A 110973-nucleotide genomic window follows, 5' to 3' on the forward strand; every position below is an offset into this window, starting at 1 on the left:
CTTTGAAAATCACGCTACTGAGCGATGCTGGAGCGCGGACTCACGTTTCGCCTGGCTCTGCTCACGCCGAGAGCGGGTTATTCGAGGTGGCCTTATAGCGCGTATCTCTGGCACCAGCCTCTGTTTGCAATGGCGCGACACCGGAGCCTGCATGAGCCTGGCCTGATGGCGTTCACGCTGCTGGGACTATGCTCACTGGGGCTTGGTTACGCGAGTTGGAAGTTCGTGGAAGCGCCGTTTCGGGACAAGAAGCGCTTCAGCAGGCAGAAGATATTCGCCTTTTCTGGCGTTGGCATGGCTGCTTTCCTGTGTTTCGGCATGTCGGGTGATCTGACTGACGGATTTCGCGGCCGGGAAAAATGGAATGGCGTCGAGCATGCGTTCGATACCCAGCAGGAGCGGGGAAGTGGCGAGAAATTCTGTCGAGCGGCGGCTTTGCAGTCACCGCTGGGGCCGCGCGTATGCATTATTGGGGATGCCTCAAAACGGCCGGTTGGTGTGCTGTGGGGAGACTCATACGCCGGCGCGCTCTTGTATGGCCTGAACAAGGAACTGCATCAGGCCGGGCAAGCCTACTACGCTGTCCTGAGCGATGGCTGCATCCCAATACCCGGCATCGAGCGCATCGATACCAAAGCAGAATTCGGTTGCAGTGCAGAGCGCCACCTCAAATTTGTCGAAGAATTCCTGCGCCAGGAGGCTTTGCAAACGGTTGTCTGGGTCGGCAGATTTTCGAAAGTGTTGGACGGGGCATCAAACAAGAGCTTCGCCATTGACGGGCATGCGCCGACCTCTTCCCGAATCAAACAACGAATCATCGACACGCTGCAGCGTTTCAAGGCGGCGGACAAGCACGTTGTGTTCGTCGGGGATACGCCAATGTTCCCGCATCTGGTGGCGGAGTATGCCATCCGACGGTACGCTGCTACCGATGGCGACCACAAGGCGATGGTACAGAAAGTAAGTCGGATCAGTATGACCAGCGCGATGAACCAATCCGACTTGTTGATCGAGGCGCATCGGCATGCAAAGGTAGTGGACGGGCTTGAGTTGTTCTGTAGTGACAGCGTTTGCGAATCGCACGATGCCAGTGGACGCGCCCTGTTCATCGACAGGAATCACGTTTCGCATATCGGCTCAGAGCGATTGGCCAAAGAGGTCATGCGCCAGTTGAGCTCGCCGGTTGCGCGCAACACCCACAGTGATAGACCGGGTTTGATCAGGTAAGGATAGGGGCCTTCCATGCCAAGTCGGTGTGCGCAGGCCCGGGATCCTGAAATGTCCTACGCCGCAAGCAGCTTCTCGATATCGCCCTTCAGTTCTTCAGGCTTGGTGGCCGGCGCGTAGCGCTTGACCACCATGCCGTTCCGGTCGACCAGGAACTTGGTGAAGTTCCATTTGATCGCCTCGGTACCCAGCACGCCCGGCGCCTCGCCCTTCAGGAAACGGAACAGCGGGTGGGCGTCGTCGCCGTTGACGTCGATCTTGGCAAACATCGGGAAGGTCACGCCGTAGTTCTTTTCGCAGAAGGCCCCGATTTCGGCCTCGCTGCCCGGTTCCTGGCGGCCGAACTGGTTGCACGGAAAACCCATCACCACCAGGCCCTGGTCGGCGTAGTGGCGCTGCAGTTCTTCCAGGCCCTGGTATTGCGGGGTGAAGCCGCAGGCGCTCGCGGTATTGACGATCAGGAGCGCCTTGCCGCGATAGCGGGCCAGGTCGACCGGCTGGCCGTCGAGCGCGGTGGCGTTGAAATCGTAGGCGTTCATGGCGTTCTCCTTGTCGTTGAAGCGCCGAGTTTACGCGAAGGCGGCGCCACGCGCACGCGTATTGACGCGATGTCGAAGCATGCATCATCGCGCTGACATTTATTTCGTCTTAGCATTTCTTAACGAATTTTGGGCAAATCGCGTGCGACAATTACGCTCGTTCAATTGTCCAGTATCCCGGGTTGTCATGCCACGTCACCGTTCTTCCGTTGTATTGTTCGCGCCGATCGTGGCGGGCACGCTGCTCGCTCCTGCCCAGGCCCAGCAGCCGCCCGCCGCCCCCATGCCGGTCGCCACGGCGCCGACGACTCCGGCGCCGGAAGCTCCTCCGGTGCAGGCCGAGGTCCCGGTCCAGTCGACGGTCTCGGTCAGCGCGGTGCGCTCGTCGAACCGCATCGACCGCCAGGCCTATGACGTCAAGAGCGATGCGGCCGCCACCAACGACACCATTGCCGACACCCTGAACAAGGTGCCGTCGGTCGCGGTCGACCCGGACGGCAACGTGACCCTGCGCGGCCGCAGCAATGTGCAGATCCTCATCGACGGCAAGCCATCCGCCATGATGCAGGGCGAGAACCGCGCCGCCGCCCTGGGCGCGCTGCCAGCCGCCGACCTCGAGTCGGTGGAAGTGATCAACAATCCCGGCGCGCAGTTCGGCAACGAAGGCGGCGGCGGGCCGATCATCAACCTCGTGATGCGGCGTGAACGCACGCCGGGCAGCTTCGGCGTGGTCAACGCCAATGCTGGCGCCGAGGGCCGCTTCAATGCCTCCACCTTCGGCAGCTACACGGGTGGACGCCTGAGCGTGCAGGGCGCGCTGTTCGGTCGCCGCGACAGCCGCGGCTCGACCGGCGAGACGACGCGCGACCGCATCGACCCGGCCACCGGCGCCGTGGCCAGCAGCATGCAGAGCTCGACCAGCGAGAACGACACCGAATCGGCCGGTTTCAACGGCTCCCTCAACTACAACCTGGGCGAGAAGGACGTGGTGTCGCTCAAGGCCAGCGTCAACGCCAACCGTCAGGAAGGCCTGTCGTCCGAGCGCTACCGCGGCACCGACGCATCCGGGGCGGTCGAGAGCGACTACCTGCGTTCGACCGTGCGCGACACCGAGAACCGCAGCTACAGCCTGAGCGCGAGTCTCGACCACAAGGGTACGCGTCCGGGCGAGATCTTCAAGACCGACCTGCGCCTGTCCGGCACCCGGGGCGAGGGCGACGCCCGCTTCGCCAGCGACTACACGGTGCGGCCGATCAATTCGTCCAATCCGCTGACCCGCCAGGACAACCTCAACGAGACCCGCATCATCGACTTCACCGGCGACTACGAGCGTCCGGGCGAAGCGGGCGTGCTCAAGCTGGGCTACAAGGTGGTCCGCAACAGCAGCGTGATCGACACCCGCTTCCTCGACGTCGATCCGGGCACCCTGTTCGAAAGCGTGAACGCATCTCGCACCAACCGCTTCGAGCTGGTCGACACCACGCTGGCCTTGTACGGCACCTGGCAGATGCGCCTGGGCGAAAAATGGGGCGTGCTGGGCGGCCTGCGCACCGAATACACCGATCTCGACATGGACCAGGTCACGACCGGGATCCAGGCCGGCAACCACTACCTGGAAGCGATCCCCAGCGCCTTCCTCACCTATGACCTGTCGGAGCGCACGGCGCTGCGCCTGAGCTACGCGCACCGCATCCGCCGTCCCGGCGCCGCGGACTTGAATCCCTTCGTGATCTACCGCGACGAAACGAACGTCTCGTCGGGCAATCCCGAGCTGATGCCCAGCGAGTCGGATTCGCTCGAACTGGGCGTCGAGACCAGGCTTGGCAACGTCGAGACCAATGTGCGCCTGTACGCGCGCCGCGACACCGATTTGATCTCGGAGCGCCGCTACTTCATCTCGGACACCGTGCTCTTGACCACGCGCGAAAACGCGGGCGCCAGCCGCTCGGGCGGCCTGGAATTCACCTTCAGCGGGCGCGCCACGTCCAAGCTGACGATCAATGCCAGCGGCAATATCGGCTATTCGGAGCAGTCGGTGCTCGGCAGCCTGGAGGACGACAAGCGCAGCGCGACCTCGATCGCCGGCCGCGCGCGCTTCAATTACCAGTTCAACCCGTCCAACAGCCTGCAACTGGTGCTCAATGCCCAGGGCAAGACGCTGTTCGGCGAGGGTTATCGCCAGCCGACCCGCACCGCGGACCTGAATTACCGGCATAACCTGAGCCAGGCCCTGAGCCTGGTCGTCAACGTCAACGACCTGTTCGATTCTCAGAAGTCGGAGTCGATCACCGAGACCGACAGCCTGCGCGAGTACAGCCTTCGGCGCCAGGACGGGCGCCTGGTTTATGTCGGCCTGTCGTACCGCTTCGGCACCTTCGGCGGCGGACGCGGCCCGCGTGGGCCGGGCGGGCGGGGCTTCGGTCCGCCGGGCGGCGGCATGGGGTCACAGTAAATATAGCCCGTCAATACTGGCGATATGCCGGATGAATAATTCGGGCAAGGCGGTTCAAGGCGGGCGAGCTATGACAGAATATCCGCACTTTTGTCCACTCCGTCCCGCCTTCGATGCTCAGACCAACGCTCATCGCGCTATCCATTTCGTCACTGTTCGCACTGCCCGCCGCCGCACAAGTCAGCCCGCCATCCGACCCGCCGCCGGCCAGCCTGGATACCATGCAGAAGGTCGAGGTCAAGGCCGACGCCAACAGCTACGATCCGCGGCGCGACGACACCGCCAGCCGCATCGTGGTCTCGAACGAAGAGATCAAGCGCTACGGCGACACCTCGGTGCTCGACGTCTTCAAGCGCCTGCCCGGCATCACCGTTGGCGGCGGCGGCGGCCGTGGGGCGGGCGAGATCCGCATGCGCGGCCTGGGCAGCGGCTACACGCAGATCCTGATCAACGGCGAGCGGGCCCCGGCCGGCTTCGACATCGACCAGCTCTCGCCCGACGTCATCGAACGGATCGAGATCCTGCGCGCGGCCAGCGCAGAATTTTCTACCCAGTCGATCGCCGGCACCATCAACATCGTGCTCAAGCGGGTGGTGCGAAAGGCGCAGCGCGAACTGCGGGTCGGCTACGGCAAGAGCGGGGACGCGAGCAACCCGAGCGCGAGCCTGAACATGTCGGACCGTCTCGACGCCCTGTCGTATTCGATCGGCGCCAGCGTCTGGCGCTACAACTTCGACCGCCCGCAACCGTACGAAGAAACGCAGCTTGACCCGCAGGGCCGGCTGACGCAGCTGCGCCGCACCGAGCAGACCGACAGCGGCAGCCCGCGGGGCTTGAACCTCACGCCGCGCCTGAACTGGACGCTCGAGAACGGCGACACGGTCAGCTGGCAGACGATGGTCTCGTACAACCGCAACGATTACCAGGGCGATGCCGTGACCACGACCGAGCTTGGCGCGCCGCCGCCGTACGACGTGCGCGACATGAACAGCGAGGGCAACCACGCGATGCTGCGCACGGACGTGAACTGGGTGCACAACCTGGAAGAGGGGGCGAAGCTCGACCTCAAGCTCGGCGTCAACGGCATGCGCAACCGCAGCGACTGGCGCGAATTCGATTACCAGCGCGATGACAACCTCGCTCGGCTGGCGCGCGATTCCAGCGTCCTGAGCGCGACCGATGAACGCGGCCTGACCTTGGTCGGCAAGTACACGACGCCATGGATGAAAGACCACGCGCTGGCGATGGGCTGGGATGCCGGCTACACGCGGCGCGATGACGAACGCGGCGAAATCGAGGTGTTCCCGCTGGCGGGGCGCGAGCTCGCAACGGACGAGGAATATGACGCCACCATCAAGCGCCTGGCGCTGTACGTCCAGGACGAGTGGAACGTCAGCAAGCAGTGGTCGATGTACGCCGGCCTGCGCTGGGAAGGGCTGGAGACGACCAGCGAGGGCAATACGTTCGAGACCAGCACCAACCGCGCCAGCGTGTTCTCGCCGCTGGCCCAGACCCTGTACAAGATCCCGGACAGCCGCGACCAGGTGCGCCTGGCGCTGACTCGCACCTTCAAGGCGCCGTCTGCGAGCAACCTGATCCCGCGTCGCTTCACGACGCCGAACAACAGCCAGACCCAGCCCGATTACCGCGGCAATCCCGACCTGCAGCCGGAACTGGCGACCGGCATCGACGCCGCCTACGAGCACTGGTGGGCCGAGAAGGCGCTGCTCAGCGCCAGCGTGTCGGTGCGCCGCATCGAGGACTATACGCGCCAGGGCCTGATCCTGGAGGACGGGCGCTGGATCCAGACCCCGGTCAACGACGGCGACGCGCTCACGCGCAGCCTGGAGCTGGAAGCGAAGTTTCCGCTGTCGGCGGTGTTGTCGAATTTGCTGACATCGGTGCCCGAGATCGACCTGCGCGCGAGCGTGTCGCGCAACTGGTCCGAGGTCGACGCGGTGCCGGGCCCGGACAACCGCCTGGACCAGCAGGTGCCGCTGTCGGCGACGCTCGGGATCGACTACAAGACGCGCGACGGCAAATTGAGTACCGGCGCCAGCTTCGCGTTCAAGGACGGTGGCCCGGTGCGCGTCAATCTGGAGCAGTCGCGCTACCAGAGCGTGCGGCGCGACCTGGACGTGTATGCGTTGTGGAAGTTCAATCCGAAGTACCAGCTGCGCCTGGCGGCGTCGAACCTGCTGCGCCAGGACGGCATCTCGGATTCACGCTATACCGATGAATTCGGGACGCTGCGCAGGACCAGTTTCAGTGAGGGGCAGACGATGGCGCGGGTGACGCTGGAGTCGCGGTTTTAAGCTGGCTGACCGACGGCGGCATGATTCGTCCGCCGGCCTCAAAACGTCGTTCCCGCGAAGGCGGGAACCTAAGTTTGCAGCGCAGCCGCTAGAGCAAATATCGGTGGCGACGCATGCACACTTGGGTTCCCGCCTGCGCGGGAACGACGTGCAGGCGGTGGTGGTGGAAAGAGATGGTGGCGGTACGTTGAAGTATACGGTGGCAGTATGCTGGTAGTCAGATCAACCCCAACTTCTCCGTCCCACTCGAAAAATCCCGATTTTTCGCGTGCTTGCTATTGAGCTTGATGTTCAGCCGCAGGTCGTTGACGGAGTCCGCATTGCGCAGCGCATCCTCATACGTGATCTTGTCCGCCTCGTACAGGTCGAACAAGGCCTGATCAAAAGTCTGCATGCCCAGCTCGCGCGACTTCTTCATGATTTCCTTGATCTCGTGCACCTCGCCCTTGAAGATGAGGTCCGAAATCAAGGGAGAGTTCAGCAGGATCTCGATCGCCACCACGCGCCCCTTGGCTTCCTTCTTTGGAATCAGGCGCTGCGAGATCAGGCCCTTGAGGTTCAGCGACAAATCCATCAGCAACTGCTGCCTGCGCTCTTCGGGGAAGAAGTTGATGATGCGGTCCAGCGCCTGGTTGGCGCTGTTGGCGTGCAGCGTGGCCAGGCACAGGTGGCCGGTCTCGGCGAAGGCGATCGCGTGCTCCATCGTCTCGCGGTCGCGGATCTCGCCGATCTGGATCACATCCGGCGCCTGGCGCAGCGAATTCTTCAGCGCCGCCTCGAAGCTGTCGGTGTCCACGCCCACTTCGCGCTGCGTGATCACGCAGTTCCTGTGCGGGTGGACGAATTCCACCGGGTCCTCGACCGTGATGATGTGGCCGTAGCTGTTTTCGTTGCGGTAGCCGACCATCGCCGCCAGCGTGGTCGACTTGCCCGAGCCCGTGGCGCCGACCATGATCACCAGGCCGCGCTTGGTCATCACGACGTCCTTGAGCGTGGCGGGCAGGTCGAGGTCTTCGAACTTCGGGATCGCGGTGGTGATCACGCGCAGCACCATGCCCACGCAACCCATCTGCATGAAGGCCGAGACGCGAAAGCGTCCCAGGTCGCCCGGCATGATCGCAAAGTTCGCCTCGCGCGTGAGCTCGAAGCCGGCCGCCTGCTTGTCGTTCATGATCGCGCGCGCCAGGTCGGCCGTGTGGCCGGCGGTGAGCGCCTGGTTCGAGACCGGCGTCATGCGCCCGTCGATCTTGATCGCCGGCGGAAAGCCCGCCGTGATGAACAGGTCCGAACCGCCCTTGCCGACCATCAGGCGCAGCAGGTCGAACATGAACTTGGATGCCTGGTCGCGTTCCATCTGGATGGTCCTTAGCCGAGGAAGTTTTCCGGGATCTTGGCCGCGGCGCGCGCGGCGCCGGTCGAGATCACGTTGCGGCGCACCAGATCCGTCAGGTTCTGGTCCAGCGTCTGCATGCCGGCGTTGCTGCCGGTCTGGATGGCCGAATACATCTGGGCGATCTTGGCTTCGCGGATCAGGTTGCGGATCGCCGGGGTGCCGATCATGATCTCGTGCGCCGCCACGCGGCCCGACCCGTCCTTGGTCTTGAGCAGGGTCTGCGAGATCACGGCCTGCAGCGATTCGGACAGCATCGCGCGCACCATCTCCTTTTCTTCGGCCGGGAACACGTCGACGATACGGTCGATGGTCTTGGCGGCCGACGAAGTGTGCAGGGTGCCGAACACCAGGTGGCCCGTCTCGGCCGCCGACAGCGCCAGGCGGATGGTCTCCAGGTCGCGCAATTCGCCGACCAGGATCGCGTCCGGGTCTTCGCGCAGCGCCGAGCGCAGCGCGTTGTTGAACGACAGCGTGTGCGGGCCGACTTCGCGCTGGTTGATCAGGCACTTCTTGGAATCGTGCACGAACTCGATCGGGTCTTCGATGGTGAGGATGTGGCCGTACTCGTTCTCGTTCAGGTGGTTCACCATCGCCGCCAGCGTGGTCGATTTACCGGAGCCGGTGGGGCCGGTCACCAGCACCAGGCCGCGCGGCTTCATCGCCAGGTCGGCGAAGATCCTGGGCGCGTTCAGTTCTTCCAGGCTCAGGATCTTGGAGGGAATCGTACGCAGCACGGCCGACGCGCCGCGTTCCTGGTTGAAGGCGTTCACGCGGAAGCGCGCGAGGCCGGGGATCGCGAACGAGAAGTCGCACTCGAGCACTTCTTCGTACTGCTTGCGCTGGCCGTCGTTCATGATGTCATAGATCATGCCGTGCACGTCCTTGTGCTCGAGCGGCGGCAGGTTAATGCGGCGCACGTCGCCATGCACGCGGATCATCGGTGGCAGGCCGGCCGACAGGTGCAGGTCCGACGCCTTGTTCTTGACCGAGAAGGCGAGTAATTCCGAAATGTCCATTTATAATCCCTGTGGCTCGAGGTGCGCCTTTGTCATCACCGCCGCTCGAAAAATATTTCCTATAGAAAATCATTATGTCCACAATCGCCGCCAACTTGCAAGCTGTCGAAGCGACAATCGGGGAGGCAGTGCAGGCCGCCGGTCGCGCCCGGGACGAGGTGCAATTACTTGCTGTCTCCAAGACGTTCCCCGCACAAGCCGTGCTGGATGCGATGGCGTCCGGACAACGTGCGTTCGGCGAAAATTATTTGCAAGAAGCGCTCGACAAGATCGCGAACGTCGCGCAGGCGCAACCCGATGCGCCGGTCGAATGGCATTTCATCGGCCCGATCCAGAGCAACAAGACGCGCCCGATCGCGGCCAATTTTCACTGGGTGCACACGGTCGAGCGCCTCAAGATCGCCCAGCGCCTGTCCGAGCAGCGCCCGCCCGAACTCGGCCCGTTGAACATCTGCCTGCAGGTGAACATCAGCGGCGAGGCCAGCAAGAGCGGCGCGCTTGAATCCGAGTTGCCTGAACTGGCGCGCGCCGTGGCGCAACTGCCGAACCTGCGCCTGCGCGGCCTGATGGCGATTCCCGAACGCGCGACCGAACCCGGGCAGCAGCGCGCCGCCTTTGCCCGCCTGCGCAAGCTGCACGACGCGCTGCGCGCCGACGGCCTGCCGCTCGATACGCTGTCGATGGGCATGTCGGGCGACATGGCCGCTGCCATCGCGGAAGGCGCGACCATCGTGCGCATCGGCAGCGCCATCTTTGGCGCACGCAACTACGAATAACAGGAAAAACACATGAAGATCACGTTCATCGGCGGTGGCAATATGGCCGCCGCGCTCATCTCGGGCATCGTCCGCCAGGTCGGCTCGGGCGCGAACATCCACGTCGTCGACCGCAACCCGGAAGCGCTGGAACGCCTGTCGCAGCAGTATGGCGTGCGCACCGCGACGGCGATCGACGCGCAGGTCCATGACAGCGAAGTCGTGGTGCTGGCGGTCAAGCCGCAGCAGATGCGCGAGGTCGCGGCCGAGCTGGCGCCGCACCTGCACCGCCAACTGGTGCTGTCGATCGCCGCAGGCATCCCCAGCCGCGACCTGTCGCGCTGGCTCGGCGGCTACGACGCGATCGTGCGCACGATGCCGAACACGCCGGCGCTGATCGGCATGGGCGTGACCGGCCTCGCGGCGCAGCCGGGCGTGAGCCAGGCCCAGCGCGCGCAGGCCGACACGGTGATGCGCGCGGTCGGCAAGACCGTGTGGCTCGATGACGAGGCGCTGATCGATCCGGTGACGGCGGTGTCGGGCAGCGGTCCGGCCTATGTGTTCTTCTTCCTCGAAGCGATGCAGGAGGCGGCCCTGCAAATGGGCTTGAACGCGGAGCAGGGCAGGGAGCTGGCGCTGGCCACCTTCACCGGCGCGGCGCAGCTCGCGGCGCAGTCGGACGAGCCGGTCGAGGTGCTGCGCCAGCGCGTGACCTCGAAGGGCGGCACCACGCATGCGGCGATCACCAGCATGGAAGCGGCAGGGGTCAAGGAGGCCATCGTCGCGGCGATGAAGGCGGCCGCGGCGCGTGGACGCGAGCTGGGTGAAGAGTTGGGCCGTGACTGAGAGGGTGTAGACAAAATCGAAGAAGTACCTATGGCATGTTATTCCAAATGACTGGATGCGGCTTAATTATTGGCTGCTAAGCGGGCGATCCTGAATCGACCATACATACTGCACATATGTCCATTGTGGCTCGGTCACACCCATTGGCAATCTGAATTGGCATTTCGCTAGGCTATAAAACGCTTCCTTGTCAAGTGCACGATAGCCAGAAGATTTAACTATCCGACTATCCAGAATTGCCCCGTCTACGTCCACAAGATATGAAACGGTAACCGTTCCTTGCTCTTCGTAGCGTAAAGAGGATTTAGGGTAAACGGGCTTGGCGCAATGTTTATCGCCCGGTCCTGGCCGCGTAACCGGCGGGATACGATCCAGACTGTACAGTGATTGCGCTGTTGCAGATGCACAAGACAAGAATGCAGCGAACGCACTGCCGGCAATCAGATGGATACGGTGTATGGTCATATTGCTTTCGTCGCAAGTAGGACTGCTTCCGCAGAGCATGAGTGTTCTTGGGTTTAGTATGCACCGCCAATTTACTTGGGAGGCAGGCAAGTGGTCCTGTGAATGCGCAACAAGCAACACACCCCTCGGGGCTCCAGTCGTGGAACAACCATGATCACGGTCAGGTCGCGCGAACATGAATACGTGGCGCCTGCCTTTGGGCTATCAGCTATGGGCAAGGAGATAATCTACTATGAGTGATAAAAGCCCGTCAGCTGTCCCCGCATCGCCAATGCGCCGGGCGCGCCGTCGAGCGCTTCGATGCTATGGGCGTCCCACGCGATACTGGCCGGCGAGGCGCGCGACGAGTGGCTGGTCGGACTGAAACGCATGCGCGGGCGTTGCCGCCAGCAGTCCAGGGACCAATGGAAAAGTAAGCGGCAGCGTGAGCCGCAGGATGGGCGTGTACATGACGTCCCCCAGCCGTATCGCCTGTCCGTTTGGACCGCGACGGGGAGGGGACGTTCAGCGCATGCTCAGTGCACTTCGAACTTGCGCCAGCCCAGCACCGGTAATACCTTCTGCGCCAGCTTGTAGGCGGACAGGGCGCCGGTCACCGCGCCGACGACCCACTTCGGCTTGGTGATCAAAAAGCCCAATCCCAGGCCGGCGGCGGCCAGGACGGCGGTCTTGTGCTGCGCCACGTAGCCGGGGGCGCCGCCCAGTTCGGCCGGATGGCGCAGCAGCGCCACGTCGTGCGCCATCTGCGCGCGCTGTTCTGCGCACTGGGCGGCGAGCAGGCGGCGGCGCGCCGCCAGGGTCTCATTGCTGCTCATTGTTCGGCTCTCCTTTGACGGCTTGCGCATCCTTGCGCAGTTCGGCCAGCGTGGCGGCCATGAGCGGCGGACGGGTTGTCAGGTCGCCGCGCACCTTGAAGAAGGCCAGCAGGCCGGCCAGGGCGAACAGCCCCGTCATGACGCCGATCGCCAGCAGGCGATGGGTATCCCAGAACAGGACCAGCACGAACAGGATCGCCAGCAATACCGCGACCACCGCGAAAAAGGCGGCCGCAACGCCCCAGGCCAGATAGCCGATCAGCCGGTGCGTCTCTTCCTGCAGCTCGATGGCTGCCAGTTCCAACCTGGTCCGCACCATGGCGAGCAGGTTGGATCCTATCCTTCCGATGGTCGCGGAAATCGTCATCGTCGTCCTTCGTCTTATTTACGCGCGATCAGCATGCCGATCACGACGCCGATGGCGGCGCCCAGGCCGACCGACTTCCATGGATTGTCCTTGACGTATTCGTCGGTGGCCTTGGCGGCGACCTTGGTGCGCTCGACCACGGTTTCTTCGGCATGGATCAGGCTGGTCTTGGCGGACGACAGGGTCTGCTCGAACTTGACCTTGGCGGCCTTCAGCTCATCGCCGGTCAGCTGGCCGCCGTTGCGCAGCCAGGATTCAGCGTCGTGGATCACGGTCTTCAGGTCGCTGACCAGTTGGTCGCGGGTGCCGGTCTGGGTCGGGATTTTTTCGATCATCATGGGCCTCTTGTGTGTGGTGGGTGAATGCATTTTGGACAATATTAACCTAATGCATAGTCGAGCGCGACACCAATGAACAGTGCGGCCCCCAGCCAGTTGTTGTGGCGGAACGCCTTGAAGCACTTCATGCGGTCGCGATCGCGGATCAGGGTGTAGTGGTAGAGCGCGATGCAGCCCGCCACCGCCACCCCGGCCACGAACCACCAGCGCAGGCCCAGCGACCAGCCGCACAGCAGCAGGATCGCCAGCGAGGCGCCGTAGCACAGCATGATCGCGGCCACGTCGAAGCGCCCGAAGGTGATCGCCGAGGTGCGCATGCCGAGCCGAAGGTCGTCGTCGCGGTCGACCATGGCGTAGGCGGTGTCGTAGGCCACGGCCCAGAACACGTTGGCCACCAGCAGCCACCAGGCCACGGCCGGCACCTGGTTCTGCACGGCGGCGAAGGCCATCGGGATGCCGAAGCCGAAGGCGATGCCGAGATAGGCCTGGGGAATCGCGAAGAAGCGCTTGAAATAGGGATAGGTGCCGGCCACCACCACCGCCACCACCGACAGCTGCTTGGTCAGCGCATTCAGCGGCAGGATCAACAGGAACGACACGATGGCCAGCACCGCCGCCACCATCACCGCTTCCTTGCCGCTGATCTTGCCGCTGGTGAGCGGGCGGTCGACGGTGCGCTTGACGTGGCGGTCGAAGTCGCGGTCGGCGTAGTCGTTGATGGCGCAGCCGCTTGACCGCATCAGCGCCGTGCCGACGACGAAGATCGCCAGCACCTGCAGGTCCGGCACGCCGCCGGACGCCATCCACAGCGCCCACAGGGTCGGCCACAGCAGCAGCAGGATGCCGATCGGCTTGTCGGCCCGCACCAGGCGGAAGTAGAGCGCCAGCTTGTTCATGGGGAGTCGCGTCTTGCCAAGCAAGAATTGTTGAGCAGAAGACAGCGATTCTAGCCGGTTTAGACGGGTGCCGCCCGTTCGATCCAGTCCATACGGACGCATTTATCGTGCTTGAAAGCGCTGTGCATGCATCGCGTGCGGGACACCCGTTGGTTGTCTTTCTGTCGTCATCAATCTGACATGTTTGTTTGTTTTAATGCATCAGTCCTACCGGGGGTGGTAGGAACGGCCCCCGATGCATGGGCGCTGCCAAGACACCAGACGCCGGGCCACCGGCTCGATCCTACTCTGTGGAGCTTCTCAATGAACGAACACGCTATGTCGCCTTCGCGGCGCAACCTGCTCAAGGGCATGGCCGGCGCCTCCGCGCTGCCTTTCGTCGGCGCCTTCGCCGCGCTGCACGCCCGCGAGGCGCTTGCGGCCAATGGCGCGACCGCCCTGGTCGACAGCCCTTACGGCCCGATCGCCCCGGTCAACGACCTGGCCACCGGCCTGCCACTGCTGCAACTGCCGCCGGGCTTCAGCTACAAGAGCTATGGCTGGCGCGGCGACCCCATGAGCGACGGCCATCCCTGCCCGGGCGGCCATGACGGCATGGGCGTGATCGTCACGCGCAAGGCTGGCCGCGGCACCGAGCAGGTGTTGGTGCGCAATCATGAAATCAGCGGCAGCGCCGCTGTCAATTTCATCAATGCCTATGGCCTGTACGACACCGGCAATGTGAGCGGCAGCTCGGCCAACCGTTCCTGCGGCGGCACCACCAACCTGGTGTTTCGCGACGGCGACTGGGTCAGCATGACCCCAAGCCTGGGCGGCACCCAGCAGAACTGCGCCGGCGGCATCACCCCCTGGGGCACCTGGCTGACCTGCGAGGAGATAGGTTCGGACGCGGTCAGCGCCGGCGGCAAGAAGCACGGCTACGTGTTCGAGGTCACGGCCGATCCGCAGCAGGTCAGCGGCCAGCCGATCGTCAATATGGGCCGCTTCGCGCACGAAGCCGCCGCCGTCGATCCGAGCAACTGCAACGTCTACCTGACCGAGGATTCCTCGGGCAAGTCGGGCTTCTACCGCTACGTCCCCGACGTCAAGACCGGCGCGCCCGGTTCGCTGGCCATGGGCGGCGTGCTCGAAATGGCCAAGGTCAAGGGCCGCAACAACGTCAACCTGGCGGTGGCGTCGGTCGACGACACCTATGCGCTGGAGTGGGTGCCGATCGCCAATCCGGACGCCAACCGCGGCAACGGCACCGGCCCGGATGGCGAAACCATCAACGGCGCCGCCGGCCCCTTCGTGCAGGGCTGGACGAAAGGCGCGCTGCGCATGAACCGCGGCGAAGGCATCTGGTATGCCCAGGGCAAGATGTACGTGATGGACACCTCGGGCGGCCACGTCAACCGCGGCGCGATCTGGGAACTCGACCTGGCGCACCAGACCCTCAGGTGCATCTATTCGAGCCCGAGCCAGCTGGTGGGCAATATGGGCGACAACCTGACGGTCAGCCCGCGCAACGCGATCCTGATCTGCGAAGACGCGTCGAGCGCCATCACCGACCACTTCGGCTACGGCCAGCGCCTGATGGGCCTGACGGGCGCCGGCGACGCCTACATCTTCGCCAAGAACAACATCAACCTGACGGCGGCCCAACTGCAGGGCGCCGGCAAGCTGCCTTCGCTCGCCGGCGACCGGCGCGGCAACGAATTCGCCGGCGCCTGCTTCGACCCGACCGGCCGCTACCTGTTCGTGAACATCCAGACCCCGGGCGTGACCTTCGCGATCTCGGGCCCGTGGGCCAGGGGCCCGCTGTAAACGCCACCTTTACCTCCACTTTTTTATAAAGGAAAACGAACATGAACATGAACAAATTCGTCGCCGCCGCCGCCATCGCCCTGGGCGCGCTGGCCTTCCCGCACGCCGCCGGCGCCGTCGTCTTGACGAGCAGCAGCGGCGCCAATCTCGTGACCGACTATAGCGACGCCGGCGTCGTGTCGTTCGACCTCGACCTGCGCGATTTCAGCACCACCACGCTCAACTTCGTGCTGGAAGAATCCGACCTGGCCGGCCCGCTGAACTTCAGCGCGATCATCCGCAACCTGGTGGGCCTGTCCATGCACCAGTTCACCTTCGGCCTGCAGGGCATCCGCTATGCGGCGCCTGGCAGCGTGTCCTCGTTCTCGGGCGCCCAGGCCAGCTATTCGAGCGATGTCGCCGTCATCCAGTTCGCCAATGGCGAAACGGCCGACACGCTGTTCGGCAATCCGACCCTGCTGGATGGCCGCAGCGACTGGCTGCTCGATACCAGCGGCCTGGCGGCGGGCGACACCTTCTCGATCGTGGCGCAGGTGCCGGAACCGTCGACCGTGGCCATGGTGTTGCCGCTGCTGGCGGGCCTGCTGCTGGGGCGCCGCCGCAAGCGCGGTTGAGCGTCGGACCGGCGACGGCCCAGGCGACCAGGAAGATGGCCGACAACCGGGCGGTTGCCGCGCATTGGGCGGGATTACGCGTGAAATCAGCGTAGAAGCGAGCGTAGAAGGCTGGCAATAGTGTGGGGGCAGGCCCGGCTGGATGCTAGACTTTGCTGACGGACATGAGTGTCCGTTTGCATTTTCTGCATATACATTTTGCACCGCATCAGCCGGATGCCCAGTCAAAGGAGTCGACTCGCTTATGCGTCTTCATTTCCGCTGTTTACTACTACTGCTCCTGATCGCCCTGGCGGCGCCGCTGTCGCCGATCGCTTTCGCCGCCGGCCAGGCGGACGAAGCGCCGCCCGCCCAGGAGGTCGTTCCCGATCCGCTCAAGCGCGAGACGCCGCGCTCGATGGTGTCGGGCCTGATTTCCGCCCTCGCCGAGCCCGACTACGATCGCGCCGCCCAGTACCTCGACATGCCGGCCGGCAGCAACCGCCAGCGCACCAACGCGATCACCCAGGCGCGCAACTTCCACGCGCTGCTGGACGACGGCGGTTCGCTGTCGCCGTTCGTCGCGCTGTCAAACGAGGCCATCGGCAAGATCGACGACGACCTGCCGGGCGAGCAGGAAAACGTCGGCATCCTGACCATCGGGGACAAGAAGGTGCCGATCCTGCTGACCCGTGGCGAGGAAGGCGAGCACCAGGTCTGGCGCGTGTCGCGCGAGACGATCGACCAGGTCGCGCAGGCGGCGCGCCAGGCGCCGGTGGCGCAGGAGCCCGACAAGAGCAGATTCGTCATCGCCGGTGCGCCGCTCGAGGACTGGGCGATGCTGATCGGGCTCGGTATCCTGATCTTTGGCGGCCTGTGGACGGTGGCGGCGCTGATCGTCGCCGCCATGCGCAGGCTGGTGGCCGATGCCGCGGCTAACGGCCTGGTGCGCTTCATGGAGGCGGCGCTGCCGCCGGCCAGCCTCCTGATCGCGGTCGGCCTGTTCTACAGCTGGGCCGAACGGCTGCCGGTGTCGATCGTCGCGCGCACGACCCTGCTGCGCTACACCGGCATCGTCTCGGTCATCGCGCTGGTGTGGTTCGGCCTGCGCCTGATCGATGCGGTCGCCGAGCTGGCCACCGCGCGCATGCAGCGCAGCCAGCGGCGCCAGGTGGTGGCCGTCATCACGCTGGCGCGCCGCGCCGCCAAGATCCTGCTGCTGGCGTTCTCGGGCATCGCCATCCTCGGCACCTTCGGCATCGACGTCACGACCGGGATCGCGGCGCTGGGCATCGGCGGTATCGCGCTGGCGCTGGGCGCCCAGAAGACGGTGGAAAACCTGGTCGGCAGCGTCACCGTGATCGCCGACAAGCCGCTGCAGGTGGGCGACTTCATCAAGGTGGGCGACGTGGTGGGCACCGTGGAGGACGTGGGCATCCGCTCGACCCGCATCCGCACCGGCGAGCGCACCATCGTCACTATCCCCAACGGCGACCTGTCGGCGCGCCAGATCGAGAACTTCGCGGCGCGCGACCGCTTTCTGTTCAACCCGACCATCGCGGTGGGGCCCGAGACGTCGTCCGCCAAGCTCAGGGAAGCGATTTCGATCGTCCAGCAGGTGCTGACCGAACAAAAGAACATGGCCGAGGGACACCGGGCCCGCCTGGGCAGCATCAACGACCGCGCGTTCAACATCGACGTGTTCTCGTACATCGACGTGCGCGAATTCGACACCCAGGTCATCATTCGCGAAAACCTGCTGCTGACCATCTACGAGCGGCTCGAAGCGGCCGGCATCAGCCTCGCCTTCCCGACCCAGAAGATCGTGTTCTCGCCCGAGCAGCTGGCCGAGGCCAGGGAGCAGCTGCTCGGCCACGACAAGGAGGCCGAGGCCGAGCTGGTGGTGCTCGGTAAAGTTACGCCGCCGCCTCGAGCGTGACCATGTCGACGCCGGGCAGGTGGCATTCGCCCACCGCGCGCACCACCGCATCGATCGCGGCGCGGCGGGTGAAGCTCTTGCGCCAGGCGATCACCACGCGCCGTGACGGCGCCGGCGGCAAAAAGGGCACGTAGGCCAGCAGGCCGTTGGGGTCGGCCATGTCGACCACCGAGGCGCGCGGCAGCACGGTGATGCCGATGCCGCTGGCGACCATGTGGCGGATCGTCTCGAGCGACGAGCCTTCGAAGGTGCGCTGCATGCCGTTGCCCGCCGCTGGCGCCGAGAAGCGCGCCATCTCCGGGCACACTTCGAGCACCTGGTCGCGGAAGCAGTGGCCTGCGCCCAGCAGCAGCATGGTTTCGCTCTTGAGGTCTTCGGCCGAGATTTCCTTGCGGCCGGCCCACGGGTGGTTGCGCGGCATGGCCACGACGAAGGGCTCGTCGTACAGCGGCTGCACCGACATGCCATGGTCGGGCAGCGGCAGCGCCATGATGGCGGCGTCCAGCTCACCCTGGCGCAGCAGTTCGAGCAGCTTGTGCGTGTAGTTCTCCTGCAGCACCAGCGGCATCTGCGGCACGGTGTCGATCAGGTTCTTCACCAGGGGCGGCAGCAGGTAGGGCCCGATGGTGTAGATCACGCCCAGGCGCAGCGGGCCGGCCAGCGGATCCTTGTTCTGCTTGGCCAGCTCCTTGATGGCGGCGGTCTGTTCCAGCACCCGCTCGGCCTGGGCCACGATCTGGGCGCCCAGCGGCGTGACGGAGACTTCGGAGCCGCCACGCTCGAACAGGGTCACGCCCAGTTCGTCCTCGAGCTTCTTGATGGCGACGGACAGGGTGGGCTGGGCCACGAAGCAAGCCTCGGCGGCATGGCCGAAGTGTTTGGCGCGCGCAACGGCGACAATGTATTTCAGCTCGGTGAGTGTCATGTTAGGTGTCTCGGACAGGCATCTGCGGTCGGCGCCGCGGCGCCGGACCCGTTTTGGCCATGAAATAGTAGTTTAGCGAGAATCATAGTCGATATAATTGCTCCGCAGGCTACACCACTGCAATTTTTGAAAGGCCAGCATGTCTTCGACGTTCGGTCCGGCGGAAGCCCAGGCCTATATTCACAAGCTGTTGACGGTGATGCACCATCAGGGCGGCTCCGATCTTTTCATCTCGGCAGATTTTCCTCCAAGTATTAAACACCAGGGGGCGATGAAGGCGCTCAGTCAGCAACGGCTCACCGGCGAAGTCACGCGCGCGCTGGCGCTGTCGATCATGAACGAGCGCCAGCGCGCCGAGTTCGAGACCGAGATGGAGTGCAATTTTGCTATTTCCTTGCCCGGCGTCTGCCGCTTCCGCGTCAACGTCTACGTGCAGCAGCAGAGCGTGGGCATGGTGGTGCGCACGATCGCCTCCGAGATCCCCAACTTCGAAAAGCTCGACCTGCCCGAGGTGCTCAAGGACGTGGTGATGACCAAGCGCGGCCTGGTGCTGGTGGTGGGCGGCACCGGTTCCGGCAAGTCGACCACGCTGGCGGCGATGATCGACTACCGCAACAGCAACTCGGCCGGCCACATCATCACGGTGGAAGACCCGGTGGAGTACGTCCACAAGAACAAGAATTGCCTGGTGACGCACCGCGAAGTGGGTGTCGACACCCTGTCGTGGCACCACGCGCTGAAGAACACGCTGCGCCAGGCGCCGGACGTGATCCTGATCGGCGAGATCCGCGATACCGAGACGATGGAGCACGCGATCGCCTTCGCCGAGACCGGCCACCTGTGCCTGGGCACGCTGCACGCCAATAACGCCAACCAGACGATGGACCGGATCATCAACTTCTTCCCGGAAGAGCGGCGCAATCAGCTGTTGATGGACCTGTCGTCGAACCTGCGCGCCATCGTCTCGCAGCGCCTGGTGCGCACCGAGGACGGAAAAGGACGCAAGGCGGCGATCGAGATCCTGCTCAACACGCCGACCATCGGCGAGATGATCCTCAAGGGGAACTTCCAGAACATCAAGGAGATCATGCACAAGTCGCGCGAACTGGGCATGTGCACCTTCGACCAGGCCTTGTTCGAGCTGTACAACAAGGGCCTGATCGGCTACGACGAGGCGATCCGCAATGCCGACTCGGCCAACGGCCTGCGCCTGCAGATCAAGCTGTCGGGCGAACGGCGCGAGCCGGGCGGCGCCGCCGCGCGCCCGGCCGAGCTGTCGATGGCGATCGAGGAAGAACCTGAAGACGAACCCCCGAAACAATGATTCAACCCGTATCCCGTATGCCTTCATTCGAAAACAAGATCTGCACGCGCGCCGAGCTGGCCGCGCGCATTGCCGCACTACCGAAACCCGTGGTGCTGACCAACGGCGTGTTCGACATCCTGCACCGCGGCCACGTGACCTATCTGGCGCAGGCGCGCGCGCTGGGAGGCTCGCTGGTGGTGGCGGTAAACACCGACGCCTCGGTCAAGCGCCTGGGCAAGGGCGACGACCGCCCGCACAACACGCTGGCCGATCGCATGGCGGTGCTGGCGGCGCTGGAAGCGGTGAGCCTGGTGGTCGAATTCGACGAAGACACCGCGCTGGAAGTGGTGCAGCAGGGGCGGCCCGACATCTACGCCAAGGGCGGCGACTATGTGATGGACCAGATCCCCGAAGGGAAAGCCGTGCTGGCCTATGGCGGCCGGGCGGTGGCGATCGACTTCGAGCATGACCGCTCGACCACCAAACTGGTGGCGCGGATCCGCGGCTGACCGGCATGCCGACGCCTCCTGGCCTGGCTGCCGATCTCGAGGCCCTGTATCCGCGCGCGCCGGACGCCATCGTCAATCTCGAGCACGGCTATTTCGGGGCGATGGCGCTGCCGGTGCAGCAGGCGCTGGAGGAGGCGATCCGGCATACGAACACCCACCTGAGTCCTTTTCTGCGCGGCGAGTTCGGAAACCGGCATGCAGAAGTGCTGCGCGCGCGGCTGGCGCAGCTGATCAACGCCGAGCCGCACGAGATCCTGCTCACGCGCAGCGCCAGCGAATCGATGCAGGTGCTGATCGGCCAGTATCGCGCGCTGGAGGCGGGTGATGCGGTGCTGTGGTCCAACCTGGACTATCCGGCCATGCGCTACGCGATGGCTTGGCTCGAAGGGCGGCGCGGCGCGCGTCCGGTCGAACTGCAGTTCACCTTGCCGCTCAGCCGTGACGCATTGCTCGATCATTATGCGACGGCGATCCGCGACACGCCGGGCTTGAAGCTGATGCTGCTGTCCCAGGTCTATCCGGCCAACGGCCAGCAGGCGCCGGTGCGCGAGATCGTGGCGCTGGCGCGCGAGCGCGGCATCGACGTGCTGGTCGACAGTGCGCATGCGCTGGGACAGGTGCCGGTCGACGTGCAGGCGATGGGCATCGACTTCGCCGGCTTCAACCTGCACAAATGGATCGGCGCGCCGCCGGGACTGGGCTTCGTCTACATCCGCGCCGCGCATCTGGCGAAGATCGAGCCGCATTTTGGCGACCGCGACTATGCCGAGGACGACATCCGCGGCCGCCTGCACGCGGGCATGCCGCCGGTGAGCGCCATCATGGCGGCGCCGCGCGCGCTCGATTTCCATGAGATGCTCGGCGGGACTGCGGCAAAGGAAGCGCGCCTGAACTGGCTGCGCAGCTACTGGATGCGGCGCGTGGCCGACCTGCCGGGGCTGCGCCTGCTGACGCCGCTCGACGGCGGGACGGCGCTGGCGGCGTTCACGATCGACGGCATGGCGGCGTGCGACGTGCGCGGGGCGCTGCTGGAGCGGTTCGGCGTGTTCACGGTCGAGCGCCACGTGGGAGACGCGAGCGTCGTGCGCGTGACGGTGGCGCTGACCACGACGACGGGGGAGCTGGATCGCCTGGTCGAGGCTCTGGACCTGCTGGCGCGCGAAGCCGCCGGGCGCGCGGCCTAGGTCTGTCGTTGCTCAGCCTGCCGTGGCGGGCATGCGGTCGTATTGCACCACACCGCCCTCCGACAGCGTGAACGCCAGGTCGCACTGCGCGAAGATGTCGGCATCCACGCCGTCGTGGACCGAGTCGTAGAGCCATGCGGCCATCGCCGCGTTCGCCGCCTGCATCTCGATATCCTGGCCGGGTTTGCCTGCTTGTAGCGCATCGACCAGTTCCTGGACGAAGAAGGGGATGGCGCCCGCGGTCCATTCGGCGCCACGTTCGCGCGCCTCGGCTGCGCGCGGTTGCGCCATCGCCATCAGTGCGGCGGCGTCGACCTGCGTTTCCATGGCCAGCGAAGGTTCGGATTGGTCATCGGTCGTGAAGACGCGTATCAGCATGGTGTCGGCTTTCGTTTCATTGGCTGGATGGGGGCTGGGCCGGGGGCAGCTTGCAGGCGGATGCCGGCGCAGGGTCAACCCGTATGGTACGCGTCCCAGAGCTTGTCGCGGGAACTGTAGATGAGCAAACCACGCAGCGGCGGCGCCGGTGTCACCGGCCGGGGTCCTCAGGCTGAGGCCCTTGGGCTGCGATACTTATAATGAGCGCTGCATCAATCCTCTCAGGAATACCGCGATGACGCTGTCCTTCCATTTACCGATCACGCCCGACCTGGTCCATGGCGCCGTCGAACTCGAGCGCACGGAAGCGGGCCTGCTGCCGCACCGCCTGCCGGCCTGGGCGCGCGCCCAGTGCCAGGATCCGCAACTGGCGATGGCGGAGGCGCAGCCTTCCGGCGTGCGTCTGGCGCTGCGGACAGCGGCGACGGTCGTGGAACTGGTCGTGTTGCCGACCAAGCGCCGCTACGGCGCCATGGCGCCGCGCCCGGACGGCCTTTATGACCTGCTCGTCGATGGCGCATTGACGCAGCAGGCCAGCGCGCCGGGCGGCAAGATCATGGACATCGACATGCTGTCCGGCGCGGCGAAGATGCGGCCGGGAGAACCCCAGCGGCTGCGCTTTGCCGGCCTGCCGCCGGGCGACAAGACCGTCGAGATCTGGCTGCCGCATGACGAGACGACCGAGCTGGTGGCGCTGGATGCCGATGCGCCGGTCGCTCCGCTGGCCGCGACCAGCAAGCGCCGCTGGCTGCACCATGGCAGCTCGATCAGTCAGGGCTCGAATGCAACCAGCCCCACCGGCATCTGGCCGGCCGTGGCCGCGCAGCTGGCCGGTGTCGATCTGCTCAATCTCGGCCTGGGTGGCAGCGCATTGTTGGACCCGTTCACGGCGCGCACGATCCGCGATTTGCCGGCCGACGTGATCAGCCTCAAGCTCGGGATCAACCTCGTCAACACGGACGCGATGCGGCTGCGCGCCTTCGGGCCGGCGGTGCACGGTTTTCTCGACACGATCAGGGAAGGGCATCCGACGACGCCGCTGCTGGTGATTTCGCCGACCTGGTGCCCGATCCATGAAACGACGCCGGGACCGACCATGTTCGATGGCAAGGCGCTGGAAAAGGGCAAGTTGCTGTTCCGGGCGATGGGCAACGACGCCGAGCGCCGGCAGGGCAAGCTGACCCTCGGCGTGATTCGCGAGCAGTTGCAGAAGATCGTCCGGCAGCGCGCGTTGGCCGATGCGAATCTCCATTATCTCGACGGGACGGAGCTTTACGGCCTGGACGACAATGCGCGTTATCCGCTGCCCGACGAGCTGCACCCCGAGGCGGAGGCGCACCGCCTGATCGGCGAACGTTTTTGCACGTTGGCTTTCCGTGCCGGGGTGTTTGGCAATGACGAGACTTGGATTTGAATAGTACTTTTGCTGGAATATAAAACTGTTACCCCTTGACCTGGGAGACTCCCATGACGTTTGAAACCCCCTCGGACAATCTGATCTCTCTGCTGTCGCTCACGCCGCATCCGGAAGGAGGCCATTTCAAGGAGACCTACCGGAGTCAACACCGCGTGAACAGGGCGGGGGAGGTGGCTGACCGTTCTGCCTCGACCGCGATCTATTACCTGCTTCGCGCAAGGGAGAGGTCGACCTGGCATCGGATTCGATCGGACGAGATGTGGCATTTCTATGACGGTGTGCCGATTCGAATCTACGTGCTGGAGCCCGATGGAGGACTCAGCGTTCTCAGACTCGGTAACCCATTGCGGCACGAGGGCGCGCATTTCCAGGTGCTGGTTCCCGCCGGGCGCTGGTTCGCCGCTGAATGCGAGGCGCCGGAGGGCTACAGCCTTGTGGGTTGCACGGTCGCCCCGGGCTTTGAGTTCGAAGAATTCGAGATCGGGGATGAGGCCGTCCTCAGGCAGGATTGGCCCGGGCATGCGGAGCTGATCGCGCGCCTGTCGTAGTGATGAGATTGCGAAGATGCCCTGGATCGATGGCTGCCCTACAAGGAGCGGTTGACCTCGGCCAGAAGCAGACCTTTACTGCCAGTGTTAGGTACCCTAATGACCGTGTTTGCAATCCACCCTACATCGAAGGCAGACGGCTCGTTTGCTGCGGCTTGGTTTGACGATGATGCATTTCACCGTATCTCGTTTACCACCAGCTGTTGAGCTAGTATCAGCGTCCAGTTTAAAATGTTTTAGAAGGAAGATGTGTCGCCTAGAGCAGATAGGAGCTGGGATGGCCACCGAAGTGCTTGCGGAAGAAGCGTGGAATTTCGTCGTTTTCAGACATGGCGACGACTGGGTGCTGACATACCTAGCCGGGAGCGTCGGTCTTTACGAAGTGAGCATTAAACTTAGCAAGGAAGAAGTTGCCCGTATCCGTACCACGCCAGCTTTCGCCAAATCTTTGACAGAACAGTTCCGCCTGACGCACGAAGTGGGCCGTGAAAGGGAACTCCGACCTGCCGTTTGGCCCACCAGAAAGTAATCGCAGTTGAGCCGAACGACAGAGCAGTCTGCGCGCGTTTTGACACACCCTGGGTCGATAGCGGACTGACCAGACCTGCTTTCGACCAGAAGCGGACAGTGAACACCAGTTCAACATTCAAGGATGCACTTCTCATGAATCACGCCCTGACGATTTCCGTGCCTCGCCTCCAGACAGACCGGCTGACGCTGCGGGAATATCGTGTTGAAGACTTCGAATTATTTGCGGAGCACTTGTCGAATCCTGAAAGCTCCGCGCATCTCTGGGCTCGGCAGACCGTCAGACCGCTTGGCGCATCTTCACCTCCCATGCCGGATTGTGGCTCCTGCACCAGGCTGGCTGGTGGTCGATCGAAGACCGGCAGACGGGCCGGCTGGTGGGCAGCGTGGGAGCTTTCTTTCGCGACGAATCAACCGTGATGGAGATGGGATGGAATACCTATCGCGCATTCTGGGGAAAAGGAATTGCGAACGAAGCGGCGGCGGCAGTCATGAAACATGCGTTCGAGGTTCGGCGTGAACCGAAGGTGCGGGCGCTGATCGATTCCGGCAACGAATCATCGCGTCGTGTTGCCGAGCGCCTGGGAATGACGTACGACATGAAGACTGCGCTGAACGGCAAGGAAGTCGATAGTTACGTCCGTCAGCGTACCTGAAGCGGCTGCGATCGCGATACGCCGGTGTCTGCTGTGCTTGTCAGCGGACACACGCCGCATGCAGGCGCCTGCATGAGGGTCGTACTGGGCCTTATCCTGCGACCCAAGGTCGAGCCCGAACTATGTTCCGCCCAGGTAACCGTTCTGCCGCCAGGCCTCGTACACCACGATCGCCACCGTGTTCGACAGATTCAGGCTGCGGTTATCGGGCCGCATCGGCAGCCGGATGCGCTGGGCCGGCGGGAAGGTTTCTCTAAAAGCCGGCGCCAGGCCGCGCGACTCCGGCCCGAACACGAACACGTCGCCCGGCTGGAAGCGCGCGTCGGCGAACGGCGACGAGCCATGCGTGGTGAGCGCGAACATGCGCGACTGATCCGGCTGGACCGCCTCCAGGAAGGCGTCCCAGTTCTTGTGCACCTTCATATTGGCGTACTCGTGGTAATCCAGCCCGGCGCGGCGCATCTTGGCGTCGTCCAGCGGAAAACCGAGCGGTTCGATCAGGTGCAGCTGGGCGCCGGCGTTGGCGCACAGGCGGATCACGTTGCCGGTATTCGGCGGGATTTCTGGCTCGACCAGGACGACATGGAACAACGTATTTCTCCTCATTGGTGTCTGATGCCGATGCGTCATGCATGCGGCGGTGTGCGCGCGAACACGAAGTTCGTGACGCGCGCGGCGCCGGCCTGTTTCAGGACGGTCGCGATTTCGTCGAGCGTATGCCCGCTCGACATGACGTCGTCGACCACGCCCACATGGCGTCCGCGCAGGTCGCCCGCGGCGTCCACCCCGAACGCCCCGCGCACGTTCTTCTTGCGCTCTCCCGGCGCCGCATTCGACTGCGCCGGGGTTTCCCGCACCCGCTGCAAGAGCCGCGGCGCGACCGGCAAGCGCAGCGCGCCGGCCAGCGGTCGCGCCACCTCGAGCGCCTGGTTGTAGCCGCGCTCGACCAGGCGGGCGGGGCCCAGCGGCACCGGGCACAGCACGTCGGGCAAGGCTGGCGCTGCAAAAGCGACGGCGTCCTGCAGCACGCGCGCCATCCACGGGGCCAGCGCCAGCTGGGCGCCAAATTTGAGCTGCAGCACCAGGCTGTCGAGCGGCGCCGCGTAATCGCAGGCGGCCACGGTGGCGTCGAAGGCGGGCCTGCCCGCCAGGCAGGCGCCGCAATGCCGGCCAAGGTCGAGCGCGCCGACCGGATTGGCGCAGCACGGGCAGCGCGTCACGGGCAAAACGTAGGCTTGCTCGCAGGCCGGGCACACGGCTTGTCCCGAATGCCCTCCGCACAAGGCGCAGGCCGAAGGCAGCATGGCGCCCAGCAGGCGGCCGGGCAGTGCGCGAAGGTCCAGCATCGGCTCGACTTCCCACAACCGGTTAAACTGCCGACATTATCTCATTTCGACTTGCTTCCCATGGCTTCTCCTCAATCCCCGTCCAGGCTGAGCGCCCCGATCGACCTGTCCCGCGTGCGCGGGCTGTTCGCCCATCCCAAGCGCATCGCCCCATCGGATTTCTTGCGCCGCGAGATCGCCGAACGCATGCACGAGCGCCTGAGCCTGGTGAAGATCGTTCCCCGGCAGGTGCTGGACGCGGGGTGCGGCGCCGGGGCCGACCTGGGCTTGTTGCAGAAAACCTATCCGGCGGCCCAGATCCTGGGCCTCGATGGGGCAGGGGCCATGGTGCGCGCGGCCAAGGCGCCGGCATCGACCGGCGGCGCGCTCAATCAGTTGTTAAACCGCTTGATGCCGGCCAAGGCCGGCGTCGACCTGCTGTGCGGCGACTACGGCAACCTGCCCCTGGGACCGAACTCGCTCGACCTGCTGTGGTCGAACCTGGCGCTGCACTGGCACCCGCTGCCCGACCGCGTGTTCGCCGAATGGCGCCGCGTGCTGCGGGTGGAAGGCCTGCTGATGTTTTCCTGCTTCGGCCCCGACACCTTCACCGAGCTGCGCACTGCCTTCGCCGCGCTCGACGCCTATCCGCACACCTTGCCCTTCGTCGACATGCACGACTTCGGCGACCAGCTGGTCGAGGTCGGTTTCTCGACCCCCGTGATGGACATGGAACGCATCACCGTCACCTACGACACGCCGCAGGCGCTGCTGGCGGACGTGCGGGCGCTGGGCGGCAATCCGCTGGAATCGCGCCGCCGCGGCCTGATCGGCCGTGCGGCCTGGCAGCGGCTGCTCGACGCCTTCGAGGCGCAGCGCCGGCCGGACGGCAAGCTCGGCTTGAGCTTCGAAGTCATCTACGGCCACGCCTTCCGTCCCGCGCCGCGCACCACCGCCTCGGGCGAATCGATCGTGCGCTTCCAGCCCCGCAAGCCCTGATACCTGCCTTGCATGGCTCATACGTGAATAGTCCCGATTTTCCTTGAATAAAAATTAGTGCTTTAGATATAATCAATTGCTATTTTTCCCGTCGGGCTAATAGAATCGCTTAAAAAAGCGGCAGAATCGGACGAAAAGTAGAAAAAAGAATTGCAGCAGTCGCAGAGTCGCCCGGTCCTGGCAGCAACGTATTGCCAGGTGGGCGAGATGGTTTCCCACCATTCCGCAGCGCAATTACGCGGGACGACCCGGCAAGCCCTTTGCGATCAGTAGGAGCGGGCGCGGTTCGTTCACGAAATTGCTGGGCCCGTTTAAAAATATTCTTATTTTTAGGGTGGTTGGGGACATACATGACATATGCAACGCGACTTCAGGCCGTGCTGTACGGCTTTGCCGTACTCGCAGCAGCCGGCGCCACGCCAGCCCTGGCGCAGCAACAGCCGCTCACGGGCCGGCCTCTCGAGCACCAGCTCAATATGCAGGTTCCCGTCACCGCCGTCGGCGCCGACATCTATTCCCTGCACAACTGGATGATGATCGTCTGCCTGGTGATCTTCCTCGGCGTGTTCGGCGTCATGTTCTACTCGGTGTTCAAGCACCGTAAATCTCTGGGCCACAAACCGGCCACCTTCCACGAATCCACCGCCGTCGAGATCGCCTGGACCGTGGTGCCGTTCCTGATCGTCATCGGCATGGCGCTGCCCGCGACCAAGACCGTGGTCGACCTGAAGGACACTTCGAACGCCGACCTCACCATCAAGGCCACCGGCATGCAATGGAAGTGGGGCTACGATTACCTGAAAGGCGAGGGCGAAGGCATCTCGTTCCTGTCGAACCTGGCCACGCCGCGCTCCCAGATCGGCGAGCCGGGCGTCAAGCCCACCGAGGCGCGCACCGAGAACTACCTGCTCGAAGTCGATAACGAGATGGTGGTCCCGGTTAACAAGAAAATTCGCATGGTGTTCACCGCCAACGACGTGATCCACGCCTGGACGATTCCGGCGTTCGCGATCAAGCAGGACGCCATCCCCGGTTTCGTGCGCGACGGCTGGTTCCGCGCCGAGAAGACCGGCGTCTACCGCGGCAACTGCGTCGAGCTGTGCGGCAAGGACCACGCCTTCATGCCGATCGTGGTGCGCGTGGTGACCGACGCCGAATACACCGCCTGGGTCGAGGGCAAGAAGAAGGAAATGGCGGCGCTGGCCGACGATCCGACCAAGACCTGGACCATCGACGAGCTCAAGACCCGCGGCGAGCAGGTCTACGCCGCCAACTGCGTGGCCTGCCACCAGGCCAACGGCAAGGGCGTGCCCGCCGCCTTCGCGGCGCTGGACGGTTCGCCGAACGTGCTGGGCGACAAGAAGCATCAGATCGACATCCTGCTCAATGGCCAGAAGACCGGCAGGTTCCCGACCGAGATGCCGGCCTGGAAACAGTTGTCCGATACCGAGATCGCCGCCGTGATCACCTATACCCGCAATACCTGGTCGAACAAGGCTGCGGAAAATATCGTTCAACCGGCCGAAGTCCTGGCCGCACGCAAATAATGCAGGGGTAACGACATGAGCACCACGACGATCGACCACGGCCACGACCAGGCGCATGCGCACGACCATGCGCACGACGAACACCACGAGCATCCACACGGCTGGCGCCGCTGGCTGTTCGCCACCAACCACAAGGACATCGGCACCCTTTATCTCTGGTTCTCGTTCATCATGCTGCTCTCGGGCGGCGTGCTGGCGCTGATGATCCGCGCCGAGCTGTTCCAGCCGGGCCTGCAATTCGTGCGCCCCGAATTCTTCAACCAGCTCACCACGATGCACGGCCTGGTGATGGTGTTCGGCGCGATCATGCCTGCCTTCGTCGGCTTCGCCAACTGGATGCTGCCGCTGCAGGTGGGCGCCTCGGACATGGCGTTCGCGCGCATGAACAACTTCTCGTTCTGGCTGCTGCCGCCGGCCGCGCTGCTGCTGGCCGGCTCCTTCCTGGTGCCGGGCGGCGCCACCGCCGCCGGCTGGACCCTGTATGCCCCGCTGTCGACCCAGATGGGTGTCGGCATGGACATGGCGATCTTCGCGATGCACATCATGGGCGCCTCGTCGATCATGGGTTCCATTAACATCATCGTCACCATCCTGAACATGCGCGCGCCGGGCATGACCCTGATGAAGATGCCGATGTTCTGCTGGACCTGGCTGATCACCGCCTACCTGCTCATCGCCGTGATGCCGGTGCTGGCCGGGGCCATCACCATGACCCTGACCGACCGCCACTTCGGCACCTCGTTCTTCAACGCCGCCGGCGGCGGCGACCCGGTGATGTACCAGCACATCTTCTGGTTCTTCGGCCACCCCGAGGTCTACATCATGATCCTGCCGGCCTTCGGCATCGTCTCGCAGATCATCCCGGCCTTCGCCAGGAAGCCGCTGTTCGGCTATGCCTCGATGGTGTACGCCACCGCCTCGATCGCGATCCTGTCGTTCGTGGTCTGGGCCCACCACATGTTCACCACCGGCATGCCGGTGACCTCGCAGCTGTTCTTCATGTACGCCACCATGCTGATCGCGGTGCCGACCGGCGTGAAGGTGTTCAACTGGGTCGCCACCATGTGGAAGGGCTCGATGACCTTCGAGACCCCGATGCTGTTCGCGGTCGGCTTCATCTTCGTGTTCACCATGGGCGGCTTCACCGGCCTGATCCTGGCCGTGACCCCGATCGACATCCAGGTGCACGACACCTATTACGTGGTGGCCCACTTCCACTACGTGCTGGTGGCCGGCTCGCTGTTCGCGCTGTTCGCCGGCTTCTACTACTGGGCGCCGAAGTGGACCGGCCATATGTATCCCGAAGGCCGCGGCAAGATCCACTTCTGGCTGTCGCTCATCACCTTCAACGTCACCTTCTTCCCGATGCACTTCCTGGGACTGGCCGGCATGCCGCGCCGCTATGCCGACTACGCGGTGCAGTTCACCGACTTCAACATGATCGTGTCGATCGGCGCCTTCGGCTTCGGTTTTTCCCAGGTGTACTTCCTGTTCGCGGTGGTGCTGCCGACCATCCGCGGCGGCGCCAAGGCGCCGGCGAAACCATGGGAAGGCGCGGAAGGCCTGGAGTGGACCGTGCCGAGCCCGGCGCCGTTCCACACCTTCGAACATCCGCCGCTGGTGAAATGATGAACCCGCGTAAACCGAACAATCTGCGCACCGCCCTGTGGGTGGGCGGCCTGGCGCTGTTCTTTTTCGCCAGCGTGTTCGTCAAGTTCACGCTGCTGAGCTGAGGCCGGCCATGAACAGCAAGCTCCTGCGCCTGAACCGCACTACGCTCGGCAAGCTGGTGGTGGTGGCGATCGCGATGTTCGGCTTCGGCTACGCGCTGGTGCCGGTCTATCGACAGATCTGCGAAGTGCTCGGCATTAACGTGCTGACCCAGAAGGGCGAGTTCGTGGCGGCGCCGACCAACACCCAGGTGGACACGTCGCGCACCATCACGATCGAGCTGGACGGCAATTCGCAGGGCCCGTGGCGCTTCCGCCCGACCACGCGCAGCATCGACGTGCACCCGGGCGAGCTGGCCACCGTCATGTACGAGGTGGTCAACACCCAGGGCAGGGCGGTCAAGGCCCAGGCGATCCCGAGCTATGCGCCGCAATCGGCCACGCCGCACTTCATGAAGGTGGACTGCTTCTGCTTCCAGGAGCAGACCATGGGGCCGAACGAGGCGCGCCAGATGCCGGTGGTGTTCTTCATCGATCCCAAGCTGCCGCGCGAAGTGAAGAACATCACGCTGTCGTACACCTTCTTCGAGATCGGCGGCGCCTTCAAGGCGGCAGCGGCGCCACCGGCGCCGGCGCCGGCGAAGAATGGATAAGCCACACCAGCGCAAGGCGAATTTTCTCGCCACCATGAAGGCCGTGTTCTGGTCCTTCTTCGGCGTACGCAAGCGCAAGGATTACGAGAGCGATGCCGCCAACCTGAATCCGATCCACGTGATCGTCGCCGGGTTGATCGGGGTCGCGATCTTCATCGGACTGATCATGCTCGCGGTAAGGTTCGCAGTATCGACGGCATAGCTATACCAGACAACGTCGTCCCCGCGGAGGCGGGGACCCAGGTTAATCAGCACAGATGCACAATAATAGAATCACGGAGGAGATAAACATGAGTTCGTCACCAGTGAGTTCCGCAGGCGCCGCGCCTTACTATTACGTTCCCGGCCCGTCGCGCTGGCCGCTGCTGGCCGGCATCTCGATGCTGGTGACGATGGCCGGCGCGTCCGGCTGGGTCAACAGCATGTCGTGGGCGCCGCCGGTGTGCCTGGCCGGCATCGTCGCCATGCTGGTGGTGCTGTACTTCTGGTTCGGCGATGCGATCCGCGAATCCGAAGCGGGCCTGTACGGCAAGCGCATCGACCTGTCCTACCGCTGGTCGATGAGCTGGTTCATTTTCTCTGAGGTGATGTTCTTCGGCGCCTTCTTCGGCGCGCTGTTCTACGCGCGCGCAATCTCGATGCCCTGGCTGGCCGACCTCGACCACCAGATCCTGTGGCCCGACTTCTCGGCGCAGTGGGGCAATACCGGTCCTGCCAACATCGTCGACGGCTTCCGTACCATGGGACCGTTCCCGATCCCGACCATCAATACCGCGCTGCTGCTGACCTCCGGCGTGACGCTCACCATTGCCCACCACGCGCTGCGCGCCGGACACCGCAACAAGACCGCGATCTGGCTGGCGGCGACGATCTTGCTGGGCGCCGTGTTCATGGGTTTCCAGGCGTATGAATACATCCATGCCTACCGCGACCTGAACCTGAAGCTGACCTCGGGCATCTATGGCTCGACCTTCTTCATGCTGACCGGTTTCCACGGCTTCCACGTGACGATGGGGGCGATCATGTTGGGGGTGATCCTGTACCGCGTGATGAAAGGGCACTTTACTGCAGACAACCACTTCGGCTTCGAAGGCGCCGCATGGTATTGGCACTTTGTCGACGTGGTGTGGCTGGGCTTGTACGTTGTTATATATTGGTTGTGATGCAAATGAGGGTTGAACGCGTCGGCGGCATAGCCGCCAACCCTACGTAGGGTTGGCGGCTCCGCCGCCGACGCGTTCAATCAACGCAGGCCGGTCGGCGCAATCCATCCTAGCTGGTGCGCCGCCAGCACGCAAAGGAACAACACGATCGACAAGCCGACCCGCATCGCCAGCGCATTGACGGTGCGGTTGCTGCGCCCCTTGTCGCGCATCAGGAAGAACAGGGCCGACCCGAGGCTGGCCAGGATCAGGACGAAGGCGATGGCGACGAAGATTTTCATGGTGGACCCGCGAAAGGTTGAGGCTTCATTGTAATGCGGTTCGGCTTGCGTTTTCGCCCCGTCGCCTTCGCCGCGGCCCTGGTCGTGGCCATCATCGGCATCCTGCTCGGCAACTGGCAACAGGGCCGGGCCGACCATAAAACCGCTCTGCAGGCGCGCCAGCAGGCGCGCGCCGCCGAGCCGCCGCTCGAACTCACTCCCTCTACCAGGATCGGCCCGGACGACGAATTCCGGAGCGTGCTGCTGCGCGGCGAATTCGTCGCCGGCTGGCCGGTGTTCCTCGCCAATCGCCCGATGACGACCCGGTCCGGGGCGCAGTCCGGGTTCTATCTCGCAATGCCGTTTAAAATAGCGGGTTCGGACACGCACGTGCTGGTGCTGCGTGGCTGGCTGCCGCGGCCCCCCGGGGCCGAATACGGCAAGCTGCCCGCGTTCGCCACGCCCGCCGGCCCCCTCGTGCTCAAGGGCAGGATCGTGTCGACTGCCGGCAAGGTGATGGAGCTGGGCGAGGGGCCGCCGCTGGCGCCCGGCGCCCTGGTCCAGAACCTGACGCCCGAGGCGCTGGCCGCGGCCAGCGGCCTGACGCTGCAGCCCTTCGTGGTGCAGCAGACCCAGGCCGCCGGCCGGCGCGATGTGCTCGCCCGCGACTGGCCCGCGCCTTCCGCAGGCATCGACAAACACCGCGGCTACGCCTTCCAGTGGTATGCACTGGCGGCGCTGGCCGTACTTTTTTACGTGATAACGGGATTTCGACGTGGCTCAAGAAAAAATCGCTGACCTCCATGACCCTGCAGCCGCGCGCCGCCGCGGCCGCATGAAACTGCTGGCCGTGCTCCTGGTCTGCGCGCTGCCGATCATCGTGTCCTATATCACGTTCTATATCGTCAAGCCGGATGGCCGCACCAACTACGGCACCATCCTCGATGCGCGCAGCTTGCCGATTCCCGAGATGGCCACCACCATGCTCGACGGCAAGCCGCGCACCTTGGCCGACCTGAAGGGCAAATGGGTGATGCTGCGCGTCGGCGGCGGCGCCTGCGACGATGAATGCCAGCGCCAGCTGTACGCGATGCGCCAGTGGCGCACCATGCAGGGCAAGAACATGGAGCGCATGGAGCGGGTCTGGCTGATCACCGACAACGAGCCGCTCGATACCGTCCTGATGCGCGAATACGACGGCATGGAGCTGCTGCGCGCGCCCGCCGCAACGGTGGCGCAATGGCTGCCGGTCGCACCCGGCCAGAAACAGGGCGACCACATCTACCTGATCGACCCGCTCGGCAACCTCATGATGCGCTTCCCCTACCAGCCGGAGCCGGGCCGCGTCTACAAGGACATCGCCAAGCTGCTCAAGGCCTCGTCCATCGGTTGAGCCTTCCCGGTTGCGCTTCACAGTCACAGTTAAAAGAAATACATGGATCTGTCATCACTGCTTCACCTGCTCCTGATGGGGCTGCTCGTCGCCAGCTTGCCGCTGGCCATTGTCTGGATGTCGGCCGATCCCAATAAATACCGCAAGCTGGTCTGGGTGATGGTGTTTCTGACCTTCGACCTGATCGTGTTCGGCGCTTTCACCCGCCTGACCGACTCGGGCCTCGGATGCCCGGACTGGCCGGGCTGCTACGGCGAAGCCAATCCCTTCCTGGCTCATGAACACATCGCCGCCGCCGAAGCGGCGATGCCGACCGGCCCGGTGACCGTTGCGAAAGCGTGGATCGAGATGATCCACCGCTATCTGGCGATGGGCATCGGCGCGCTGATCCTGGCGCTGCTGTTCACGTCGGTCAAGCAATGGCGCCGCACCCACAACGAGGTCTTCAAGCCGGCCATGCCGCTGGCACTGCTGGTATCGGTGCTGGTGCAGGGCGCGTTCGGCGCCTGGACCGTCACGCTCAAGCTGCAGCCGGTGATCGTCACCATCCACCTGCTGCTGGGCATGATGCTGCTGGCGATGCTGGTGTGGATGGGTTGCCGCGAAGACTACCTGTTGAAACCCCCGCCGCTGGCGCGCAGCCTGGGGCAAGTGCGGGACCTCGTGCGCCGCCTGCGCGGCCTGCGCATCCTGTCCCTGCTGGCCGCCGTGGTCCTCACCGTGCAGATCGCGCTCGGCGGGTGGGTGAGCACCAACTACGCCACCATGGCTTGCGACACCTTCCCGCTGTGCCAGGGCGCGCTGGTGCCGGAACTCGACTTCGAGCACGGTTTCCACCTGTGGCGCGAACTGGGCATGACGAAGGAAGGTCATTACCTGCCGTTCTCGGCCCTGGTGGCGATCCACTGGGTGCACCGGGCGTTCGCGCTGGCGGTGGTGCTGGTGCTGGGCCTGGCGGCCTGGCGCGCCTGGCATTTGCCGGAAGTGGGCACGACCGCGCGCCGGCTGCTGCTGGTGATGGTCGTCCAGCTGTTCACCGGCATCGCCACCGTGTACTTCGACTTCCCGCTGGCCATCGCCGTCATGCATAACGCCGGGGCGGCCCTGCTGGTCATTCTGGTGACCATGTTAAACTACCGGGTGAAGTTCCAACTCGACGCGGCCCGCGCTGCCCCGGCGCCCGAATTTGCCGAAGCGTTGCCACGCCAGCATGCCCCCTAAATGACGACCCAGACCGCCATCCACAAGCCTCCGAGCCGGTTCTCGCAATACTGGACCCTGACCAAGCCGCGCGTGACGCAGCTGGCGGTGTTCTGCGCCGTGATCGGGATGTTCCTTGCCACCGACGGCTTCCCGGGCTGGCAGACGCTGGTCGCCGGCACGGTCGGCATCTGGCTACTGGCTGCTGCCGCCTTCGCGGTGAACTGCCTGGTCGAGGCCAAGGTCGACGCGCGCATGGCGCGCACCGCGCGCCGCGCCACCGCCTCGGGCGAACTGAGCCAGTCGCAGACGATCGCTTTCTCGCTTCTGCTGGGCGGCCTGGGCATGGTGATCCTGTACGCCTTCGTCAATCCGCTGACCATGTGGCTGACCTTCGTCACCTTCGTCGGTTATGCCTTCATCTATACCCTCCTGCTCAAGCCGAACACCTCGCAGAACATCGTCATCGGCGGCCTGTCCGGCGCCATGCCGCCGGCGCTGGGCTGGGCCGCGGTCGCCAACGAAGTGCCGATGGAAGCCTGGCTGCTGGTCCTGATCATCTTCATGTGGACCCCGCCGCATTTCTGGGTGCTGGCCATGTATCGCCGCGACGAGTACGCCCGGTCGGGCCTGCCGATGCTGCCGATCACCCACGGCATGAAGTTCACCGGCCTGCAGGTGTGGCTGTACACGATCGGCCTGGCCGCCACCACCTTGCTGCCGTTCGCGGTCGGCATGAGCGGCCTGATCTACCTGGCGGCCGCCGTGCCGCTCAACGCCATCTTCCTGCGCCACGCGTGGCGGGTGCACCGCAACTACAGCGACCTGGCCGCGCGCAAGACCTTCACCTGGTCGATCGTCTACCTGTCGCTGCTGTTCGCGGCCTTGTTGGTGGACCATTACTTCAAGTTCTGATGACGGGTCAAAAGATGAAGACACTCCTGGGGGTACTCGGATTCACGGCCGTCGCGCTGCTGGCAGCCGGCTGCGACAAGGTGGGCGCGAAGCTGGGAAGCGCGCCGCCGGCCTTCCACAACACCGACGTCACCGGCGTCGACTACGCGAAGGGTTTTGCGCTCACCGACCATACCGGCAAGCCGCGCACCCTGCAGGATTTCAAGGGCAAGGTGGTGGTGGTGTTCTTCGGCTACACCCAGTGCCCCGACGTCTGCCCGACCACGATGGCCGAGATGGCCACGGTGATGAAGGAACTGGGCCCGGCGAGCGACGAGGTGCAAGTGCTGTTCATCACCGTCGACCCCGAGCGCGACACGCAGGAGCTGCTGTCGCACTACGTGCCGGCCTTCGACAAGCGTTTCATCGGCCTGTACGGCGACGCCGCCGCGACCGCCAGGGTGGCCAAGGAATTCAAGGTGTTCTACGCCAAGGCGCCGGGCACCGACCCGGGTAGCTATACGGTGGACCACACGGCCGGCAGCTTTGTGTTCGACAAGCAAGGCCGCCTGCGCCTGTTCGTGCGCCACGGCCAGGGCCCGGCGCTGATCGCCCACGACCTGCGCCAACTGTTATGATGGTGTAAACACCATCGACGCAGGACGGAATGCAAGCGCGACCAGGAAGAAACTACACCCGCATCGCCATCGTCGTCCTGCTGACGCTGGGCTGCCTCTACGTCCTGCGCCCCTTCCTGCCGGCGATCCTGTTCGCCGCCGCGGTCGCCATCTCCACCTGGCCCCTGTACCTGCGCCTGCTGCGCGAGCTGCGCGGCCAGCGCACGGTCGCGGCGCTGACCATGACGCTCACCCTGACCCTGCTGTTCATCATCCCGCTGTCGATGGTGGCCTACAACCTGGGCGACGACGTCGCGCGCGGCTTCGGTCAATTGCGCGTCCTGGTCGAGCACCGCGAACTGGCGCCGCCGGCCTGGGTCCGCGACATTCCGCTGCTCGGGGCAACGATCGACACTTACCTGCACGACCTGATCGCCAGCCGCGAGCAGATGCTGGCGCTGGCCCAGCGCATGATCGAGCCGGCCCGCACCTGGCTGGTCAAGGGCGGCATCATGCTCGGCACCGGTGTCGTGCAGATGAGCCTGGCGGCCTTCGTCAGCTTCTTCCTGTACCGCGACGGCAATGCGCTGCTGGCCGTGATCGCGGTGACGATGCGCAAGGTGATGGGCGAGGGCGCCGAATCGATCCAGCACACGGTCAGCCAGACCGTGCGCGGCGTGATGTACGGGCTGCTGGGCACGGCGCTGGCCCAGGCGCTGGTGGCGGCGGTCGGGTTCGCGATTGCCGGCGTGCCGGCGGTGCCGCTGCTGTCGGTGCTGGTATTCCTGACGTCCCTGATCCCGCTCGGCCCGCCGCTGGTGTGGGGCGGGGCGACCGTGTGGCTGCTCGCCCAGGGCGAAACGGGCTGGGCGATCTTCATGGCGATCTGGGGCACGGTGTTGATCAGCGGCGTCGACAACGTCGTGCGGCCGATGCTGATCAGCCGCGGCAGCAGCCTGCCGTTCCTGCTCACCCTGCTCGGGGTGCTGGGCGGCGTGATCGCCTTCGGCTTCGTCGGCATGTTCATCGGGCCGGTGCTGCTGGCGGTCGGCTACTCCCTGATGAGCGAATGGACCGGGACCGAGGATCCGATCGTCAAGCACGACGAGGACATCGCACCGCGCTAGCAGCTGCCCAGCTTCCAGACCAGCTTGTCCCTGCCTTGTTCCAGCAGCTGCACCTCGACGCCGTTCTTTGCCGACCGCGTGATCGTCACCGCGCGCCCGAAGTAGACGTAGTCGGTCTTGAGCGCGTCCTTGCTCGCGGTCTGCTTGATCTCGGCGCGGTCGATCTGCAGCCGCAGGTTCTGCAGGATCTGTGCATCGGGCCAGCGCGCCGACAGGCGGACGTGGCGGGTGCGGTCGTCGCCGTTGGCTTCGGGATAGCGCCGCTCGCAGGCGGCGGCGTCCGCGTGCATCAGCCAAGCCAGGCACAACAGGCCTGCAGCCAGCCTGGAAAGGATTGAAAACTGGATGGTCATGGATCGTGCTCGAAGTTCACAAGCGCTCATCGTAGCAGCAGGCGCAGCTGCTCGAAATCGATCGGCTTGGTCAAATGATGATCGAAGCCGGCGTCCAGCGCCAGCGTGCGGTCCTTGTCCTGGCCCCAGCCGGTGGCGGCGATGAGCGTCGTGTCCAACCCGCAGGGCAGGGCGCGCAGGCGGCGGGCGAGTTCGTAGCCGTTGTAATCGGGCAGCCCGATGTCGAGCAGGGCGACGTCGGGTGCGAATTCGGCGGCGACCTCCAGCGCGGCGGTAGCGGTATGCGCCATGCGCGTCTCGCAGCCGAACAGTTCCAGCGCCAGCGCCATGGTCTCGGCGGTGTCCAGGCTGTCGTCCACCACCAGCACCCGCTTGCATGAGACCAGCGCGGCCGGCGCCGCCGATGGTTCCGGCGCGGCGCAGCCGGCGACCAGCGGCAGGCGCAGGGTGAATTCGCTGCCCAGGCCGGGGCCGGGGCTCTCGACCAGGATCTCGCCGCCATGCAGGTCGACGATGCCGCGCGCCAGCGCCAGCCCGATGCCGAGCCCGCCTCGAGCCCGGTCGAGGGCCGGCTCGAGCTGGGCGAACATGTTAAACACCGCGCCCAGCGCGTCCGGCGGAATGCCGATGCCGTTGTCGCGCACGCGCAGTTCGGCGTGGCCGTCCGCGCAGGCGAGTTCGACTTCGACGAGGCCGCCATCCGGCGTGTACTTGGCGGCATTGGCCAGCAGGTTGATGACGACTTGCGCCAGGCGCGTGGCGTCGCCGTCGACCACCGCCGGCGTATCCTGGACCGACAGCCGCAGCGTATGGCGCGCCGCCGCCATCGCCGGCGCCATGTCCTGCGCCGCGCTGCGCACCAGCGGCGCCAGGTCGACCGGCGTGCGCCGCAGCCGCATCCGGTTCTGGGTGATGCGCGAAACGTCCATCAGGTCGTCCACCAGCCGCGTCAGGTGGCGCAGCTGGCGGTCGAAGGCCTGCAGCAGGCGCTCGTCGGCATCGCTCCCGTACTTGAGCCTGAAGACGTCGACCGCGCTGCGCATCGGCGCCAGCGGGTTACGCAGCTCGTGCGACAGGGTGGCCAGGAATTCGTCCTTGCGGCGGTCGGCGGCCGTCAGTTGCAGGTTCAGCGCCTGCAGCTGCAGGTCGGTCGCGCGCTGCGCCTCCAGCGCTTCCTCGGCCACCTTGCGCGCGTCCAGCAGGGCGTGCTCGTAGGCGTGGCGCCCGCTCGACCTGAACACGGCCCAGTGGTCGAGCCAGGCGCCGTCGGCGCCGGGACGGCGCACGATATTGAGCAGCACCGGCAGGTGGCGGCCGTCCAGGGTGAGCAGGTCGACCTGGACCTCGTTCACCGCGCCTTCGCGCTGCAGCAGCGGCACGCAGCGCGTATGGAGGAACAGGCGGGCGCCGACCGACAGCAGGTCGCAGAAACGCAGCTTGCCGGTCAGGGCATCGGATTGCGCGCCGAGCCAGGCGTGGAGGGTGGCGTTGGCGCGCACGATCATGCCGCTGGCGTCGGTCACCAGCAGAGCGCACGCGGCCTGTTCGTAAAAGGCCTCGACGGCGGGCAGGGCGGCGTTCATCGAAGGCTAGCGCAGCGTCTGCGCGAGGAATACGTCGATCGCGCGCGAGCTGGCGGTCGGCGCGCTCATGTGCGGGCAGTGGCCGACGTTGTCGATCACGGCCAGGCTGCTGTTGGGCAGGCGCCGGTGCAGCCACGCGCCGACCGTGCGCGGCGCGATCAGGTCGTCGCTGCACTGCAAGACCAGGGCCGGCACACTCGACTTCGGCACATCCTGACGGTGGTCGGACAGGAAGGCGACGCAGGCGAAATGGCGCGCGATCTCGGGATCGTTGCGGCAGAAGCTGCTGGTCAGTTCCGCGCGCAAGTCGGGACGGTTGGGGGCGCCCATGATCGCCGGGGCCAGGCTCTGCGACCAGCCCAGGTAGTTCGCATCCATGGTGTCGAGCAGCTCGCCGATGTCTTCGCGGCTGAAGCCGCCGACATAGTCGCCATCGTTGATGTAGCAGGGGGAGGGGCCGATCATGGCCTGGGCGGCGAAGCGCTCGGGCGCCGCGATGGCGGCCAGCATGCCGATCATGGCGCCGACCGAGTGGCCGACCAGCACGGTCGGCCCGGTGGCGAACTCATCCACGATCTCGAGCAGGTCGTCGGCGTGGCCGTGCAGCGACGCGTACCGGGCGCGGTCGTAGGCCGCCAGGTCGGAGCTCCCGCAGCCGGTCAGGTCATAGGTGATGACGCGGAACCGGTCCTGGTAGGCGGGCGCGAGAAAGCGCCACATGGTCTGGTCGCAGCCGAAACCGTGGACAAACACCATCGTGGCCGCTCCCTGGCCGGTCACATGGACGTTGTTGCGAGTCTTGACGGACATGCAATGCCTTCCACTATTTTCACGCACACATGCAACGACAATAACATTTTTCGTCGGTAATGTCAGCTAGGGCGGCATGCGATCAGGGTTGTGAAAACGCGTCAGTCGCGCTCGTCGTTCTCATTTGCGCGGGTCAATTGCGGTATGACCTTAACCAGCAAGATGCGCGGCCCATTCATCTTCTTGACCACCACGTCGAACTGCGGGAACGCGATGCGCTGGCCCTGCTTCGGGATGTCGCCCAGCTTTTCCATCAGCAGGCCGCCGACCGATTCCACGTCTTCCAGCCCCATCTGCTCATTGTCGATGTCGATCGCGAGCAGGCGTTCGAGCGAGAAGATCGGCAGGCTGGCCTTGCCGATATAGGTGCCGTCCGGCTGCTTGAGCCAGTCGTTTTCGTTCATCCGGAACTCGTCGCGGATCTCGCCCACCATCGCCCCCAGCAGGTTGTCCAGGGTGACGAAGCCGACCGGACGCTTGCCTTTTTCGCCGATCATGGCGAAGTGCGGCGCGCCGCCGCGGAAGCGCCGGAAGATGTCCTGGGCCGGGGTGCGCGCCGAGATCGATTCGACCGGGCGCAGGAACTGCGTCAGGTCGGTGACCGGACGGCCCGCCTGCAGCGCGAAATACAGGTCTTTCAGGTGAATGATGCCCAGCACCTCCTCGCCTTGCGCGTCGAAATACGGGTAGCGCGAAAAGCGGTTGCGCCGCACGGTTTCCAGGTTCTCTTCCAGCGAGCGGCTGGCGTACAGGGCACTGACTTCGTTGATCGGCCGCATCAGCTCGGATACCTGCAGCGTGCTGAAGTCGAGCGACTGGGCCAGGATGTTGCGGTCGTCCTGGGTGATCTTCTCGCCCGGCGTGGTGGTGTTGGTATTGGTGCGCAGGATGAGCTTGAGCTCGTCGAGCGAGTAATGGGTGTCGTGGCCGCCGGCGCCGGCCAGGCCGGCCATGCGCAGCACGCCGTTGGCGCTGGCATTGAGCAGGGCGATCGCCGGGTACATTGCCCAATAAAAGCCATACAGCGGCATCGCGCACCACAGGGCCACCGATTCCGGCAGCCGGATCGCCAGCGACTTGGGCGCCAGCTCGCCGATCACGATGTGCAGGAAGGAGATCACCGAGAAGGCGACGACGAAGGACACGCCGCGGATCAGTTCCTCGGAGGTGACGCCGACGAAGGCGAACACCGGCTCGAGCAGGCTGGCGAAGGCCGGCTCGCCGACCCAGCCCAGGCCCAGCGAGGCCAGGGTGATGCCGAGCTGGCAGGCCGACAGGTAGGCGTCGAGCTGGCCGTGGACCTTGGACAGGATGCGTCCGCGCAGGCCGGTGGTCTTGGCGATCGCGCGCACCCGGGTCTTGCGCAGCGTGACGATACTGAACTCGGCCGCCACGAAAAAGCCGTTCAGCGCCACCAAAAAGAACGCCAGAACGACGAATAAAATGTTTTCCATGCTGGTTGTATTAACAAAAGGCAAAGCCAGGGGTCATTGTACAACCTGCCCCGTCCTTGGAGCCTGTCCCATCTACCGGGATAGGCGCTTACTCCGCGCCCAGCGCTTCCCTGTGCACGGCGGCCAGGATGGCCTCGACCGCCGGATGCTTGATCTTGCGTTCGTTCGAGATCGCATAGAAGTGCTCGCGCACCTCGGGCACCCGGCCCACCAGTTCGGCCCCGAGCTGGACCTTGATGTCGGCCACCGGCGCGGCCGGGGTGAAGAACAGGCCAAGCCCGCGCCGGCCGAAGGTGTTGAGCAGGGCGTTGTCCTCGAACTCGCCGACCACGTCGGGCCGGATCGCATGGCGCTCGAACCAGTCGTCGATCTTGCCGCGCAGGGCATTGTTGCGGGTCGGGAGCAGGATCGGGGCGCCGTGCAGCGAGGCCGGGAACCCCGCGCGGTAGTCGTTGGCCAGGGCCGGGGCGCCGACCACGAACATCTCGTTCTCGGACAGCAGGTGGCTGAACACGCGCAGGGTGGTCCCGGTCGGCACCGCGCGGTCGGTCAGCACCACGTCCAGCTTGTGCAGGGCCAGGTCGCCCAGCAGGGCTTCGTACTCGTCTTCGTGGCAAACCAGCCGCACCGGCGTGGCGAGCTGGGTCGTCACCTCGAGCAGGCGGTAGGCGGTGAACTTGGGCAGCGAATCCGAGATGCCCACCGCAAGCCGGATGCGCGCGCTGTCCGACGCGTCCAGCGCCTCCTGCATCTGCTCTCCCAGTAGAAAGATCTGGTCGGCATAGGACAGCGCCAGGCGGCCGGCTTCGGTCAGATTCAGGCGCCGGCCCTGCTGATTGAACAGTGCTTTGCCAAACGCCTGCTCAAGCAGGGTAAGCTGCGTGCTGACAGTCTGGATCGCCAGGCCAAGGCGTTCGGCGGCGCGCGTGATGCTGCCTTCCTTGGCGACCACCCAGAAGTAATAAAGGTGGCGGAAATTGGGTAGCGCGTGGTTCATGGCTTCTGTTTTTTGGAAGTAATGTTTCGATTATCTTCGCTTTTTCAATAAAAGCTCAGCCTATACAATATAGCTCGCCGACCCTGTTGGCGCATAACTTATAAAGAGGGAAAAACTTATGAAGTACTTTACCTGGTCATTTATCGTGACCGCAGTCTGCCTCGCGCTATCCGCCTGGTGGGGCTTCGAGCATGGCGGCATGACCGCTGCGCTCACTGCGCTGGGCGTGGCAACCATCCTGGCGGTGATGGAAGTCTCGCTATCCTTCGACAACGCCGTGGTCAACGCCTCGGTGCTCAAGGGCTGGGACGAGTTCTGGATCAAGCTGTTCCTGGGCGTCGGCATCATCATCGCCGTGTTCGGCATGCGCCTGGTGTTCCCGCTGGTGATCGTGGCCGTGGCCGCGGACCTGGGCGCCATGGAAGTGTGGAACCTGGCGCTGACGGATCCGAAAGCGTTCTCGACCCACCTGACCAACCACCACGCCGAAGTGGCGGCCTTCGGCGGCATGTTCCTGCTGCTGGTGTTCCTGAACTTCATGCTTGACCATGAGAAGGAAACCCACTGGCTGGGCAACTTCGAGAAAAAAATCGGCGCGCTGGGCAAGGTGTCCTCGATCGCCGTGATGGTCGCGATCGCCACGCTGATGTTCAGCATGACCTATGTTGAAGAAGCGCAGAAGATGGTCGTTCTGATCGCAGGTATGTGGGGCATCCTGGTCTATGTCGGTGTCGACATGCTCAGCAGCATGCTGGAAAAGAGCGAGTCCGGCGGCGGCGCCGTCGGCGACGCGGTCAAGAAGGGCGGTATCGGCGGCTTCCTGTACCTCGAAGTGCTGGATGCCTCGTTCTCGTTCGACGGCGTGATCGGCGCCTTCGCGATCACCAGCGACGTCGTGATTATCATGCTGGGCCTGGCGATCGGCGCGATGTTCGTGCGTTCGATGACCGTGTTCCTGGTGCGCAAAGGCACGCTGGACGAATACGTCTACCTGGAGCATGGTGCGCATTACGCGATCGGCATCCTGGCCGTGATCATGCTGGCGAGCATGAAGTGGCACGTGCCCGAGCTGATCACCGGTGGCGTCGGCGTGGCCTTCATCCTGGCTTCGCTGTGGAGCTCGCTGCGCTACAAGAAAAAGCACGCCGCGCTGGAAGGCGGCGTGTAAGTAAGGGAGTAGGGTTGGCGGCTCGTCATCTGGTCCACTGGACCCGATGACCCGACGCGGTGATTGTTATCGGCTTCGATATCGTTCCGCATGATCTTGCCGTCAACCATCGCCGCGTCGGCGGGAACCCGCCGACCCTACAAGCGGCGTGTAACGAAGCAATACAGAATCCGCGGCGAGCGGCAGAACACCAGCTCGCTGCGTTTGCAACCCGGTGTTCATTAACTAGGAGAGTCTCATCATGGCAATCAGTCTGCAAAAAGGCGGCAACGTCAACCTGTCGAAAGAAGCTCCAGGCCTGACTTCGCTGAAAGTCGCCCTCGGCTGGGACATTCGCGCCACCGACGGCGCAGCCTTCGACCTCGACGGCGCAGTGTTCCTGCTCAATTCGTCGGGCAAGGTCCGTTCGGACAGCGACTTCATCTTCTACAACAACCTGAAATCGGCCGATGGTTCGATCGTCCACTCGGGCGACAACACCACCGGCGCCGGCGATGGCGACGACGAGTTCGTCACCATCGACCTGACCAAGGTGCCGGCCGACGTCGACAAGGTCGTGCTGGGCGTGACCATCCACGACGCCGAAGCGCGTCGCCAGAACTTCGGCATGGTCGGCAAGGCGTTCATCCGCTGCGTCAACAACGCCACCAACCAGGAAGTCGCGCGCTACGACCTGTCGGAAGACAGCTCGACCGAAGCGGCAATGATCTTCGGTGAAATCTACCGCAACGGCGCCGACTGGAAGTTCCGCGCGATCGGCCAGGGCTTCAACGGCGGCCTGGGGCCACTCGCCCGCAACTACGGCGTGAACGTTTAAGGTATTGTGGGGGCGGTCCATGGGACCGCCTCATGAAAGGAAGCCAAATGCCAGTATTTACCGTGACCGGGGATGTCGATCCCTTCCTGCACGTGTCGATGAAGCAGGGCGAGACCATCTATTGCGAATCCGACGCGATGGTGATGATGGAATCGACCCTCGATCTCAAGGGCAAGATGAAGGGCGGCCTCGGCAGCGCGCTGATGCGTACCTTCGCCAACGGCGAGTCGTTCTTCCAGCAGCATATCGAAGCGGTCCGCGGCGATGGCGACTGCCTGCTGTCGCCGACCCTGCCGGGCGCGATGCAGATCGTCGACGTCGGTCCGAACAACTACATCATCAGCGATGGCGCCTTCGTCGCGGCCAGCTCCGGCGTGGACCTGCGGGTGCGCACGCAAAGCCTGGGCAACGCGCTGTTCGCGCAGAGCGGCGGCTTTTTCGTCACCGAGACGGGCGGCCAGGGCCAGGTGGTGGTGTCGGGCTTCGGTTCGATGTCGGTGCTTGACGTCGAGCCGGGCAAGGACGCGATCATCGACAACTCGCACGTGGTGTGCTGGGACAGCACGCTGCGCTACGAAATCTCGATCACGACCGGCACCAGCGGCGGCTTCCTGGGTAACCTGATCAACAGCCAGACCAGCGGCGAGGGCATGGTCCTGCGTTTCTCGGGGCGTGGCAAGGTCTATGTATGTTCGCGTAACCGTACTGCATTCAAGGCCTGGATGCAGGCGCCCGCAAAATAAGGAGGAATAACGATGTCAGTCAATCTGCAAAAGGGACAGAAGATCTCCCTGGACAAGGAAGGCGGCGGCGGTCTGAGCCGCATCACGATGGGGCTGGGCTGGGATGCGATCAAGTCGAAGGGCTTCTTCGGCTTCGGCGGCGGCAAGTCCGAAGCCGTCGACCTGGACGCCTCGGTGGTGATGTTCGATGAGTCGAACAATGCGATCGATACCGTCTGGTTCCGCCAGCTCAAGAGCCGCGACGGCAGCATCTCGCACTCGGGCGACAACCGCACCGGCGCCGGCGATGGCGACGACGAGCAGATCCATGTCGACCTGAGCGCCGTGCCGGCGAACGTCAAGGCGCTGGTGTTTACGGTGAACAGCTTCACCGGCCAGAACTTCTCGACCGTCGAGAACGCCTATTGCCGCCTGATCAATGCAGCGAATCAGCAAGAGGTGGCGCGCTTCAACCTGTCGGTGACCGGTTCGCACTCGGCCCAGATCATGGCCAAGCTGTACCGCCACAACACCGAGTGGAAGATGCATGCGATCGGCGAGAACGGCACCGGCCGCACCTTCGACGATTTGATGCCGCAGATTAAGATACACCTGTAATCGGCTACGTCGATTGAACAAAGACCGGAGCCAAAGCTCCGGTTTTTTTTCGTCCCTGTTTTTTTTGCGGACGGCAGCGCGTACCCATCGCGCATGAAATTCCGGTCGAGGTTGACACGGTCGACCATTGGCTCTATGGCTCCATCAGCAAGGAAGAGCAGGGGCGGAAATACTGAGTGGCCGGGACATGACAGCTAAACTTGCCCGCTGCCAATATCGGCAGTGGATTTTCCGTCCGCCTACGCTCGAACTGACAAAAAATAAATAGTTAGAATCAGATATGGTGACGCTTTTATTCGTCTCTCACAGCAGCGTTAGCCGACGCTGACTGGCTGACTGCCGATCAGCTTACAGCCACACTCTGTCGTGCACCCCTCGACCGCGACCGGTGTGCCATTGACAGTGAAAGAGTTGAAGGCAGTAACAATCTTGTTAACCCCATGTGGTTTGCCTCCAGGGTAGAGCTGCGGACAGTCGACCTGATCGCCGAGCCTTGCAATCGCGCGTCCCCGAATATCGTGACTAGGCGAGCCGCTGATGACGGTGCCGCCGTGATCGGTTTTATCGTCAACCGTTATGATTTTTAGGGACATAGCGTTTCCAGTAAGCGCAACTCGCTTGTTCAGTTAATCAGCCTTAATTTAAGGGCTAAGTTTGCTTTGTTCTTCCGGCCATTCACGCAAAATTTGTGTTAATTCAAACTTGCTCACACTTTTAGCTTGCAGGAAACACTACGCGCTCTTGCTTGCTTAGCGGATAATCGTTGAGCAACTTCGGCAACGCTTCACGATCTGCTTTCCTCAGCCAAAGCGGTGAAATCGAATTGGGATCTGCAGGAGTCGCGCTGAATTCGCCTTTAAAGTGAAAACATACGTGAAAGGTCTGATGTGCTTCCGCCCAGATCTTATCGAGATAAAGTATTAATCCGGCCGGAAGCAGCGAGTACGTCTTTTGCTGCTCGCCCTCGATCAAAAGTGGTTCTTCGAGTTTGAATGCTATTTTCGACGTGATGGGAAAAACTCCAGTTGCTAAGAGAAGGTATGTCAGAAAGATGGATCCTGACGTCAACATTGCAACAGCCGCATTTTTTTTCATTTGCATTCTGTAATGCTGGGGGTCTACTCATCCTTCCAGTCCCGGACGATTTGCGCCAGATCGTCGCGCGTCATTTTCCGCGCTTTCATGATCTGCACAAGATCCTCTTTTGATAACGGATATTGTTGAAGCACCTTTTGAACATCGTCGGCATCAAGCGAATAGAGCCATGTGGACTCTGAGGCTGTTTCCGGCGGCAGCTGGTCGGCAGGCAGTTCGCCTTTGAAAAATACATCAATCTTGTAGAGTTGGTGCCCTTCAGCAAATCCCTTTTCGAAGTGAAGGACAGTGTTTGCAGGGATCATGTAGTAGGGCGCGCCGCTGCTGTTGGAAATCAGCATCGGCTCTTTGAGACGGTACGAAGGTTTTGTGTCCATTGTAATCTTCCAGAGGAAAGAGGTAAGAACTCCTGCGATGAAAATTAAGGATGCAACAGTGAAGGATACAATTTTCTTTTTCATTTTGCACCACCATATTTTTCGACCTTGTCCGGGCGGTGTTTCGGGTTATTTTCTAACATTTTTTGCAGGTCGGCTGGCATGAAGATGTGGCTGGGCCAGCCAGCACCTCTTGCGCCGACTTTCTCCACGAAGCTCATGCCTGTGCCAATATTGTGCGTCGGCACGTCGAAATCTAGATCCCGGATCGCAACGCGTACCCCTGTCATCGCCGTGGTAGTGCAGTTATTATTCAGGGCATGGTAATCCACTGCCAATCGATATTCCTTCATGTGGTCTCCGTATGCCTTTAAGACCGGGCGGTTGCCAATAAGGGACGTGAAATGGGCGTTTATGTTAGCTGCCGATGCGGCAGGGATTTTGTAAACGAATCCGGTAGTTGTGCGCCCGGTAGCATTTTCGCCGGCGATGTATTTCGTGAATTTAGTCCACACACGAAGTCTGCCTTGACCAAAAGGACCACTTTCGCCATTGTACCTGCCAAAATCATAAACAAACTCATTATCGGGGGTGATTACGCGTAGGGCGACGTGCCCGTAGGTATGTTCTTCACCATGTGATCGATAAGGCCCACCGACCAAAATCTCGATAGTTGGTGATTGAACCTGAATTGTTGTGACCTGTTTGGTCGCAATGCCAATGCCATCTTTAGTACTCTTAGGGGTTGCATTTATCGTTGGCACGATCAAGGATCCTAGAGGTAAATGAGCGTCCGAGCTGGATTTGCTCAGCTTGTCGGAACTTCAAGCGTAGATCCCAGATTTGGGAATTCTATCTTGCAGTGCCCGGCAGGGATGGCCTCGACACGAGCACCTCCTTGCTCATTGACGTTCCCGACATGTTTATTGCCGCTGGGGTCAGTAAGCACATAGGCTTCGTTTGGAATGGGACCGGTTTCATCAACTAATTTGAATTCCACCCAAGTTAAACTTTCGGTGAGATCACTTAGCATCTGTTCGGCAGCAAGCGACGACCCGAATTTGGCAGCGGTTATCGGAATCGCTACGTTCATGCTTTTGCCGCCAGGAAGGCTGTGCGTCGAGGCGTGAGCAACAAACGAACCGCTTGTGCCAATCTCGATCGATCCTCCGGCGAACCTGGCATAACTCCCGCCACCGTTGATCACCACTTCTTCCTTGGCACTGATCGTGATGCGATTCGCTTGCTGAGAAATCTCGAGTTTAGCCAGCACCTTGATACTGTGCGACAGCGCCTGAATGTCTATGTCACCAGAAGCAGCAATAAGCTTCATTCCAGCCTTTTGCACAAACAACCGGAAAGTCTGGCGAATGCTCGCGAAAAGGCTGGTCCCGGCAACCACTGAAACGTCTTTCCCGCTGGTAATGGCCGTGTGACGTTCGCTGGCGATATGGGTGTCGAGCCCACTCGTAGTAGCGATGCCAGCTGGACTGGCGACAACAAGATGCGGAGCTGTCAGCTCGGGAAAGCCATTCGCGCCCCCGGCATCGCCGCGTACCTCGTCGGTCTGCATCTTGAGGGGGACAGCTACATCAGTCTGGCTATTGCCTGCATCATGTGCCCCGTTGTTTTGCGCGACCTCGGCCAAGGATCTGTGCTGTTCGGCAGCGAGCGTGAGCCGGCGTGAGGTCTCGCCCATGTCCTTGATTGGGCCACGCGCTGCCTGCCGCGCTTCGGTCGTGATGAGCAGCCCCTTGGCTACACGTGCCACTCCATGGCCATCGGTGCGCAGTTCCCAGCCTTCGCCGCGTGCGTCCTTGCGCCCGCTGGTGTCTTCGATGCGCGTAATGTGGCCGAGCGACAACTGGCTGCATTGATGGTCGCTCTTCAGCTGGGCCTGGATCTTGTCTTTCGTGTCGTCGAGGACAAGGTGATTGCCGCGCCCTCCGCCCCCAAGCTCCCGGCTGCGCAGGCCGGCGAGCGACTGCTGCTGCGGCAGCGACCACGGCGGCATGTGTGCCTGGTTGTAGAGCGCGCCGAGTACGAGCGGATGGTCGATATTCCCGTTAGGGTAGATAACTGCTACTTCCTCGCCGACACGCGGCAACCGGATCTGCCCGAATTCGCTGCCGGCCGCCGGGCTCATCACCCGGATCCAGGGCGAGCTCCTTTCATCGTAATTGCCCAGCCGGTCCCAGTGAAGCTGCAGCTTGACGCGTCCGTAGCCATCGGTGTGGATATCGGCGCCGGCCGGGCCGACGACGATGGCGGTATGCAGCCCCGTATAGATGACGGGCTCGCTGTTGAAGTTGCGGCCGGGACGCCAGCGGATCTCCTGGCGGATGCACGTAAAGCGGTTTTCGTAGTGCGAAGGTGCGCCCGGGCCGGCCTGGTAATTGTTCGATACCTCGTGGTCGGCGGACAGGATCAGGTAATAGCGGTCGCCGATGCCGCGGCGCGGTTCGGCGTCGTACTCGCGCGAGCGCGTCTCGGCGCTGAAGTGGCCGCCGAGCTTGAACGTGCGGCCGGGCAGCACGAACCTTTCGTTGCCGGCAGCCTCGAAGTATTGCGTGTCTTTCTCCGCCTCGTCCATGCGCCGCCCAGCCAGTTGCTCTCCCTCGCGGAGCAAACGAAAGCCATAGGCACCGAGGTCCTCGTAGATTTCGTAGGTTAAGAAGTCACCTTGCCGGTTGACCGAAGGAGCTTCAACGCGTTGCGCCCTCGGATTCTTGTAGTCGAACGAGGCGAGCGTGGTCTTGCCCGAACCAAGCCGGCGGATGGCCGTCCACGCGTGAACCCCGTCGTCCTCGCGCGAGCCGCCCTGGTCGTGGAACGAGATGACGTACGCTTCCTCGTCGATCGGCCAGGCCAGGAAGCTGTTGTCCGAGATCATGAGCTTGTGGCCGTCGAATGTATGTTCGTACCAGTAGTGCAGGCCAAGCGCTTCCCAGCGCCGGTGCAGGTGGTTGTAGTCGGTCTCGTTATACTGGTTGGCAACGGTCAGCTTCGACTCGTCGATCATCGTATACATGTGCCAGTGGGCCTGGCGGTAATGCTTCAGGGTTTCCTCGGTAATCTCCCGCACGCTTTTATTGTGGAACGACCTGCTGTCCTTGCGCAGGCGCCCGAAGGCGAGCCAGGGTTCGAGCACCATCCGGTAAAACGCGAAGCCGCCATCGCTGCGCAGGAAGCGGAACTCGGTGATATGGCCGTTGAAGTAGCGCAGCGATCCGTCTTCCCGCACCAGGGAGATGGTCACCATCCGGCCCATCAACAGTTTCAGCGGGATGCGCGGATCGTCCGACAGCACCTCGATGTCAAAGCGGAAACTGCGCGACACCTCCTCATGCGCGACCAGCTTGTTCGGCAGAAGGACCGCAGGTGGCCCGTCCTTAAATGGAAAGTCGAGCCGCATGAGCCGGTTGTGTTGGGATGCGCCGCTGAACGCTGACAACGCGGCGCCGACCGCGATTCCCTGGCTTTCACCCATTCATCGCCTCCAATGGCTGTGGTCATAGCGCACTTAAGAATTCAGCGGTCACGTTACCCTGCCGCTGCCAACCGGAATTTGACCGACATCAGCTTGTTTCTCTGCGTCATGTCTGGATCCTTTAGGCAGTTTCCACGCCGGCCTTATCCATGATCGTTCCGATCCCTGCGCTGTGGATGGTCTCCTGTGGCTGATGCCGGCCGCAAGGAGGCGGACATCGACAACGTGCGCTCAATGCGCTGGAAGTGCGCGTACCCATGGCGGATAAAATCTCGACCGCTATTGACGAGCAGATCATGATCGCTTAGTGTATTAACCAACTAATACACTAATACGCGATGTCCAGCCATTCTCCCCAACTGTTCTCGATCGTCCCTGGTTCTACCGAGCCGATCTACCGGCAACTGGTCGAGCAGGTGCGTCGGCTGGTAGCCGGCGGCCATCTGGCGCCGGGCGATGCGCTGCCGTCGGTGCGCGAGGTCGCGCTGCAGCTTGCCGTCAATCCGATGACGGTGTCCAAGGCGTATGGCCTGCTCGAGCTGGAAAGCCTGCTGGAGCGCAGGCGCGGCATCGGCATGATCGTCGCCGACCGGCCGGCCGGCAGGGGCGGGGCGAGCGCTGGCGGCGAGCGCCTGGCGCTGCTGCGTCCCGCGCTGGAACGCGCCGCGCGTGAGGCGCGCGAGCTCGAACTCGATCCCGACACCGTTCTGTCCCTCTTCACAACCATCTTGAAGGAATCACCTTGACCGTACTCCCGATCCAGATGCGCGGCGTCGCCAGGCGCTTCGGCAGCAAGACCGTACTCGACGGCCTCGACTGGGAAGTCGGACCGGGCCAGGTGGTCGGCCTGCTGGGGCGTAACGGCGCCGGCAAGTCGACCCTGATGGAATGCCTGCTGGGCCTGCGCGAGATCGACGGCGGCAGCATCGCGCTGTTCGGCGAGTCTCCCGACGCGCTGTCGGAGGCGACCCGCGCCCGCATCGGCTACGTTCCGCAGAAGTCCGACCTGTTTGACTGGATGACGCCGCTGCAAATGCTGGACTACTTCAAGGCGCTGTATCCGCGCTGGAACGATGCCAAGGTCGAGGGCTTGCTGGGCCGCTGGGGCATCGACCTCGCCATGCGCAATAAACCGATCCGGCGCCTGTCCGGCGGCGAGCAGCAGCGCCTGTCGATCATCCGCGCGCTGGCCCACGATCCCGAGCTGCTGGTGCTGGACGAACCGGTGTCGGCGCTGGACCCGGCCGGCCGGCGCGACTTCCTGACCGAACTGATCGACGGCGTCATCGAGCGCGGCACCACGGTGGTGTTCTCGACCCACATCCTCACCGACCTGGAGCGCGTGGCGCTGGACGTCGCTTTCCTCAAGGGCGGCCGCATCGTGCTCGAAGGCGACCTCGACGACCTGCTCGACGGCGCCGCCGGCCACGTGGCGCCCGGCGCGCGGGCGCCGTCGAACCTCGAAGACCTGTTCATCGAGGTGACCCGGTGAGCCCGCGCCTGGCGCAATATGGACTGCTGTGGCGCTCGGCGCTGGCGCAGGTGCACCCGTATGCCCATCGGCTCGTCCTTTGGCTGACGCCGGTCCTGTCGCTGGCGGTAGCGGCGTTCGCCTGGAAAATATACGACCTGGACACTGCGGCAAGCTGGGGCGCAAACGCACTGTGCAGCATGGTCCTCCTCACATGGGCTTGGGGCTTTCTGCCCGGCGCCTTCAAGCTCAATTCTCCCGCGAATGCCCAGCTGGTACCGGGAATGCGTGCACGCCTGCTGACGCTGGCCATGACGGTGTGGGTGCTCTGCATCGCCGGCCTGGCGCTTGCCAATACAGGCAGCGCGTCGGACATCGTCCTGCGCGTGGCCTGGGCGATGGTGGCGTCGCTCGGCCTGGCGCTGGCGGCAACCGGCAGCGGCGCCGGCTCGGTCGTGATCCTCGCGATCTGGCCCTTGATGGGATTGCCAACCCTGATACCGGACTGGGCATACGCCATGATGGCCCATCCGGCCTTCCTGCCGCTGCTGGCGGCCATGCTGGCGGCGCCGGGCCTGGCGACCATCCGGACGATCTTTCCGCGCGCGGGCGATCGCCATTGGCGCCGGCTGGAAAAGCGCAATGTCTGGCGTGACAAGGATGCGATGCGCAAGCGCGAGGATGGCCGCTTCATGCGCTGGTGGCAGGCCCGCTCGCTGCGTCGGGCGAGCGGCCGTCGCGACCTGGGCGCGATGCTCCTGCACGGTAGTGGATCCGGCCTGCAACTGGGCGGCAGCGCGCTGGTCATCGGCCTCGTGGGTGTGTTCGCGCTGGGGATGATGGCACTCATCCATCTGAGCGGACATCGGAAGGCGGCCGAACTGGTCGTCGAGACCGGCTGGGTCTGGAGCCTGCTGCCGCTATTGCTGTTCCAGTTGCATACGATGCTGCTGACGAGCATGACGGATTCGCCCGCCGGCCAGCCACTACTCAGGCTGGCGCCGGCCATGCCCGCCACCGCGCCGCGCTTCAACCGACTGCTGGCATCGACGATGCTGCGCAGCAGCCTGGCGGCCTGGGCGATGGCGGCGGCCACCTCCATCCTGTGCACGTCCCTGTCCGGCGGCGGCGCGGGTGAGCTCCTGCTGGTGGCCTGCCTGGGCAGCCTGGCTCTGCCGGTCCTCATCCTGCCGCTGCGCGAGCATGCGCGACGGCCGCGCTGGAATTCTGTCGTGCAATGGCTGCTCGTGCTGGCGATCGCAGGAGCTTGCCTGTTGGCGGGCCTATTCGTGGGCAGGATCCTGGACTTGCCGGTATTTCCGACTGCTGCCGGATTGTCGGTCGTGCTGACCGCCGTCCTGACGGTGCGCCGCTACCGTTCCATGATCCGGGGTCCATTCGCTTTTCCAGCGGGAAGGATGGATTGACGGGCGAAAGTCATGTTGCATGCCGTGATCTGACCCTGTCGCTTGACCCTGTCGCTATCAGGTTGCGCGCGCCGACTTCAACAGGCAACCGAGGATCGTCGGGCCTAGTGCCCACGACGCTGCACCAGCGCCGTGCCCACGCCATGGCGCTTGCCTTCGCTGACGGCGGTGACGGTGCCGTCCGGATTGAACACCAGCGCATTGGCCGCGCCGATTTCCTCGGCCGGGCTTTCCCAGCGCTGGCCGAAGCCCGACAGGGCGCGTGCCTGCGCCGTGTCCGTGAAGCGCGGCTCGACCGAGGTCGCGGGCGCATTGCGCTGGCTGATGCGCGGCGCGTCGAGCGCCTGGTCCATCGGCATGCCGAAGTCGACGTGGTTGACGATGGTCTGCAGCACCGTGGTGATGATGGTCGAGCCGCCGGGGCTGCCGATGCTGAAGGCCGGCTTGCCGTCCTTGAGCGCGATGGTGGGCGCCATGCTCGAGCGCGGCCGCTTGCCGGCTTCCGGCACGTTCGGGTGCGCTCCGGTGGCGTCGAAGTCGAAGTCGGTGAGCTCGTTATTGAGCAGGAAGCCGTAGCCCGGCACCACGATGCCGCTGCCGCCCCAGGATTCGATGGTGAAGGTGTACGCCACCACGTTGCCGTCCTTGTCCGACACCGTCAGGTGGGTGGTGTGCGCGCTCTCGGGCGCGAGCTTGATGGCGGCGGCCGGTTGCATGCGCAGGGGGACGCTCAAGTCGTTCTGATAGCGGTAGGGGTCGCCCGCCGCCACCGCGCCCGGCGCGGCCTTGCGCGGATCGATCAGCGCCCGGCGCTCGGCGGCATACTGCTTCGAGAGCAGGCCGGCGAGCGGCGCATCGACGTATTCCGGGTCGGCCAGATAGGCGTCGCGGTCGGCAAAGGCCAGGCGGCTGGCCTCCAGGTACAGGTGTTCGGCGCGGGCGCGCGGCAGCGACCCGAGATCGTAACCCTCGAGGATGTTGAGCGCATGCGCCACCGTCGGGCCGCCGCTGCTGGGCAGCGACATGCCGTACAGTTCGTAGCCGCGATAGCTGCTGCGCAGGGCGGGGCGGATGCGCGCCTCGTAGTTGGCGAGATCGGCCATCGTCATGGCGCCGGGACGCACGGCGTAGCCTTGCGCGACCGGCGGCCGGTTGACGCTGTCGACGATGGCGCGCGCGATCGGCCCTTCATAGAACGCTTTCACGCCGCCTTGCGCGATCTCGCGGTAGGCGCGCGCCATGCCGGGATTGCGCAGCAGCGTACCGGCGGGCAGCGCCTTGCCCTTGTGCAGGTACAGCTCGCTCGTCGGCGCGAACTGCCGGAATTTCTTTTCGTTCTGTCCCACCAGCTTGCTGAAATTCGCGTTGATGCGAAAGCCGCCATCGGCCACCGTGATCGCCGGCGCCAGCACTTGCGAAAAGCGCATGCTGCCGTAGCGCTCGAGCGCCTCGTGCCAGCCGCGCACGGTGCCCGGCACGCCGACCGCGGCCCCGCTCGCGACCGCCGTCTCGAAGTCGAGCGGCTTGCCATCGTGCTGGAACCATCGCGGCCCCACCGCGCCGGGGGCCGTCTCGCGGTGGTCGATGGCGATCACGCGCTTGTCCCTGGCCAGGTAGATCAGCATGAAGCCACCGCCGCCGATGCCGCAGCTGAACGGGTCGGTGACGCCCAGCGTGGCGGCCGCGGCCACCGCGGCGTCCACCGCATTGCCGCCTTCGTTCAGGATGGCGAGCGCCGCCTGCGAGGCCTGAACGCTGATCGTGGCGACGGCGCCCCCGGTGCCGGTCATGACCGGCGCGGCCGCAACGCTCTGGAAGGAAACAGCGAGGACCAGGCCGCACGCCAGTGCAGCCCGCGGCAGGCGGCCCGCCGCCATCAGCGGCCGTACATATTGAAGACCACCGGATACGAGGCCGGTTTCGCCTGCGCCATGCCGCGCGGCTGCGGCACGAACGAGGGATCGAGCTCGACGCGGGCGCCGCGCAGGCCGGGCGAGGTGAAGCCAGGCTTGCCCTGCACCAGCCAGAAGCCCTGCGCCACGTTGTTGATGCGCAGGGTGAAGCGGTAGGCCAGCTGGCCGGCCCACATGCAGCGCGCATTGTCCGGGCAGCGGCTGTCGTCGGCGCCCTCGTAGGTAAGGGTCAGGCGCGAATCCACCGGCAGCTGCGGCAGGCTCAGGGTCTGGCGCTCGCTCAGCGTGTACTGGGCGTCGGGCAGGTGGTCGGGCGTGGCGCAGGCGGACAGCAGGCCGGCGGCGGCAACGGCGAGGACGCAGGGCAGGGTGCGCATCGGTGTCATCCAGGGTTTGACGGGAAACCCATGATAGCAAAACCGCAAGCAAACGGTCGCGACACAGCGAACGGACAAGCCATGGTCAAGTCATAAACAGGTCATATTCGGACGCTATTCTTTTTCCTGTAGTCCAACACATCCCTTAACCCAGTTAGGAAAAACAATGCTCAAGAAGATCCTCGCCGGCGCTGCCGCCACGCTCGTGATGACGACCTCGTTCGCCGCCGACATCACCGGCGCGGGCGCGACCTTCCCGTATCCGGTCTATGCCAAGTGGGCCGAGAGCTACAAGGCCGCCACCGGCACCGGCCTGAACTACCAGTCGGTCGGCTCGGGCGCCGGCATCAAGCAGATCAAGGCGAAGACCGTGGACTTCGGCGCATCGGACATGCCGCTGAAAGCGGAAGAGCTGGACAAGGAAGGCCTGATGCAGTTCCCGGCCATCATGGGCGGCGTGGTCACCGTGGTCAACATCGACGGCGTGACCCCGGGCCAGCTGAAGATGACCGGTCCGCTGCTGGCCGACATCTACATGGGCAAGATCACCAAGTGGAACGCGCCCGAGATCGCCGCCCTGAACCCGGGCGTGAAACTGCCGGCGCTGGATGTCACCGTCGTGCGCCGCGCCGACAGCTCGGGCACCTCGTTCCTGTTCACCGACTTCCTGGCCAAGACCAGCCCGGCATGGAAAGAAAATATCGGTTCGGGCACCACCGTGAAGTGGGCCGTGGGCGTGGGCGGCAAGGGCAACGAAGGCGTCGCCGCCAACGTGCAGCGTATCAAGGGCGCGATCGGCTACGTCGAGTGGGCCTATGCCAAGAAGAACAAGCTGTCGCACACCCAGTTGCGCAACAGGGAAGGCGTCGACCTGCAACCGTCGGACGACGTGTTCAAGGCCGCCGCCGCCAACGCCGAGTGGACCAAGGCTCCCGGCTTCGGCGTGGTGCTGACCGACGGCGCCGGCAAGCAGAGCTGGCCGATCACCGGCGTGTCGTACATCCTGATGCACAAGACCCAGGCCGACGCCAGCAAAGGCCGGGAAGTCGTGAAGTTCTTCGACTGGTCGTTCAAGAACGGCGCCCCGGCAGCTGCCGAGCTGGACTACGTGCCGATGCCGGCCAGCGTCGTCAAGCAAGTGCAGGACGCCTGGAAAGCCAACCTGAAGGATGCCTCGGGCAAGGCCATCCTGTAACTCGCCTTCACGGCAATCGATCCGGCAGCCTGGCTGCCGGATCGTCGTTGGGGCGCGCACCGTGCGTCGCAACAACGCAAAACCTCTCTTTTTGGGCATCCCATGACAACGGCGAACACGATCGTCCTGGTGATCGACGACAAGCCGGCCATTGCCGAGCTGCTCAAGTTCTCGCTGCACGAGGACGAGTGGGTCTGGCATGACGTGCCGAGCCTGGCGCATGCCTGGGACTTCATCGGGCGCGAACGCCCGGAACTGTTGCTGCAGGAATCGATGCTGCGCAATGAAGGCGGCATGCGCCTGCTGGCGCGCCTGCGCGGCGACCGCCGCCTGCGCGCGCAGCCGGTGATCCTGCTGGCGGCGCAATGCGCGGAGGGCGAACGTCCCGCCAGCCTGCCGGCGCCCGTCCCCCATCCCGAATTCATTCCCCAGGCCCCGCTCGAACCCGCGCGCGAGCTGTCGCCCGGCTCGCGCCTGTTGCGCTCGGGCCGTCTGGTGCTCGATCCGCTCAGCTGCAGCGTGCGGGTCGGCAACCACAAGGTCGAGGTCAGGCACGCCGAATACCGGCTGCTGCGTTTCTTGCTGTGCCATCCGGGCCAGGTGTTTACGCGCGCCCAGCTGCTCGAACAGCTGTGGGAAGCCCACGCGTCGCTCGACCAGCGCACGGTGGACGTGCACGTGCTGCGCCTGCGCAAGGCGCTGGGGCGGGCCAAGTCGCTGATCAAGACGGTGCGCGGCGCCGGCTACATGCTGTCGCCGGCCTGAACGGTGGCCTGACGCCATCCTCGGGAATCTTTTTTCGCCGAGTGAGGGCGGCTAGTCTGTTGTGTCTTCGCAAGAAAGCGCTGGCGTTCGCATGTCAGTATCGCGATCTTGACGATACGAGCAGCCTTCCGCGTCCATGTCCGAACCGACACGCCCCTTGCGGCCTCTGCTGCCCTTGCCCGACGGGGGCTGGCAGGCGATGTCCGTCGCCACCCCGATCGACTTCAAGATCCGAGGCCTGGCATTGATGCCCCCGAGGAGCACCGTGCCCGTGATCGTCGTTCCCGGCATCATGGGGACCAACCTCAGGGCAAAGAGCAAGCCACGCTCGCGGGAAGAAGTGAACGACGAGGTCAAGCCTGGCAAGCCAGCCTGGCGGCCGCCCAACACGAGGCCTGGCGGATTGTGGGATGCGCTGGTCTGGGATCAATACGATCCCGGCCAGCGCCAGCGGCTGCTCGATCCCGAGACGCTGGAGGTGGACGACGGCGGCGAACCGCACATCCGACACGAGCAGTGGGGGCCGCACGTCCACCCCCAACTGGCGCGCGAGCGCTGGTGGGGCGAGCTGCATGCCGGTTCCTACATCGACCTGCTATGTGTGCTGGAAACGCGCCTGAACCAGACCTTCTACCGCCGCTACGCGGAGGATATGCGGCGGGTTCGGCCACACTGGCAGGAAGTCATGGACTGCGATCCTGCGAAGTGGGGCTTCGCACGCATGGAGCCGCTGACCGAGGCCGAGCTGGAACGGCATGCGCTCCACCATTATCCGGTCTACGGCGCCGGATATCACTGGTTGCGCAGCGCGCAGGAGGCGTCGCAGCGCCTTGAACAGCGCATCGACGACATCATCGGCTATTGGAAGGCGCACAAGCGCAAGTGCGAGCAAGTCATTCTAGTGACGCACTCGATGGGCGGCCTGGTCGCGCGCGCCTGCGCCAGACGCATTCCTGACAAGATCGCCGGCGTGATCCATGGCGTGATGCCGGCCCTGGGTGCTCCCGTCGCTTACCGCCGGATGGCTTGTGGCACCGAGGTCAACGACTTCGTGGGCCGCTTCGCCGCGATGATTCTGGGCGCGACGACCCACGACACCACGCCCGTACTGGCAACGTCGCCCGGTCCGCTCGAATTGCTTCCGAATCACTTGTACCCGGGACCGTGGCTACATGTGAGCGTCAGGCAGCCGTCTGGTAGTCAGGCCGTGCCGGATGCCGTTCTCGATTGTTTGCATCTGCCCAACGAAGCCAAGCCCGACCCCTACAAAATTTATCGCGACCTGACGTCCTGGTATCGGTTGGTCGATCCTGCATTGGCCGACCCGGCGGGGAAGTACAAGCCCGAGAACAAGAATGGGACTGTGGAAGCCGCCATCGAGAAAGCCATCGACACAGCGGAGCGCTTCCATAAGCAGCACTTGGGAAATTACTACCATCCCAACACCTATGCCTTCTACGGGGCCGATCCCGACCGACGCGCCTTCGGTCAGGTGCGCTGGGCCGGGCGCAGACCGCCCGCGTCGCGTACCGTCCTCACCCCATCCAACGTCAACGAAGGCAGGTTCATCCACCATTACCCTGAAGGCCGGCTCGTTGGCGTCGAACCCGGCTGCGAGATGCTCTTCAGGCCGGAACCCCCCGACACCCGGGGCGACGGCACCGTGCCACACCAGTCCGGCGCTGGGCCGGCCGGCAATATCCGGCAGTTGTTCGAGACACGCGGCCATGACCATCAGGACGCCTACAAGAGCGAGGACATGCTGATGCTCACGCTGCGCCTGATTGTCAGGATCGTACAAGGGCTACCCGAATGAGATATTTGCAGAAGAGGTGGGCCCGGGTATGGGCCGTGGTGTTCGCGGCATTGACGGGCACGTGGGCGGTAGGCGCCGTGCTGGACAGATATGAGGTGGCGAAGATGACGGAAAAGATGCAAACCGTATGTGTCGGCAGGATGCTGATCGACCTGCCGGCTGAAGCGCAATACAGCTTCGTCACAGGAAACATCAGTGGCTTCAGCATCGGTGCATCCGCAGAAAGCGCGGAGGCGTTCAGCGCGCGGCTGGCAGAACGGGAAGCGGAGATAAGGGCCAAACCGGACTGGCTTGGTGGGAACGACAATCTGGAAATTGTCAGGGATGTGAAGACCGACAGTGGTCTTGCAGGAACAATATTCATGCATGAGCGAGTTGTTACCGAGGGCAGCGCTTATACATCGAGCGCTGAGAGGCACTATCGCTATGAGGACTTCACGCTCGAAGCGCACATGCATGGCAATGGCATCACCATCGAGGTAGCGGGCAAGGAATTCCAGCAGGCGGCCTTGGAAAACCTCGTCAGGCTTGTTCACCAGCTTGTGGCCAACCCCGGCAACCGCATGCCCTCCGAGCCTGGTTTCTGCCTCGACCAAGCCTATGTGCGAGAACCGCTCAAGGCCGTCCAGGGCGAGCGGATCGTGATGGTGGCCGGCCTGCCGAGCCGCCCGGACATCGACATCAAGTTCGACACGACCGCGGGCACCAAGCCAGGCAGGGGACTGCTCGAGAGGGCTGCCGCCTCCCACGCGCGGGCGCCCATGTTCGTCAGCGCCCGTTTCACGAAGCTGCGCGCCGCGCCGCGTACGATCGGTGGCCTGACCGGTGACGAACTCGTTGAACAGGTGCTCGAAGAGAACTTTTCCATCATCTACGGGTTCCGATGGGAGGTGGACGGCAGTCAAGACAATGTATTCGTCCCCGAAGTGCACCTGATGATGAAGACCGGCAGTGGCGACGACGGGCCGGTGCCATCCTCGCTGTCGCAGCCAGCGGCCCTCGCGCTATGGGACGAGATCATTTCCAGCATCCGCGTACGGCCCACGCAGCCGCCCAAGGCCGGCGCGGCAGAGGGCACTTGATCACTGTTGCGCAACGGGCGGTGGGAACCGGCGCCGACCTGGCATCCAGCGCCTGGTTCAGCCACCACCGCGACAACAACTCGACCGCCCTGCGGGTCGGCGCCGCGCCCTCGCAGTTCGGAAACTGCGCGTGGACGCGCCGATGGCGCAAGCCTCATGGGCGCGCAAAACGTCCGCACTGTTTAGTAAAGACCGTAAACCGCGGCGCTTCGGGCCCCCGTTCGGCCGCATGGCCGGCCGGATATGCTTAACTCGACCCCGGTACAATTTCTCCACGCCCGCCACCATGAAGACCGTTTTTTCCCTGTTCGCTGCATTTGCCGTGCTGATCGGTGTGGCCTGTGCGCCCGCCGCCGCATTCGAAGCGAGCGCGCCCATCAACGTCGCCAGCTTCAACCTGCGCTACGACAATCCCCAGGATGGCCCCAACGCCTGGCCGGCGCGCAAAGAGATGGTCAAGGCGCTGATCCGCCATCACGAATTCGACATCGTCGGCACGCAGGAGGGCCTGGCCGGCCAGGTCGCCGACCTGGCGGCGATGGAGGAGTTCGACCACGTCGGCGTCGGCCGCGACGATGGCAGGCAGGCCGGCGAGCATTCGGCCATCTTCTTTCGCAAGAGCCGCTTCGCGCTGCTGGACAAGGGCGACTTCTGGCTCAGCGAGACGCCCGACCGGCCTTCGCTGGGGTGGGACGCGACCTGCTGCCATCGCATCGTGTCCTGGGCCAGGCTGCGCGAGCGCGCCAGCGGCCGGGTGCTGTTCGTGTTCTCGGCGCACTTCGACCACGAGGGCGTCGTCGCCCGCCGTGCGTCCAGCGACCTGTTGCTGCGCAAGATCGCCGAGATCAGCCGCGGCGAACCGGCGATCTGCGTCGGCGACTTCAATTCGACGCCCGATACGGCGCAGATGCGGGCGATGGCGACGACCCTGCGCGACGCCTACCAGGTGAGCCGGACGCCGCCCTACGGGCCGGTCGGCACCTATCACGGCTTTCGCTTCGACGCGCCGATGCAGGACCGCATCGACTACGTCTACGTCGACCGCCACTTCGAGGTGCTCAAGTATGCGGCCCTGAGCGACTCGCTCCACGGCCGCTATCCGTCCGACCACCATCCGGTGCTCGCGCGGGTGCGGTTCAGGTAGCGCTCAGTCGAGGTCGGCCGCGTCGTGCCGCTCGTGGACCTGGTCGGCGTCCGGTCCGAACGCGCGGTTGACCTTGCGTCCGCGGATGACGGCCGGCCGTGCGGCGATCTCGTCGGCCCAGCGTTTGACGTGCGCGTACTCGTGCACCGACAGGAACTGGGCGGCCTCGTACAGCTGGCCCAGCACCAGGCCGCCATACCAGGGCCAGATCGCCATGTCGGCGATCGTGTATTCGTCGCCCGCGACGAAGCGCTTGCCGGCCAGGTGGCGGTCGAGCACGTCGAGCTGGCGCTTGGTTTCCATCGCATAGCGGTCGATCGGGTACTGCAGCTTTTCCGGCGCATAGGCATAGAAGTGACCGAAGCCGCCGCCGACGAAGGGCGCCGAACCCATCTGCCAGAACAGCCAGTTCATGGTCTCGGCGCGCGCCACGCCATCCCTGGGCAGGAAGGCGCCGAATTTCTCGGCCAGGTAGACCAGGATCGAGCCGGATTCGAACACGCGCACCGGCGCTGCCAGGTCCGCGCTGCGGTCGACCAGGGCCGGGATCTTCGAATTCGGATTGGCCTCGACGAAACCGCTCGAGAACTGCATGCCTTCGTTGATGCGGATGAGCCAGGCATCGTACTCGGCGCCGGCGTGGCCGGCCGCCAGCAATTCTTCCAGCAGGATCGTCACCTTCACGCCGTTCGGCGTGGCCAGCGAGTACAGCTGCAGCGGATGCTTGCCGACCGGGAGGTCCTTGTCGTGGGTCGGGCCCGCGACCGGGCGGTTGATGCTGGCGAAGGCGCCGCCCGACGAGGCGGGCGGGGTCCAGACTGTCGGTGGGACGTACGATGCTTGGTCAGCCATGTGCTCTCCTTGAACTTGCCGTGACAAAGAATTCATTCTAGCCAAAGCAGCGACAATCCGTTGGCGGCGGCCGAAAACGGGAAGGCGAAGGCGCGCCCGCTGGTTGCAGGATGCGCGGCGCTTGCCGCCTTGGCGCAGGGGAAAATACGGCGCGCGACCGGCGCCAAAGCAAAAACCCGCCGAAGCGGGTTTTTGGGGGGAGGAAGGCAGGCCGGCTTACACGTAAGCCGCCAGCGCACCTTTCATCTTCTTGAGCGCGGCCGATTCGATCTGGCGGATGCGCTCTGCCGACACGCTGAACTCTTCGGCCAGCGTATGCAGCGTGGCGCCCGAGCCGTCGTCGTTGGCCAGCCAGCGCGCCTCGATGATGCGGCGCGAACGCGGGTCGAGCTTGCCCAGCGCCGTTTCCAGGCCTTCGGACTGCAGGCGGGTGACCTGCTCGGCCTCAAGGACCTTGGTCGGTTCCTGCTGGTCCGACGACAGGTAGGCGATCGGCGAGAATTTGTCGTCTTCGTCGTCGGTCGGCGATTCCAGCGCGATGTCGCGGCCCGACAGACGGGTTTCCATCTCGATCACTTCTTCGCGCTTGACGCCCAGCAGCTTGGCGAGGTCGTCGACCTGGCCAGGGGACATCGCATCCAGGCCGGTCTTGTTGCTGCGCAGGTTGAAGAACAGCTTGCGCTGGGCCTTGGTCGTGGCGACCTTCACCAGGCGCCAGTTCTTGAGGATGTATTCATGCATCTCGGCCTTGATCCAGTGCATGGCGTACGACACCAGGCGCACGCCCTGGTTCGGGTCGAAGCGCTTGACTGCCTTCATCAGGCCGATATTGCCTTCCTGGATCAGGTCGGCGTGTGGCAGGCCGTAGCCCAGGTAGCCGCGCGCGATCGACACCACCAGGCGCAGGTGCGACAGCACCAGTTTTTGCGCGGCGTCGAGATCGTGGTCGTCGCGCAGCCGCTTGGCCAGCGATACCTCTTCTTCGTGCGTGAGCATCGGCAGGCGGTTGACGGCCGAGATATACGCGTCGATGTTGCCCAGATTGCCGGTGAAACCGAGTCCCAGAGCACGATTGCTGGTCGGAACCAATGCGGATTGTGCGGACATATTCATTTCCCTCTTAGTAATCTTGCTGCATCCACAATGTGCCACAGCTCATTGCCTTATGGCACCACTGTTACGGCTTGTTACCCGGATGCTTGACTTGAATTTCCGATTGCCTTGGACTATATATTAGCACTCCCCCGGGGTGAGTGCCAGAAGTGGTCCCGGCGCTTAAGAGTGTTCAAAGTATTGCTCTGTGGAATCAAATTGCCGACGGTTCCACTGTAGAGCAGGTTTTGCATGCCCAGTTGATTTAGCTCAGAAGTGAGCCAAGAATGACTGGAATAACGTTAGACACAGGTTACGGCCGTAGTTGCACGTATTCTGTTGAATGGCGCACCTAGCCCCAGCGCGGTCTGTAGGACTGAGGCGCGTAGAGGCGTAGGGGATGGCAGCTAGGCCGTAGGACGTATTGCGATGTCACGCGGCGTGGTCTCGTCCGGTAACGGGGCAGGCGGCCGCACAGGAGGGCCGCCTCGCCATACTACCAACATGGTGACGCTTATCGCTTTTTCAATACCATCCCGGCTGTTTTTTCGCTGCAACTCTGTAGGACCGCGGTCAGCGCTGGCGCGCCAGGTGGCGCCGCACCGACAGCAGGGCGCCGATCAGGCCCAGTCCGGCACTGGTTGCCAGCAGGCCGGCCACTTCCAGTCCACCCAGCGGCATCAACTGGAAATTCGAGCCGTACAGACGCGCGAACTCCCCAATCGCGCCATTGAGCGGGCGCAGGGCCAGGGTCACCACGCCCAGCGCCACCACGCCGGCGCACAGGCCGAGCAGGGCGCCGGTGTAGAAGAACGGACGGTGGATGAAATCGCCCGTCGCGCCCAGCAACGTCGAGACCGAGATTTCTTCTTTCTGGGTCAGCACCTGCAGGCGGATCGTATTGAACACGACCGCGATCACCACGATGCCCAGGGTGGCCGCCAGCAACAGCAGCGCCAGGCGCAGGATGGCCAGCATCGCGGCCAGGCGCTTGACCCAGGCCGAATCGACCTGCACCGTCTCCACGCCCGGCAGTTCGCCCAGGCGTTCGGCGATCAGGTCCACCTGGTCGGCGGCGCCGACGCCGGCGAAGCCGGCCAGTGTCATGACATAGCTGTCAGGCAAGGGATTGTCGCCCAGGGTTTCGAGCACGTCGCCCAGGCCGCTACGCTCCTTGAGCGAAGCGAGCGCCTGCTCGCGCGGCACGAAGGCGATGTCCGCCTCTTTCCCACCCTGCGGCGCGACGATCTGGCGGATCCGCGGCGCCAGCGCTTCGGCATCGGCGCGGCTGGCGTCGTCGCGCATGAACAGGCTGATCTCGGGATCGACCGACAATTGCTCGGACAAGGGACGCACATTGTCGAGCAGCGTGAGGCCCGCGAACGGCAGGGTCAGCGCCAGTGCGACCACCAGCACGTTGAACAGGAAGCTGCCGGGCGACTTGCGCACCGTCGACAGCGCGGCCCCGAGGGCGAAGCGGTGCTGGCGCAGCCACGGGCTCATGCCGCACCTCCGACCAGCTGGCCCTGATCGAGGCGGATGACGCGGGCGGCGCCGTCAAGCACTTGTTCGTCATGGGTCGAAATGACGCAGGTGACGCCGGCGGCGTGGAAGGCGCGCAGCGCATCGAGCACCTTGTCGGCCGCCACGCGGTCGAGATTGGCGGTCGGTTCGTCGGCCAGGATGATTTGCGGCCGGTTGACGATCGCGCGCGCGACCGCGACCCGCTGCTGTTCGCCGCCCGACAGTTCGAGCGGCATCGCTTTGGCGCGGTCGAGCAGGCCGACCCGGTCGAGCGCGGCGCGTGCGCGCTGTGCGGCGTCCGCGGTGCGGGCGCCCGTCACCAGGAGGGGCAGCATGGTGTTGGCCAGGATGGTGCGGTCGTTGAGCAGGCGCTGCTGCTGGAAAATGATGCCGATGTTCCGGCGCAGGAACGGAATCCCGGCCGGCTTGATGCGGCCGATGTCCTGGCCGTTGACGATCACCTTGCCGCTGCTGGGACGCTCCACCGCCGCCACCATCTTCATGAGGGTCGACTTGCCGGCGCCCGAGGGGCCGGCCAGGTAGACCAGCTCGCCCTTGGCGATGTCGAGCGAGACGTCGTGCAGCGCATACGCGCCGCGCGCATCGCCGTGGGTGTACTGTTTGGATACCGACTGGAATGCGATCATGGGTCCTTGCCTGTCAGCCGAGCAGCGCTTCGACGAATTCTTCGGCGTTGAACGGCTGCAAGTCTTCCAGCTTCTCGCCGACGCCGATGAAGTACACGGGGATCGGACGGGTGCGGGCGATCGCCGCCAGCACGCCGCCCTTGGCGGTGCCGTCCAGCTTGGTCACGACCAGGCCGGTCAGTTGCAGGGCGTCGTCGAAGGCCTTTACCTGGGCCAACGCGTTCTGGCCGGTATTGCCGTCGATGACGAGCAGGGTTTCGTGCGGCGCGCCGTCCATGCCCTTGCCGATCACGCGCTTGATCTTCTTGAGCTCTTCCATCAGGTGCAGCTGGGTCGGCAGGCGGCCGGCGGTGTCGACCATCACGACGTCGGTGCCGCGCGCCTTGCCCGACTGTACCGCGTCGAAGGCGACGGCGGCCGGATCGCCCGACTGCTGCGAGATCACGGTGACGTTGTTGCGCTGGCCCCAGACCATCAATTGCTCGCGCGCGGCGGCGCGGAAGGTGTCGCCGGCGGCCAGCAGCACCGACTGGTCGAAGCCTTGCATGTGCTTGGCCAGCTTGCCGATGGTGGTGGTCTTGCCGGCGCCGTTGACGCCCGAGATCATCATCACCAGCGGTGCGTGGCGGCCCAGTTCCAGCGGCTTTTGCAACGGCAGGAGCAGGTCGATCATCAGCTCCTTGAGCGCGGCCTTGACGGCGGCGGCGTCCAGCAACTTGTCTTCCTTGACCTTGCGCCGCAATTCGCCCAGCAGGTGCTCGGTGGCGTCCATGCCGGCGTCGGACATCAGGAGCGCCGCCTCGAGTTCCTCGTACAGGTCTTCGTCGATGCGGGCGCCGACGAACAGCAGGGACAGGTTGCTCGAGGTCTTGGACAGGCCGGCCTTCAGGCGCGCCATCCACGAGGTCTTCTTTTCGGCCTCGGTGGTCGGGCGTTCGGCGGTTTCCGGGAACAGGTCGGCGCCCTCGTGCAGGACGCTGGCTTGGGCGACGACCGGGGGCGCGGCGATGGGCGCAGGGGCAGGCGCAGGGGCAGAGGCAGGGGGAGAAGCGGGTGCGGACGCAGGCGGCGCGGCCGGCACGACCGGTTCCGGCGCCGGTGTTTCAGGCGCTTTTTTTCTCTTGAAGAAGCTAAACATAGTGTCTGGTGGCGGGACTGCGTGCGGACGCCGGCGTGGCCGGCGATGAAAAACTAGCCAATATTTTACCAGAGCAGCAATACGGACCCCGATTGCGCACGAGCGTTCAATGGCCGGCCCTGGTGCTTTGCGCCTGCTGGCGGATCGTCTCCAGCGTGGCGTTCGGCGTGATCAGGTTGCCGTCGTAGCGCAGTTCGATCACGGCCGGCAACTTGTGCTGTTCGGCATGCGCGAGCGCGCGGCGCAGCGCCGGCGCGAAATCCCCGGTCTTGTCGACGACTTCCCCATGGCCGCCGTAGGCGCGCGCCAGGGCGGCGAAGTCCGGATTGTGCAGGCCGGTGCCCGACACGCGGCCCGGATAGCTGCGTTCCTGGTGCATGCGGATGGTGCCGAACATATTGTTGTTGAACACCAGGATCACCACGCCGGCGCCGTACTGGACGGCGGTCGCCAGCTCTTGCCCCGTCATCATGAACTCGCCGTCGCCGGCGAAGGTCACCACGGTGCGCTCCGGCCACACGATCTTGGCGGCCACGCCGGCCGGCACGGCGTAACCCATCGCGCCATTGGTGGGCGCCAGTTGGGTGCGCATGCCGCCGTAGCGATAAAAGCGGTGGGCCCACGAGGCGTAGTTGCCGGCGCCGTTGGTGACGACGGCGTCGTGCGGCAACTGGGCCATCAAGTCCTGCACCACCTGCCACAGGTCGAGCGGCACGCCTTGCTGCAGCAGCGCGGGCTGGGCCTGCCAGGCGGCCAGGTCCATTCTGGCCTCGGCCACGCTGTCTTGCCAGGCCGTGGCGTCGACCGGCGCCATCGCGGCCAGCATCGCGCAGGCTTGCGGCATGCCGCTGGCGATCATGAGTTCGGCCTGGTAGACGCTGCCGAGCTCCTCGGGGTCCGGATGGATGTGGACCAGGCGCTGGCGTGGCACCGGCGAATCGAGCAGCGTGTAGCCGCCGGTCGTCATCTCGCCCAGGCGCGGGCCGATGGCGACCACGAGGTCGGCCTCTTTCACGCGCGCGGCCAGCCTGGGGTTGATGCCGATGCCGACGTCGCCGACGTAGTTCGGGTGCGCGTTGTCGAGCAGGTCCTGGAAGCGGAAGGTGCAGCCCACCGGCAAGTAGTTGGCCTCGGCGAAGCGGGCCAGGTCGGCGCAGGCCTGCGCGTTCCAGGTGCCGCCGCCGAGCAGCACGACCGGACGCTTCGCTTGCTGCAGCATGGCGCGCAGGCGGGCGATCTGCTCGCCCATTGGGGCGCCGTGCGACGGCTGGTAGGGGCGGGTGTCCGGCACGGCCGCCGTCGAGACCAGCATGTCTTCGGGCAGCGCCAATACCACCGGGCCGGGACGGCCGCTGGTGGCCACCTGGAAGGCGCGCGCCAGGTATTCCGGGATGCGCTCGGCGCGGTCGATCTGGGCCACCCATTTCGCCATCTGGCCATACATGCGCCGGTAGTCGATTTCCTGGAACGCTTCGCGGTCGACGAAGTCGTTGCCGACCTGGCCGATGAACAGGATCAGCGGCGTGGAGTCTTGATAGGCGGTGTGCACGCCGATCGAGGCATTGGTGGCGCCGGGACCACGGGTGACGAAGCAGACGCCGGGTTTACCCGTCATCTTGCCGTAGGCCTCGGCCATGAAGGCCGCACCCCCTTCCTGGCGGTTGATCACGAAGCGGATGTTCGAGTCGTGCAGCGCATCGAGCACGTCCAGGTAGCTTTCGCCGGGGACACCGAAGGCGGTGTCGACGCCGTGGACGTGGAGCGCATCGACCAGGAGCTGGCCGCCGGTGCGGGAAGGGTGCGTCATGGGAGTGTCATCCTTGTCAAAGAGGCCCTCCCGGCATTCTAGGCGAGCGGCCCGGGAACGGCTTTTGAAATGGCGACATCAAATTACAGAAACGGCAAGGCGATGGCGGGGCCTGGATCGCCGGGCCATCCGTGCTGTCGACGTTGGTGCTTGCGCTGACTCAACCGGCGCGCCCCGGCTGGTGGCGGGCCCGGCGACGCCGATTGCGTCGCGACCGCCCGGTGCGACCCCGCATCGGGTACAATGCGCCCGTGAAGCAGGCCAGGCAGTCGCTGGTCCACGCCGCAAGGTCGTGGACGGGAGGAAGGTCCGGACTCCACAGAGCGGGGTGACGGTTAACGGCCGTCCGCTGAAAGCCGTCTGGCGCAAGCCAGCGGTATAAGGCGAGGAATAGGGCCACAGAGACGAGCGTATTCAGTTACGGTGAAACGCGGTAACCTCCACCTGGAGCAATTCCAAATAGGCACGCGTTGATGTTGCTCGCGGAGCGTGCGGGTAGGAAGCTTGAGCGCTGGAGTAATCCAGCGCCTAGAGGAATGGCTGTCCATGCGCCACCGCAAGGTGGCGTTACACAGAATCCGGCCTATCGGCCTGCTTTACTTATAATTCCTGGCGCACGTGACCGACGTGCGTCGTTGACGGTCGTCCGGGCCGATCGCCTCGCGTTCCGCGCCGGCCACGCTGTCCGGAGACACGATTGACTCAGTACATCCTCGCCCTCGACCAGGGCACGACCAGCTCGCGCGCCATCCTGTTCGATCGCGCCGGCCTGCCTGTGGCCAGTTGCCAGCGCGAATTCCCCCAGCATTTTCCCCAGCCCGGCTGGGTCGAGCACGACCCGCTCGACATCTGGCGCAGCCAGCTCGCCTGCGCGCGCGAGGCGCTGGCGCAAGGCGGCGTCCAGGCCGCGCAGGTCGCCGCGATCGGCATCGCCAACCAGCGCGAGACCACGCTCCTGTGGGACCGCGCCACCGGTGAACCGGTGGCCAACGCCATCGTGTGGCAGGACCGGCGTACCGCCGGCGCGTGCGACCGCCTGCGCGAAGCGGGCAAGGCCGCGTTCATCCAGGAGCGTTCTGGCCTCGAACTCGACGCCTATTTCGCCGCCACCAAATTGCAATGGCTGCTCGACCACGTTCCCGGCGCGCGCAGCCGGGCCGAGAAGGGCGAACTGGCCTTCGGCACCGTCGACAGCTGGCTGGTCTGGCGCCTGTGCGGGCGCCACGTCACCGACACCAGCAATGCCGCGCGCACGATGCTGTTCAACATCCATGCGCTGGCCTGGGACGACGACCTGCTGGCGCTGTTCGACATCCCGCGCGCGCTGCTGCCCGAGGTCGTTCCCAGCGCCGGCGCCGTCGGGCTGACCGCCGAGGAGTGGTTCGGCCATGCGATCCCGATCGCCGGCATCGCCGGCGACCAGCAGGCCGCCACCTTCGGGCAAGCCTGCCACCGCAAGGGACTGGTCAAGAATACCTACGGCACCGGCTGCTTCATGCTGATGCATGCCGGCGACCGTCCACCAGTCTCGCGCAATCGCCTGCTGGCGACGGTCGGCTGGACGGTCGGGGACCGCACCGACTACCTGCTCGAGGGCAGCGTGTTCATGGGCGGCGCCACCGTGCAATGGCTGCGCGACGGCCTGGGCGTCATCCGCCAGTCGCACGAGGTGGAGGCCCTCGCCGCCAGCGTGCCCGACAGCGGCGGCGTGATGCTGGTGCCGGCCTTCACCGGCCTCGGCGCGCCGCACTGGGATCCGTATGCGCGCGGCGCCGTCCTCGGCATGACGCGCGGAACCAGCGCCGCCCATATCGCGCGCGCCGCGGTCGAGGCCATCGCCTACCAGAGCGCCGAGCTGCTGGCGGCCATGCAGAAGGACGCCGCCTGCGCGGTCACCGAGCTGCGCGCCGACGGCGGCGCCGCGCGCAACGACTTGCTGATGCAGTTCCAGGCCGATCTGCTCGGCGTCGAGGTGGTGCGCCCGCGCGTCACCGAAACCACGGCGCTGGGCGCGGCCTACCTGGCCGGCCAGGCCTGCGGCTATTGGGAATCGCTGGAGGCGATCGAGGCGCAATGGCAGGTCGAGCGCCGTTACGAGCCGGCGATGGACGCCGGCCGGCGCGCCGAGCTGATGGCGCGCTGGGCGCGGGCGGTCGGGCATGCGCGTTCCTGGGCCGCGCCGCACGGGTAGACGGGTAGTCGTAGCGGTTTCGTCCCACTTCCGGGAGCACCGACGCCAGGCAACTACCGCGCTATGATCACGGTGCAGCCGACGTTGTGAGGCAAGGGAAGACTCCCCGCGCGAGGCGGGGAGGAGAAGCATCAGCGCAGCGGATCGGACGGCCTTGCATGCAGCCAGCGCGCGTGCACGAAGCGCGCCGCGTAGTCGAGCGCGTAACCCAGCAGGCCGATCAGGATGATGGCGGCGGTCAGTTCCGAATACGCCAGGCGGTCGCGCGTATCGAGGATGAAGTAACCGAGGCCGGCGGACACGCCCAGCATCTCGGCCGGCACCAGCACGATCCAGATGATGCCGATCGCCAGGCGCACGCCGGTCAGGATCTGCGCCGTGATCCCGGGCAGCACCAGGCGCCAGACGACTTCCCATTTGGTGGCCGACAGCGAGCGCGCCAGCAGCATCCAGTTGGGGTCGAGCTGGGCCACGCCGGCGGCGGTGCTGAGCATCAGCGGCCACACCGCGGCGAATCCCAGCAGGAAGTAGACCGGCGCGTCGCCGACGCCCAGTACCATCACCGCCAGCGGCATCCACGACAGCGGCGAGACCATGCGCAGCAGCTGGAACAGCGGCGTGCTGGCCTGGCTGAAGGCCTTCGACATGCCGATCAGGATCCCGAGCGGCACGCCGAACAGGATGGCGAAGCCCAGGCCCACGGCCACGCGCTTCAGGCTGGTGGCCACGTGCACCCAGATGTCCGGCCCCAGCACCATGACGCGGAAAGCCTCGAAGGTTTCCATCGGGGCGAACATGGTGGCGATCGGCGTGCTTTGTTCCAGGCCCTTGGCGCCCCAGGACCACAGCAGCAGCGCGATCGCGAAGCCGGCGACCGGCCACAAGAAACGTCCCAGCATGCTCAAGCCGCGATCGTTTCGGTACGCAGCAGGTTCGCCGGCAGGCCGAACTTGGCGGGGCCGCCCACGGCGGCGATCGACTTGCGCACGAAGCGGTCGTCGACCAGGTCTTTCGCCACGAACTTCGGATCGAGCCTGGCCAGGAAGCTGATGTCGCCCTCGACCTTGGTCTGGCCGATGGCGCGCACCAGTTCCTCCGTATACGACGCGAACGGGAACGGCTGGAAGTCGATGCGGCGCTGGTTCCAGGCCGGGTGGGCCACGATGCGGCGCTTTTCGTAGTCCGAATAATCGGTGGTGGCCAGCACCTTGGTCAGCGCCTGCAGATTGTGCGGGGTGTACTTGTTCGGGCCAGTGGCGGCCAGCAGCTTGGCGGTTTCCACCTGGTTCGAGCGCGACCACAGCTGGGCATTGACGATGGCGTTGGTCACGCGCTGCGACCATTCCGGCTTGTCGTTCAGGTCGCGCTCGGCCAGGAAGGTCACGCAGCAGGCGTGGTTCTTCCAGACGTCGCCCGAGAAGCGCAGCACCTTGCCGATCTTCGCATTTTCGGCCACCGCGTTGAACGGCTCGGCCACGATGTAGCCGGCGATCGACTTGGTCGCCAGCGCCGACACCATCTCGGACGGCGCCAGCACGATCAGGTTGACTTCGTTCGGCTTGAGCGCGGCGCCGCGCGCGCGGGTGACCACGCTCAGTTTGTTCGCGGTGAGGATCTTCTGCAGCAGGATGTTGTGGATCGAGTACCAGAACGGGATCGCGATCGTCTTGCCGCCGAGCTCGGGCACCGAGTTGATCTCGTTCTGCACCGTCAGAGCGGAGCCGTTGATGTGGTTCCAGGCCACCACCTTGGCCGGGAATTTCGAACCGTAGCGCACCCACAGGGTCGCCGGCGACAGCAGGTGGATCACGTTGACCTGGCCGGCCACGAACGCCTCGACGATCTGGGCCCAGCTGCGGAACAGGCGCGGCGTCTCGACCTTCAGGCCCTGCTGCTCGAACAGCTTGCGGCCGTGCGCCACCAGCAACGGGGCGGCGTCGGTGATCGGAAGGTAACCGATCTTCACCGGCTGGTCGTCGCCCTTGAAGTTCTGCGCCATCGCGTCGCCCGCGAACAGCAGCGGCGACGCCGCCGCGGCGCCGGTCAGGGCCGACATGCGCAGGAAGTCGCGCCGGCTCATGCCGCAATCGCAGTCGGAAGAAGCGCAGATGTGGATCGGGTTGCTCATGGGTTTTCCTTGTTATATGTGTTCGTGTTCGTGGTCCGCGACGGGGCTCAGGCGCCCTCGCGCAGCGCCTTGATGATGTCCAGCCGCAGCGCGACCACGCCGTCGGCGTGTTCGTGGCGCGGTCGCGGCAGGTCGACCTTCCACTCGCGCACGAGTTTGCCCGGCTGGCCGGGCTGGCCCGCCATCAGCAGGATGCGGTCGGCGACCAGGATCGCCTCGTCGATGTCGTGGGTCACCAGCAGCGCGGCGGTATGCCAGCGGTGCACAAGGTCGACCAGCAGGGTCTGCATCTCGGCGCGCGTGATCGCGTCCAGCGCCGAGAACGGCTCATCGGCGAACAGCAGCTCGGGCTGGCGCGCCAGGGCCCGCGCCAGCGCCACGCGCTGGGCCTGGCCGCCGGAGAGCTGGGCCGGATAGGCATGCGCGCGCGACTCCAGGCCGACCGCCTCGATGGCGTCGCGCACTCGCTGCCTGCGCGCGTCGCGGTCGATCACCGGCTGGCGCGCGAAGTCCAGGCCGAAGCCGACGTTGCCTTCGACGTTCAGCCAGGGCAGCAGGCTCGGTTGCTGGAACACCAGCGCCGCGCGCGGATGCGGGGCCAGGAGCGGTTCGCCCAGAAAGCTGACCTGGCCGGCCTGGGCCGGGCTGAGGCCGGCCAGGCCGCGCAGCAGGGTCGACTTGCCGCAGCCGCTGCCGCCCAGCAGGCAGACGATCTCGCGCTTGTCGATGGTGAGCGAAATGTCGTCGACCACGGTCTTGCCGCCGTAGCCGATGCGCAGGCTGGAGGCCGACAGCGCGGCCGCGCTTCGTTCGAGCACGGACGCCGTCATGCCGCGGCGTGCTTCGCGAGTTCGACCTGCAGCTGGGTCAGGCTCGGGGTGACGATCGGGATGAACGCCGATTCGCGCCAGCGGCGCGCGAAGCTGCGGTCGCGGTCGACCAGGTAGGCGCGCCCGCCACTGGCTTGCAGCTCGAGCATGACGGCCTGCTGGACGGCTTCGGCCAGCGCGATGCGCAGCCGGAACATCGGCGCCGCGGCGGTCTTGAAGCGTCCGTCGGCGACGCCGTCCTTCAGCTGCGTCACCAGGTCTTCCAATGCCACCTGCTGGGCCGCGATCCGCTCGAGCAGCGGGCCGCGCATGGCGGTCGACAGCGCATGCGCGGCGCGCAGGCTGGCGCGCGCCAGGCCGATCGACAGGCCGCACTGCAGCCCCAGGAAGGCGGGGCGCACGCCCGGCAGCCAGGCGCGCGCGTTCGGATGCAGCACTTCGCCTTCGCCGATCCGCACGCCCTCGATCTTGACGGCGGCGGTATTGCTGCCGCGCAGGGCCATCAGTTCGAGGTCGGGGCTGCGCGTGACGCCGGCGCTGTCGCTGACGAAGGCGACCACCGCGGGCGGCAGGTCGCCGGCGGAATTCACGGCGGCGGCGGCGATGAAGCCTTCCTTGCGCAGGTTGGTGATCCAGGCCAGCGAGCCGTCGAGCCGCCAGCCTTGGTCGTCGGGGGTGGCCGTGATCTGCAGCGACTCGATCCCGGACAGGAATTTCATCGCGTTCGACAGGCCAGTGGCGCCGCCGAATTCGCCGCGCATCAGCGGGCCGATCCAGCGCGCGCGCATGGCCTCGTTCGGGCTTTGCAGCAGGTATTCGATGAAGGTGCGCTGGCCCCAGAACACGAAGGCGGCGGTGACGGAATGTTCGGCCACCGCGGCGATGGCGTCGATCGCATCGATCGTGGCGCCGCCGCTGCCGCCGAGGTGCTCGGGGACGCCGACGGCGAACAGGCCGGCGCCGGCCAGGCGCGGCACGACTTCGCTCGCCAGCTCGGGCGAGCTGTCCAGCGCGTCGGCGTTGGCCTGCAGCCACTCATGCAGGCCGGCAGGCAGCGTCAGGGAAGCGCGCGTCGCTTGTTCGCCGATCGACATCAGATGGCTCCGCTGGCGAAAGGTTGCAGCTGCGGGTTGATCGCGCTGCCGGCCAGGGTGTTGGCGAAGTTGCACAGGGTGGCCAGGCTGATGCCAAGCACGACTTCCAGCGCCTGCTGGTCGTTGTAGCCGGCGGCCTTGAAGGCGGCCAGGGCGTCGTCGCTGACGCCGCCGCGGGTGGCGATGACGGCTTCCGAGAACCGGCGCACGGCGTCGAGTTTGGCGTCCCCGGTGTCCTGGCCTTGCTGCATGGCGCGGACGGTCTCGACCGGCAGCTGGGCTTTCTTGAGGGCGATGGCGGTATGGCCGGCGATGCAGAAGTCGCAGCCGTGGATGCGGGCGGCGGTGATCTGCACGACTTCGCGTTCCGGCAGGGTGAGGCTGGTCTCGGCATTGATGCCCGACACCGTCATATAGGTCTGCAGCGCCTGCGGCGAATTGGCCAGCACGCCGATCAGGTTCGGCAGGAAGCCGTTGTTGGCGACGGCCTTGTCCACGAACGGACGGCTGCCTTCAGGCGCGGTTTCTTGGGTATGCAGGGTCAGGCGGGACATGGCGGATCTCTCTATCAAAGCGTTGGGTCCGCTATTCTAGCGGCGATTGAAAAACACGTTTGGACACGGTCGTCCTTGTTTTCTGCTCGATCGTCCGAATCGGCCCGGCGTGCGTTGTCCTGGCGTGGAGATGGCGGGCGCGCCGGAAGGTGCCCGGATGCTCGCCCATCACCTTGTGGAAGGCGCGCGAAAAGGCGGCATACGAGCTGTAGCCGACGTGGCCGGCGGTGCGCTCGACCGTCTCGCCGCCGTGCAGGCGCTGGGCCGCGATCTTCATGCGCAGCAGCAACAGGAACTGGGCCGGCGCCTGGCCGCTGGCCTCGCTGAAGTGTTTATAGAAGCTCGAGCGCGACATATGGGCCGCACGCGCCATGTTCTCGGTCGACCAGTCGTGGCCGGGCTCCTGCATCATGCGGTCGAGCAGGGCCGAGAACTCGGGCCGGCTGGCCACGGCCAGCAGGCCGGTGGCGATGTCTTGCTGGCGTGCCACGTGGCGGACGACATAGAAGAACATCAGTTCGGCCAGGCGCGCCACCAGCGGCGACGGCGCGTCGGGGTCGCGCGGCGGCTCCAGCAGGATCAGTTCGAACAGCGCGTTCAAGGCCTGCAGCGACGGGTCGTCGGCGCGCAGCACCAGGCTGTCCGGGAAGGAATCGGCGATCAGCGTGCTGAGCGCACTGCGAAAGTGGAAGAAGCCGCAGGCCAGGGCGGTGGCGTCCGGCGCCGCCTGGCCGAGCTGCTGCATCGGCATGCCGGGACGGGCGCTGGCCGGGTCGGGATCGGGACTGAGAAAGTGCGGCGTGTCGCGCAGCAAGAACACGCCGTCGCGCGGACCCAGGCGGACCGGCGCGCGGCTGGTGACGTGCAGGTAGCACTCGCCATGCAGCACCAGGTGAAAGCTGCCCAGGCCGCGGCCCGCGGTGGACGCCTGCCAGCGGCCGCAGTACTGGCCGACGTGGAAGACCGTCGCTTCGAGCTGCACGCTGTCGATCAGCCAGTGCACCAGGCGGTCGGCATTGTCTGCGGCTGCGTCGGCGCCGGGAGGTTGGGCGGAATGATTCACTCAGCCATTATCGGCTGCGCCTGTCCGGGCGCCTACGAAGAAATGCTGATATGCAAATAAGGAAAACGTCTAGAAGCAGACGGTCAAGCGGCGTGCGCCAGGGTCGGCAAGGGCGACGAATATTGCTTGCAATAATGCTATGCAATTGTTCGGATTTGCGGAATTGCAGGAAACGTGCGCCCGGATCATTGCTGGCGGTGACGGCAATGCGGACATGACAGTCCCTGGCAGGCCGGACGCGCGCTGCCGGTGCGCCGGCATGACAGTTCAGGCGCGCGTCAGGCCGTTCTCGACCGCGCCGCGCAGTTCGCCGAACTGCACCGGCTTGGGAAACACCGGGATGTCGGCGGGCAGGCCCATGGCGTCGATCGTCGCGCGGTCCAGGCCGCTGACCACGATCATGTTCATGCCGGCCGTGCCGCTGTCTTCGCGCAGGGTGCGGATCATGCGGAAACCATCCATGCCCGGCATGTTCAGGTCGCTCACCAGCAGGTCGGGGCGCTGCTCGCCGATGCGGATCAGGGCTTCGAAGCCGTTGTTCGCCTTGACCACCTCGAGGTCCAGGCCCCAGCCGGCGATCTCGAGTTCGTACAGTCGCAGCATCAGGGGATCGTCGTCGACCACCAGCACCCGCGGCTTGCCCGGCGCCGGTGCGCTGGCCGGCGCCGGCGGCGCGCCGATGGCGATGCGCCGGCCCTCGACCAGGCGGTTCACCGAGGCCACCGTGATGCGGCGATGGCCGCCGGCAGTGCGCCAGGCTTGCAGCGTGCCGTTCTCCACCCATAGCTGCACCGTGCGGTGCGACACGCCCAGGGTGGCCGCGGCCTCCTTGGTCGAGCAATAGTCTGCGGCATTGTAGGTCGTCGCAGGTTGCAGATTGGTTGGGATGTTCATATTTTCCGATATTACGTTTTTAGTTTCCCAAAGTCAAAATAGTTAACTGTGGAAAGTGCGTAGTGCGCCACAGTGGTCGGCGCTTGCACGTCCAGGGCCGTGGAAAAGGGGAGGCATCGACCTGTCGTGGCGTGTCGCCAGTCGTTGTGTTTTACCGATAGACTGGATGGTCATACAGTGGTCTGCCAACGCTATAGTTGTTTCTTTGCGTCAATATTTTGAATTCGATTGACATTGCTCAAACGTAAACCTCGTCTGTACAACTCAGGGCTTTCTTTCACTCCAACGGCTAAGTCCCTAATTTTACGGGACATTTTATTGGCCCACATCTACCGCGTCGACGCCTAAGTCCTTGGTTTCATTGGAAAAAGTCGATTTCGTCAATCGTGAATTCGCTTGACCGTCAACATTGCTTCCACTAAAGTGGGAAACGGTGTGAAAAAGTGTCGATTTGTGGGAGGGTTGTGGGGTAATTCCTTCGGCTCCCGGCGCCCGACAAACAACGGCAGATAACTCTCCAAAGCTAGGTAAATACGTGTTCCAGGGCGCGTCCGCAATCAATCTCGATGCAAAGGGCCGAATGTCGATTCCGGCCAAGCACCGTGACGCCCTTACGCTTCAGTGCGAGGGCCGCATGACCTTGACCAAGCACCCCCATGGCTGCCTGCTGTTCTTCCCGCGCCCGGTATGGGAAGAGCACCGTCAACAGATCGCCGCCTGGCCGATGTCGGCGCGCGCGTGGCAGCGCATTTTCCTCGGCAACGCCGTCGATGTCGAGTTCGACAGCGCCGGCCGCGTGCTGATCTCGCCCGAACTGCGTGCCGCGGTCGGGCTCGAGAAGGAAGTGATGATGCTCGGCATGGGCACCCACTTCGAAATCTGGAATGCCGCCAAGCTGGCCGAGGACGAGGCCGAGGCCGTCGCCGGTGGCATGCCCGATGTTCTTTCCAATTTCTCTTTCTGAGGCGCCGATGACGGATTCCTTGACGGTGCCTATGTACCAGCATCGAACGGTGCTGCTTGACGAAGCGGTCGATGCGCTCAACCTCGCGGGCGCACGCGCTTCCGGTATCTATATAGATGGCACTTTCGGGCGGGGCGGCCACAGCCGCCTCTTGTTGTCGCGCCTGGGCCCGCAAGGCCGCCTGATCGCGTTCGACAAAGATCCGCAAGCCATTGCTACTGCATCACAAATCGACGATCCGCGCTTCACGATCGTCCATGACAGCTTTGCAACGATGCACGACGCGCTGGCCGCGCGCGGCATCTTCCGGGTCGACGGCATCCTGCTCGACCTGGGTATCTCGTCGCCCCAGGTGGACGACGCCAGCCGCGGCTTCAGCTTCCGCCAGGACGGCCCGCTCGACATGCGCATGGACACCACGCGCGGCATGTCGGCCGCTGAGTGGATTGCGACCGCGGAGCAACTTCAATTGGAAAAGGTGATACGCGATTATGGAGAAGAGCGGTATGCTTTTCAGATTGCAAAGGCGATTGTTGCTCGCCGCGCAGTCGAACCGATTTCAGGCACACGACAGCTTGCCGCAATCGTGGCAAGCGCGGTCAAGGGCCGCGAAAAAGGCAAGGATCCGGCAACCAGGACTTTTCAGGCTATCCGGATTTTCATCAATCAGGAGCTTGAGGACCTCGAGGCAGGGCTGAGCGCCGCCTACGGCATGCTGGCGCCGGGCGCGCGCATGTCCGTGATCGCCTTCCATTCGCTCGAAGACCGCATGGTCAAGCAGTTCCTCGCCTCCAAGGCCAAGGTCGAACAACCCGATCGCCGCCTGCCGATCCGCGCCGTCGACCTGCCGCAGCCCGAGATGCGGCTGATCGACAAGATCAAGCCGAGCGACACCGAGGTGCAGGAGAACCCGCGCTCGCGCTCGGCGGTGCTGCGCGTGGCCGAACGCCTGGAGACGCCTGCATGAGCGTCAAGCTGAACGTCTTGCTCACCGCCTTGCTGGTGGGCTGCGCGCTATCGGTCGTCAACGCCCGCTACCAGGCGCGCCACCTGCTCATCGAGCTCGAACGCCTGCAGCAGCACGCGCGCCAGCTCGACATCGACTGGGACCAGCTCCAGCTCGACCAGTCGCGCCTGGCCAAGAACGAGCGCATCGAGCAGATCGCCCGTTCCCAGCTCGAGATGGCCCCATTGAGCCCGGCCCGCACCCAGTACCTGACCGAGGGCGCCCCGTGATGCGCGGCGCCGCGAAGCAGAGCAACGCGCGGGTGGCCGCGTCGAAGGGCATGGCTTTCTCGAAGAGCCCGGTCCTGGCGGTGCGCCTGCCCGACTGGCGTTCGCGCCTGGTCCTGTTCGTCCTGTTCGCGGCCTTCGCCGCGCTGGCCGTACGCGCGGTCTGGCTGCAGGGCGTATCGAACCAGTTCCTGCAAAAGCAGGGCAAGAGCCGCTACGAGCGCACGCTCGAGCTGCCGGCCACGCGCGGCCGCATCCTCGACCGCAACGGCGCCGTGCTGGCGACCTCGCTGCCGGTGCGCGCGATCTGGGGCATTCCCGACGACGTGCTGAAGGCGCCGCCGGAAAAGCTGCGCGCGCTGGCGAACCTGCTCGAAATGCCGGAAACCGAACTGCGCAAGAAGCTCGACTCCGACCGCAGCTTCGTCTATCTCAAGCGCCAGGTCGAGATGCCGATCGTCGACCAGATCCTGGCGCTCAAGATCGACGGCATCGACACGCGCAAGGAATACAAGCGCTTCTACCCGCAGGGCGAAGTGACGACCCACCTGGTGGGCTTCACCAACGTCGAGGACAAGGGCCAGGACGGGATGGAGCTGCAGCACCAGAAGACCCTGATGGGCGTGGCGGGCAGCCGCCGCGTGATCAAGGACCGCCTGGGCCACATCGCCGAAGACCTGGGCATGTTCCGCGAGCCGCACCAGGGCCGCGACCTGACCCTGTCGGTCGACAGCAAGCTGCAATACATCGCCTTCACCAGCATCAAGAACGCGGTCGAGAAGTTCAACGCCAAGGCCGGCGCCGCAGTGGTGCTCGACGTCCAGACGGGCGAGGTGCTGGCCCTGGCCAACTACCCGACCTACAACCCGAACGACCGCTCCAAGCTGACCGGCGAGCAGCTGCGCAACCGCGTCATCACCGACACCTTCGAGCCGGGTTCGACGATCAAGCCGCTCACCGTGGCGCTCGGCCTGGAGACCGGCCGCATCACGCCCGACACCGTGTTCGACAACAATCCGGGCTACATGATGGTGACCGGTCGCCGCATCCGCGACTTCCACAATTACGGCGTGCAGACCGTCAGCGGCATCATCCAGAAATCGTCGAACCTCGGCGTGGTCAAGATCGCCCAGATGATCCCGCAGCAGGAAATGTGGGAGCTGTACACCAAGGTCGGCTACGGCCAGCCGCCGCGCTTCGGCTTCCCCGGCGCCGCCGCCGGCCGCGTGCGTCCCTACAAGACCTGGAAGCCGGTGGAATACGCCAACATGGCCTTCGGCCACGGCCTGTCGGTGTCGCTGCTGCAGATGGCGCGCTCCTACATGATCTTCGCCCGCAACGGCGACATCATCCCGCTGTCGTTCGTGAAGGTGGACGAACAGCCGGTGGGCCAGCAGGTGATCTCGGCCAAGACCGCGGCCCAGGTGCGCACCATGCTCGAATCGGTGGTGGGCCCGGGCGGCACCGCCTCGCGCGCCCAGGTCGCCGGCTACCGCATCGGCGGCAAGACCGGCACCGCCGAGAAGATCGTCAACGGCCGCTATTCGCGCACCAACAATATCGGTTACTTCGCCGGCATCGGGCCGATGTCCAAGCCGCGCTTCGTCATCGCGGTGATGGTCGACGATCCGAGCGGCCCCTTGCGCACCGGCGGCTACGTCGCCGCGCCGACCGCGGCCGACCTGTTCTCCAATGCGCTGCGGGCCGCCAACGTGCCGCCCGATTCATCGATCACGGACATCATCATTCCTGAAGTTCCCCTAGAGGAGAGCATGTGATGGCCCCGAGCCTGCACGACACCATCGAATGGATTCGCGCCGCCGCCCCGGACGGCCGTCTCGTTTCCGACTCGCGCCGCGTCAAGCCCGGCGACGTGTTCTTCGCCTATCCGGGCGAGGCCGCCGACGGTCGTCGCTACATCGAAGCCGCCATCGCAGCAGGCGCCGCCGCCGTGCTCTTCGAAGCCGCCGGTTTCACCTGGGACGCCGCATTCAGCGTGCCGCACCTGGCCGTGACCGACCTGAAAAAGAACGCCGGCCCGATCGCGCACGCGGTGCTGGACCATCCTGACCGCGCCATGTTCACCGTGGCCGTCACCGGCACCAACGGCAAGACCTCGTGCGCGCTGTGGACCGCGCAAGCCCTGGCGCGCCTGGGCGACGCCGCCGCCGTGATCGGCACGCTGGGCGTGGGCCTGATCAAGGGCAAGGCTGCGAGCCAGGCCGATACACGGTTCGACGTCACCGGCTACACCACGCCGGACGCGGTGCTGCTGGCCTCGACGCTGGCCGACCTGAAGAAAGCGGGCGCCAGCGCGCTCGCCATCGAAGCCTCGTCGATCGGCCTGGTGCAGGAGCGCACGGCCGGCATGCACGTCGACGTCGCGATCTTCACCAACCTCACGCGCGACCATCTCGACTTCCATGGCGACATGGAAAGCTACGAGGCGGCCAAGGTCAAATTGTTCGAGTGGGATGGCCTGAAGCATGCGGTGGTCAACCTCGACGATCCGGCCGGGCAGCGCCTGGTGGCGCGCCTGCGCGCCAATGCCCCTGGCCTGGCCGTCACCGGCTACACGATCGCCGCCGCGCAGGCGCCGCAAGGCGTGGCCGTGCTGCGCGCCGGCGGCATGCGCAGCAAGAACGCCGGCACCGAGTTCCAGGTCGAGACGGCGCAAGGCAACGCGACCGTGCGCACCCGGCTGGTGGGCAACTACAACGTCAGCAATACGCTGGCGGTGCTGGGCGCGCTGCTGGCCAGGGGCGTGGCCCTGAAGGCGGCGGTCGATGCGATCGAGACCCTGGTCCCGGCGCCGGGCCGCATGCAGCAGATGGGCGGCTCGGACGCGCCGATGGTCGTGATCGACTATGCGCACACGCCGGACGCGCTGGAAAAGACCCTCGACGCCCTGCGCCAGGTGGCGACGGACCGTGGCGGCCAGTTGTGGTGCGTGTTCGGCTGCGGCGGCGACCGCGATCCGGGCAAGCGGCCGCAGATGGGCCGCATCGCGCAAGGCGCCGACCAGGTGCTGGTCACCAGCGACAACCCGCGCAGCGAAGAACCGGGCAGCATCATCGCCCAGATCGTGGCCGGGATGGACACCGCGCAGGCTGCGCGCGTGCAGACGGTCGAGGACCGCGCCGCCGCCATCCTGCTGGCGGTGAAGCAGGCCGCCAGGCAGGACGTGATCCTGCTGGCAGGCAAGGGCCATGAGCCCTATCAGGAAATCAAGGGTCGCAAGATGCCGTTCTCGGATGCGGACCACGCCTCGCTGGCATTGACGGCGCGGCTCACCATGTTGAGGACGCATTGATGCGCGGATCGCTGCAACAACTGGTCGATTCGATCCCGGGCGCGCGCCTGGTCGGGCTTGACGCCTCGTTCGACGGCGTGTCGACGGACAGCCGCAAGGTGCAAGCCGGCGCGCTGTTCGTCGCGCTGGTGGGCGAGACCTTCGACGCCCATGACTTCCTCGACCAGGTCGTCGCGCGCAAGGTTGCCGCGGTCGTGGTCTCGCGCCTGCCGCAAGGTTGGACCCTGCCGGCGATCGTGGTGCCGGACACGCTGGTCGCGCTGGGCCGCATCGCCCATGCGTGGCGCGAGCAGTTCCGGATTCCCCTGATCGGCGTCACCGGCAGCAACGGCAAGACGACCGTCAAGGAAATGATCGCATCGATCCTGGCCGCGGCCGTCGGCGAGGACGCGCGCCTGGCGACCCAGGGCAACCTGAACAACGAGATCGGCGTGCCGCTGACCCTGTTCCGCCTGGATGCCTCGCATCGCGCGGCGGTGGTGGAACTGGGCATGAACCATCCGGGCGAGATCGGCCGCCTGAGCGCGATCGCGGCGCCGACCGTGGGCCTGGTCAACAACGCCCAGCGCGAGCACCAGGAATTCATGCACACCGTGGAAGCGGTGGCGCGCGAGAACGGCTCGGTGCTGCAATCGCTGCCGGGCGACGGCGTGGCCGTGTTCCCGGGAGACGATGCCTACACCAGCTTGTGGCGCGCCCTGGCCAAGGGCGAGGTCATCACCTTCGGCCTGGATGACAGCTGCGACGTCTATACGCAATACACGGGTAGTGGCTTCGGCAGTGAATTCACGGTCGATGCACGCGGCAACTGGTTCAGCGTGTCGCTGGCCGCGGCAGGCGAGCATAACGTCCGTAATGCGCTTGCCGCAATCGCCTGTGCGCTTGGCGCCGGGATCGCGACGGAGGCGATCCAGATGGGCCTGGCGGCCTTTGCTCCGGTCAGCGGCCGCCTGCAGCGCAAGCAGGCGGAAAATGGCGCAACCGTCATCGACGACACCTACAACGCCAATCCCGACTCGATGCGCGCCGCGATCGACGTGCTGGCGGCGTTTCCTGCGCCACGCATCCTAGTGGTCGGCGACATGGGCGAAGTCGGCGCGCAAGGAAAAGAGTTTCACGAAGAAATCGGCGCCTACGCAGCTTCGCGTGGCATCGAGACCGTGCTCGCGACGGGCGAGCTGGCGCGCCACCTGGTCGCGTCGGGAGCACGACATTACGAGCAGTTCGACGAATTATTGGCAGCACTGGATCAAAAACTGGGCGGCAATACCAATTCGACTGTGCTGGTAAAGGGCTCGCGCTTCATGAAGATGGAGCGCGTAGTCCAGCACCTGACCGGATCAACCACCATTGGCAAGGGCGCCCACTAATATGCTTCTCTGGCTCGCACAATACTTCCAGGACTATATCGGTCCGCTGCGCGTGTTCAACTACATCACGTTCCGCGCGGTGTTCGCCACCATCACCGCGATCACGATCGGCCTGGTCGCAGGCCCCATCGTCATCCGCAAGCTGACCGAACTGAAGGTCGGCCAGGCGGTGCGCACCTATGGTCCGCAAAGCCACCTGACCAAGCACGGCACCCCGACCATGGGCGGCGTGCTGGTGCTGATCGCGATCGGCGTCTCGACCCTGCTGTGGTGCGACCTGTCGAACCGCCTGATCTGGCCGGTGCTGGTGGTGACCTTCGGCTTCGGCGCCGTCGGCTGGGTCGACGACTACCGCAAGGTCGTCTATAAAGACCCGGAAGGCATGCGCTCGGGCGAGAAATACTTCTGGATGTCGCTGATCGGCATCGCCTCGGCCCTGTACCTCGCGTTCTCGGTCTCGGCCGCCAACCCGTGGGAAGTGGCGCAGCTGTTCTATGCCTGGGTGCAGTCCGGCTTCTCGATGGACCTGCCGCCGAAGGCCGACCTGATCGTCCCGTTCTTCAAGACCATCAGCTATCCGCTTGGCGTGTGGGGCTTCATCGCGCTGACCTATTGCGTGATCGTGGGCGCCTCGAACGCGGTGAACTTCACCGACGGCCTCGATGGCCTGGCCATCATGCCGACCGTGATGGTGGGCGGCGCCCTGGGCCTGTTCGCCTACCTCACCGGCAGCGTGACCTATTCGAAGTACCTCCTGATCCCGTACATCCCGGGCGCGGGCGAGCTCCTGATCTTCTGCGGCGCGATGGCCGGCGCGGGCCTGGCGTTCCTGTGGTTTAACGCGCACCCGGCCCAGATGTTCATGGGCGACGTCGGCGCGCTGGCGCTGGGCGGCGCGCTCGGCACCATCGCCGTCATCGTGCGCCAGGAAATCGTGCTGTTCATCATGGGCGGCATCTTCGTGGCCGAGACCCTGTCGGTGATCATCCAGGTCAGCTGGTTCAAGTACACGAAGAAGCGCTACGGCACCGGACGCCGCGTGTTCCTGATGGCGCCGCTGCACCACCATTTCGAACAGAAGGGCTGGAAGGAGACCAAGGTCGTGGTCCGCTTCTGGATCGTGACCATGGTGCTGATCCTGGTTGGCCTGTCCACCCTGAAACTTCGTTGAAACCGCTGAGATGAACTACAACGGCAAACACGCATTGGTACTGGGCCTGGGCGAATCCGGGCTGGCGATGGCGCAATGGCTGGCGCGGGCCGGCGCACGCGTGCGCGTGGCCGATACGCGCGCCGAGCCGGCGCGCCTGCCGGCGCTGCGCGCCGCGGTGCCTGACGCCGAATTCGTCGCGGGAGACGCAGTTCAAGGCATATTCACCGCCGCGCTGCTCGATGGCGTCGACTTCGTCGCCGTCAGCCCGGGCCTGGCGCCCGGCCGCGAACTGGTCGAGATCATTCCCGCCGCCCAGGAACGCCGCATTCCGGTGTGGGGCGAGATCGAGCTGTTCGCCCAGGCGCTGGCGCACCTGCGGGAAACCAGCGGCTATGCGCCCAAGGTCATCGCGATCACCGGCACCAACGGCAAGACCACGGTGACCAGCCTGACCGGCCTGCTGTGCCGCCGCGCGGGCCTCACCACCCGCGTGGCCGGCAACATCAGCCCGGCCGCGCTGGACGTGCTGAGGGAAAGCATCGACGCCGGCGCGTTGCCGCAGGCCTGGGTGCTGGAACTGTCCAGCTTCCAGCTGCACACCACGTTCAGCCTGCAGGCCGACGCCGCCACGGTGCTGAACCTGAGCCAGGACCACCTGGACTGGCACGGCAGCATGGACGCCTATGCGGCGGACAAGGCGCGCATCTTCGGCCCCGACACCATCCGCGTGCTGAATCGCGACGACGCGCGCGTAATGCGCATGACCGCCGTCGATACCCCGTCCTTCACCTTCGGCACCGGCGAGCCGGTGGAAGCCGACAGCTTCGGCCTGCTCGAAGAGCGCGGCGTGCTGTGGCTGGCCAACGCCGTGCCGGGCGAGGACGCCGGGAAGAAACGCAGGAAAAACGAGCCGCCGGAGCCGGTCGAGGTCATCGTCAACCGCCTGATGCCGGCCGACGCATTGAAGATCCGCGGCCTGCACAATGCCGCCAACGCGCTGGCCGCGCTGGCCCTGTGCCGCGCCTGCGGCCTGCCGCTGGCGCCGCTGCTGCACGGCCTGCGCGAGTACGCGGGCGAGCCGCACCGCGTCGAACTGGTCGCCACCATCGACGGCGTCGACTACTACGACGACAGCAAGGGCACCAACGTCGGCGCCACGGTGGCCGCCCTGAGCGGCCTGGGCAAGGCATTCACCGGCGCGGACCAGCAGATCCTCCTGATCGCCGGCGGCGACGGCAAGGGCCAGGACTTTTCGCCGCTGGCGCAGCCGGTAGCAAGCCACGTGCGCGCCGTGCTGCTGATCGGCCGCGATGCGCCCGCGGTACGCGCGGCGATCGAGCCGACCGGCGTGCCGGCCTTCGACCTGGACGACCTGCCGCAGGCGGTGCGCCGCGCCGCCGGCCTGGCGCGCGCTGGTGACGCCGTGCTGCTGTCGCCGGCCTGCGCCAGCCTCGACATGTTCACCAATTATGCGCACCGCGCCCAGGTGTTCGTCGACACCGTGCGCGAGATCGCATTGGACAAGGGGCAGGAGATCTGATGGCCTTCCAGATTCCGTTCAAGTTCTCCGGAACCGCCTCCGACGCCACGATAGACGGCCGCAGCAAGCCGTCGAAGATGATGGACTACGACCAGCCGCTGGTCTGGGTCACGCTCCTGTTGATGCTGCTCGGGATGGTGATGGTGTATTCGGCGTCGATCGCGCTGCCCGATTCACCCAAGTTCCGCTATCTTGGCGACCGCAACGAATACTTCCTGTACCGCCAGGCGATGTACATCATCGTCTCGATGGCCGCGGCCGCGGTCGTGTTCCGGGTGCCGATCGCGATGTGGCAGAAGTACGCGCCGATGCTGTTCATCGGCACCCTGGTCTTGCTGGTGCTGGTCTTGATTCCCGGCCTGGGCGTGTCTGTCAACGGCGCGCGGCGCTGGCTGTCGCTAGGGGTCATGAACCTGCAGCCGTCCGAGATCATGAAGATCGCGGTGGTGCTGTACGCGGCCGACTTCACGGTGAGGAAGCAAGAGTACATGCACAAGCTCACCAAGGGCTTCTTGCCGATGATGGTCGCGATCGGCCTGGTCGGCGCCTTGCTGCTGCTCGAGCCCGACCTGGGCGCCTTCGGCGTGATCGTCTGCATCGCCATGGGCATCCTGTTCCTGGGCGGGATCAATATCGTCTGGTTCGGCGGCATCGGCGCGCTGCTGGTGGTGATCTTCAGCGCGATCATCGCGCTGTCGCCGTTCCGCCGCGCGCGCATGTTCGCCTACCTCGACCCGTGGGAAGAGGGCAACGCGCTGGACAAGGCCTATCAGTTGACGCACTCGCTGATCGCCTTCGGGCGCGGCGAATTCTTCGGCGTGGGGCTGGGCGCCTCGGTCGAGAAGCTGCACTACCTGCCGGAAGCGCACACCGACTTCATCATGGCCGTGATCGGCGAAGAGCTGGGCCTGGTCGGCGTGCTGGTGGTGGTGGCCATGTTCTACTGGCTGGTCAAGCGCGCCTTCGACATCGGCCGCCAGGCGATCGCCCTGGACCAGACCTTCGCCGGCCTGGCCGCGAAGGGCATCGGCATCTGGATCGGCGTGCAGACCTTCATCAATATGGGCGTGAACCTGGGCCTGTTGCCGACCAAGGGGCTGACCTTGCCCCTGATGAGCTTTGGCGGCTCGGGCGTCATGTTCAACTGCATTGGCCTGGCGATCCTGCTGCGGATCGACTACGAGAACCGGGTGCGCATGCGCGGAGGCCGCACATGACGCGTCAAACGACCAGGCGCCTGATGATCATGGCGGCCGGCACCGGCGGCCACATCTTCCCCGGCATCGCGATCGCGCAGACCATGCGCGCGCGCGGCTGGGAAGTGAGCTGGCTGGGCACGGCCCACGGCATGGAAACCGAGCTGGTGCCGAAGGCCGGCATCCCGATGGACACCATCGACTTCGCCGGCCTGCGCGGCAAGGGCCTGGGCCACGCCGTCAAGGGCGCCTTCAGGATGGCGGCCAGCTTCCTCACCTGCCGCCGCTATCTGGCAAACCGCCGGCCCGACGTGGTGCTGGGCATGGGCGGCTACGTCACCGTGCCGGGCGGATTGACCGCGCGCGTGCGCGGCATCCCGTTGGCGCTGGTGAACGCCGACGCCGCGCTGCTGTTGTCGAACAAGACGCTGGCGCCGGTCGCGCAGCGCGTGCTGTTCGGGTTCCCGGCGGACTTCGGCAAGGCGGCCGGCAAGGCGGTGGTCACCGGCAATCCGGTGCGCCGGCAGATCCTCGACCTGCCCCTGCCTGGCGCACGCTTCGCCGGCCGCAGCGGCCCCTTGCGGGTGCTGGTGGTGGGCGGCAGCCTGGGGGCGAAAGTCCTGAACGACAGCGTGCCGGCGGCGCTGGCCCTGATCGACCCGGCCACCCGTCCGATCGTGACCCACCAGTCGGGCAAGAAGAATATCGATGCGCTGCGCGCGGCTTATTTGCAGGCCGGTGTCAACGCAAACGTGGTCGACTTCATTGATGACATGGCCGCTGCCTACGCGAACGCCGACCTCGTGATCTGCCGCGCCGGCGCGATCACGGTGTCCGAGCTGACCGCGGCCGGGGTAGCCAGCGTGCTGGTGCCGTTCGTCGCCAGCACCACCAGCCACCAGCGCGACAACGCGGTGTGGATGGACAGGCAAGGCGCGGCGCTGCACCTGGCGCAGGGCGAACTGAATCCGCAGCGGCTGGCGAGCCTGCTGCAAGACACGACGCGCGAGCGTTGCCTGGCGATGGCCCAGGCGGCGCACGGCGTGGGCAAGCGCGACGCCAACGAGGCGATCGCGCGCGAACTCGAACAACTGGTAGAAGCGGGCAGGGCATAGAACGAACATGAAACACAAGATCAAGAACATACACTTCGTCGGCATCGGCGGCAGCGGCATGAGCGGCATCGCCGAGGTGCTGCTCAACCTCGGCTACCAGGTGTCGGGCTCGGACCTGGGCAGCAATGCCGCTACCCAGCGCCTGGCGGGCCTGGGCGCGATCGTGCACCTGGGCCACCAGGCCGGGAACGTGAGCGGGGCCGACGTCGTCGTCACCTCGACCGCCGTCAACGAAGCCAATCCTGAAGTGGTGTTCGCCCGCACGCACAAGATCCCGGTGGTGCCGCGCGCCATCATGCTCGGTGAGCTGATGCGCCTGAAGCGCGGCATCGCGATCGCCGGCACCCACGGCAAGACCACCACCACCAGCCTGGTGGCCTCGGTGCTGGCCGCCGGCGGGATGGACCCGACCTTCGTCATCGGCGGGCGCCTGACGGCCGCCGGCGCCAATGCCGGCCTGGGCACCGGCGAATACATCGTGGCCGAGGCCGACGAATCGGACGCCTCGTTCCTGAACCTGTCGCCGATGATCGAGGTGATCACCAATATCGACGCCGACCACATGGACACCTACGAGCACGACTTCGAGAAGCTCAAGGCCGCGTTCGTGAACTTCACCCATCGCCTGCCGTTCTACGGCCGCGTGATGCTGTGCATCGACGACCAGCACGTGCGCGCCATCCTGCCGCAGGTGACCAAGCCGGTGACCACCTATGGCTTCTGCGAGGAAGCCGAGGTGCGCGCGCTGGACGCCTATGCCGAAGGCACGCAGATGCACTTCACGGTGCGCCAGGACGGCTACCCGGACACCAAGTTCGTGCTGAACCAGCCCGGCATGCACAACGTCCTGAACGCCTGCTCGGCGATCGCGATCGCGCGCGAGATCGGCATCGAGGACACCGCCACCGCCCAGGGCCTGCTGGAGTTTCGCGGCGTCGGCCGCCGCTTCACGCGCTATGGCGAGGTCGCGCTGCCGGCCGGCGGCAGTTTCACCCTGGTCGACGACTTCGGCCACCACCCGGTCGAGACCGAGGTGACGCTCAGCGCCGCGCGCGCGGCCTACCCGGGCCGGCGCCTGGTGCTGGCCTTCCAGCCGCACCGCTACAGCCGCACGCGCGACCTGTTCGAGGATTTCGTGAAAGTGCTGGTCACTCCCGACGTGCTGCTGCTGGCCGAGGTGTATCCGGCCGGCGAGGCGCCGATCGTGGCCGCCGACGGCCGCGCGCTGGCGCGCGCGCTGCGCACCTCGGGCAAGCTCGAGCCGATTTTCGTGGAGGCGATCGCCGACATGCCGGCCGCCATCCTCAACGTGGTGCGTGACGGCGACGTCGTGCTGACCATGGGCGCCGGCTCGATCAGCGGCGTTCCCAACCAACTGACCAATGCGAAAGGCTGAATCGTGACCACCACCCCAACTCTTGACGCAGCGGCTTTCGGCAAGGTCGGCGTGCTGTTCGGCGGACGTTCCGCCGAGCGCGAGATCTCGCTCATTTCCGGCGCCGGCGTGCTGCAGGCCCTGAAAAGCCGCGGCATCGACGCCCATGCCTTCGACCCGGGCACGCAAAGCCTGGCCGAACTGGCCGCGCAAGGATTCGATCGCGTGTTCATCGCGCTGCACGGCCGCTACGGCGAGGACGGCAGCCTGCAGGGCGCTCTCGAGCTGCTCGGCATTCCGTATACCGGCAGCGGCGTGATGGCCTCCAGCGTCGGCATGGACAAGATCACCACCAAGAAGATCTGGCTGCAAGAGAAGGTGCCGACCCCGCGCTACGTGACCATCGACGCCGACACCGACCTCGATGCGGTGGTGGCCGAGCTGGGCCTGCCGCTGATCGTCAAGCCGCCGCTCGAAGGCTCGAGCATCGGCATCACCAAGGTGACGCAAGCCGACCAGCTGAAGGACGCGGTCGCGCTGGTGACCGGCATGGACGAATCGGTGCTGGCCGAGGAATTCGTCACCGGGCGCGAGTTCACCGTGGCCGTGCTGGGTCATGGCGCCTCGGCGCGCGCGCTGCCGATCGTCGAGATCGTGGCCCCGGAAGGCAAGTACGACTACCAGAACAAGTACTTCACCGACGACACTGTGTATCACTGCCCGGCGCCGCTCCCGGAGGAGCTGACCCAGGAAATCCAGCGCCACGCGGTGAACGCCTACCGCGCGCTGGGCTGCGAGGGCTGGGGCCGGATCGACGTGCTGGTGCGCGACAGCGATATGCGTCCCTTCCTGCTGGAGGTGAACACCTCGCCCGGCATGACGACCCACTCGCTGGTGCCGATGGCGGCGCGCGCGGTGGGCATCGGCTACGAAGACCTGTGCGTCGAGATCCTGCGCTCGGCGCGGCTCAAGATGGGCCAGAAGGCAAAGGGATAACGCGCGATGTGGCATGACGTCCGGGCCCTCAACGCAACCGCCAGTTTCCTGACGGCGGTGACGGTGCTCGCCGCCCTGGTATCGGGCGTATGGTGGCTGTCGCAACGGCCGATGTTCGCGCTCGGTTCGGTGACGGTGGAGAGCATGTACGGGATCGACTTGAAGCATGTCAACGAACTGACCGTGCGCAACGGCGTGCTCGGCAAGATCCGCGGCAACTTCTTCACCGCCGACCTGGAACAGGTGCGCGCCACCTTCGAGACCGTGCCCTGGGTGCGCCGCGCCACCGTGCGCCGCGAGTGGCCCAATGCGCTGGTGGTCGAGGTCGAGGAACACGAAGCGCTCGGCACCTGGGGCGAGGACGGCCGCCTGTTGTCGGTGAAGGGCGACGTGTTCACCGCCAACGTGGCCGAGACCGAGGATGAACAGGGACTGCCGGCCTTCGACGGCCCGGTCGGCAGCGAGAAGGAAGTGCTGGCCCGCTTCAACGAACTGCGCACCGCGTTCGCGCAGGTCGAGCTGGTGCCGCAGGAGCTGTCGCTGTCCAACCGGTATGCCTGGACCGTAAGGCTGGACAACGGCATGAGCGTCGCACTGGGACGCGAGCAGGACCGCAACACGCTGAAGAGGCGCGTGCAGCGCCTGGTCGGCGTCTACCCGCAGCTGGTGGCCCGGCTGCAGGAAGGCCGTATCGACACGATCGACATGCGCTATCCGAACGGACTGGCCCTGTCGTCGGCGGCGCTCACGGTGCCGGCGGATGCGACGAAGCCGGTCAAGGCGGCCAAGAAGCCCAAGGAAGCACCAGCAAGCAAGCAAGCAACACCCAATAAAACAACCAAGCAAATCTGAGCAGGCGAACAGCAATGACAAAAGACGCGAAAAACCTGATCGTCGGCCTCGACATCGGCACCTCCAAGGTGGTGGCGGTGGTCGCCGAAGTGATGTCCGACGGACGCCACGAAGTGATCGGGCTCGGTCAGCACGAGTCGAGAGGATTGAAGAAGGGCGTGGTCGTCAATATCGAGGCCACGGTCGAATCGATCCAGCGCGCGCTCGAGGAAGCCGAGCTGATGGCGGACTGCAAGATCCGCAACGTCTACGCTGGCATCGCCGGCAGCCATATCCGCTCGTTCAATTCGAGCGGGATGGTGGCGATCAAGGACAAGGAAGTGACTGCCACCGACGTGGCGCGCGTGATCGAGACCGCCAAGGCGGTCAACATCCCGACCGACCAGCAACTGTTGCACACCGTGCCACAGGAATTTATCGTCGACAACCAGGAAGACGTGCGCGAGCCGATCGGCATGAGCGGCATCCGCCTGGAAGTGCGGGTGCACATCGTCACCGGTGCGGTGTCGGCGGTTCAAAATATTGTAAAGTGCGTGCGCCGTTGCGGGCTCGAGGTCTCGGACCTGATCCTGCAACCGATGGCGTCCGCCGACGCGGTGCTGACCGTCGACGAAAAAGAATTGGGCGTGGTCCTGATCGACATCGGCGGCGGCACCACCGACATCGCGGTGTTTTCGGACGGCGCGATTCGCCATACGGCGGTCATCCCGATCGCCGGCGACCAGATCACCAGTGATATCGCAATGGCCTTGCGCACGCCGACCGGCGAGGCGGAGGACATCAAGATCCGCTACGGCGTGGCCAAGCAGGTACTGGCCGATCCGGGCGAGACGCTCGAAGTGCCAGGTCTCGGCGACCGCGGCCCCCGCGCATTGTCGCGCCAGGCCCTCGCAGCCGTGATCGAGCCTCGGGTGGAAGAACTGTTCGCCATGGTCCACCAGGCCGTGCGCGAATCCGGCTACGAAGGCGTGCTGTCCTCGGGCATCGTCCTGACGGGCGGCAGCTCGATCATGCCGGGCATGATCGAGATGGCGGAAGACATCTTCCTCAAGCCCACGCGCCTCGGCACGCCGGACTATCGGGGCCAGCTGGCCGACGTGGTACGCAGCCCGCGCTATGCGACGGTGCTCGGCCTGTTGCTCGAAGCGAAGAAACAGTACCTGCGCGGACATATCGTCACGCGCCAGGACGGGTCGGTGAAGGCAGTCTGGCAGCGAATGAAGGAATGGATAGCCGGGAACTTCTGATTCACGCGCAAATAAAGCACTTGGTAACAATTTAGGTAGCGAAAATTCATCACGGGTTACAGGTTTTTACATACAATCGCAGTTACCGGTTTGAGGCAGCGATCCAATCACGCCAAGGCCTCTTCCCTGGAACCGCATTCTGAAAATTAGGGAGTCATCATGGAGTTCGATATGGTCGATAACGCAGCACTGGGAACCGTGATCAAGGTCGTTGGCGTCGGCGGCGCCGGCGGCAACGCGGTTCAGCACATGATCAACAAAGGTGTGTCCGGTGTCGAGTTCATTGCCGCAAACACGGACGCGCAGGCCCTGGCGGTTTCGGGCGCCAACAACATCATCCAGATCGGCGACTCCGGCCTGGGCGCGGGGATGCGTCCCGAAGTCGGCCGCCAGCTGGCCGAGCAGTCGCGCTCGCGCATCGAGGACGCCCTGCGCGGCGCCCACATGGTCTTCATCGCCGCCGGCATGGGCGGCGGCACCGGCACCGGCGCCGCGCCGATCGTGGCCGAAGTGGCCAAGACGATGGGCGCCCTGACCGTGGCCGTGGTCTCCAAGCCGTTCTCGTACGAAGGCCAGAAGTGCATGGACGTGGCCGAGGAAGGCCTCGAAGAACTGACCAAGCACGTCGACTCCCTGATCGTCATCCTCAACGAAAAACTGGAAGACATCTACGAAGACGAATCGATGCTCGACTGGATGAAGCACGCCGACGACGTGCTCAACAACGCGGTGGCCGGCATCGCCGAGATCATCAACGTGCCGGGCCATATCAACGTCGACTTCAACGACGTCAAGACCATCATGGGCGAGCAGGGCAAGGCCATGATGGGCACCGCGACCGCCGCCGGCGTCGACCGCGCGCGCATCGCGGCCGAACAGGCCGTCGCTTCGCCGCTGCTGGACGGCATCGACCTGTCGGGCGCCAAGGGCGTGCTGGTCAACGTGACCGCCAGCCGTGGCCTGAAGGGCAAGGAGATCAAGGAAGTCATGGCCGCCGTGCGCGCCTTCGCGGCGCCGGACGCCTCGATCGCCCAGGGCATCGCCTACGACGACGCGATGGGCGACGAGATCCGCGTGACCGTGGTCGCGACGGGCCTGGGCAAGAACAAGAAGTCGATCCAGCTGGTCCAGCCGCAGCAGCAGCTGCGCACCGGCACCTACGATGCGCCGGTGATGCAGGGCGCCGCGGCCGTCGCCGGCGGCCTGACCGCGGGCAAGGCCAGTGCCGACGCCCTGGGCGGCATGAAGCAGCCGGCCGTGTGGCGCCGCGAGCAGGCATCCGAGCAGGTGCAGGCGATGCAGCGCAACGGCGTCGAGACCTACGATATTCCGGCGTTCCTGCGCAAGCAGGCCGACTGATCCGGTCTGCAGTTCGCGATGAAGAGGCCAGCGCAAGCTGGCCTTTTTGTTTGGCGCAGCGCCAAAGTCAACCATGGCCCCGCCCTCAATCCGTCGTACCCGCGAAGGCGGGTACCCAAGGCCGATGGGTCGTGCCGGCGTTCGATTGTCGTGGCGGCGCTGAACACTTGGGTACCCGCCTTCGCGGGTACGACGTGCAGAAGCCGCAGGTCGCAAGTTGTCGTCTTCGCCAGCGCACCCACTGCAGATCGGCGATAATGGCAGGATTCACAAAACATCAACAGGAGAACAGACATGACCATCCAGATCGGCGACCGCCTGCCGGAAGGCACCCTCGCGGAATTCATCGAGAACGAGACCGCGGGCTGCAGCCTGGGCCCGAACACCTTCCAGGTGGCGGACCTGGTCAAGGGCAAGAAGATCGTGATCTTCGGCCTGCCGGGCGCGTTCACCCCGGGCTGCTCGGTGCAGCACGTGCCGGGCTTCGTCAAGCATGCCGACGAGATCCGCGCCAAGGGCGTCGACGAAATCTGGTGCATCTCGGTCAATGACGCTTTCGTGATGGGCGCCTGGGGCCGCGACCAGAAGGCCACCGGCATCGTGCGCATGATGGCCGACGGCAACGCCACCTTCACCAAGGCGCTGGGCCTGGACAACGATTATTCGGCGCACGGCATGGGCACGCGCTCGAAGCGCTATTCGATGCTGGTCGAGGATGGCGTGGTCAAGACCCTGGACATCGACGCCAAGGGCATCGACGCCTCGAGCGCCGAATCGATGCTGCAGAAACTCGGCTGATTCGCGAGCGGATTCACCCCCGATAAAACGGCGCCGCGGCGCCGCTTTCTTCTTGTGATCTCCTTATGATCATCAATACCGAAACCCCCGACCAGCCCGAGGTGCGGGCGCTGCTGGAACAGCTCGACGCCTATTGCGCGGCGCTGTACCCGGCCGAGAGCAACCACCTGCTGGACATGGATGCGCTGCTGGCCGGCGACGTGCTGTTCCTGGTGGCGCGCGACATCGACGGCGCGGCGGTCGGCTGCGTGGCCCTGGTCAACCGCGGCGCCTATGGTGAAGTCAAGCGCATGGTCGTGGACGAGGCGCGCCGCGGGCAGGGCACGGGGAAGCAGCTGCTGGAACACCTGGCGATGTTCGCGCGCATGTCGGGCCTGGCCGTGCTGAAGCTCGAAACCGGCATTCACCAGCCGGCGGCGATCGCGCTGTACGAAGGTTTCGGCTTCAGCCGCTGCGCGCCGTTTGGCGGCTACCGGCCCGACCCCTTGAGCCTGTTCATGGAGAAGCGTCTGTGACCGGGTTGGCAACGGCGCGCGGCCGCAACCTGTACAGTATCCAGGCGATGCTGCTCGCCGTCTTCATGTTCGCCCTGATGGACACGGCGATGAAGCTGCTCGCGGCGCGCTATCCGGCGCTGCAGGTGGCGGCGCTGCGCGCCATGTGTTCGTTGCCGCTGGTCGCCGCCTACGTGGCCTGGCGCGGCGCCTTCACGGGCGTGTTCCAGGTGCGCTGGTCGATGCATCTGCTGCGCGCCCTGCTGGGCATCCTGATGCTGGCCTTGTTCGCCTTCGGCCTCAAGAAGCTGTCGCTGGCCGAAGCCTATGCGATCTTCTTCATCGCGCCGGCCCTGATCACCGCGCTGTCGGTGCTGTTGTTGAAAGAACGCGTCGACCTGGCGCGCTGGCTCGCCATCGGCGTGGGATTGTGCGGCGTACTGGTGGTGCTGCGTCCCAGCGGCGCGGGCTTTCTCACCATCGGCGGCCTGGCGGTGCTGGGGTCCGCCGCCTGCTATGCGGTGTCGGCGATCACGGTGCGGGTCCTGGCGCGCACCGACCGCAGCGAGCACACGGTGTTCTGGCTGATCGTCATGATCGCGGCGGGCGCCGGCCTGCTGGCGGCGCCGGGCTGGGTGCCGCTGCCCGCCAGCGAGATTCCGCTGCTGTGCGGCCTGGCGGTGTCGGGCTTCATCGGCCAGCTGGCGATCACCGAGGCGTTTTCGCGCGGCGAGGCCTCGAGCGTGGCGCCGTTCGAGTATTCGGCCCTGGCCTGGGGCGTGGGCCTGGACTGGCTGCTGTGGCGGGCGCTGCCCGACGGCTGGACCATCGTGGGCGCGGCCATCATCATCGGCAGCGGCCTGTATCTGATCCGCCACGAAAAAGACCACGTCGAGGCGGAACACCCTTAGAGCCTATCCCGGTAGGTGGGGGGAAGCTCATGGTGACATGCGCGTAGGCGATGCATGGCGGGCGTGAGCAAGGCGCGAGGAGGCCGCATGGCGAGCCACGGGTTTGCCACTGCGCGACGATCAACGCCGCGCACGCCCGTCAGGCGCGCCAGGAGCGACTCCCACCTACCGGGATAGGCTCTTGGTCGCGGGGCCGCTGTCGCGACCGCGCCACCCTGGGCCCCGCCAATCGCGGGGGCGGCAGCGCCGCTGTAAGCGCTGGGCTATAATCGGTCCATGCTGAAACAACGAACCATCAAGGAACTGGTCCGCACCACGGGTGTCGGCCTGCACTCGGGCCGCAAGGTCGAGCTGACCCTGCGTCCGGCCGCGCCCGACACGGGCATCGTGTTCCGCCGCGTCGACATGGACCCGATCGTGTCCATCCCGATTTCCGCCTACATGGTCGGCGACACCCGCATGGCCTCGGTGCTGGTCAAGGACGAGGCCCGCGTCTCGACCGTCGAGCACGTGATGTCGGCCTGCGCCGGCCTGGGGCTGGACAACCTGATCATCGACGTGACGGCCGAGGAAATCCCGATCATGGACGGCTCGGCATCGTCCTTCGTGTTCCTGATGCAGCAGGCCGGCGTCGAAGAGCAGGCGCCGCTGCGCAAGTTCATCCGCGTGCTCGAGGACGTCGAGGTGCGCCAGGGTAGCGGCGCCAACGAGAAATGGGCGCGCCTGTCGCCGCACGACGGCTACAAGCTCGACTTCTTCATCGAATTCAACCATCCGGCGGTGGACGGCACCATGCAGCGCGCCACCGTCGATTTCGGCGACATCACCTATGTGCGCGACGTGGCGCGCGCGCGCACCTTCGGCTTCATGCAGGACGTGGAAAGCCTGCGCGGCATGGGCCTGGCGCGCGGCGGCTCGTTCGAGAACGCGATCGTGATGGACGAGTACCGCATCCTGAACACCGACGGCCTGCGCTACGACGACGAATTCGTGCGTCACAAGATCCTGGACGCGATCGGCGACCTGTACCTGATCGGCCATCCGCTGCTGGCCAGCTATACCGCGCATAAATCGGGCCATGCGCTCAACAACGAGTTGCTGCGCACGCTGCTGTCCCGGCCCGACGCCTATGAGATCGTCACCTTCGACGACCTGGGCACGGCGCCGCCGTCCTATGTACGGCAGATGACGCGGGAGTGGGCGCAGAGCTGACTTGATTGGCTGTTCCTGGGCCCTGGATTCCCGCCTCGCGCGGGAATGACGTGCCAAGGCAAGGGGCCGGCCTTCAATGTATCAGCTTGCTACTGGCGGTAAAACCGTCGTTCCCGCGTAGGCGGGAACCCAGGTTCACCCACCGACACCTTTACCTCCGCTTCGCCGCCAGCGCCCTGAGCGCCGCCACCAGGTCGCGGTTCTGCTGCGTCTCCGGCAGCGATTGCGCCAGCTCCTCGAAGGCCTGCACCGCGCGCGGCGGCAGCTCGAGCGTGCGCATCTCGGGCCGGTCGGGCAGGGCGCGCGTCACCTGCAGCTTGATCCGGGTCGACTCCACCTGCCAGCCCTTCTGCACCAGGGTGACTTGCAGTTTCGGCAGCAGCTGCTTGAGGCGGGCCGCCAGCGCCGAGCTGGGCACGGCCAGGGTCAGCACGCCTTCCTGGAACGACAGCACGTCGCAATTGTGAAAGATCGCCGGCAGCGCCGCCGCGCAGTCGCCCTGCAGGCGCGCCATGCGGCCGACGGCCGGCATCAGGCTGGCCATGCGGTCGTTGGCGCGCAAGAAGTCGGTGGCGGCGTGCGACGTCTGCCGGGTGCTGGTCCCGAAAATATGGAAGGGACGCTTGGGAGGAGATTGCTGCATGCTTGGAACATACCACAGCGTCCGTGCTTTGGGCAGACCGGGTGGCGGATCCGCCGCCGCGTACGCGCCGTCGAAGCCAGTCTGACAACGTTTCTGGCTCGGCCGGACTTGTTATCCTGCCTACGATCCCCAAGTGTGGCCGGATCGCATGATAAAATCAGTAGTTATTTGCTTAGGGAAGCACTGATCTATTCATGACGGCGATCCGCCAGAATAGATCAATGCTTTCCTGCTCGGTCTTCGATGCTTATCGCTTTGATATCATCTTGGCTTCTTTTTGCGGCGTATTTTTCTAGAACACAGCATGTCATTCCTGACCCAGATTTTCGGCAGCCGTAACTCGCGTCTGCTCAAGCAGTACCAAAAGACCGTGCGTCAGATCAACGCGCTCGAGCCACAAATGGAGCAGCTTTCGGATGCCGAGCTGCAAGCCAAGACGCCCGAATTCAAGGATCGCCTGGCCAAGGGTCAGACCCTGGATGACATCCTGCCAGAGGCTTTTGCCGTCTGCCGCGAAGCGGCCAAGCGCGTCCTCAAGATGCGTCACTTCGACGTGCAACTGATCGGCGGCATGGTCCTGCATCAGGGCAAGATCGCCGAAATGGGCACGGGTGAAGGCAAGACCCTGATGGCAACGCTGCCGGTCTACCTGAACGGCCTGTCGGGCAAGGGCGTGCACGTCATTACCGTCAACGATTACCTGGCCCAGCGCGACGCGGAACAGATGGGCCAGCTGTATGGCTGGCTGGGCCTGTCCACCGGCGTCAACCTGTCGCAGCTCGACCACGACAGCAAGCAGAAGGCCTACGGTTCCGACATCACCTACGGCACCAACAACGAGTTCGGCTTCGACTACCTGCGCGACAATATGGTCTTCGAGGCGCGCGAACGCGTGCAGCGCACCCTGAATTTCTCCGTGGTCGACGAGGTCGACTCGATCCTGATCGACGAGGCGCGCACCCCGCTGATCATCTCCGGCCAGGCCGAGAACCACACCGACCTGTACCAGCGCCTGAACGCAGTGCCGCCGCAGCTGACCCAGCAGATCGGTGAAGAGACCTCGGACGGCAAGGGCAAGATCGAGGTCCCGGGCGACTACCTGAAGGACGAGAAAGCGCATACCGTGCTGCTCACCGAGCAGGGCCACGAGCGCGCCGAAGCGATCCTGACCGAGATGGGCCTGCTGCCCGAGGGCGCGTCGCTGTACGACGCCGCCAACATCTCGCTGATCCACCACCTGTATGCGGCGCTGCGCGCCCACGTCCTGTACCACAAGGACCAGCACTATGTGGTGCAGAACAACGAAGTCGTGATCGTCGACGAATTCACCGGCCGCCTGATGACGGGCCGCCGCTGGTCGGACGGCCTGCACCAGGCGGTCGAGGCGAAAGAGGGCGTGCGGATCCAGAACGAGAACCAGACCCTGGCCTCGATCACCTTCCAGAACTACTTCCGCATGTACGCCAAGCTGGCGGGCATGACCGGCACCGCCGACACCGAAGCCTTCGAATTCCAGGAAATCTACAGCCTGGAAACCGTGGTCGTGCCGCCGAACCGCCCGTCGCAGCGCAAGGACCGCCAGGACCAGGTCTACAAGACGTCCGACGAAAAGTACAACGCGATGTTGAACGACATCCGCGACTGCTACGAGCGCGGCCAGCCGGTGCTGGTCGGCACCACCTCGATCGAGAACTCCGAGCTGCTGTCCGGCATCCTGACCAAGGCCAAGCTGCCGCACAACGTCCTGAACGCGAAACAGCACGCCCGCGAAGCCGAGATCATCGCCCAGGCCGGCCGTCCGAAGATGATCACCATCGCCACCAATATGGCTGGCCGCGGTACCGACATCGTCCTGGGCGGCAACGTCGGCAAGCAGATCCAGATCATCGAAGCCGACAGCAGCCTGTCGCCGGAGCAGAAAGCCACCCAGTCGCAGCAGCTGCGCGACGAATGGCAGTCGCTGCACGACCACGTGGTGAACGCCGGCGGCCTGCACATCATCGGCACCGAGCGCCACGAATCGCGCCGGGTCGACAACCAGCTGCGCGGCCGTTCGGGCCGCCAGGGCGACCCGGGTTCCTCGCGCTTCTACCTGTGCCTGGATGACGCGCTGCTGCGCATCTTCGCGGGCGACCGCGTGCGCGCCATCATGGACCGCCTCAAGATGCCGGAAGGCGAACCGATCGAGGCGGGCATCGTGTCGCGCTCGATCGAGTCGGCCCAGCGCAAGGTCGAAGCCCGCAACTTCGACATCCGCAAGCAGCTGCTCGAATACGACGACGTCGCCAACGACCAGCGCAAGGTGATCTATACCCAGCGTAACGAACTGCTGGAGTCGACCGACATCAGCGAGATGATCAACTCGCTGCGCGTGGGCGTGTTCACCGACCTGGTGCGCGACTACGTGCCGGCCGAATCGGTCGAGGAACAATGGGACGTCAAGGGCCTGGAAAGCGCGCTCGCGTCCGAATGGAGCCTGGAAGTGCCGCTGCAGCAGATGCTGCAGGACGAGCCGAACCTGAACGACGACGACATCCTCGAGCGCGTGCTGGGAGCGGCCGACGCGTCCTACAACGCCAAGGTCGGCGTGGTGGGCAAGGATTCGTTCGGCGGCTTCGAGCGCAACGTCATGCTGCAGAGCGTGGACACCCACTGGCGCGAGCACCTCGCGGCGCTGGACCACCTGCGCCAGGGCATCCACCTGCGCGGCTATGCGCAAAAGAATCCGAAGCAGGAATACAAGCGCGAAGCGTTCCAGCTGTTCAGCAGCATGCTGGACCTGATCAAGAACGAAGTGATCCGCACCGTGATGACCGTGCGCATCCAGTCGCGCGAAGAAGTCGAGGCGGCCGAGGCGGCGATGGCGGCCCAGGCCGCGCAGCTGGAAAACCTCAATTACCAGCACGCCGACTTCAACCCGTCGGCCGCGCCGGAAGAGCTGCTCAACCCGAACCCGAACCGCAGCGGCGCGGGCGAGGCCGTGTCGGCCGAAGACCACAGCAGCTATATGGGCGTGAAGGTCGGCCGCAACGATCCATGCCCTTGCGGCAGCGGCAAGAAGTTCAAGCAGTGCCACGGCAAGCTGGCGTGATGCCGGCGTAGGGTTGGCGGCTTCGCCGCCGACGCGGTGATAGATATCTGCAAGATCATCCGGCACGATATCGACGCCGATAACGATCAACGCGTCGGCGGCATAGCCGCCGACCCTACGATTCCACCATCCGTTTATACCGTCCCCAATCCCACCCCGCGCCCGGATCGGTATGCGTCTGCCCGGCATGGTTCACATGCCCCTTCACGTTGTAGTCGGCATCCGGCAGCACCGCGTTCCAGCCCCGGCTGCCGTCATACACCCGCGGCGCGATGCCGCGCGCCGCGAGGATGGCGCGCGCCAGGCTGCTCGAGGCCAGCAGCTCCGAATACCAGGCGCCCGGCTGCTCGACGAAGCCTTCGTGCTCGATGCCGACCGTGTGGCCGTTGGCGCTGCCCACATGCCAGGCCTTGTCGCTTTCCCGCACCATCTGCGTGACCTGGCCGTCCGACGAACGCACCAGGTAGTGGGCGCTGACGCCGGCGCTGCAATTGCGGAACCACGAGATCGCCCCCGCATACGAGCCCTGGGTCGTGTGCACGGTCACGTGGCTGACCGCCAGCGTGCGGCCTGAATAATTGCAGCTGGCCGCCGGCAGCCATACCACGTCCGGATGGTCGGCCAGCGCCGTCAGCACCAGTGCGCGCGCCGACAGGACGCCGAGCCGCGCCGCGCCATAGATGCGCGCCAGGTCGACCGGATGCCGCGTCACCGCGAAGTCCTGGCCCTGGCGGCCTTCGCGGATCGCCATATAGATGTCGTAGGTGTGGATCTGCGCGACGTCGCGCTGAAGAATGCCGCACAGGCGCGCCGCGGCGTCTTCCCACGCTTCCAGCGGCGTGTCGCGCGTCCTTCCCCGGCCGTACAGCGCGAGCAGGGCGGCCGCGCCGCGGATATTGTTGGGCGTGTCCAGCGCCAGCCGTTGCGTCGGGGCGTCGAGCAGGGCCGCGGCCAGGCGCAGCGAACGGCCGAAATGCGGATCGTCGCGCAAACCCATGATGCCGTAGGAGCGCGGCAGGCCATGGTGCGTGGCGGCCTGCGGCGATGGCGGATGCCAGCGCGACTCGGCCCAGGCGATCGCTTCGAGCAGCGCCGGCGGCACGTCGAACTCGTGCGCGGCGGCGTGGATGCACTGCCGGCAGCGCCGGGCGTCGGCGCTCAACTCGACCTGGTTCGATGCTGGCATGGCGGCTCCCGTCGGCTCTGCTCCTGCATGTTTTTCTTAATGGCATCTGCGCATGTTGATGTGCAGCAGAAACCTCGCAGCATGGCCAGGTCGCTGGCGTTACAATAACGGATTCGACAATTTTTCCAACGAGATCACCATGGCCGTCAATTCCCCCCTGCCAGTCGCCGCCGACCTGAAGCCCGTCAACGGTGTCGAGATCGGCTTTGCCGAAGCCGGCATCAAGAAGCCGAACCGCAAGGACGTGCTGATCATGAAGCTGGCCGAAGGCGCGACCGTCTCCGGCGTGTTCACCCTGAACCGCTTCTGCGCCGCGCCGGTGCAGGTCAGCAAGGCCAACCTGGAGGCGGTGAAGAACGGCGGCGCGCCGATCCGCGCGCTGGTGGTCAACACCGGCAACGCCAATGCCGGCACCGGCGAGCAGGGCCTGGCCAATGCCCGGGCCACCTGCGCCGAGGTGGCGAAACTGCTGGGCATCGAGGCCGGCCAGGTGCTGCCGTTCTCCACCGGCGTGATCCTGGAACAGCTGCCGATGCCCAAGCTGCTGGCCGGCCTGCCCGCCGCGGCGGGGAGCCTGAAGGCGGACAACTGGTTCAACGCCGCCGAGGCGATCATGACCACCGACACCCAGCCGAAGGCGGCATCGGCCACGGTCACCATCGGCGGCCACGTTGTGACGATGACCGGCATCAGCAAGGGCGCCGGCATGATCAAGCCGAACATGGCGACCATGCTCGGCTACCTGGCGATCGACGCCAGCGTCGCCCAGCCGGTGCTGGACGCGCTGGTGAAACACGCGGCCGACCACTCGTTCAACGCCATCACCATCGATGGCGACACCTCGACCAACGATTCCTTCATCGTGATCGCGACCGGCACAGGAAAACTCGAGATCAATACCGCCAGCGGCGCCGATTACGAGGCGCTCAGGGAGGCCGTGACCGACATCTCGCGCAACCTGGCGCAGCAGATCATCCGCGACGGCGAAGGCGCGACCAAGTTCATCACGATCACGGTCGACGAAGGCCGCGACGTGCCCGAGTGCCGCAAGATCGCCTATGCGATCGCCCACTCGCCGCTGGTCAAGACCGCCTTCTTCGCGTCCGACCCGAACCTGGGCCGCATCCTGGCCGCGGTCGGCTATGCCGGCGTCGACGACCTCGATGTCACCAAACTCGACCTGTACCTGGACGACGTCTGGGTGGCGAAGGCGGGCGGCCGCAATCCGGATTACAAGGAAGAAGACGGCCAGCGCGTGATGAAGCAATCCGAGATCACGGTGCGCGTCAAGCTGGCGCGCGGCGACGCCACGGCCACCGTCTGGACCTGCGACCTGTCGCACGACTACGTGTCGATCAACGCCGACTACCGTTCCTGATGACGCCGCTCGATCCGTTGGACCGATTCCTGCGCCGGGCCGAAGGCCTGCTCGAACGCCTGGAGGCAATGCTGCCGCCGGCCACCGCGCGCGAGCCGGATTGGAAGCGCAGCTTCGCCTTCCGCTGGCGCCGCCGCCCTGCCGGCGGGGGTAACTATCTGCAGCCGGTGCTGCACGCATCGACCATCAAGCTCGAGGACCTGCACCACGTCGCGGCCCAGAAGCGCCAGATCGAGCAGAACACGCGCCAGTTCGTGGCGCGCCGCCCGGCCAACAACGTGCTGCTCACCGGCGCGCGCGGCACCGGCAAGTCGTCCCTGATCAAGGCCTGCCTGAACGCCTTCGCGGACCAGGGCCTGCGCCTGATCGAGGTCGACAAGGCCGACCTGGCCGACCTGCCCGACATCATCGACCTGGTCGCCGGCCGGCCGGAGCGCTTCGTGGTGTTTTGCGACGACCTGTCGTTCGAAGAAGGCGAAGCGGGCTACAAGGCGCTGAAGGTGGCGCTCGACGGCAGCATCACGGCGCAGTCGGACAATGTGCTGATCTACGCCACCTCGAACCGGCGTCACCTGATGCCCGAGAAGATGTCGGACAACGCCAGCTACCGCCACGGCGAGGATGGCGACCTGCATCCGGGCGAGACGGTCGAGGAAAAGATCTCGCTGTCCGAACGGTTCGGATTGTGGCTGTCGTTCTACCCATTCCGCCAGGACGACTACCTGGACATCGTCGGCCACTGGCTGGCGGATTTCGGCTGCACGCCCCGGCAGATCGAGGCGGCGCGGCCGGAGGCCCTGCAGTGGGCCCTGCAGCGCGGCTCGCGCTCGGGCCGCGTGGCCTGGCAATTCGCGAAGGACTATGCCGGCAAGCTGCCGGATGCATCATCGAATGACTGACACGACCAATCAAGCGCCGGTCGACGTCGCCGTCGGCATCCTGATGCGGCCCGATGGCGACGTGCTGCTCGGCCAGCGTCCCGACGGCAAGCCGTATGCCGGCTACTGGGAATTCCCGGGCGGGAAAGTCGAGGCGGGCGAAGACGTGTTCGCCGCCCTGCAGCGCGAGTTCATGGAAGAACTCGGCGTGCGCGTCGTCAGCGGCGACGCCTGGTGCTGCGTCGAGCACGTGTACGAGCACGCCCATGTGCGCCTGTATTTCTACATCTGCCGTGAGTGGCTGGGTGAGCCGCAAAGCCTGGAAGGCCAGGCCTTCGCCTGGCAGGGCGCCTTCGGCGTGAGCCCGCTGCTGCCGGCCACCATCCCGCTGCTCGAATGGCTCGACCGGGTCCGTTATCCGGAACGTTCATAGCGGACAGCCAATCTTAAGGAGAACGTGTGAAAGTCATCATCCTCGGCAGTGGCGTCATCGGCACCGCATCGGCATATTTTCTGGCCAAGGCCGGGCATGACGTCACCGTGATCGAGCGCCAGCCCGGCGCCGGGATGGAGACCAGTTTCGGCAATGCCGGCGAGATCTCGCCCGGCTATGCCACGCCCTGGGCCGGCCCCGGCGTGCCGATGAAGGCCCTCAGATGGCTGGCGATGCGCCACAGCCCGCTGGTGATCCGGCCCAGGCTCGACCCGCAGCAGTGGCGCTGGATGCTGCAGATGCTGGCCAACTGCAATACCCGCAGCTACCAGGTCAACAAGGGCCGCATGGTGCGCCTGGCCGAGTACAGCCGCGACGTGCTGGTGCAACTGCGGCGCGACACCGGCATCGCCTACGACGAACGCAGCAAGGGCACCCTGCAGCTGTTTCGCACCCAGAAGCAGCTCGATGGCGCGCACACCGATACCGAGGTGCTGGAGCGTTCCGGGGTGCCGTACAAGCTGCTCGACCGGCAAGGCTGCACGCAGTACGAGCCGGCGCTGGCGCGCGTGCCCGGCAACTACCTGGGCGGCCTGCTGCTGCCGAACGACGAGACCGGCGACTGCTTCAAGTTCACGCAGGCGCTGGCCGGGCTGGCCAAGGGCCTGGGCGTCAAGTTCCGGCACGAGATCAAGATCGAGCGCCTGAGCGTCGAGGGCGACCGCGTGACCGGCGTCGTCACGAACAAGGGCGAACTGAAGTCCGACGCCTTCGTGCTGGCGCTGGGCAGCTATTCGCCGCTGCTGCTCAGGCAGATCGGCATCGACATCCCGGTCTACCCGGTGAAGGGCTATTCGATCACGGTGCCGATCACGGACGCCTCGGGCGCGCCCGAATCGACCGTGATGGACGAGACCTACAAGGTGGCGATCACGCGCCTGGGCGACCGCATCCGCGTCGGCGGCACGGCGGAGCTGTGCGGCTACGACCTGCGCCTGCACCAGGCGCGGCGCGACACGCTCGAGCATTCGGTGACGAATCTGTTCCCGGACGGCGGCGACGTGCGCCAGGCCTCGTTCTGGTGCGGCCTGCGGCCGATGACGCCGGACGGCACGCCGGTGATCGGGCCGACGCCGTACCGCAACCTGTTCCTGAACACGGGGCCTGGCACGCTGGGCTGGACCATGTCGTGCGGCTCGGGCCGGGTGCTGGCGGACATCCTGTCGGGACGGCAGCCCGAGATCGGGCTGGAAGGGCTGTTCATGGACCGCTATGGGCGGCGCAACAAGCCGGTGGTGGTGCCGGCGGGAATAAGTCGTTAAGCTCGAAGCCGGTCCATACGCTGAACACGTCGTTCCCGCGGAGGCGGGAACCCAAGTCATTTGCGCAGCGACTCCCCAACCAGTACCAGGATGCTGGCAAGCTTGGGTTCCCGCCTTCGCGGGAACGACGCAGGTGGTGGTTCAGCGTTCTTGCGGCGTTTCGTCCAACGGATCCGCCGGCGCGGCGCCGGGAATCACGAATTTTTCTTCGGCCCAGGCGCCCAGGTCGATCTTCTTGCAACGCTCGGAACAGAACGGACGAAACTTGTTCGCATCGGTCCATTCGACTTGTTTGCCGCAGGTGGGGCAGGCTACGACGGTCATCGGTACTACCAATCAAGAATCAGAAATTGCAGAGGGTCAGGTCGAACGGCACGTCTTCTTCCAGCGGCTTGGGCTTGCAATCGCCGTCCTGGGTGGTGAAGCGTACCCACAGCATGTACTTGTTGGCCGAGATTTCGGGGATCGCACCCGTCGACTCGTCCAGGGTCAGGCGCAGCATCTGGTAGATTTTACCCTGTAACATCTGCTGATAGCTGCCCGCCACGGCGATCATCTTGACCGGCGCGCCCGAATTGCGCAGCAGGCGCAGCACCAGGGACAGCGCATCGAGCAGCGGGGCGAGCGGCCCGAACCAGCCCATGATGTCGGCATGGCGCTGCCCGGCCGGGCGCTTTTGCCAGGCGTAGTAGGAGGGCAGGTCGAATTCGCAGGCGCCGCCCGGGATGATGGTGCGCCCGCGGATGCTCATCAGCCATTCGTTGTCGCGCACGTTCTGGCCGGTCTTGCCCTGGCTGGTCACCAGCGCGCCGCTGGCCGCATCCAGTTCGGCCAGGACGGCGTCGAGCGTGTCGGCCGCGACCGCGGGATTGCTGCGGTAGGCCAGCAGCGACTGCTTCTGCCGTTCGAGTTCCTGCAGCAGATCCGATTTCAGATCCGCGCGGCCGGCCACTTCCAGCATGTCGAAGATCGTCGCGAGGGCGACATGGTGCTGCATCGGATGTTCCTGCTGCACGAAGAACTTGAATTTCTCGTACAGGTCCTCCAGCCGCAACAACGTGCGAATCCGCTCGTTGAAAGGGTATTCGTAGACGATCAAAATGACATTCCTCTGAATGTAGGCTGGAAAGCAACTTGGTGATTCTGAAGCATACGAGGCAAAATTACAAACACTGCATCAACCTTGTGACATGCTTAACGCCAGATACCGCGCATGCAAGCGTGTTACCTGGGGGGAAAGAGCTTCCAGGCCGTCGTCGTTGTCGATCACGTCGTCGGCCGCCGCCAGGCGCTGGGCCCGCGTGACCTGGGTCGCCATGATGGCGCGCACCTGCTCGGCAGACAGGCTGCTGCGCTGCATGACGCGCGCGACCTGGGTGTCTTCCGAGCAGTCCACGGCCAGCACGCGCGACACCCGCTCGCGCCATGTTCCCGACTCGATCAGGAGCGGCACCGCATAGATCACATAGGGTCCGGTGGCGATGGCCGCCGCCGCCGCCGTGGCGTCGCGGATGCGCGGATGCAGGATCGCTTCCAGCCGGCCGCGCGCCGCGGCATCGGCGAACACGAGGTTGCGCATGCGCGCGCGGTCCAGGGCCCCATCGGGCGTGGCGAAGTCGGGTCCGAACTCGGCCACGATGGCCGGCATCGCCGCGCCGTGCGGGGCGGTCAGGGAATGGGCGATGGCGTCGGTGTCGACGATCGTGGCGCCCAGGCCGGCGAACAGCTCGGCCACGGTGCTCTTGCCGCAACCGATGCCGCCGGTGAGGCCGACCGAGAACGCCGTGCCGCGCGCCGTGTTCATGCGCCGCCCAGCATGCCGGCGCTGAACCGGCCCAGCTGATCGCCATACAGCATGGCGATCAGGCCGGCCGCCGCCAGGTAGGGCCCGAAGGGAATCGGCTTGTCGCGGCCGCGCCGGGCAAACACGATCAGGCTGATGCCCACCACTGCCCCGACCACCGACGACAGCAGGATGATGGTGGGCAGGGCGGTCCATCCCAGCCAGGCGCCGAGCGCCGCCAGCAGCTTGAAGTCGCCATACCCCATGCCCTCCTTGCCGGTGGCGAGCTTGAACACCCAGTACACGGACCACAGCACCAGGTAGCCGCAAACGGCGCCGATCACGGCGTCCTGCAGCGGCGCGAACGTGCCGTTGATGTTCATGATCAGGCCCGCCCACAGCAGCGGATAGGTCAGGTCGTCCGGCAGCAGCTGGGTGTCGAAGTCGATGAAGGTCATGGCGATGAGCAGCCAGGCGAACAGCAGGCTGGCCATGCCCGCCGCGCCGCTGCCGAAGGTCCATACCATCAGGCCCGAGACGATGGCGGTGAACAGTTCGATCGCCGGATAGCGCGCCGGAATC

General features: G+C 65.2%; 108 protein-coding genes and 1 other RNA gene (1 of these 109 only partly in view). 65 read left to right on the plus strand and 44 right to left on the minus strand.

What is annotated here, in order from left to right:
• Positions 1 to 165: 165 nt before the first annotated feature.
• Positions 166 to 1227 (plus strand): SGNH hydrolase domain-containing protein, encoded by a 1062-nt coding sequence (locus ABIB38_RS11475; protein ID WP_429203947.1) that lies wholly within the window; start codon positions 166 to 168, stop codon positions 1225 to 1227.
• 56 nt (positions 1228 to 1283) lie between these two features.
• On the opposite strand, the gene ABIB38_RS11480 is transcribed toward ABIB38_RS11475, so the two are convergent.
• On the minus strand, positions 1284 to 1766 hold the full coding sequence (locus ABIB38_RS11480) for a glutathione peroxidase (protein ID WP_429203948.1): 483 nt from the start codon (positions 1764 to 1766) through the stop codon (positions 1284 to 1286).
• A gap of 187 nt (positions 1767 to 1953) precedes the next feature.
• Here ABIB38_RS11480 and ABIB38_RS11485 point away from each other — a divergent pair, with 187 nt between their 5' ends.
• Positions 1954 to 4218 (plus strand): TonB-dependent receptor domain-containing protein, encoded by a 2265-nt coding sequence (locus ABIB38_RS11485; RefSeq protein WP_429203949.1) that lies wholly within the window; start codon positions 1954 to 1956, stop codon positions 4216 to 4218.
• A 221-nt stretch (positions 4219 to 4439) separates the two neighbouring features.
• Complete coding sequence (locus ABIB38_RS11490) at positions 4440 to 6533, plus strand: TonB-dependent receptor plug domain-containing protein (RefSeq protein ID WP_429203950.1); 2094 nt, start codon at positions 4440 to 4442, stop codon at positions 6531 to 6533.
• 217 nt (positions 6534 to 6750) lie between these two features.
• Here the strand turns inward: ABIB38_RS11490 and ABIB38_RS11495 are convergent, their stop codons facing one another.
• Positions 6751 to 7887, minus strand: coding sequence for a PilT/PilU family type 4a pilus ATPase (locus tag ABIB38_RS11495; protein ID WP_429203951.1), 1137 nt, complete (start codon positions 7885 to 7887; stop codon positions 6751 to 6753).
• 11 nt (positions 7888 to 7898) lie between these two features.
• Positions 7899 to 8942 (minus strand): type IV pilus twitching motility protein PilT, encoded by a 1044-nt coding sequence (locus ABIB38_RS11500; RefSeq protein ID WP_429203952.1) that lies wholly within the window; start codon positions 8940 to 8942, stop codon positions 7899 to 7901.
• Between the two features lie 74 nt (positions 8943 to 9016).
• Between ABIB38_RS11500 and ABIB38_RS11505 the strand changes: the two genes are divergently transcribed.
• Positions 9017 to 9718: a YggS family pyridoxal phosphate-dependent enzyme gene (locus tag ABIB38_RS11505; protein ID WP_429203954.1), complete on the plus strand. Its 702-nt coding sequence runs from the start codon at positions 9017 to 9019 to the stop codon at positions 9716 to 9718.
• Positions 9719 to 9730: 12 nt separating this feature from the next.
• On the plus strand, positions 9731 to 10543 hold the full coding sequence (gene proC / locus ABIB38_RS11510; protein ID WP_429203955.1) for a pyrroline-5-carboxylate reductase: 813 nt from the start codon (positions 9731 to 9733) through the stop codon (positions 10541 to 10543).
• Between the two features lie 66 nt (positions 10544 to 10609).
• Here the strand turns inward: proC and ABIB38_RS11515 are convergent, their stop codons facing one another.
• The 5 genes from ABIB38_RS11515 to ubiA form a co-directional block, all read right to left on the minus strand.
• Positions 10610 to 11185 carry an energy transducer TonB gene (locus ABIB38_RS11515; protein WP_429203957.1) on the minus strand — a complete coding sequence of 192 codons (576 nt, stop codon included), beginning with the start codon at positions 11183 to 11185 and terminating at the stop codon, positions 10610 to 10612.
• A 338-nt stretch (positions 11186 to 11523) separates the two neighbouring features.
• The gene (locus tag ABIB38_RS11520) at positions 11524 to 11823 is read right to left on the minus strand and encodes a hypothetical protein (protein ID WP_429203958.1); all 300 of its coding nucleotides are present in this window, start codon (positions 11821 to 11823) and stop codon (positions 11524 to 11526) included.
• A complete protein-coding gene (locus tag ABIB38_RS11525) occupies positions 11810 to 12190 on the minus strand; it encodes a phage holin family protein (RefSeq protein WP_429203959.1) in 381 nt (126 codons plus the stop codon). The genes ABIB38_RS11520 and ABIB38_RS11525 overlap by 14 nt, the downstream gene beginning before the upstream one ends.
• Positions 12191 to 12204: 14 nt before the next feature.
• Positions 12205 to 12528: a DUF883 family protein gene (locus ABIB38_RS11530; RefSeq protein WP_429203960.1), complete on the minus strand. Its 324-nt coding sequence runs from the start codon at positions 12526 to 12528 to the stop codon at positions 12205 to 12207.
• Positions 12529 to 12569: 41 nt separating this feature from the next.
• Entirely contained in the window at positions 12570 to 13424 is an 855-nt protein-coding gene (ubiA, locus tag ABIB38_RS11535; RefSeq protein WP_429203961.1) for a 4-hydroxybenzoate octaprenyltransferase, read from the minus strand.
• Positions 13425 to 13727: 303 nt separating this feature from the next.
• Here ubiA and ABIB38_RS11540 point away from each other — a divergent pair, with 303 nt between their 5' ends.
• From ABIB38_RS11540 to ABIB38_RS11550, 3 genes are all read left to right on the plus strand, one after another.
• Positions 13728 to 15230 carry a PhoX family protein gene (locus tag ABIB38_RS11540; protein ID WP_429203962.1) on the plus strand — a complete coding sequence of 501 codons (1503 nt, stop codon included), beginning with the start codon at positions 13728 to 13730 and terminating at the stop codon, positions 15228 to 15230.
• 41 nt (positions 15231 to 15271) lie between these two features.
• Positions 15272 to 15844: a PEP-CTERM sorting domain-containing protein gene (locus ABIB38_RS11545; protein WP_429203963.1), complete on the plus strand. Its 573-nt coding sequence runs from the start codon at positions 15272 to 15274 to the stop codon at positions 15842 to 15844.
• 244 nt (positions 15845 to 16088) lie between these two features.
• A complete protein-coding gene (locus tag ABIB38_RS11550) occupies positions 16089 to 17762 on the plus strand; it encodes a mechanosensitive ion channel family protein (protein WP_429203964.1) in 1674 nt (557 codons plus the stop codon).
• Here the strand turns inward: ABIB38_RS11550 and ABIB38_RS11555 are convergent.
• On the minus strand, positions 17740 to 18687 hold the full coding sequence (locus ABIB38_RS11555) for a hydrogen peroxide-inducible genes activator (protein WP_429203966.1): 948 nt from the start codon (positions 18685 to 18687) through the stop codon (positions 17740 to 17742). The two genes, ABIB38_RS11550 and ABIB38_RS11555, sit on opposite strands and share 23 nt — an antisense overlap.
• 139 nt (positions 18688 to 18826) lie before the next feature.
• Between ABIB38_RS11555 and ABIB38_RS11560 the strand changes: the two genes are divergently transcribed.
• The 3 genes from ABIB38_RS11560 to ABIB38_RS11570 are packed head-to-tail and all read left to right on the plus strand — an operon-like array spanning position 18827 to position 21686.
• Positions 18827 to 20011, plus strand: coding sequence for a PilT/PilU family type 4a pilus ATPase (locus ABIB38_RS11560; RefSeq protein ID WP_429203968.1), 1185 nt, complete (start codon positions 18827 to 18829; stop codon positions 20009 to 20011).
• A 17-nt stretch (positions 20012 to 20028) separates the two neighbouring features.
• Positions 20029 to 20502, plus strand: a complete 474-nt coding sequence (rfaE2, locus tag ABIB38_RS11565) for a D-glycero-beta-D-manno-heptose 1-phosphate adenylyltransferase (protein ID WP_429203970.1) — start codon at positions 20029 to 20031, stop codon at positions 20500 to 20502.
• 5 nt (positions 20503 to 20507) lie between these two features.
• The gene (locus ABIB38_RS11570; protein ID WP_429203972.1) at positions 20508 to 21686 is read left to right on the plus strand and encodes an aminotransferase class V-fold PLP-dependent enzyme; all 1179 of its coding nucleotides are present in this window, start codon (positions 20508 to 20510) and stop codon (positions 21684 to 21686) included.
• 12 nt (positions 21687 to 21698) lie between these two features.
• Here the strand turns inward: ABIB38_RS11570 and ABIB38_RS11575 are convergent, their stop codons facing one another.
• Positions 21699 to 22064 (minus strand): hypothetical protein, encoded by a 366-nt coding sequence (locus ABIB38_RS11575; RefSeq protein ID WP_429203973.1) that lies wholly within the window; start codon positions 22062 to 22064, stop codon positions 21699 to 21701.
• A gap of 235 nt (positions 22065 to 22299) precedes the next feature.
• Between ABIB38_RS11575 and ABIB38_RS11580 the strand changes: the two genes are divergently transcribed.
• The 4 genes from ABIB38_RS11580 to ABIB38_RS11595 all read left to right on the plus strand — a co-directional run bounded on the left by ABIB38_RS11580 (position 22300) and on the right by ABIB38_RS11595 (position 25213).
• A complete protein-coding gene (locus tag ABIB38_RS11580) occupies positions 22300 to 23478 on the plus strand; it encodes a GDSL-type esterase/lipase family protein (protein WP_429203975.1) in 1179 nt (392 codons plus the stop codon).
• Positions 23479 to 23531: 53 nt separating this feature from the next.
• On the plus strand, positions 23532 to 24029 hold the full coding sequence (locus ABIB38_RS11585) for a cupin domain-containing protein (protein WP_429203976.1): 498 nt from the start codon (positions 23532 to 23534) through the stop codon (positions 24027 to 24029).
• Positions 24030 to 24306: 277 nt separating this feature from the next.
• Positions 24307 to 24558, plus strand: a complete 252-nt coding sequence (locus tag ABIB38_RS11590) for a hypothetical protein (protein ID WP_429203977.1) — start codon at positions 24307 to 24309, stop codon at positions 24556 to 24558.
• Between the two features lie 262 nt (positions 24559 to 24820).
• Entirely contained in the window at positions 24821 to 25213 is a 393-nt protein-coding gene (locus tag ABIB38_RS11595) for a GNAT family N-acetyltransferase (protein ID WP_429204226.1), read from the plus strand.
• A 120-nt stretch (positions 25214 to 25333) separates the two neighbouring features.
• On the opposite strand, the gene trmL is transcribed toward ABIB38_RS11595, so the two are convergent.
• Both trmL and ABIB38_RS11605 read right to left on the minus strand, forming a co-directional pair.
• A complete protein-coding gene (gene trmL, locus ABIB38_RS11600) occupies positions 25334 to 25804 on the minus strand; it encodes a tRNA (uridine(34)/cytosine(34)/5-carboxymethylaminomethyluridine(34)-2'-O)-methyltransferase TrmL (protein ID WP_429203979.1) in 471 nt (156 codons plus the stop codon).
• A gap of 35 nt (positions 25805 to 25839) precedes the next feature.
• Positions 25840 to 26559, minus strand: a complete 720-nt coding sequence (locus ABIB38_RS11605; protein WP_429203980.1) for a ComF family protein — start codon at positions 26557 to 26559, stop codon at positions 25840 to 25842.
• Positions 26560 to 26619: 60 nt separating this feature from the next.
• Between ABIB38_RS11605 and ABIB38_RS11610 the strand changes: the two genes are divergently transcribed.
• The 6 genes from ABIB38_RS11610 to ABIB38_RS11635 all read left to right on the plus strand — a co-directional run bounded on the left by ABIB38_RS11610 (position 26620) and on the right by ABIB38_RS11635 (position 32570).
• The gene (locus ABIB38_RS11610) at positions 26620 to 27537 is read left to right on the plus strand and encodes a methyltransferase domain-containing protein (RefSeq protein ID WP_429203981.1); all 918 of its coding nucleotides are present in this window, start codon (positions 26620 to 26622) and stop codon (positions 27535 to 27537) included.
• A 350-nt stretch (positions 27538 to 27887) separates the two neighbouring features.
• Positions 27888 to 29084, plus strand: coding sequence for a cytochrome c oxidase subunit II (coxB, locus tag ABIB38_RS11615; protein ID WP_429203983.1), 1197 nt, complete (start codon positions 27888 to 27890; stop codon positions 29082 to 29084).
• Positions 29085 to 29099: 15 nt separating this feature from the next.
• The gene (gene ctaD / locus ABIB38_RS11620; RefSeq protein WP_429203985.1) at positions 29100 to 30713 is read left to right on the plus strand and encodes a cytochrome c oxidase subunit I; all 1614 of its coding nucleotides are present in this window, start codon (positions 29100 to 29102) and stop codon (positions 30711 to 30713) included.
• A 112-nt stretch (positions 30714 to 30825) separates the two neighbouring features.
• Entirely contained in the window at positions 30826 to 31407 is a 582-nt protein-coding gene (locus ABIB38_RS11625) for a cytochrome c oxidase assembly protein (protein WP_429203987.1), read from the plus strand.
• Positions 31400 to 31609, plus strand: coding sequence for a DUF2970 domain-containing protein (locus ABIB38_RS11630; RefSeq protein WP_429203988.1), 210 nt, complete (start codon positions 31400 to 31402; stop codon positions 31607 to 31609). The genes ABIB38_RS11625 and ABIB38_RS11630 overlap by 8 nt, the downstream gene beginning before the upstream one ends.
• Before the next feature lie 88 nt (positions 31610 to 31697).
• Positions 31698 to 32570 carry a cytochrome c oxidase subunit 3 gene (locus tag ABIB38_RS11635; RefSeq protein ID WP_429203989.1) on the plus strand — a complete coding sequence of 291 codons (873 nt, stop codon included), beginning with the start codon at positions 31698 to 31700 and terminating at the stop codon, positions 32568 to 32570.
• A gap of 80 nt (positions 32571 to 32650) precedes the next feature.
• Here the strand turns inward: ABIB38_RS11635 and ABIB38_RS11640 are convergent, their stop codons facing one another.
• The gene (locus ABIB38_RS11640) at positions 32651 to 32851 is read right to left on the minus strand and encodes a twin transmembrane helix small protein (RefSeq protein WP_429203990.1); all 201 of its coding nucleotides are present in this window, start codon (positions 32849 to 32851) and stop codon (positions 32651 to 32653) included.
• Positions 32852 to 32884: 33 nt separating this feature from the next.
• On the opposite strand from ABIB38_RS11640, the gene ABIB38_RS11645 reads away from it, so the two are divergent.
• The 6 genes from ABIB38_RS11645 to ABIB38_RS11670 are packed head-to-tail and all read left to right on the plus strand — an operon-like array spanning position 32885 to position 38061.
• On the plus strand, positions 32885 to 33628 hold the full coding sequence (locus ABIB38_RS11645; protein WP_429203992.1) for an SURF1 family protein: 744 nt from the start codon (positions 32885 to 32887) through the stop codon (positions 33626 to 33628).
• A gap of 37 nt (positions 33629 to 33665) precedes the next feature.
• Positions 33666 to 34223, plus strand: coding sequence for an SCO family protein (locus ABIB38_RS11650; RefSeq protein WP_429203994.1), 558 nt, complete (start codon positions 33666 to 33668; stop codon positions 34221 to 34223).
• A 42-nt stretch (positions 34224 to 34265) separates the two neighbouring features.
• Positions 34266 to 35444, plus strand: a complete 1179-nt coding sequence (locus ABIB38_RS11655; RefSeq protein ID WP_429203995.1) for a COX15/CtaA family protein — start codon at positions 34266 to 34268, stop codon at positions 35442 to 35444.
• The gene (gene cyoE / locus ABIB38_RS11660) at positions 35445 to 36338 is read left to right on the plus strand and encodes a heme o synthase (RefSeq protein WP_429203997.1); all 894 of its coding nucleotides are present in this window, start codon (positions 35445 to 35447) and stop codon (positions 36336 to 36338) included. It begins immediately after the preceding gene.
• Positions 36339 to 36352: 14 nt separating this feature from the next.
• Positions 36353 to 36955: an SCO family protein gene (locus ABIB38_RS11665; RefSeq protein WP_429203999.1), complete on the plus strand. Its 603-nt coding sequence runs from the start codon at positions 36353 to 36355 to the stop codon at positions 36953 to 36955.
• A 29-nt stretch (positions 36956 to 36984) separates the two neighbouring features.
• Positions 36985 to 38061, plus strand: coding sequence for an AI-2E family transporter (locus ABIB38_RS11670; RefSeq protein WP_429204001.1), 1077 nt, complete (start codon positions 36985 to 36987; stop codon positions 38059 to 38061).
• On the opposite strand, the gene ABIB38_RS11675 is transcribed toward ABIB38_RS11670, so the two are convergent.
• The 5 genes from ABIB38_RS11675 to ABIB38_RS11695 form a co-directional block, all read right to left on the minus strand.
• A complete protein-coding gene (locus ABIB38_RS11675; RefSeq protein ID WP_429204002.1) occupies positions 38058 to 38414 on the minus strand; it encodes a hypothetical protein in 357 nt (118 codons plus the stop codon). The genes ABIB38_RS11670 and ABIB38_RS11675 overlap by 4 nt on opposite strands.
• A 26-nt stretch (positions 38415 to 38440) precedes the next feature.
• The gene (locus tag ABIB38_RS11680) at positions 38441 to 39997 is read right to left on the minus strand and encodes an ATP-binding protein (protein ID WP_429204004.1); all 1557 of its coding nucleotides are present in this window, start codon (positions 39995 to 39997) and stop codon (positions 38441 to 38443) included.
• 6 nt (positions 39998 to 40003) lie between these two features.
• Positions 40004 to 40807, minus strand: a complete 804-nt coding sequence (locus tag ABIB38_RS11685) for an alpha/beta fold hydrolase (RefSeq protein WP_429204006.1) — start codon at positions 40805 to 40807, stop codon at positions 40004 to 40006.
• A 101-nt stretch (positions 40808 to 40908) separates the two neighbouring features.
• Entirely contained in the window at positions 40909 to 42261 is a 1353-nt protein-coding gene (locus ABIB38_RS11690) for a hemolysin family protein (RefSeq protein ID WP_429204008.1), read from the minus strand.
• A gap of 88 nt (positions 42262 to 42349) precedes the next feature.
• A complete protein-coding gene (locus ABIB38_RS11695; protein ID WP_429204009.1) occupies positions 42350 to 43258 on the minus strand; it encodes a LysR family transcriptional regulator in 909 nt (302 codons plus the stop codon).
• 118 nt (positions 43259 to 43376) lie between these two features.
• Between ABIB38_RS11695 and ABIB38_RS11700 the strand changes: the two genes are divergently transcribed.
• The 4 genes from ABIB38_RS11700 (at position 43377) to ABIB38_RS11715 (ending at position 46583) form a co-directional block, all read left to right on the plus strand.
• A complete protein-coding gene (locus ABIB38_RS11700; RefSeq protein ID WP_429204010.1) occupies positions 43377 to 44426 on the plus strand; it encodes a DUF475 domain-containing protein in 1050 nt (349 codons plus the stop codon).
• A 241-nt stretch (positions 44427 to 44667) separates the two neighbouring features.
• Positions 44668 to 45243, plus strand: coding sequence for a TerD family protein (locus ABIB38_RS11705; RefSeq protein WP_429204011.1), 576 nt, complete (start codon positions 44668 to 44670; stop codon positions 45241 to 45243).
• A gap of 47 nt (positions 45244 to 45290) precedes the next feature.
• Entirely contained in the window at positions 45291 to 45986 is a 696-nt protein-coding gene (locus ABIB38_RS11710) for a TIGR00266 family protein (RefSeq protein ID WP_429204013.1), read from the plus strand.
• A 12-nt stretch (positions 45987 to 45998) separates the two neighbouring features.
• Positions 45999 to 46583 (plus strand): TerD family protein, encoded by a 585-nt coding sequence (locus tag ABIB38_RS11715; protein WP_429204015.1) that lies wholly within the window; start codon positions 45999 to 46001, stop codon positions 46581 to 46583.
• A gap of 314 nt (positions 46584 to 46897) precedes the next feature.
• Here ABIB38_RS11715 and ABIB38_RS11720 read toward each other — a convergent pair whose 3' ends face one another.
• From ABIB38_RS11720 to ABIB38_RS11740, 5 genes are all read right to left on the minus strand, one after another.
• The gene (locus ABIB38_RS11720) at positions 46898 to 47176 is read right to left on the minus strand and encodes a PAAR domain-containing protein (protein ID WP_429204016.1); all 279 of its coding nucleotides are present in this window, start codon (positions 47174 to 47176) and stop codon (positions 46898 to 46900) included.
• 121 nt (positions 47177 to 47297) lie between these two features.
• Positions 47298 to 47684, minus strand: coding sequence for a hypothetical protein (locus ABIB38_RS11725; RefSeq protein WP_429204017.1), 387 nt, complete (start codon positions 47682 to 47684; stop codon positions 47298 to 47300).
• Positions 47685 to 47701: 17 nt separating this feature from the next.
• Positions 47702 to 48139, minus strand: coding sequence for a hypothetical protein (locus ABIB38_RS11730; RefSeq protein WP_429204018.1), 438 nt, complete (start codon positions 48137 to 48139; stop codon positions 47702 to 47704).
• A complete protein-coding gene (locus tag ABIB38_RS11735) occupies positions 48136 to 48819 on the minus strand; it encodes a hypothetical protein (protein ID WP_429204020.1) in 684 nt (227 codons plus the stop codon). The genes ABIB38_RS11730 and ABIB38_RS11735 overlap by 4 nt, the downstream gene beginning before the upstream one ends.
• Positions 48820 to 48863: 44 nt before the next feature.
• Positions 48864 to 51545: a type VI secretion system Vgr family protein gene (locus ABIB38_RS11740; RefSeq protein WP_429204021.1), complete on the minus strand. Its 2682-nt coding sequence runs from the start codon at positions 51543 to 51545 to the stop codon at positions 48864 to 48866.
• A gap of 338 nt (positions 51546 to 51883) precedes the next feature.
• Between ABIB38_RS11740 and ABIB38_RS11745 the strand changes: the two genes are divergently transcribed.
• From ABIB38_RS11745 to ABIB38_RS11755, 3 genes are read left to right on the plus strand one after another with little or no spacing between them, the layout of a single operon-like run.
• A complete protein-coding gene (locus tag ABIB38_RS11745; RefSeq protein ID WP_429204023.1) occupies positions 51884 to 52291 on the plus strand; it encodes a GntR family transcriptional regulator in 408 nt (135 codons plus the stop codon).
• Positions 52288 to 53037, plus strand: a complete 750-nt coding sequence (locus ABIB38_RS11750) for an ABC transporter ATP-binding protein (RefSeq protein ID WP_429204024.1) — start codon at positions 52288 to 52290, stop codon at positions 53035 to 53037. The genes ABIB38_RS11745 and ABIB38_RS11750 overlap by 4 nt, the downstream gene beginning before the upstream one ends.
• The gene (locus ABIB38_RS11755; RefSeq protein ID WP_429204026.1) at positions 53034 to 54443 is read left to right on the plus strand and encodes a hypothetical protein; all 1410 of its coding nucleotides are present in this window, start codon (positions 53034 to 53036) and stop codon (positions 54441 to 54443) included. Before ABIB38_RS11750 ends, ABIB38_RS11755 begins: the two co-directional genes overlap by 4 nt.
• A gap of 104 nt (positions 54444 to 54547) precedes the next feature.
• Here the strand turns inward: ABIB38_RS11755 and ggt are convergent, their stop codons facing one another.
• Positions 54548 to 56233 (minus strand): gamma-glutamyltransferase, encoded by a 1686-nt coding sequence (gene ggt / locus ABIB38_RS11760; protein ID WP_429204027.1) that lies wholly within the window; start codon positions 56231 to 56233, stop codon positions 54548 to 54550.
• 86 nt (positions 56234 to 56319) lie between these two features.
• Positions 56320 to 56733 (minus strand): hypothetical protein, encoded by a 414-nt coding sequence (locus ABIB38_RS11765; protein WP_429204029.1) that lies wholly within the window; start codon positions 56731 to 56733, stop codon positions 56320 to 56322.
• Between the two features lie 166 nt (positions 56734 to 56899).
• Here ABIB38_RS11765 and pstS point away from each other — a divergent pair, with 166 nt between their 5' ends.
• The 5 genes from pstS (at position 56900) to ABIB38_RS11790 (ending at position 62735) form a co-directional block, all read left to right on the plus strand.
• The gene (gene pstS / locus ABIB38_RS11770) at positions 56900 to 57928 is read left to right on the plus strand and encodes a phosphate ABC transporter substrate-binding protein PstS (RefSeq protein WP_429204031.1); all 1029 of its coding nucleotides are present in this window, start codon (positions 56900 to 56902) and stop codon (positions 57926 to 57928) included.
• Positions 57929 to 58030: 102 nt separating this feature from the next.
• Positions 58031 to 58693 carry a winged helix-turn-helix domain-containing protein gene (locus tag ABIB38_RS11775; RefSeq protein WP_429204033.1) on the plus strand — a complete coding sequence of 221 codons (663 nt, stop codon included), beginning with the start codon at positions 58031 to 58033 and terminating at the stop codon, positions 58691 to 58693.
• A 136-nt stretch (positions 58694 to 58829) separates the two neighbouring features.
• A complete protein-coding gene (locus ABIB38_RS11780; protein WP_429204035.1) occupies positions 58830 to 60509 on the plus strand; it encodes an esterase/lipase family protein in 1680 nt (559 codons plus the stop codon).
• A 104-nt stretch (positions 60510 to 60613) separates the two neighbouring features.
• Positions 60614 to 61591 carry a T6SS immunity protein Tli4 family protein gene (locus tag ABIB38_RS11785; RefSeq protein WP_429204037.1) on the plus strand — a complete coding sequence of 326 codons (978 nt, stop codon included), beginning with the start codon at positions 60614 to 60616 and terminating at the stop codon, positions 61589 to 61591.
• A gap of 286 nt (positions 61592 to 61877) precedes the next feature.
• Positions 61878 to 62735 carry an endonuclease/exonuclease/phosphatase family protein gene (locus ABIB38_RS11790; RefSeq protein ID WP_429204038.1) on the plus strand — a complete coding sequence of 286 codons (858 nt, stop codon included), beginning with the start codon at positions 61878 to 61880 and terminating at the stop codon, positions 62733 to 62735.
• A gap of 3 nt (positions 62736 to 62738) precedes the next feature.
• Here the strand turns inward: ABIB38_RS11790 and yghU are convergent, their stop codons facing one another.
• The 6 genes from yghU to ABIB38_RS11820 all read right to left on the minus strand — a co-directional run bounded on the left by yghU (position 62739) and on the right by ABIB38_RS11820 (position 69795).
• Positions 62739 to 63587 (minus strand): glutathione-dependent disulfide-bond oxidoreductase, encoded by an 849-nt coding sequence (yghU, locus tag ABIB38_RS11795; RefSeq protein ID WP_429204040.1) that lies wholly within the window; start codon positions 63585 to 63587, stop codon positions 62739 to 62741.
• A 216-nt stretch (positions 63588 to 63803) separates the two neighbouring features.
• Positions 63804 to 64694 carry an RNA polymerase sigma factor RpoH gene (rpoH, locus tag ABIB38_RS11800; protein ID WP_429204042.1) on the minus strand — a complete coding sequence of 297 codons (891 nt, stop codon included), beginning with the start codon at positions 64692 to 64694 and terminating at the stop codon, positions 63804 to 63806.
• Between the two features lie 558 nt (positions 64695 to 65252).
• Entirely contained in the window at positions 65253 to 66182 is a 930-nt protein-coding gene (ftsX, locus tag ABIB38_RS11805) for a permease-like cell division protein FtsX (protein ID WP_429204043.1), read from the minus strand.
• Entirely contained in the window at positions 66179 to 66850 is a 672-nt protein-coding gene (locus ABIB38_RS11810; protein ID WP_429204045.1) for a cell division ATP-binding protein FtsE, read from the minus strand. Before ABIB38_RS11810 ends, ftsX begins: the two co-directional genes overlap by 4 nt.
• Before the next feature lie 13 nt (positions 66851 to 66863).
• The gene (gene ftsY / locus ABIB38_RS11815) at positions 66864 to 67988 is read right to left on the minus strand and encodes a signal recognition particle-docking protein FtsY (protein WP_429204047.1); all 1125 of its coding nucleotides are present in this window, start codon (positions 67986 to 67988) and stop codon (positions 66864 to 66866) included.
• A 106-nt stretch (positions 67989 to 68094) separates the two neighbouring features.
• Positions 68095 to 69795: a thiamine pyrophosphate-binding protein gene (locus ABIB38_RS11820; RefSeq protein ID WP_429204049.1), complete on the minus strand. Its 1701-nt coding sequence runs from the start codon at positions 69793 to 69795 to the stop codon at positions 68095 to 68097.
• 253 nt (positions 69796 to 70048) lie between these two features.
• Here ABIB38_RS11820 and rnpB point away from each other — a divergent pair.
• Positions 70049 to 70397: RNase P RNA component class A (gene rnpB / locus ABIB38_RS11825), an RNA gene on the plus strand.
• Positions 70398 to 70492: 95 nt separating this feature from the next.
• Positions 70493 to 71986: a glycerol kinase GlpK gene (gene glpK, locus ABIB38_RS11830; protein WP_429204051.1), complete on the plus strand. Its 1494-nt coding sequence runs from the start codon at positions 70493 to 70495 to the stop codon at positions 71984 to 71986.
• A 131-nt stretch (positions 71987 to 72117) separates the two neighbouring features.
• Here the strand turns inward: glpK and ABIB38_RS11835 are convergent, their stop codons facing one another.
• The 7 genes from ABIB38_RS11835 to ABIB38_RS11865 form a co-directional block, all read right to left on the minus strand.
• The gene (locus ABIB38_RS11835; RefSeq protein ID WP_429204053.1) at positions 72118 to 72885 is read right to left on the minus strand and encodes an ABC transporter permease; all 768 of its coding nucleotides are present in this window, start codon (positions 72883 to 72885) and stop codon (positions 72118 to 72120) included.
• 2 nt (positions 72886 to 72887) lie between these two features.
• Complete coding sequence (locus ABIB38_RS11840; RefSeq protein ID WP_429204055.1) at positions 72888 to 74114, minus strand: ABC transporter substrate-binding protein; 1227 nt, start codon at positions 74112 to 74114, stop codon at positions 72888 to 72890.
• A 47-nt stretch (positions 74115 to 74161) separates the two neighbouring features.
• Positions 74162 to 74944: an ABC transporter ATP-binding protein gene (locus ABIB38_RS11845; protein WP_429204057.1), complete on the minus strand. Its 783-nt coding sequence runs from the start codon at positions 74942 to 74944 to the stop codon at positions 74162 to 74164.
• Positions 74941 to 76038: an acyl-CoA dehydrogenase family protein gene (locus tag ABIB38_RS11850; RefSeq protein WP_429204059.1), complete on the minus strand. Its 1098-nt coding sequence runs from the start codon at positions 76036 to 76038 to the stop codon at positions 74941 to 74943. The genes ABIB38_RS11845 and ABIB38_RS11850 overlap by 4 nt, the downstream gene beginning before the upstream one ends.
• The gene (locus ABIB38_RS11855; protein ID WP_071360305.1) at positions 76038 to 76592 is read right to left on the minus strand and encodes a carboxymuconolactone decarboxylase family protein; all 555 of its coding nucleotides are present in this window, start codon (positions 76590 to 76592) and stop codon (positions 76038 to 76040) included. The genes ABIB38_RS11850 and ABIB38_RS11855 overlap by 1 nt, the downstream gene beginning before the upstream one ends.
• 31 nt (positions 76593 to 76623) lie before the next feature.
• Positions 76624 to 77655, minus strand: a complete 1032-nt coding sequence (locus ABIB38_RS11860; protein ID WP_429204062.1) for a cupin domain-containing protein — start codon at positions 77653 to 77655, stop codon at positions 76624 to 76626.
• A gap of 267 nt (positions 77656 to 77922) precedes the next feature.
• Positions 77923 to 78549: a response regulator gene (locus ABIB38_RS11865; RefSeq protein ID WP_429204064.1), complete on the minus strand. Its 627-nt coding sequence runs from the start codon at positions 78547 to 78549 to the stop codon at positions 77923 to 77925.
• 535 nt (positions 78550 to 79084) lie between these two features.
• On the opposite strand from ABIB38_RS11865, the gene mraZ reads away from it, so the two are divergent.
• The 19 genes from mraZ to lpxC all read left to right on the plus strand — a co-directional run bounded on the left by mraZ (position 79085) and on the right by lpxC (position 99677).
• A complete protein-coding gene (gene mraZ / locus ABIB38_RS11870; protein WP_429204066.1) occupies positions 79085 to 79513 on the plus strand; it encodes a division/cell wall cluster transcriptional repressor MraZ in 429 nt (142 codons plus the stop codon).
• Positions 79500 to 80480: a 16S rRNA (cytosine(1402)-N(4))-methyltransferase RsmH gene (gene rsmH, locus ABIB38_RS11875; RefSeq protein WP_429204228.1), complete on the plus strand. Its 981-nt coding sequence runs from the start codon at positions 79500 to 79502 to the stop codon at positions 80478 to 80480. Before mraZ ends, rsmH begins: the two co-directional genes overlap by 14 nt.
• The gene (ftsL, locus tag ABIB38_RS11880) at positions 80477 to 80749 is read left to right on the plus strand and encodes a cell division protein FtsL (RefSeq protein ID WP_005668224.1); all 273 of its coding nucleotides are present in this window, start codon (positions 80477 to 80479) and stop codon (positions 80747 to 80749) included. Before rsmH ends, ftsL begins: the two co-directional genes overlap by 4 nt.
• Complete coding sequence (locus ABIB38_RS11885; RefSeq protein WP_429204229.1) at positions 80749 to 82524, plus strand: peptidoglycan D,D-transpeptidase FtsI family protein; 1776 nt, start codon at positions 80749 to 80751, stop codon at positions 82522 to 82524. Before ftsL ends, ABIB38_RS11885 begins: the two co-directional genes overlap by 1 nt.
• The gene (locus ABIB38_RS11890) at positions 82524 to 84059 is read left to right on the plus strand and encodes a UDP-N-acetylmuramoyl-L-alanyl-D-glutamate--2,6-diaminopimelate ligase (RefSeq protein WP_429204068.1); all 1536 of its coding nucleotides are present in this window, start codon (positions 82524 to 82526) and stop codon (positions 84057 to 84059) included. The genes ABIB38_RS11885 and ABIB38_RS11890 overlap by 1 nt, the downstream gene beginning before the upstream one ends.
• A complete protein-coding gene (locus ABIB38_RS11895; RefSeq protein ID WP_429204070.1) occupies positions 84059 to 85429 on the plus strand; it encodes a UDP-N-acetylmuramoyl-tripeptide--D-alanyl-D-alanine ligase in 1371 nt (456 codons plus the stop codon). The genes ABIB38_RS11890 and ABIB38_RS11895 overlap by 1 nt, the downstream gene beginning before the upstream one ends.
• Before the next feature lies 1 nt (position 85430).
• Positions 85431 to 86600: a phospho-N-acetylmuramoyl-pentapeptide-transferase gene (mraY, locus tag ABIB38_RS11900; protein WP_005668232.1), complete on the plus strand. Its 1170-nt coding sequence runs from the start codon at positions 85431 to 85433 to the stop codon at positions 86598 to 86600.
• Between the two features lie 10 nt (positions 86601 to 86610).
• Positions 86611 to 88122 (plus strand): UDP-N-acetylmuramoyl-L-alanine--D-glutamate ligase, encoded by a 1512-nt coding sequence (gene murD / locus ABIB38_RS11905; protein WP_429204072.1) that lies wholly within the window; start codon positions 86611 to 86613, stop codon positions 88120 to 88122.
• Positions 88122 to 89339, plus strand: coding sequence for a putative lipid II flippase FtsW (gene ftsW, locus ABIB38_RS11910; RefSeq protein WP_429204074.1), 1218 nt, complete (start codon positions 88122 to 88124; stop codon positions 89337 to 89339). The genes murD and ftsW overlap by 1 nt, the downstream gene beginning before the upstream one ends.
• Positions 89336 to 90433 (plus strand): undecaprenyldiphospho-muramoylpentapeptide beta-N-acetylglucosaminyltransferase, encoded by a 1098-nt coding sequence (gene murG / locus ABIB38_RS11915; RefSeq protein WP_429204076.1) that lies wholly within the window; start codon positions 89336 to 89338, stop codon positions 90431 to 90433. Before ftsW ends, murG begins: the two co-directional genes overlap by 4 nt.
• Positions 90434 to 90440: 7 nt before the next feature.
• Positions 90441 to 91829 carry a UDP-N-acetylmuramate--L-alanine ligase gene (gene murC, locus ABIB38_RS11920; RefSeq protein WP_429204078.1) on the plus strand — a complete coding sequence of 463 codons (1389 nt, stop codon included), beginning with the start codon at positions 90441 to 90443 and terminating at the stop codon, positions 91827 to 91829.
• A gap of 3 nt (positions 91830 to 91832) precedes the next feature.
• A complete protein-coding gene (locus tag ABIB38_RS11925) occupies positions 91833 to 92804 on the plus strand; it encodes a D-alanine--D-alanine ligase (protein ID WP_429204080.1) in 972 nt (323 codons plus the stop codon).
• 6 nt (positions 92805 to 92810) lie between these two features.
• A complete protein-coding gene (locus ABIB38_RS11930; RefSeq protein WP_429204082.1) occupies positions 92811 to 93656 on the plus strand; it encodes a cell division protein FtsQ/DivIB in 846 nt (281 codons plus the stop codon).
• Positions 93657 to 93670: 14 nt separating this feature from the next.
• On the plus strand, positions 93671 to 94903 hold the full coding sequence (ftsA, locus tag ABIB38_RS11935; RefSeq protein WP_429204084.1) for a cell division protein FtsA: 1233 nt from the start codon (positions 93671 to 93673) through the stop codon (positions 94901 to 94903).
• A gap of 159 nt (positions 94904 to 95062) precedes the next feature.
• Positions 95063 to 96262 carry a cell division protein FtsZ gene (gene ftsZ, locus ABIB38_RS11940; protein ID WP_429204086.1) on the plus strand — a complete coding sequence of 400 codons (1200 nt, stop codon included), beginning with the start codon at positions 95063 to 95065 and terminating at the stop codon, positions 96260 to 96262.
• A gap of 294 nt (positions 96263 to 96556) precedes the next feature.
• Entirely contained in the window at positions 96557 to 97060 is a 504-nt protein-coding gene (locus ABIB38_RS11945; RefSeq protein WP_429204088.1) for a peroxiredoxin, read from the plus strand.
• A 65-nt stretch (positions 97061 to 97125) separates the two neighbouring features.
• Entirely contained in the window at positions 97126 to 97575 is a 450-nt protein-coding gene (locus tag ABIB38_RS11950) for a GNAT family N-acetyltransferase (RefSeq protein ID WP_429204090.1), read from the plus strand.
• Between the two features lie 47 nt (positions 97576 to 97622).
• The gene (locus tag ABIB38_RS11955; protein ID WP_429204230.1) at positions 97623 to 98465 is read left to right on the plus strand and encodes a DMT family transporter; all 843 of its coding nucleotides are present in this window, start codon (positions 97623 to 97625) and stop codon (positions 98463 to 98465) included.
• Between the two features lie 276 nt (positions 98466 to 98741).
• Entirely contained in the window at positions 98742 to 99677 is a 936-nt protein-coding gene (gene lpxC / locus ABIB38_RS11960; RefSeq protein ID WP_429204092.1) for a UDP-3-O-acyl-N-acetylglucosamine deacetylase, read from the plus strand.
• Positions 99678 to 99828: 151 nt separating this feature from the next.
• Here lpxC and ABIB38_RS11965 read toward each other — a convergent pair whose 3' ends face one another.
• Complete coding sequence (locus ABIB38_RS11965; protein WP_429204094.1) at positions 99829 to 100320, minus strand: DciA family protein; 492 nt, start codon at positions 100318 to 100320, stop codon at positions 99829 to 99831.
• A 304-nt stretch (positions 100321 to 100624) separates the two neighbouring features.
• Here ABIB38_RS11965 and secA point away from each other — a divergent pair, with 304 nt between their 5' ends.
• Positions 100625 to 103411: a preprotein translocase subunit SecA gene (gene secA, locus ABIB38_RS11970; protein WP_429204096.1), complete on the plus strand. Its 2787-nt coding sequence runs from the start codon at positions 100625 to 100627 to the stop codon at positions 103409 to 103411.
• Between the two features lie 115 nt (positions 103412 to 103526).
• Here secA and ABIB38_RS11975 read toward each other — a convergent pair whose 3' ends face one another.
• Positions 103527 to 104597, minus strand: a complete 1071-nt coding sequence (locus ABIB38_RS11975; protein ID WP_429204098.1) for an N-acetylmuramoyl-L-alanine amidase — start codon at positions 104595 to 104597, stop codon at positions 103527 to 103529.
• A gap of 139 nt (positions 104598 to 104736) precedes the next feature.
• On the opposite strand from ABIB38_RS11975, the gene argJ reads away from it, so the two are divergent.
• The 4 genes from argJ to ABIB38_RS11995 are packed head-to-tail and all read left to right on the plus strand — an operon-like array spanning position 104737 to position 108608.
• Positions 104737 to 105975, plus strand: a complete 1239-nt coding sequence (gene argJ / locus ABIB38_RS11980; RefSeq protein WP_429204100.1) for a bifunctional glutamate N-acetyltransferase/amino-acid acetyltransferase ArgJ — start codon at positions 104737 to 104739, stop codon at positions 105973 to 105975.
• A complete protein-coding gene (locus ABIB38_RS11985; RefSeq protein ID WP_429204102.1) occupies positions 105975 to 106874 on the plus strand; it encodes an ATP-binding protein in 900 nt (299 codons plus the stop codon). The genes argJ and ABIB38_RS11985 overlap by 1 nt, the downstream gene beginning before the upstream one ends.
• On the plus strand, positions 106867 to 107286 hold the full coding sequence (locus ABIB38_RS11990; protein ID WP_429204104.1) for an NUDIX domain-containing protein: 420 nt from the start codon (positions 106867 to 106869) through the stop codon (positions 107284 to 107286). The genes ABIB38_RS11985 and ABIB38_RS11990 overlap by 8 nt, the downstream gene beginning before the upstream one ends.
• A gap of 26 nt (positions 107287 to 107312) precedes the next feature.
• Positions 107313 to 108608, plus strand: a complete 1296-nt coding sequence (locus ABIB38_RS11995) for a D-amino acid dehydrogenase (RefSeq protein ID WP_429204106.1) — start codon at positions 107313 to 107315, stop codon at positions 108606 to 108608.
• A gap of 141 nt (positions 108609 to 108749) precedes the next feature.
• Here ABIB38_RS11995 and ABIB38_RS12000 read toward each other — a convergent pair whose 3' ends face one another.
• The 4 genes from ABIB38_RS12000 to ABIB38_RS12015 form a co-directional block, all read right to left on the minus strand.
• A complete protein-coding gene (locus ABIB38_RS12000; RefSeq protein ID WP_429204108.1) occupies positions 108750 to 108932 on the minus strand; it encodes a DNA gyrase inhibitor YacG in 183 nt (60 codons plus the stop codon).
• A gap of 19 nt (positions 108933 to 108951) precedes the next feature.
• Positions 108952 to 109707, minus strand: a complete 756-nt coding sequence (gene zapD / locus ABIB38_RS12005) for a cell division protein ZapD (protein ID WP_429204109.1) — start codon at positions 109705 to 109707, stop codon at positions 108952 to 108954.
• Between the two features lie 78 nt (positions 109708 to 109785).
• The gene (gene coaE, locus ABIB38_RS12010; RefSeq protein WP_429204111.1) at positions 109786 to 110412 is read right to left on the minus strand and encodes a dephospho-CoA kinase; all 627 of its coding nucleotides are present in this window, start codon (positions 110410 to 110412) and stop codon (positions 109786 to 109788) included.
• Positions 110409 to 110973, minus strand: the 3' portion of a protein-coding gene (locus ABIB38_RS12015) for a prepilin peptidase (RefSeq protein WP_429204113.1). It continues 311 nt past the right edge of the window; the window shows 565 of its 876 coding nt (coding positions 312-876); the start codon falls outside the window, past its right edge; its stop codon occupies positions 110409 to 110411. The genes coaE and ABIB38_RS12015 overlap by 4 nt, the downstream gene beginning before the upstream one ends.

Origin of the sequence: Massilia sp. UYP11 (assembly GCF_050434805.1) — a bacterium.
GTDB lineage: Bacteria > Pseudomonadota > Gammaproteobacteria > Burkholderiales > Burkholderiaceae_D > Telluria.

Excerpts from the sequence above, each read along its gene's own strand:
- ABIB38_RS11635 (WP_429203989.1), top strand. The coding sequence starts at position 31,698 with ATGAGTTCGTCACCAGTGAGTTCCGCAGGCGCCGCGCCTTACTATTAC.
- ABIB38_RS11705 (WP_429204011.1), top strand. The coding sequence starts at position 44,668 with ATGGCAATCAGTCTGCAAAAAGGCGGCAACGTCAACCTGTCGAAAGAA.
- ABIB38_RS11845 (WP_429204057.1), bottom strand. The coding sequence starts at position 74,944 with ATGACGGCGTCCGTGCTCGAACGAAGCGCGGCCGCGCTGTCGGCCTCC.
- ctaD (WP_429203985.1), top strand. The coding sequence starts at position 29,100 with ATGAGCACCACGACGATCGACCACGGCCACGACCAGGCGCATGCGCAC.
- ABIB38_RS11680 (WP_429204004.1), bottom strand. The coding sequence starts at position 39,997 with ATGAACGCCGCCCTGCCCGCCGTCGAGGCCTTTTACGAACAGGCCGCG.
- ABIB38_RS11530 (WP_429203960.1), bottom strand. The coding sequence starts at position 12,528 with ATGATGATCGAAAAAATCCCGACCCAGACCGGCACCCGCGACCAACTG.
- lpxC (WP_429204092.1), top strand. The coding sequence starts at position 98,742 with ATGCTGAAACAACGAACCATCAAGGAACTGGTCCGCACCACGGGTGTC.
- ABIB38_RS11590 (WP_429203977.1), top strand. The coding sequence starts at position 24,307 with ATGGCCACCGAAGTGCTTGCGGAAGAAGCGTGGAATTTCGTCGTTTTC.
- ABIB38_RS11545 (WP_429203963.1), top strand. The coding sequence starts at position 15,272 with ATGAACATGAACAAATTCGTCGCCGCCGCCGCCATCGCCCTGGGCGCG.
- ABIB38_RS11630 (WP_429203988.1), top strand. The coding sequence starts at position 31,400 with ATGGATAAGCCACACCAGCGCAAGGCGAATTTTCTCGCCACCATGAAG.
- ABIB38_RS11550 (WP_429203964.1), top strand. The coding sequence starts at position 16,089 with ATGCGTCTTCATTTCCGCTGTTTACTACTACTGCTCCTGATCGCCCTG.
- ABIB38_RS11855 (WP_071360305.1), bottom strand. The coding sequence starts at position 76,592 with ATGTCCCGCCTGACCCTGCATACCCAAGAAACCGCGCCTGAAGGCAGC.
- ABIB38_RS11580 (WP_429203975.1), top strand. The coding sequence starts at position 22,300 with ATGACGCTGTCCTTCCATTTACCGATCACGCCCGACCTGGTCCATGGC.
- ABIB38_RS11475 (WP_429203947.1), top strand. The coding sequence starts at position 166 with ATGGCGTTCACGCTGCTGGGACTATGCTCACTGGGGCTTGGTTACGCG.
- ABIB38_RS11850 (WP_429204059.1), bottom strand. The coding sequence starts at position 76,038 with ATGTCGATCGGCGAACAAGCGACGCGCGCTTCCCTGACGCTGCCTGCC.
- ABIB38_RS11610 (WP_429203981.1), top strand. The coding sequence starts at position 26,620 with ATGGCTTCTCCTCAATCCCCGTCCAGGCTGAGCGCCCCGATCGACCTG.
- ABIB38_RS11745 (WP_429204023.1), top strand. The coding sequence starts at position 51,884 with ATGTCCAGCCATTCTCCCCAACTGTTCTCGATCGTCCCTGGTTCTACC.
- ABIB38_RS11930 (WP_429204082.1), top strand. The coding sequence starts at position 92,811 with ATGTGGCATGACGTCCGGGCCCTCAACGCAACCGCCAGTTTCCTGACG.
- ABIB38_RS11480 (WP_429203948.1), bottom strand. The coding sequence starts at position 1,766 with ATGAACGCCTACGATTTCAACGCCACCGCGCTCGACGGCCAGCCGGTC.
- ABIB38_RS11685 (WP_429204006.1), bottom strand. The coding sequence starts at position 40,807 with ATGTCCGTCAAGACTCGCAACAACGTCCATGTGACCGGCCAGGGAGCG.
- ABIB38_RS11955 (WP_429204230.1), top strand. The coding sequence starts at position 97,623 with ATGCTGCTCGCCGTCTTCATGTTCGCCCTGATGGACACGGCGATGAAG.
- coxB (WP_429203983.1), top strand. The coding sequence starts at position 27,888 with ATGACATATGCAACGCGACTTCAGGCCGTGCTGTACGGCTTTGCCGTA.
- ABIB38_RS11555 (WP_429203966.1), bottom strand. The coding sequence starts at position 18,687 with ATGACACTCACCGAGCTGAAATACATTGTCGCCGTTGCGCGCGCCAAA.
- murC (WP_429204078.1), top strand. The coding sequence starts at position 90,441 with ATGAAACACAAGATCAAGAACATACACTTCGTCGGCATCGGCGGCAGC.
- ABIB38_RS11885 (WP_429204229.1), top strand. The coding sequence starts at position 80,749 with ATGCGCGGCGCCGCGAAGCAGAGCAACGCGCGGGTGGCCGCGTCGAAG.
- ABIB38_RS11775 (WP_429204033.1), top strand. The coding sequence starts at position 58,031 with ATGACAACGGCGAACACGATCGTCCTGGTGATCGACGACAAGCCGGCC.
- argJ (WP_429204100.1), top strand. The coding sequence starts at position 104,737 with ATGGCCGTCAATTCCCCCCTGCCAGTCGCCGCCGACCTGAAGCCCGTC.
- ABIB38_RS11645 (WP_429203992.1), top strand. The coding sequence starts at position 32,885 with ATGCGGTTCGGCTTGCGTTTTCGCCCCGTCGCCTTCGCCGCGGCCCTG.
- ABIB38_RS11725 (WP_429204017.1), bottom strand. The coding sequence starts at position 47,684 with ATGCAAATGAAAAAAAATGCGGCTGTTGCAATGTTGACGTCAGGATCC.
- ABIB38_RS11695 (WP_429204009.1), bottom strand. The coding sequence starts at position 43,258 with ATGAACCACGCGCTACCCAATTTCCGCCACCTTTATTACTTCTGGGTG.
- ftsW (WP_429204074.1), top strand. The coding sequence starts at position 88,122 with ATGGCCTTCCAGATTCCGTTCAAGTTCTCCGGAACCGCCTCCGACGCC.
- ABIB38_RS11570 (WP_429203972.1), top strand. The coding sequence starts at position 20,508 with ATGCCGACGCCTCCTGGCCTGGCTGCCGATCTCGAGGCCCTGTATCCG.
- ggt (WP_429204027.1), bottom strand. The coding sequence starts at position 56,233 with ATGACCGGCACCGGGGGCGCCGTCGCCACGATCAGCGTTCAGGCCTCG.
- ABIB38_RS11495 (WP_429203951.1), bottom strand. The coding sequence starts at position 7,887 with ATGGAACGCGACCAGGCATCCAAGTTCATGTTCGACCTGCTGCGCCTG.
- murD (WP_429204072.1), top strand. The coding sequence starts at position 86,611 with ATGAACTACAACGGCAAACACGCATTGGTACTGGGCCTGGGCGAATCC.
- rpoH (WP_429204042.1), bottom strand. The coding sequence starts at position 64,694 with ATGTCCGCACAATCCGCATTGGTTCCGACCAGCAATCGTGCTCTGGGA.
- ABIB38_RS11650 (WP_429203994.1), top strand. The coding sequence starts at position 33,666 with ATGAAACTGCTGGCCGTGCTCCTGGTCTGCGCGCTGCCGATCATCGTG.
- pstS (WP_429204031.1), top strand. The coding sequence starts at position 56,900 with ATGCTCAAGAAGATCCTCGCCGGCGCTGCCGCCACGCTCGTGATGACG.
- ABIB38_RS11540 (WP_429203962.1), top strand. The coding sequence starts at position 13,728 with ATGAACGAACACGCTATGTCGCCTTCGCGGCGCAACCTGCTCAAGGGC.
- ABIB38_RS11710 (WP_429204013.1), top strand. The coding sequence starts at position 45,291 with ATGCCAGTATTTACCGTGACCGGGGATGTCGATCCCTTCCTGCACGTG.
- ABIB38_RS12000 (WP_429204108.1), bottom strand. The coding sequence starts at position 108,932 with ATGACCGTCGTAGCCTGCCCCACCTGCGGCAAACAAGTCGAATGGACC.
- ABIB38_RS11835 (WP_429204053.1), bottom strand. The coding sequence starts at position 72,885 with ATGCTGGGACGTTTCTTGTGGCCGGTCGCCGGCTTCGCGATCGCGCTG.
- ABIB38_RS11865 (WP_429204064.1), bottom strand. The coding sequence starts at position 78,549 with ATGAACATCCCAACCAATCTGCAACCTGCGACGACCTACAATGCCGCA.
- ABIB38_RS11945 (WP_429204088.1), top strand. The coding sequence starts at position 96,557 with ATGACCATCCAGATCGGCGACCGCCTGCCGGAAGGCACCCTCGCGGAA.
- ftsA (WP_429204084.1), top strand. The coding sequence starts at position 93,671 with ATGACAAAAGACGCGAAAAACCTGATCGTCGGCCTCGACATCGGCACC.
- ABIB38_RS11670 (WP_429204001.1), top strand. The coding sequence starts at position 36,985 with ATGCAAGCGCGACCAGGAAGAAACTACACCCGCATCGCCATCGTCGTC.
- ABIB38_RS11785 (WP_429204037.1), top strand. The coding sequence starts at position 60,614 with ATGACGGAAAAGATGCAAACCGTATGTGTCGGCAGGATGCTGATCGAC.
- ABIB38_RS11485 (WP_429203949.1), top strand. The coding sequence starts at position 1,954 with ATGCCACGTCACCGTTCTTCCGTTGTATTGTTCGCGCCGATCGTGGCG.
- ABIB38_RS11585 (WP_429203976.1), top strand. The coding sequence starts at position 23,532 with ATGACGTTTGAAACCCCCTCGGACAATCTGATCTCTCTGCTGTCGCTC.
- ABIB38_RS11890 (WP_429204068.1), top strand. The coding sequence starts at position 82,524 with ATGGCCCCGAGCCTGCACGACACCATCGAATGGATTCGCGCCGCCGCC.
- ABIB38_RS11730 (WP_429204018.1), bottom strand. The coding sequence starts at position 48,139 with ATGAAAAAGAAAATTGTATCCTTCACTGTTGCATCCTTAATTTTCATC.
- ABIB38_RS11690 (WP_429204008.1), bottom strand. The coding sequence starts at position 42,261 with ATGGAAAACATTTTATTCGTCGTTCTGGCGTTCTTTTTGGTGGCGCTG.
- ABIB38_RS11700 (WP_429204010.1), top strand. The coding sequence starts at position 43,377 with ATGAAGTACTTTACCTGGTCATTTATCGTGACCGCAGTCTGCCTCGCG.
- murG (WP_429204076.1), top strand. The coding sequence starts at position 89,336 with ATGACGCGTCAAACGACCAGGCGCCTGATGATCATGGCGGCCGGCACC.
- ABIB38_RS11765 (WP_429204029.1), bottom strand. The coding sequence starts at position 56,733 with ATGCGCACCCTGCCCTGCGTCCTCGCCGTTGCCGCCGCCGGCCTGCTG.
- ABIB38_RS11505 (WP_429203954.1), top strand. The coding sequence starts at position 9,017 with ATGTCCACAATCGCCGCCAACTTGCAAGCTGTCGAAGCGACAATCGGG.
- ABIB38_RS11500 (WP_429203952.1), bottom strand. The coding sequence starts at position 8,942 with ATGGACATTTCGGAATTACTCGCCTTCTCGGTCAAGAACAAGGCGTCG.
- ftsY (WP_429204047.1), bottom strand. The coding sequence starts at position 67,988 with ATGTTTAGCTTCTTCAAGAGAAAAAAAGCGCCTGAAACACCGGCGCCG.
- ABIB38_RS11625 (WP_429203987.1), top strand. The coding sequence starts at position 30,826 with ATGAACAGCAAGCTCCTGCGCCTGAACCGCACTACGCTCGGCAAGCTG.
- ABIB38_RS11810 (WP_429204045.1), bottom strand. The coding sequence starts at position 66,850 with ATGATCGCATTCCAGTCGGTATCCAAACAGTACACCCACGGCGATGCG.
- ABIB38_RS11985 (WP_429204102.1), top strand. The coding sequence starts at position 105,975 with ATGACGCCGCTCGATCCGTTGGACCGATTCCTGCGCCGGGCCGAAGGC.
- yghU (WP_429204040.1), bottom strand. The coding sequence starts at position 63,587 with ATGGCTGACCAAGCATCGTACGTCCCACCGACAGTCTGGACCCCGCCC.
- ABIB38_RS11895 (WP_429204070.1), top strand. The coding sequence starts at position 84,059 with ATGCGCGGATCGCTGCAACAACTGGTCGATTCGATCCCGGGCGCGCGC.
- ABIB38_RS11740 (WP_429204021.1), bottom strand. The coding sequence starts at position 51,545 with ATGGGTGAAAGCCAGGGAATCGCGGTCGGCGCCGCGTTGTCAGCGTTC.
- ABIB38_RS11605 (WP_429203980.1), bottom strand. The coding sequence starts at position 26,559 with ATGCTGGACCTTCGCGCACTGCCCGGCCGCCTGCTGGGCGCCATGCTG.
- ABIB38_RS11965 (WP_429204094.1), bottom strand. The coding sequence starts at position 100,320 with ATGCAGCAATCTCCTCCCAAGCGTCCCTTCCATATTTTCGGGACCAGC.
- ABIB38_RS11665 (WP_429203999.1), top strand. The coding sequence starts at position 36,353 with ATGAAGACACTCCTGGGGGTACTCGGATTCACGGCCGTCGCGCTGCTG.
- secA (WP_429204096.1), top strand. The coding sequence starts at position 100,625 with ATGTCATTCCTGACCCAGATTTTCGGCAGCCGTAACTCGCGTCTGCTC.
- ABIB38_RS11525 (WP_429203959.1), bottom strand. The coding sequence starts at position 12,190 with ATGACGATTTCCGCGACCATCGGAAGGATAGGATCCAACCTGCTCGCC.
- ubiA (WP_429203961.1), bottom strand. The coding sequence starts at position 13,424 with ATGAACAAGCTGGCGCTCTACTTCCGCCTGGTGCGGGCCGACAAGCCG.
- mraY (WP_005668232.1), top strand. The coding sequence starts at position 85,431 with ATGCTTCTCTGGCTCGCACAATACTTCCAGGACTATATCGGTCCGCTG.
- coaE (WP_429204111.1), bottom strand. The coding sequence starts at position 110,412 with ATGAACACGGCGCGCGGCACGGCGTTCTCGGTCGGCCTCACCGGCGGC.
- ABIB38_RS11640 (WP_429203990.1), bottom strand. The coding sequence starts at position 32,851 with ATGAAAATCTTCGTCGCCATCGCCTTCGTCCTGATCCTGGCCAGCCTC.
- ABIB38_RS11655 (WP_429203995.1), top strand. The coding sequence starts at position 34,266 with ATGGATCTGTCATCACTGCTTCACCTGCTCCTGATGGGGCTGCTCGTC.
- ABIB38_RS11820 (WP_429204049.1), bottom strand. The coding sequence starts at position 69,795 with ATGACGCACCCTTCCCGCACCGGCGGCCAGCTCCTGGTCGATGCGCTC.
- ABIB38_RS11975 (WP_429204098.1), bottom strand. The coding sequence starts at position 104,597 with ATGCCAGCATCGAACCAGGTCGAGTTGAGCGCCGACGCCCGGCGCTGC.
- ABIB38_RS11720 (WP_429204016.1), bottom strand. The coding sequence starts at position 47,176 with ATGTCCCTAAAAATCATAACGGTTGACGATAAAACCGATCACGGCGGC.
- ABIB38_RS11990 (WP_429204104.1), top strand. The coding sequence starts at position 106,867 with ATGACTGACACGACCAATCAAGCGCCGGTCGACGTCGCCGTCGGCATC.
- ABIB38_RS11780 (WP_429204035.1), top strand. The coding sequence starts at position 58,830 with ATGTCCGAACCGACACGCCCCTTGCGGCCTCTGCTGCCCTTGCCCGAC.
- ftsX (WP_429204043.1), bottom strand. The coding sequence starts at position 66,182 with ATGAGCCCGTGGCTGCGCCAGCACCGCTTCGCCCTCGGGGCCGCGCTG.
- cyoE (WP_429203997.1), top strand. The coding sequence starts at position 35,445 with ATGACGACCCAGACCGCCATCCACAAGCCTCCGAGCCGGTTCTCGCAA.
- proC (WP_429203955.1), top strand. The coding sequence starts at position 9,731 with ATGAAGATCACGTTCATCGGCGGTGGCAATATGGCCGCCGCGCTCATC.
- ftsZ (WP_429204086.1), top strand. The coding sequence starts at position 95,063 with ATGGAGTTCGATATGGTCGATAACGCAGCACTGGGAACCGTGATCAAG.
- rfaE2 (WP_429203970.1), top strand. The coding sequence starts at position 20,029 with ATGCCTTCATTCGAAAACAAGATCTGCACGCGCGCCGAGCTGGCCGCG.
- ABIB38_RS11715 (WP_429204015.1), top strand. The coding sequence starts at position 45,999 with ATGTCAGTCAATCTGCAAAAGGGACAGAAGATCTCCCTGGACAAGGAA.
- ABIB38_RS11950 (WP_429204090.1), top strand. The coding sequence starts at position 97,126 with ATGATCATCAATACCGAAACCCCCGACCAGCCCGAGGTGCGGGCGCTG.
- ABIB38_RS11675 (WP_429204002.1), bottom strand. The coding sequence starts at position 38,414 with ATGACCATCCAGTTTTCAATCCTTTCCAGGCTGGCTGCAGGCCTGTTG.
- ABIB38_RS11490 (WP_429203950.1), top strand. The coding sequence starts at position 4,440 with ATGCAGAAGGTCGAGGTCAAGGCCGACGCCAACAGCTACGATCCGCGG.
- ABIB38_RS11515 (WP_429203957.1), bottom strand. The coding sequence starts at position 11,185 with ATGTTCGCGCGACCTGACCGTGATCATGGTTGTTCCACGACTGGAGCC.
- ABIB38_RS11520 (WP_429203958.1), bottom strand. The coding sequence starts at position 11,823 with ATGAGCAGCAATGAGACCCTGGCGGCGCGCCGCCGCCTGCTCGCCGCC.
- ABIB38_RS11840 (WP_429204055.1), bottom strand. The coding sequence starts at position 74,114 with ATGAGCAACCCGATCCACATCTGCGCTTCTTCCGACTGCGATTGCGGC.
- ABIB38_RS11560 (WP_429203968.1), top strand. The coding sequence starts at position 18,827 with ATGTCTTCGACGTTCGGTCCGGCGGAAGCCCAGGCCTATATTCACAAG.
- ABIB38_RS11790 (WP_429204038.1), top strand. The coding sequence starts at position 61,878 with ATGAAGACCGTTTTTTCCCTGTTCGCTGCATTTGCCGTGCTGATCGGT.
- ftsL (WP_005668224.1), top strand. The coding sequence starts at position 80,477 with ATGAGCGTCAAGCTGAACGTCTTGCTCACCGCCTTGCTGGTGGGCTGC.
- ABIB38_RS11575 (WP_429203973.1), bottom strand. The coding sequence starts at position 22,064 with ATGCTGATACGCGTCTTCACGACCGATGACCAATCCGAACCTTCGCTG.